Origin of the sequence: Bradyrhizobium sp. AZCC 2262 (assembly GCF_036924535.1) — a bacterium.
Lineage (GTDB): Bacteria > Pseudomonadota > Alphaproteobacteria > Rhizobiales > Xanthobacteraceae > Bradyrhizobium.
The window spans coordinates 110,062-225,404 of the sequence record NZ_JAZHRT010000001.1 but is presented as its reverse complement, the minus strand read 5'-3'; the positions used below and the strand labels follow the sequence as shown (position 1 = coordinate 225,404).

Here is a 115,343-nt window from a genome sequence, read left to right as displayed (position 1 = left end):
GCGCTTCTCAACCGTATCGCCGAAGGCGCCAGCGAACGCGAACGTGAGCGCACCCTTCCGTTCCCGGAGATCGATCTCATCCGCAAGGCCCGGCTGGGCGCATTCCGGCTGCCGAAGGAAGCTGGCGGCGCCGGCAGCTCGATCCGGAAACTGTTCGAGATCGTCATCCGCCTCGGCGAGGCCGACGCCAACGTTGCGCATATCCTGCGCAACCATTTCGGCGTGGTCGAGCGGCTGGTGCGGCAGCCCCAGACCGATCAGCATCGGGAATGGCAGAAGGCGGTCGCTGGCGGCGCCATCATCGGGTTGGCCGCTACCGAACTGGAAACGCCGAAGGTCGGCGACGTCCGGCCGAACACGACATTGACGCCGGATGGCGACGACTACCTGCTGAACGGCACAAAATACTACAGCACGGGCACGCTCTATTCGGACTATGTCCTCGTCCGCACCGCCGATTCTGCCGGCGTCAACGCGGCAGCCCTGATACCGGTCAATCGCGAAGGCATCGAACTGATCGACGACTGGGATGGCCTGGGACAACGGCTGACGGCGACCGGCACCACGCATTTCCGCAATGTCCGGGTCAAGCGGCAGGAAGTCGTATTTGACGCGCCCGACACCGGCTACGGCATTCCCTATTCCAACACCTTTGCGCAGCTCTTCCTGACCGCGATCAACGCCGGCATCGCCCGCGCCATTCTGCGCGATGCCACGGCGCTGGTCCAATCCCGCAAGCGGACGTTCTATTACGCACCGGGCGAGATCCCGACCGACGATCCGCTCCTGCAACAGACCGTCGGCCAGATCGCGAGCGGCGCCTTCGCCGCGGAGACCGTCGTGCTGGCGGCGGCCGAAGCGCTCGACGTTGCCACCGACGCATTCGATGCCGGCGAGGCAAATGCCGCCGAGGCAGCCCACCGGGCGGCCCTGCTCTCGGCCAAGGCCAAGATCGTCGCGGACGAATTCGCCATTCGTGGCGGCAGCCTGCTGTTCGACGTCGGGGGTGCCTCCGCCACCAAGAAGGTGACTAACTTCGATCGCCACTGGCGCAATGCACGGACCCTGTCGTCACACAACCCGACCACATACAAGGCGCGCTCGATCGGCCAGTACGAGATCAGCGGCACGCCGTTACCAGCCAAGGGCTTCTTCTAGCCAAAGCACAGCCGGCGAGGCGCCGGCGGAGGGTAAGACCAATGAGCAAGGCGGATATCCACCTCGTCGACGAGACCGACGAAATCGAACGCCAGTTCCGCTCGGTCATGCGACGTCTCGCCGGCGGGGTTGCCGTCATCACCGCCGGCCGCAGTGAGGATATTACGGGCATGACCGTTACCTCGCTGACGTCGCTGAGCGCGAACCCGCCGCGGCTGTTGGTCAGTATCAACCGTCAGGCCCTCGTCCTTCGCCCTGATCGAGCGATACCGGTCGTTCGGCGTCAACATCCTGGGTTCGGAACAACAGACGCTCGCCGACCGCTTCAGCAACGGCAAGCTAAAAGGAAGGCAGCGTTTCGACGGCACAGCCTGGTCAGCCGGTACATCCGGCGTACCGCTGCTTACCGACGCGCTTGCCACGGTCGAGTGCCAGACCGAGGAGATTATCGAGCGCCATTCGCACGCGATCATCGTCGGCCGCCTGCTTGGCATGGAGCTGTCGCATCGCCTGTCCGGCCTCGTTTACTGGAACGGCCAATATTTCGAGATCAACCACGACACCGACCTGGATCTGCTCGCCGAGGTGAGCATTCCCTTGGCGCATGTCCGCTGAGGTAACGCAGGAGGAAACGATGAAGCGCGAGGTGCCACCGCAATCCCAACACCTCTCGACCGCCGGCGCGAGTCCCTCGCCGGCCCGCTGGCATCTCGACCGGATCGTCGCCGAACTGCGCGTCTCGCGGGAAGAGACCCACAGTATCCGCCGCGATGGCGAGGCGCGACGTGCGCCGTCGCGGGATGCCCTTGAGACCATCCTCAACGGCCTGACGGAATCGCTGTTTCCCCGGCACTATGGCCAGTCCGAGCTCGATGGCGAGAATATCGACTACTTCGTCGGCAATACCCTGAGCATTGTGTTGGATTCGCTGTGCGACCAGATCCATCGCGGCGCGCAGTTCGTTGGCGACGATTTGCTGCCGGGATTCCGCCGCGAGGATGCGGTCGAGCTGACGCGCAGCTTTGCCTCGCAACTGCCCGCCGTGCGCGGACTTCTGATCAGCGACCTGCGGGCAGCCTTCGTCGGCGATCCGGCCGCACGTAATTTTCCGGAGATCCTGATCGGCTATCCCGGCATGACGGCGATCATCCATCACCGCCTCGCCCATATCCTGCATCGCCAGAACGCGCGGCTGGTGGCCCGGCTGATGGCCGAAATCGCGCATGCCCGAACCGGCATCGACATTCACCCCGGCGCCACCATCGGCTCCGGCTTCTTCATCGATCACGGCACCGGCGTCGTGATCGGCGAAACCGCCATCATCGGGGACAACGTCCGCATCTACCAAGCCGTCACGCTCGGCGCGCGGCATTTCCCGACTGACGAGGAGGGCAAAGTGATCAAGGGCGACGCCCGCCATCCGGTCGTCGAAGACGACGTCGTCATCTACGCCGGCGCCACTATCCTCGGCCGGATCACGATTGGTCGCGGCTCGACGATCGGCGGCAATGTCTGGCTCACAAAGGATGTGCCGCCGAACAGCATCGTGACCCAGGCGACGGCGCGGAATACTCCTGCCGCGCCGTGATCCGGCCCGCCTGCATTATGCCGTCGCCGGCGCCTTCCACCGCATGAAGCGCTGTTCCAATGCCTGAAGGATGGCGTTGAATGTCAGCCCGATCACGGTGATCCCCAGGATGCCGAAGTACATCTGCGGAATCAGGAAGCTGTATTGGCTGTTGATGATGAGATAGCCGAGACCTGCCTTGGCGCCGACCATTTCGGAAGCGACCAGCACCAGCATCGCCGAGGCGCTCGCCAGGCGGATACCGACAAAGATGGTCGGGAGCGCCGCAGGAAGGATCACCTTGCGGAACAGTTGCTGCGGGGTTGCACCCATGGTCCGCGCCGACTTGACCAGCAGCGGGTCGACCTGCTTGACTGCGGCGATGGTGTTGAGCAGGAGCGGCCAGGCGCAGCTATAGACCACCATCGAGATCTTTGACAGCTCGCCGATCCCGAGCAGCAGGATGAACACCGGCAGCAGCGCGAGCGGTGCCGTATTGCGGCAGATCTCGATGAACTGGTTCAGGAGATTGCCGAGCCGGGCATACCAGCCGATCGCGAGGCCAAGTGGAACGATCAGCACGACCGCTATCAGAAACCCGCTCAAGGCACGCAGCAGGCTGGCGGCGACGTCGTCGTAGAGCTGGCCGGCTTGCGCAAGCTGCCAGCCGGCGGCAATCACTTCCGAAAACGGCGGCAGGAATACGGCATCGATCAGGCCCAGCCTGGGAGCGGCCTCCCATAGTGATAATAGCGCCACCAGCAACAGCGATCGGTGCCCGAAGGCGGCCAACCAGCGGATCGCAGAGCGGACGAAACGTAGCACCGGCGACGGTTGCGCTTCCGCCCGGGCCAACGAGGCCGGCCGTCCCTGCGCAAGTTCAAGAAGCGTCAGCATCTCAAGGCTAGACATGGGCAACTTCCTCCAAAACGCGGCTGGCGCGGCCGGCGCCGCCAGCCAATTGCTGCGCTTTCAGCACTTCCTCTCGCAGCAAGGACCAGACCTCGTGTCGCACGGGGCCGAACTCGGGCAGCGATCGAACGTCCTCCTCCTCGCTGCGCAGCGCTTCGGGAACTTCGACGACATGCTTGATGCGGCCGGGACGCGACGTCATCACGGCGACCCGCTGGCCGAGCACGACCGCTTCGTCGATCCCGTGCGTGATGAAAAGGATCGTCTTGCCGGTCGTCCGCCAGATGCGCAGCAATTCGCCCTGCAGCGTCTCCCGGGTCTGCGCGTCGAGCGCCGCGAACGGCTCGTCCATCAGCAGCACTTCCGGATCGTAGGCCAGGCTGCGCGCGATCGCGACGCGCTGCTTCATGCCGCCGGAGAGTTCGTGCGGATACCGCCCGGCGAAAGCCGAAAGACCAACCAGTTCAAGATAGTGCAGCGCCCGTTCGCGCCGCTCCCTCGCTTTGAGGCCTGCGATGTCGAGCCCGAACTCGACGTTCTGCGCGGCGGTACGCCACGGAAACAGCGCGTACTGCTGAAACACGATACCGCGATCCCGCGCCGGCCCTTCGATCGGCCGGCCGTCGAGCAGGATGCGGCCGCTGGTCGGCGCCGTCAGGCCGCCAAGCAGATCCAGCAGCGTCGACTTTCCACAGCCGCTCGGGCCGACGAGAGCCAGGAACTCGCCGGGCCGCAAGTCGAGCGTGATATCCTCCAGCGCGGTGAAGCGGTGTGCCGGCCCGCCTCCCTCGCCGCGAACGACAAACTCCTTGCGGACCTGCTGGAAGCTGATCTTGACCGGGCTCATCGTGCTTCCGCCGTCTTGCCCGGACGATAAAAATTGAACTCGTTGGTGTAGACGTCGGAAGCCTTGATCTGGCCCGCCTTGAACAGGCCGTCCTTCTCCAGCCAGTCGATCCATACCTGGATCTCGGAGTCGGTAATAACGCCGCCCTTGGCCGCAACACCGGTGCTCTTCCAGTACTTGATCGATGAGCCATCCTCATTGCGTTTGCGCTCGGCGATGATCTTGTCGAACTTCGCCCGCACCTCTTCCGGCGGCGTCGTCTGCGCCCAGTGGATCGCACGGGAGATTGCTTCGGTCACTTTGCGGGCAGTGTTCGGATTCTCCTGAATGAACTTCTGCCGAAGCACGTAGGCGCCGCCTGTGAATTGCCCAAACAGGTCGGTGTCGTTGAACAGCGAGCGGATGCCGCCGCGTTCGAGTGCCTTGTCGCGCAGGACGCCGCTGAGCGCGCTCACCTCGACCTGGCCCTGGCGCAGCGCCTGCTCGCGCGAAACCGGCGGGATCGCCACAAGCGTTACCTGCTTTGCTTCGGCAGCACTAAGGCCGTTTCGCGCGAGGTATTCGCGCAACACGAACTCTAGATGCGCGCCCAGCGTATTGACCGCGACCTTCTTGCCGATCAGGTCGCGGGCGCTCTTGATAGGGCTGTCGTCCTTCACATAGTAGCCGTAATAGGTGTTGGCGTCGGATCCGTAATAGCCGACCACCGCCTTGATTGGCGCCTTGGCCGCGATCAGCTTGAGGATGGCGCCATAGAATGCGCCGCCGACATCGATATCGCCCGTGACCACGGTCTGGATGTCCTGCGGCCCGCTGGTCGTGTTCCCAACCCATTTGAGCTTGAGCGGCGCCAGATAGCCGAGGTCCTCGGCAAGCTCGGTGAATGTCACCTGCCCGGCCCAGCCTTGGTAGCGGATCTCGGTCTTTTCGAGTGGCTCGGCCATTACCTGACCGACCAAGCAGACCGCCACGACGAACGACCAAAACACGCGCCATGCCGTTCCGGTTGCTTCTCCTGTGAAAACCGCCGCTATCGGGCGCATCGATCGAAATAGATCTTTCATTTTGCTAGTTCCTGATGAGAGCGACGTTTTAAGCTGCCTTGGCTGCCGGTTGCTTGCTGGTCTTGATGCGCGTTACGCTATTGCGGCCGTCAACGCTGACCGGCACGTCGCCATCGATGGTGGCGCGGCGTACGACGCGATGCTGGTCGCCGTAATCGTTGACCGCGTAATGCTGCGTGGCACGGTTGTCCCAGATCGCAACATCGCCGGTCTGCCAGTTCCAGCGCACGGTATTTTCGGGCGAAGTGATATGCGACTGGAACAGGTCGAACAGTTTTTGGCCGTCATATTTCGGCAGACCGACGAAACGCTGCACGAAATTGCCGAGCACCAGCGTCCGCTCGCCGGTTTCGGGATGGACCCGGACGACCGGATGTTCGGTCTCGTAGACGGTTCCGGTGAAGACCTCGTCGAAGTGCTTGCGGTCGGCCTCGGTAGCGCGCGACTTGACCGCGTAGTCATAGGCATTGCTGTGGACCGCCCAAAGCTCGTCGGCGAGACGCTGCAAGGGCGGCGGCAGATTAAGATAGGCAGCGGCCGTATTCGACCAGACGGTGTCGCCACCAAATGGCGGGATCACGACGCCGCGCAGCACCGATATCTTCGGGTAGGCGTCAACAAAAGTGACGTCAGTGTGCCACTGATCGGCGCGTCCGCCACCCCGGCCGGAATCAAGCTCCAGGATCGACGACGTGCCCTTGATCGCACCGACGGTCGGATGCGGCACCAGCTTGCCGAGCCGGATCGCAAAACGTTCCTGCTCGGAGTCATCGAGGTGGTTCTGGTCGCGAAAGAAGATGACCTTGTGCTCAAGCAGCACCTTGTTGATGGCGCCGATCGTTTCATCGGACAGGTCGCCCGACAGCTTGATGTTCTTGATCTCCGCGCCGAGCCGTGCCGCCCGTTTGACGATATCCGCGCGGGGGATGACGTTATCGATGGTGGTTGCCTGGGTCATGATGCTTCTCCGCCGCGATGTCTGCTGTTGACTGCTCCGCCAGGCACCGGTCGCGGGGACGGGGGCGGAAATGAAATCATGGGTGAAACGTTGTCTATTCGGCCGCAACCGAGTGGGGCGATCGCCAGACAGCGGAAGCGTAGAGTTCAGCGGCGAAATCCTCGGCGATCGAACCATTGATGCGTTCCTCGTGCGAGGCGAGGTCAGCCAGGAACAGATCGCGGCTGATCCGCGCCACGACGGCGGGGATATCGCGCTTGAAGCTCGGAACATCCCCGATCGGCAGGCCAAAGCTGACAACGGCCGCCGGGTTGAAGACGTGGATGTTCTTTAGCTGCGGCGCCCGACCCGGCTCTTTTTCGAGATATTCATGCCCCGAGCCGAGATAAGGATATGCCGCCAGGCTCTCGTCCTGCTCATCATCGGGCGGTGTGAAGCGATCTCCCCAGCGCAGAATCTCGCCGGCGAAATCCCGCAATTCCGGTTGAGCAGCCAGATCAACAGTGTAGCCGGTGCCGGCAATCGCGAAGTAGAAGGCGACCTTGCCGTGCGGCGTAGTCGCGACGAACCGCCGTCCCAGAGCCTCTGCCGCTGTCCACGGCGACGCCAGATGCAGGTGAAAATTCGGAAACTGCACGGCCCGCGAAATAGCGTCGGGTGGCGGTGTCGAACCGGCGCGGCGAAATCGGATCGCCTGATGCCAGCGCGCAGCGTCCGGCAATGAACCGTAGTTGTCGTAGGCGCCGGGATAGCCGCGGATCCGGATCACCGGTAGCGAAGCGAGATTGTCACGACGGGCGAACAGGTGGACTTCGCGCGCTCCCGTCTCAAGTGCAACGGCAGCCGCATCAAAGGCCGACGCGGCGCTGCCGAGCACCACAACCGACTTGTCGCGCAATGCCTCGAAATCGATCCGCTCCGACGTGTGCGCATAGCCGGACCTCGGCACATTCTGCGTCAGCACCTCAGGCACATAGGCGCCGCCGCTACCCGCAAAGCCGCTCGCCAGGATGAGCTTCCTCGTTGTCTCGACCCGAGTCGCCCCGCCCTCCTCCAGATGCAGCCGCAGATAACCACCCGCGGGCTCGATGCGAACGAGCCTTGTCCCGTAGCGAACCGGCACACTGACCTGCTTGCGATACCAATCTAGATAGGCGGCCCAATCCAGCCGCGGAATACGATCGAGCGCGTCATAGGCGGCCGCGCCGTGGCGGGCCTCATACCAGACCTGAAAGCTCAAGCCAGGCAATCCCAGTTCAGGACCGGGCAGACTCTTCGGCGTCCGAAGTTTATGCATGCGCGCGCTGGTTCGCCATACGCCGGCCAGGGCGTTGTCCGGCGCCGCATCGATCACGGATACTTTTCCGATACCAGCCCGTCGCAGCGCGAAAGCAAATGCACTTCCGGATTGCCCTCCACCCACGACAAATACGTTGTGGTCGATGCCATCGCGATCCGGCACCCAGTTCTGCGGATCTGGTCCGATCAGGCGGAGCGTCTCTTGAGCAACATTATCGGGATCAATTTTCGGCATGACGATCGACCTCATGTGTGCTCGACAAATCGTAGAAGCGAACGACTTGCAGTCAATGAAATGAAATCAGCGTTGTTTGCCCGAATCGACAACGATCGCGTCGTCGTCCATGCAGGTGCTGAAATATTTGCGGTGATCATGACGCGTCGGTCACGACGACCGGCATCACGCGACGAATTTTGTTGCGTGAAAGCAGAATTGTTTCAGCTTTCAGATGCTGACACCCACAGCGGGATGCACACTCACTCCGTTTTCCGATCAACACATGGGTTTCATGCTGGGGTCCACCACAAGATTGCAAATTCATTTCATCGACAGCATCGCGAGCACAGACGTAGAGTCCGATGCACGCGGTGACACGCCGCTAACTGCAGCGGTGATGGATTTGCAATGCCACAGACTGCCGGAACGATCAGCCTTGAGCGGGATACTCCCGAAATGGCTCGAAACTACGAACGGGCCGGAATCGTCCAGTTTCACCACGGCAAGTTCCTGATCGGGCCGCTCGCGATCAAGACGGGCGAGCATATCCTGGACATTGGCGCCGGGACGGGTCGGCTTGCCGAATTCGTCGCCGGCCTGGTCGGCTCGCATGGCTCGGTCGTCGGCATCGACCCGTTGCAAAATCGTATCGACGTCGCACGGCAGCGGCAGTCGAGGATACTGACATTCGAGACCGGCCACGCGGAAGATTTGTCTCGTTTCGCCAATGGCCAGTTCGATGCGATCTACCTCAACAGCGTGTTCCACTGGATCGCGGAAAAGAATCGCGCCTTGCGCGAAATCCACCGCGTCCTCAGGCCTGGCGGCAGACTGGGACTGAACGTTCAAGATCCTTCCAGACCGCACGAGTCCCGGGTTTTGCTTCGCGAGGCGATCGTGCAGGCAGGTCTGGCGGACCGGCACCACGAATCCAACCCGGTCCTCGGCGCAACGGACGAGCAGTTGAAGGAGCTGTTCGCGGGCGCCGGCTTCATCGACTATCGCAGCGACCTGCGATCGCTGATCGACATCCACCCGGACGCAGATGCCTTGCTGAAATGGTCGGAAGCGAGCGCCTTCGGCAATTTTCTGGATGGATTCTCGAAATCCGAAAGCGATCGGGTGCGCGCAGCCTTCGCCCGTCTGGTCGAAGCCAAACGCCTCCCCGAAGGCCTCCGGCTGGAACGTTACCTACGCTTTGCGTTTGCCCGCAAAGTCCTCCCCGTTAACAACACGCACGGACTACGAACATGAGCGAACGACGGCAGCTTTCCCTCAACTTCTTCATCTATCCGGACGGTCATCACGAGGCTGCGTGGCGCCACAAGGCATCGGCATCCGACCGTGTCCTCGACATCACGTACTATCAGGAGCTAGCGCAGCGCGCCGAAGCGCACAAGTTCGATGCGGTCTTCTTCGCCGACGGTCCAGTGCTTGCCGACAACGTCCGCTACGCGGCGCGTTTCCGTCTCGAGCCGATCACCTTGCTCACGGCAATTGCATCTGCCACCACGCGGATCGGCCTGATCGCAACGGCTTCAACGACCTACACCGAGCCGTACAATCTGGCGCGCCTGTTCGCTTCGCTGGATCACATCAGCGGCGGCCGCGCCGGCTGGAACATCGTCACGACAAGCTCACCGCAGGCGGCACAGAACTTCGGCCTGCCGGAGCATCCTCCTCATCACGAGCGCTACGAGCGAGCACGGGAATATCTTGATGTCATCACGCGGCTTTGGGACAGTTGGGAAGACGACGCGCTCGTCAACGACCCAGCCTCCGGCGTTTTCGCCGACACCGGCAAGATCCACGCGTTAAATCACATCGGAAAGCATTTCCGCGTGCGTGGGCCGCTCAATATCTCAAGGACGCCGCAAGGACGGCCGGTCTACGTCCAGGCCGGCTCGTCCGAGGACGGCCGCGCCTTTGCCGCACGCTTCGCAGAGGCGATCTTCACCGCGCATCAGACGCTCGCGAGCGCCCAGGAGTTTTATGCCGACATCAAGCGGCAGGCCCGAGCCTTCGACCGGCACCCCGATCAGATCAAGATCCTGCCGGGCATCAGCCCGTTCATTGCCAGCACGCAGGTGGAAGCCGATCGCCTGCAGGACGAGTTCAACGAGTTGATCCAACCGGAATATTCGCTGACCCAGCTCCGGCAGATGATCGGGCTCGATCTCTCGGGCTTCGACCTCGACGGCCCCTTCCCGCGGCACCTGATCGATACCGAGGACGCGCGCGGTGTCGCCAGCCGCTTCAAGCTCGTCGTCGACATCGTCGATCGCGAGAAGCCGACCATCCGCCAACTGGTGCAACGCCTCGCCGGCGCCCGCGGTCATTGGGTGATCGCGGGGCCGCCGGAAAAGATCGCAGACAACATCCAGACCTGGTTCGAGAACGGCGCAGCCGATGGTTTTAATGTCATGCCGCCCTGGCTGCCCGGCGGGTTCGACGTATTCGCCGAGCAGGTGGTGCCGATCCTGCGCAAGCGCGGCCTGTTTCGCGAAGAGTATGCCGGGAAGACCTTGCGTGACCACTACGGCCTGACTCGGCCGGCCAGCGTGTTCTCCAATGCCATCCAGGCGATCGCGTGACCGGCTGACAAGGCGCTCTCTGGATTTCCCCTGCTGCTCACCCACAACTCCACGAGGCTTTCAAGAAAATGTTCAAGAAACTTCGCCGCTGCTTTCCTGCTCGTCGGCGCGCTTGCTGCGGGAACCGCGCAGGCCCAGGAGCCCGCCAAGCCCGAACTCAAGGTCGGGTTCGTGCCCGGTCCCTATATCGACGAGTTCAAGGCCGGCGTTGCACCCGAGCTGCAGAAAAAGGGATATCGCATCCGCTATGTCGAGTTCTCCACCGGCCTCGAAGCCAACAATGCCGTGTTCAAGAACGAGATCGACGCCAATGTCATGCAGCACACGATCTTCCTGAATTCCTACAACGAGCGCCAGCAGACCGATCTGGTGGGGATCGTCCATGTGCCGACCCCGCCCATGGGCCTCTATTCGAAGAAGCACCCGCCGGGCACGGCGATCAAACACGGATCGACCGTCGCGGTTCCCAACGACCCCGTCAACCTGCAGCGGTCATTGTGGATCCTGCGCGACCTCGGCCTGATCGAAATTCGCGACAGCAAGCCGATCGATGTCTCCGAGCTTGACGTGATCAAGAACCCCGGCAACATCAAGATCGTGCCGCTGGAAGCGGCGCAGGCGCCGCGCGCCCTCGACGATGTCGATTTCGCCGCGATCCCAGGGAAATTTTGCGATCTACAGCGGGTTGAAGCTCACCAACGCCTTTGCGCTGGAGAAGATGACGACGCCCTATATCAACGTGGTGGTCGTGAAACGCGGCAACGCGGAAGCCCCGTGGGCGCAGGATATTGGCGCGGGCTACAAGTCGCAGACTTTCAAGACGGCGATCCTGTCGGACCGCTTCTACGACGGCTTTGCGCTGCCGGACTATCTCAAATGACGCCAGTTCAGTCCGTCTCACACGGTCATTCCCGTTACACTTCGCCGGCCGCATCCCTGCGGGTGCGCTCCGGTGAAGCCGTTCCGCTACTCTTGCTCGCCGCCGCAGCTCTCATGACGGCGGGCACCCTCGTCACCACACTTCTGCAGGAGCAGCATGACCCCGCGCTTGTATTCGCAGCGTTCGGCGCAGGCGGCATGCCGATGATATCGCATTGGACGCCGACACGCTGTCATGCAGCTACGGTAAACAGCTCGGCCATGCGTCTCGATCACGCCGATCTGCTTGCGTTGCTCGAAAGAAAGTGATTGCTCTCCACAAGACGTAAGGCGCTTGCCGTTTCAGCCGGGAACGCCGAGCGGGCTTAGCCGCGCCAGCGGCAGAGCATCGTCGGGGCGCCGGAGCAAGTTAAGGATGTGGCGCTTCAGACGCACGAACTCGGTCTCGGTGACGAGTTCGCCATGACGGGGCCGCGCGAACGGCAGGCGGATGTCGTCGATCACCCGCCCCGGCCGCACGCTCATGACGATGATCCGGTCGGCAAGGAAGAGCGCCTCCTCGATATCGTGGGTCACGAACACGGTCGTGGTCGGAATTTTGGTCCAGATGTCCAGCAACACCTCCTGCATCAGGCTGCGCGTCTGTGCGTCCAGGGCGCCGAATGGCTCGTCCATCAGCAGCACCCGAGGCTGATTGATGAGAACGCGGGCGATTTCGACCCGCTGTTGCATGCCGCCGGACAATTGCGAGGGATAGAAGGTCTCGAAGCCATCAAGACCGACCAGCTTCAGGATTTCGTCCGCCGTACGGCGCCGCTCAGCCTTGCCGATGCCGCGCATCTTCGGTCCGAACGCAACATTGTCGCGGACCCGTTTCCAGGGAAACAGCGTGTGCTGCTGAAACACGATTCCCCGGTCGGGGCTTGGACCGAGGAGCGGCTGACCGTCCACGGTCAACTGCCCCTGCGTCGGCTGCAAATGCCCCGCCAGTGCGCCGAGCAAAGTCGATTTGCCACAGCCGGACGGGCCGAGAACGCATACGAGCTCGCCCGGCGCGACCGCGAAATTGAGACCGCGGACCGCCTCGAAAGCGTCGGCGCCCTCCCCGAGCGAAATCGAGACATTGGCGACGTCGATGCGTCCAACGGTCTTTGTGGCTATGTCGGTAACCCGGATATTCATCGCGCGACCGCCGGATGCCGCCACGGCATCAAATAATGACCGAGCGTCGTCAGCAGCCAGCTGCTGCCCATTCCGAGCAGGCCGATCACCAGCATGCCAACAATGATGTCGGCATAGTTCTGCAGCGTGTAGGCTTCCCATGTGTAGTAACCGATCCCGAACTGGCCGGAGATCATCTCCGCGGTGACGAGGCAGAACCAGGACGTGCCGATGCCGATAGCCAGTCCCGTAACGATGCTGGGTGCCGCACCCGGCAACACGATCTCACGCAGGATCGCGACAGGCGTGCCGCCGAGGCTGCGCGCGGACGCAACAAGCCTGCGGTCGATGTTGGCGACGCCGTGCACAGTGTTCAGGATGATCGGGAACAGCGCGCCGATGAAGGTGATATAGATCATCGACAGTTCGGACGACGGGAACATCAGGATCGACAGCGGTATCCACGCCACCGCGGGGATCGGCCGTAGCAGTTCAAGTGGCGGCAGCAACAGATCGCTGGCGGCGCGCGACCGGCCGATCGCGAATCCGAATGCTATGCCGATAACAACCGCAGCACCGTAGCCGGCAAACACCCGCCACAGGCTGCTGCTGATATGCGCGAAGAGTTTTGGTGACTTCAGTAGGACGATTGCGGACTGAACGACCTCGGTTGGGGGCGGTACATTGCGGAACGTCACGATACCAAGATGCACGTGCAATGACGAGGCCAGCTGCCAAAGCCCAATGCAAGCCAGAATTGACCCGGCACGAACGAGCCACCGCAACATCGGCAACCGGTCGATGGTGCGTCCAGATGCCATCCGCTACCGGCTCGCCACCGGGGATCCGCGCGCACCGGCGTAATCGATCACGTTACCGCCGTGCTCCTTCGACCATTTCTCGGCGCCGTCCTTGAGCAGGAACGCACTCAGTTCGCCCTTGCCCGAGCGGACGAACCACGCCTGGTTCGCAAACAGCTTGATGCCGCTATCGCGATCCTGCGCATAGACCACGCGGACCGCCTTGCCTTCCTTCTCCAGCGCAGCGAGCGCTTGCAACGCGTTCTCTGGCGAGCTGAAGTGACGGAGCTTGGGTTCGTCCTTGACCCAGATTTGCGCCACCCGGCTGAAATCCGTGATGTCGGCTCCAGTCGTCGCATCCTTGGCTTTCAGAGGAAGCTGGGCGTAATCCTTCAGCTCAGCGTCGTAATCGCGGCCGACCTGCGATAGCGCTGTGCGGATGAATTTGTCAGTGACGAATTGATTGATGTCGAGGTCGCTGTCGGCGCGCTTCAGATGCCTCAGCGTCTTGATCGATGTCGCTACCGCCTGACGGTATTCCGGCTTCCAGGTCACGCTGCGCGTCTGCAGGCCAAGCGGCCCGTGAAACAGATAAGCCACTTCCGCATCGATGCCTGTCACCTTGGTGATCAGCTCGCTGTATTTTTCGGGTTCTTCGGCGATCAGGCGGTCGGCCTCTAGTGCGGCGCGCAGATACGCAACGACGATCTCGGGATATTTGTCTGCATATTCGGCATCGACCAGGGATCCATGAAGGGTCGGCGCGTTGACTTGCGATCCGTCAAAGATCTTGCGCGCGAAACCCCGCCACGGGAACAGCTCGGCGAACGGCACGAAGTCGGCATGGGCTTCGATCTTGTTCGCTTGCAGCGCGGGTCCTGCGACTTCAGGAGCCTGCGTGATGATGTTGACGTCCGTCTCCGGGTTCCAGCCCTGGGCTTCGATCGCTCGGAGCAACATGCCGTGAGAAGTCGACGCAAAGGGAACGGAGATTGTCTTGCCCTTCAGATCGGCAATCGACTGCACCGGGGAATTCACCGGCACCACGATGCCGTTGCCGCTGCCCTTGGTGCTGCCAGAGAGAACGCTGATGAAGAGGCTGCGCCGGCTGGCTTTCTGGAACGCTACACCGTTCAGTGAGCCCGGGAAATCCGCCATGGCGCCGAGATCGAGCTTGCCGGCAACCATCTCGTTGGTGAGCGGCGCGCCGCTGGTGAAGTTCTTCCACTGGATATCGTAGGTGACGTCCTTGTATTTGCCATCGCGCGGCAGAAACTTCTCAAGGAGCTTGAGTTCGCGGATCAAAAGCCCGCCGGTTACGCAATTGATCGTCGTGTCCTGCGTCCCGACCGCAACACGAATGGTTTCGGCGCGCGACATGCCGGTCAGACCGATCATCGCAACCGCGACGGCAGCGGTTATTCTCACAATACCAGAAGAGATCATCGGCCTGTCCTCGACTATCGATGGCCGGCACATTGCCGCCAGCATGAACGATCGATCCGGACTATCGAGTCTGCGCGTCGCCGGCTGAAGCAATTACTTGCGTTCCACCCCTTGCCCGCGCCGCGTCGTGATTCCGTCGCAATGTGCCGTCGAATACCGTCAAATGATTTTCTCGTTGCGGCACGGTCGGCAGATAAATCATCTCGACAACAACGCGTTGGCGCATGACCTTTGCTAAGTGTATTTCGACTCGTTCAAAGAAGTGGACTTTGTCATTCCGTCCCATTTAGCTGTCGGCGACATCGCGAATGAAACGACGGCAATGACAACACTCAAAGAAGCGTCCGACCCCGAACCGTCGGCCCTGATGGCCCGGACCGGCGCTGTCGTACAGCTGGACTGGCCGGCCAAGGAACGGCTTGCGGTCGTATCCAGGCCACCCGCTCGCAAGGAATCCGCCCTGTTCATGAGCGAATCCATCGAGGGGCTGAATGTCGGCGCACATTTTCTCGATCGTCTGTCCGCCCAGCAGATCGCGCAGGTTCAGGGCGCGGGTCGCACCGTTCCCGTGCACCAGGGCGAGATGGTGTTCAATCAGGGTGAACATCATGACGGGATATTCGTCATCAAGCGCGGCCAGGTTCGGGTCTATTACACCGCCCCCTCTGGCCGCGAGATCACCCTTGCTTACTGGACGCCAGGCCATTTCATTGGCGGGCCGGATATATACGGCGGCGGCATACATATGTGGTCCGGCGTCGCGATCGAGGATTGCGAGATCACGGCATTGTCCGGCGCCACCCTGCAGAAGCTTCTGACGCAGATGCCGGCGTTTGCACTGGCACTGATCGACGGGCTGATCGCCAAGGGCAAGTGCTACTCCTCAATGGCGCAGATCCTGGGAACCCGATCAGTGATCGAGCGGCTGGCGCAATATCTATTGAACCTGTCCGAGCTCTACGGCGTTTCCGATGGCGATACGATCGTCATCAATCGCAAGGTAACCCACGACCAGATTGCGGCAATGGTCGGATCGACCCGCCAGTGGGTCACGATGATGCTCAAGCGCTTTCAAGCCAAGCGCATCATCGCCATCGAGGGCAGCGTCATCCGCATCAAGCGCATCGATCTGCTGGAGACGATCCTGTTCAAGGACTAGTTGCGCGCCTCGATTTTTCCGAGCGCCCAGATCACGGTCTTGCGTACATCCGGATCTTCGTCCTGAGCGCGCGCCGCAAGCGCGTCGCTAGCTTTCGGATCGGCAATTTCGCCGAGCGCCGCGGCGGCGTCCTTGCGCAGCGAGGGAAGCGGATCATCAAGGAATGGAATGATGGAGGCGACGGCAGCACGTGCGTGGAGCTGGCCAAGGCTCTGCAGCGCCTTCTGACGAACTTGCCAGTAGCCATCATCGAGTGACCGGATCAGCGCCGTCGCTACCGAAATCTGGCCGATCCGCCCTATTGTCTCGGCCGCCACCGCTCTCACCTGCCATTCGCCATCCGACAGCGCGTCCGCGGCCGCCTGTGCCGCCGCCTCATTGCGTGCAAAGGACAGCGCATTGATGGCTGCAAGCCTGACGTCGGCGTCCTCGTCCCTGGTCGCATGGATCAGTGAAGGCAACGTCTCGATCGTCTTCAGATAGCCGATCACGCCGACCGCCTGCACGCGCGCCGCGGCATCAGCGTCGCCGAGGGCGGCAATGGCCGGCCCGAGCGACGCGCTGACCTGCAGCGCCTTGAGCGCGCGAAAGATCGCAGCACGCACGAAGGCCGATGAATGCGTCACCAAGGGGAGCAATACGGTGCTGGCCGTCGAATCGCGAAGTTCCGCGAGACTGTCCGCGGCGGCCTGCGCGACAACCGTCGCGGGGTCGGTCAGAGCACCTGCCAGCGCTTTGGCCACATCTACGCCGTCGAACTCGCCCAACGCCCGGGCGGTCTGCAGCCTTACCTCGGCATCCGAATCGCCCGCTGCCCGTACCAGCAGCGGAATGGCCTCACCGCTCGACGTCTCCACGAGATCGATGACCGCAAGACGCCGCACCGATGGATCCGGGCTATCCAGCCGCTCGGAAATCTCCTCGAGGTCACCGAACGCCTCGAATGGTTCGAACGCGGTCATCTCAGCGCAACAGATAGGGAATGTTGACGGTCACGGCCCCGGTCGGGCAGTCGGTCTCGCACGGCATGCAATACCAGCACTCGTCATACTTCATGTACGCCTTGCCGGTGAGATCGCTGATCCGGAGCACATCGAGGGGGCATACATCGACGCAGACGGTGCAGCCCTTGTCGGCGATGCATTTAGCCTCGTCGACAATGACAGGGACGGTTGTGGGGGTGTTGGCAATCGGCATGAGGTATCCGTATCTCAGGCGTGTTGGCGGATGCGCTGGCGGTCGTAAGCAGAACGCTCGGATTCCACTATCAGAACCACATAGGGTGCGACCGGCCGCTTTTCCGCGATCATCAGGCCGTCCTGCTTGCGCAGGATACTGTGGCAGAACCACTCGTCATCGTTCTTTTCCGGATATTCAACGCGGTGATGATAGAGGCCCCAGCGGCTCTCGGTGCGGAACAACGAGGCGAACGCCGCCATATCGGCACAATCCAGAATGGAGGCGACCTCCAGCGAGCGCATCAGTTCGTGCGCATCGCGTACCACCATGGCGTTTTCCATGTCCTCGCGAATCTCGGCAAAGCGCGCCTGGCCGATCTTCATCTTCGCCGTGACCTTCGGCGGCTGAAGGTAGTCGTTCACGAAGCGTCGGGCCTTGTATTCGAGCTGGTTCGGCGGAATCCCGTCCTCCCGCCTTGTCGGCGCCAGCACGCGCGCCTGCTCGCGGGCGACGTCAGCGGGGTCGTAGTCGGGAAGATCGATATTCGCGGCGAATTCCGCCGCGTGCTCCCCCGCCACCGCGCCATTGGTGAACGCGCCAAGCATGTAGTTATGCGGCACGCTGGCCATATCGCCCGCGGCATACAGGCCCGGCACTGTGGTACGCGCGAACTCGTCGACGAAAACGCCGGATGCGCTGTGGCCTGAGCAGAACCCGATCTCGGAAATATGCATCTCGATCATGCGCTCGCGGTAGTTGGTGCCACGATTTTCGTGGAACCGGCCGCGCGACGGACGTTCGACATTGTGCAGCACGGCCTCGATCTTGCTGACGGTGTCGCTGTGCAAATGGTTGAGCTTCAAGAACACCGGTCCCTTGCCGGATTGCAGTTCGTTGTAGAACTCTTGCATCATCTGGCCCGACCAATAGTCGCATTCGATGAAGCGATTACCCTCACTATTGGCGGTATAGGCGCCGAACGGACCGGCCACATAGGCGCAGGCGGGGCCGTTGTAATCCTTGATCAGAGGATTGATCTGATAGCACTCGAGATTCGCGAGCCCCGCTCCGGCATGATAGGCCATCGCATATCCGTCGCCGGAATTGGTGGCATTCTCATAGGTGCCCCAGAGATAGCCGGATTGCGGCAGGCCAAGACGACCCGCCGCGCCGGCGCAAAGGATCACGGTTTTGGCACGCAGCACCAGAAGCTCGGCGCTGCGCGTATTGACGGCGATTGCGCCCGCGATCTGCCCGTCCCGTCCATTCAACAGGCGCGTCGCCATATAGCGGTTGGAGATCAGTACCTTTTCGCGGCGAAGCTGGCGATACAACGCCTTCTTGACGGTATCGCCGTTCGGCATCGGCAGCACGTACGAGCCGAGGTGATGGACCTTCTTGACGTCGAAATCGCCGTTCTCGTTTTTCTGGAACTTGATCCCGAAACGGTCGAGTTCCTGGATGATATCAAAGCAGCGCGACGCGTATTTGTAGACCGGCGCCTGGTCGCAGATGCCATCATTGGCGATGGTGATTTCCTTGGTGTATTGCTCGGGCGTGGCATAACCGGGAACGACGGCGTTGTTGAGCCCGTCCATGCCCATCGCGATTGCGCCCGATCGCTTGACGTTGGCTTTTTCTAGCAGCACCACGCGCGCGGCGGGATTGCGGCGCTTGGCCTTGTACGCCGCCATCGGCCCGGCGGTCCCGCCACCGATCACGAGGACATCGCAGGTGACTTCTGTCACGCCGTCCTTGATCTCATCCATGTCGCGACCTCAATGCTGTCCGGCAAGTTCGCGCAAATAGGACCAGGGATAGATGCCGCGATCGTGCCCGTCCGAAAACGACAGGCGCAGGGCATAATTCCCGATCGGCTCGACCGCGGACACGTAAAGCCCTGACGGAATCACGAGTTCGACCCCGTCGACCTGCCGGCGAATCTCGCTGGCCGCACGACTTGCCCGGCGCAGCGTCTCCGCTTCGAGCAGCCGGGTTCCGCAATCCGGCCAGGTCAGTGCCAGCGCCGTCGATTCTTCGCGTAGTTCGACGTTAGTGGGTTGCACGTTCACCTCGCATTGTCGTCGTCCGGCCTTTTAGGCTGGTCCGGTCCATTGGGACCCGCAATAAATTGCTTTCGCGCTGCTTCCGTTCACGGCGACCGAGAACGCTCGATCTGCCCGCCCCGCTGCCCCGCCCCGCTCGGCACCGTACCAGGGTAGCAATCGGCGAACTGTGCGTTCGAACAGGAGATCGGCCGTAAATCCCATCGCACCGAGCACGATCAAGCCGACGAACATCTGATCGACGCGGAACACCTGCTGCGACATCTGAATGAGGTAACCGACCCCAAAGGCCGCACCGGCCAGTTCCGCCGCGACCAACACTACCAGCGCGACTGACAGGCTGACCCGAAGCCCGGCGATGATGAAGGGCAACGCACCGGGGATGACGACGTACGCGAAATTACGCCAACCGCGCGCGCCCAGACTGGCCGCCGCGCGCCCCAGCAGCGGGCTGGTGTCGCGTACTCCGACGTAGGTGTTGACCCAGACCGGAAAGAACACGCCCCAGGCGATCAGGAAGATCTTTGATGCCTCCCCGATGCCAAACCAGAAGATCGCAAGCGGCACGAATGCAAGCGACGGTACGGCCCGGAACATCTGTACCAGCGGATTGATGGTTCCGTGCAGTAGCGGCAGTTGCGCCATCGCGACCCCGACCAGCACGGCCAGCACCGATCCAGCGACAAACCCGACCGCCGCACGCAGCAGGCTGGCGCCGAGGTGACGGGGCAGTTCGCCATCGACGATCAGCGACCAGCCGGATTGAACGATTGTGCTGGGCGCCGGAAGCATCACGCTGTTGACGAGCCCGCTCCGGCTCAGGGCTTCCCAGGCACCAAAGAAAGCAAGCGTACCGATGATGCCGGCGACGGTATTGCGGCTGAAGCGAACGGCCATATCCCTATTCCGCCGTCTCGAGCCCAATGGCACGCTCGAGATGCTCGTACAGTTCATTGAAGCGTGGCGACGTTCGCCGCCGTGGCCGCGGCAAATCCACCTTTATGTCCTCGATGATTCGTCCCGGATTGGCCGACATCAGGATCAGGCGGCTTGCGAGAACCAAAGCTTCCGCAATGTTATGGGTCACGAACAGGATGGTCGGATGCTCCTGTTTGTGGATGTCGATCAGCCTGGCCTGCAACGAGCTTCGCGTCATGGCGTCCAGCGCGGCAAACGGCTCGTCCATCAGCAACAGCGAAGGACGGGTGGCCAGCGCCCGTGCAATTGCAACGCGCTGCTTCATGCCTCCCGACAGTTCGAACGGGTACTTCGCGCCCGCCTCGGGCAGGCCGACGAGCCGGAGCAGATCGCGCGCAATCTCGGCGCGTTCCCGCGCCGCCCGCCCAGCCATCCGCAATCCAAACTCCACATTGGCCTGCGCCGTCAGCCACGGAAACAGCGAGTAGTCCTGGAATACGACCCCTCGCTCCGCACTCGGACCATCGATCGCGCTGCCATTGACTTTGATATCGCCGTGCGACGGCGCGACGAAACCGGCAAGGATATTCAGAAGCGTGGTCTTGCCGCATCCGCTCGGGCCGAGCACGCAGACAAATTCGCCGCGGTCGATGGTGAGCGAGACGTTGCCGAGCGCGGTCGTCCGGCCGCGCCCTGTATCGTAGACATGGCCGAGATCAACGCAATTGATCAGCGGTCGATCAACAGCGGCGTGCGGCGAGATTTCCACCCTAGCGTTCATTCCCTGCGTGCCTTGTCGAGCACCGACGTCACCACCACCGTATTGAAGTCCGGGATCTTGGCGTCCGGCCGCACCAGCTTGTTGTCAACCGCCCACCTGGCCTGCTCTTCGAGCTGGGAAACCAGCGCCGGCTTGTCGAGATCGAACTTGAAATTCGCCCGCTTCCAGAACGCCTTTGCAATGGCGGGATCGAGCTTGATGCGCTCGGCCGTCAGCGTCGCGGCAGCATCGGGATCCCGCTTGATGTTGTCATCCGCCTCGATGAGCGCCTTCAGCGCCTTGACGAGCAGGTCCGGCTTGCTGTCGATGGTGGATTGCAGGGTGATGACCGTCGAATAGGTGTTGTAGAGACCTTCCGCGCGAATGATGTGGAACTTGTCCGGCGCCTGCCCGACCGCTTGCGACAGGTGCGGCTCGGTCCAGATGAAACCATCGATCGCTCCGCCGGCGAGACTGCTGACGAAATCGCCAGGGTTGAGGCTGACCGCGGTAATATCCGACCACGAAAGGCCTTCCTGCTTGAGCAATTTGGACAAGTAGAGATGCGCATTGGTACCCTGCGAATAGCCGATGCGCCGGCCCTTGATATCCTTGTTGGTCTTGATGTCCTTGATGGCGACGAGATCGAACGGCTCATGCCGGTTCATCGTGGCGATGATACGCACCGGCAGCCCGTTGAGTGTGGCGAACACCACTGGCGTCTCGGCCGCGGTGCCGATCACCACCCCGCCACCGACCAGTGCGTCCAGCACCAGCCGGCCGCTCGCGAATGTCGATACTTTGGGAATCAGCCCGTGCTTTTCCCAGGTCTTGTCGTGATCGGCGACGAAGAACTGTCCCCACCCGAGCGCGATGCCTTCGCCGATGGTGATATCCTGGGCGGGCGACGGCACGGCCCCCAACGCCATGACGGCCGCGAGCGCCACAGCCCCAGCCGCGCGCGCGAGCCCTCTTCGTCCGACAACAGCAGCAATGGATCTCACGTTAGATTCTCCTCGCGTTGGTTGACATGATTGGGACGGGCCGCCCGCAGATGGCGCGCGCCGAATGGCAGGCCGCTTGCACGGTGAAATCGATCGCCGATCGAGGCCGCATGACGATCGGCAAACGCCGGCGCGATCAATGTGATGCCCTGCGGCAGACCATTGGGCAGGAAGCCGCTGGGAACGGCGACCGCCGAAAGGTCGGCCAGGTTGACGAAGTTGGTGTAGGTCCCGATTCTGGCATTGAGAGTGATCGGATCGGCCTCGACCTCGTCGATGCGGTAGATCGTTCCGGTGGTGGGAACGGCGAGGATGTCGATCTCATTCCAGAGCTTCGCAACTTGCCGCTTCAGAATGTTCAGCCGCTGCTGCGCGGCGTAGACCTCGGCTCCGGAAATGCTCCTGCCGCCCACGAGAATGTCGCGGGTGATGGGAAATAGCGCGTCAGGCCGTTCGTCGACGAAGTGCTGCAAGGCGCCGTAGCGCTCCGCCAGCCAAGGGCCCTTGAACAGGAGATCGTTGATCTCCGTGAACGGCGTGTAGTCGACCTCAACCTTGCGCCCGCCGAAACTTTCCAGCCGCTCAACCGCGTTGGCGAACAGCGCCGCCGCGTCCGAATTGCCGAAGAAATCCAGCCATCGCGCGCCGGGAACACCGAAGTTGAACCTGGCCGGCAACGGGCGAACCGCCTCGAGCGCATCAGGCCGCGAAAATGGATCATCCTCGTCGTACGCCCGCGCCACCTCGAACGCCGCCTGCGCGTCCCCAACCGTGAGCGCGAAGATCGAGAGCGTCTCGATCGAGCGGCAGGCCGAAACCGTACCGATCCCGCTGATCAATCCGCGGGTCGGCTTCAGGCCCACCACGTTGTTGAAAGCCGCCGGTACCCGTCCCGACCCGCCGCAATCGGTGGCAAGCGCAAAGCTGACCAGTCCGGCCGCAACCGAAACGGCGGCGCCGGAGCTGGAGCCGCCGGGAATATAAGCCGCATCGAAGGGATTGCGCGCGACGCCATAGGGTGAGCGCACACCGACCAGCCCGGTCGCGAACTGATCCATATTCGTCTTACCGATCAGGATCGCGCCTGCCGCCAGGAGACGCTCGACCGCAAGATTGTTCTTGGCGGGCGTGTAGGAAAAGACCGGGCAGCCAGACGTCGTCGGCAACCCTATCGTATCGATGCAGTCTTTGACACTGAACGGAATTCCCCACAGCGAGAGCGCCTCACGTTCGCTCTTCGACAGCGCCTCGAGCTGCCTTGCACGCGAAAGCGCATCCTCACGCGAAACGACACTGATCCAGACGCCGTCCGCGCCGCGGCTCGCGATCTCCTGAAGGATATGCTCGACCACGGTCGACGGCGTGAGCGCGCCGCGTGCGTAGGCCGCCGTCAGTTGCGGCAGTTCGAAGTCAAGGCTCTCGATTTGTACAGTCATGACGGATCTTTCGGGCGCGCGAACGGACGGGCCTGTTCGAACGCCTTCGCAGCGCGCAGTACGCTGGTATCAGCGAATTTCGCGCCGATAATCTGCAAGCCGACGGGCAGGCCTCCGGCCGTCAGCCCTGCCGGCACGGAGGCTGCAGGCTGTTGCGTCATGTTGAACGGATAGGTGAAGGGCGAGCGGATCGGCCGCACCACGAGATCGGCACCCGATGCTTCGATCGCCGAGGCCGGATGGGCCGTCGTCGGCGTGAGCAGCAGGTCCCATTTCTGATGGAACTGGTTGAAATGCCGTCCCAACGCTTCGCGACGATCGACGGCCTGAAGATAGGTAATAACGTCAATCGACCGGCCTTTCTCCGCGACCTCCTGCAGCCCCTGCTCAATCAAAGCTCGGCGACCGGGATCGAACGAAGCCACCAGCTTGGTTGCGCCGGCAAACCAAAACGTCTGGAAGATATCGAAGGGATCCTCGATACCGGGATCGACGCGCTCCACGATCGCGCCAAGTTCCGCAAATGTATTGGCCGCATCGCTGACGATCCTCTCGAGCTCCGGATCGATTTGCGCATAACCGAGCGTCGGGCTGAACGCGATACGAAGTCCCTTGACGCCCTGATCGAGGTTCTCAAACCAGGAACCCTCCTGAGTTGGCAACGCATTCCAGTCGCGCAAATCGGAGCGCGCGATCGCATCGAGCAGCAGCACCGCGTCGTCCACCGAGCGCGTCATCGGCGTGACGTGGAAGAGAGTCCCGTTCTGTGACGGTGGATAGACGGGAACGCGGCCGAAGGTCGGCTTAAACCCGAAGACGCCGCTATGCGCCGCCGGAAGCCGGGTCGATCCGCCGCCATCGGTTGCGACATGAAGCGGTCCAAAGCCGAGCGCTGTGGCGGCTGCCGAGCCGCCGCTGCTGCCGCCCGGCGTGTGGGCGACGTTCCACGGATTTCGCGTAATCCCCGTCAACGGGCTGTCGCCAAGGCCCTTCCAGCCAAATTCGGACGTGGTCGTCTTTCCCAGCAGCACCGCACCTTGCTCCCGGAGGCGAGCGGTAGCAGGAGAGTCCTCATTCCAGTCCTGGACCGGATCGACGGCGCGGCTGCCTCGCAGCGTCGGCCAGCCCTTGGCCAGGATGAGATCCTTCAGCGCAACCGGCACGCCATCGACGGGGCCGAGCGGCTCGCCGCGCTGCCAACGCGCTTCGGACTCGCGCGCCGATGCCAGCGCGGATTCGGCATCCAGCAATGCGAAGGCATTGACACGCCGGTCGAGGCGCTCGACGCGGTCGAGCACGGCCTGTGTGGTCTCAACGGGCGAGAGAGACCTTGCTCGATATTGTTCGACCAGATCGACGGCCGAGAGATCGGCAAGGTCATCCGGCCTGCCTTGTTGGGACGCTGAATTGCGCAAGAGAGCATTTTGAGAAGACATGCCGAGCCACCTCATCGTAAGGGCAGATGATTTGCCGAACGTATGATGGCTAAGCGTTCGCACTTGCGTGCTGCAGCAATTAATTGCGGCGCGACTATCCCTGTATCAAAAACGCAAAATCCGGCACGTCGTTTGGCGCAACGTCGGAATGAAAATCTACAAAACAGAAATGCCGCAGCGAAGTCCTATCGCGGGAAACGCCGACTCCTTGCGACCTCAAGGTCGTGCAGGTCGGTCAGCAATCAACGCAGGTGTCGGGCAAGAAACGGGCCGATCGCGTCAAGTACGGCGTCCGGCTGCTCCTCGGCTTGCAGATGGCCGCCGGGAATGGCCCGTCCTTCGACTTGTGTTGCCCAGGCTTGCCAGATCGTAAGCGGCGTTTCCTTCCCCTCAAAACGCCCCTGCTCCCACAGCACCAATACCGGGCAATCGAGGACGCGCCCGGCGGCGCGGTCGGCAAGATCGTGCTCGTGGTCGACCGTCGCTCCGGCCCGGTAATCCTGCATCATCGCGTGTCGGACTTCGGGCCGCCGAAATGCCGCGCGATAGGCGGCCAGCGCCTCGTCCGACAAACAGCCGGGATCCTTCGCCATCTTCCGTAGTGTCCAATCCAGAAAGTAATCAGGATCGGCGCTCAACAGGCGTTCCGGCAGATCATAGGGTTGGGCAAACAGGAACCAATGATAGGCGCCGAGCCCGAACGCCTTGCCTGCCCTCGCCCACATCTCAGTCGTCGGAATGACCGTCAACGACACAAATGCCTGCACCGTACCGGGATGATCCAGAGCCAGCCGATATCCCACCCGCGCACCACGGTCGTGACCTATCAGGCCGAAACGGTGAAAACCAAAATGTTTCATCACGGCGAGCTGATCGCCGGCCATGGTCCGCTTGGAATAAGCCGCGGCATCAGCCTGCTGCGGACCCCGGCTATCCCCATAGCCCCGCAAATCCGTCGCCACCACCGTGTAATGTTGCGCCAGCACCGGCGCGAGGCGATGCCAGGCGACGTGAGTCTCCGGATAACCGTGCAGAAGCAGCAAAGGCGGCCCCTCTCCACCGATAAACGACACGATGCGTGCGTCTTCGGTATCGATTTCGTGCCGTTCAAACCCCTCAAACATGGACGCCCTTCCCCGATCAATTGCGTGGCGACTGCAATATACCTTGATCCAGTTCAGCGCAGTAGTTTTCCAGAGAGCGCTTCGAACTATCGCAATTTCGCGCACGATACGTTGCGATCCGGAAGTGAGATAGGATGCGTGAAATTTCCGCCTTTCATTTTCATTCTTCGTAGCAGCGTTGTATTCCACCCGGCTTGATAACGAATAGTGGTTCTATTGACTGTTACCAAGCTGACCTTAGCCTGATGAAACCTTGCAATGGCGTTGGGCGAAGACATCTCATGCGCATTCGTATCAAATCGATCGTCGGAATATTAGCGGCCGTCACGATTGCTTCGGTTACCCCAGCTGCCGCGCAAACGCCGTCCTCCGACACGGTTCGCATCGGCTATCAAAAGTCTTCAACTTTGACAGCCATCCTGAAGACCAATGGCGTGTTGGAGAAAGCGCTTGCGCCGCTCGGCGTCCGGGTCTCTTGGCATGAATTCACCAGCGGCCTGCCGCTCTTGGAGGCAATCAACGCCGACAACATCGACTTTGGCGCCGACGTCGCCGATACCGTGCCCCTGTTCGCGCAGGCGGCTGGAGCCAAGCTTGCTTACATCGCGGAAGAAGCCGCCTCCCCTTCGGCACAGGCCATCCTGGTCGGTGCGGAATCGCCGATCAAGACGCTGGCCGACCTGAAAGGCAAGAAGGTCGCCGTCACCAAGGGTGCCGGCAGTCATTTCCTGCTGCTGGCCGCGCTCGCCAAATCCGGTCTGAGCTTCAAGGATATCTCACCGGCCTACCTCACGCCGGCCGACGGCCGCGCCGCATTCATCGGCGGCAATGTCGATGCGTGGGTCGCCTGGGATCCATTCCTGACCAGCGCGCAACGCCAATCCAATGCACGGGTATTGTCCGACGGCAGTAACGGCCTTGCGAGCTGCAAGCGATACTATTTGTCATCGGCAGCCTTCGCGGATCGGCGCGGAGACGTCCTGAATATCATCTTCGGCAAGCTTGATGAAACCGGCAAATGGGTCAAGGCGCATCCCAAGGAAGCCGCGACATTGCTGGCCGGCCTCTGGGGAATCGATGCGGCAACGGTAGAACAGGCCAACAGCCATCGCTCTTATAAGGTCGGCGTCGTGACGGCGCCCGGCCTGTCCGAGCAGCAGCGCATCGCCGACGCATTTTTCGCGGAGAGATTACTTCCGGTGCAGGTCGATGCCGGCACCGCAAAGATCTGGACGCCGAAGCGAGATTGATTAGGGAATCGTTTGAACCGATGCTCGCCGGCCAAGACGCTGCAAAGCGTGCCGTGAATCGTCCCTCACTGAGCGAGGCTGAAAACTACGCCGCCTCGTAGGACGGTACGGGCAACGCGGTCACCGACTTGATTTTTTCCATGGCGAAGCGCGACGTCACATTCTTCACCAGCGCGACCGAGCCGATCAGCTTCCTGTAAAAGATATCATAGCTCCGCATGTCGGCGACGACGACGCGCAGCATGTAGTCGACGTCCCCAGCCATACGGTAGAACTCAATGACTTCAGGCATGGCACTGACGGCTTGCGCGAATTTCTTCAGCCACGCATCGGAGTGGTCGTTGCTCTCGACCGAGACGAACACCGACAATCCAAGGCCGATCTTGTTCTGGTCGACCAACGCGACCTTGCCGGTGATGATGCCTTCGTTCTCCATACGCTGGACGCGCTTCCAGCACGGCGTGGACGAAAGGCCAACCCGCTCGCCGATCTCGGCCACGGATAGCGATGCATCTTCCTGGAGCACCCTAAGGATCTTCCGGTCGATCGCGTCGATACGGCGCACGACTTCCGGAGCAATCTCGATGATGTCGGTCATATATAGAACTTTCTTCTAAGACATACCCAAATACGAAAGGTACTTAGAAAATAATTCCAATCAAGCCGCTCCCTATTTCGAAAAAAGTCCCTGCGAGAGAAAGTCTTGCTGCTCTGGCTTTCTTTTCCAGCCTTTTCCCACTTGGCCCACTGCTGGCGCTGGAAAGAACCGACCGTCGATATCGCCGTCGTCTAGGCACCCACCCTTTCAGTGCCGGCCGCGTCAGCGCTCCCGAACGAAGCGACAAGTGACAAGCGGGTGCGATCGAACGTTCACTTGCGCAACGGGCGACGAATGAAATCCGTGGCGCTATACTCATGCCGCCGAATTCTGGCAGGAGCGCCGTGCGGATGATGCGGTGATGGGAGGACGAGTTCGACCGGCTAAGGGAGCACGGTCGCGTCATCAAAATGAGTGCCTGACGAAAGCGAGTTCAAAGTGAGGTTGCTCCCTTAGGTCGCACGTCCATTAGTTCGACATGTTGGTGTCAAGAAGCGCCAGAAGTGAGCGCACCACGACTAATCGCCGACGTCCGATGGTTGTCGTGACGATACGCCCAGCTCCTATCAACTCGTAAAGCTTCGTGCGTCCCAAGCCAGTCACTCCGCATGCATCGTCAATCGTGCAGGTGAGCCGCTGGGCGAATGGCATTGTGCTCGGTTCTGCGGCTTTCGGAGCGGATAGACTGACTGATGACTGTTGTCCGCCAGTTTTCTCTCGTCGATTGTATCTCACGTAGGCCTCCTACTCGCACAAAGCTCGACGGGACAAGAGTTCATCGTGCGACAAGCAACGTCAATGCGAACATCCGAGGGCGCTAGCGCACGACAGCGCACGTCAGCGGCGGTTTGAATATTTCCGGACACCAAGGGCGACGAGGAAGTTTTTCGCGAATGCGCCAGCGACGGTGAGGCATCGCGCCGAGGCGGCAGTAGATTCCGCAAGTGCTCGCTGCTGTTCACCAGCGTCTTAATCAACCAACGCTGCTTGATTGCTACCTAAGTGCCTGAATTTGCTGGCGCTCCCTAGGGGAATCGAACCCTGTTTCAGCCTTGAGAGAGCCAAATAATGGGTCTGCCTCCGTCCGCCGATGTCCGCTGACGTCCAATTATTTCAATGGGTTGAATGTCCACAATCCGGTATTGTTCGCCGACGTACACCGTCATATATTCGACAGATATTCGACGTATAACAGTGCGGCAAACGATATGTCGAAGACACTCACCGAGGCTCAGGTCACGACGGCTAACGCGCGCTCCAGGCTCGAGCTCGGCGTGCATTGGCGTCGCCTCGATGCGGAAGCGCATCTGGGCTATCGCAAAGGAAAACAGGGCGGCGTTTGGTTTGTCCGCTGGCGTAATCACCACAAAGGCGGAAACTACAGGCAGGTGCCAGTCGGCGTCGCCAACGACATCAATGACAAGCCCGCCGCCGGGATTCTGACCTACGAACAGGCCGTGAGAACGGCACGGGAGGCGGTAGCTCGTGCCAGAACAGAAGCCGCGTCACAAGCGGCGGGCCCAGCTCCTACCGTGCGATCGGCCGTTGAATCCTACGTCAAGGAACGCGACGCTCGAGAAAGACGCCGAACAGGTCGCGACGTCCGATCCGACGCCGGTACCAAGCTGCGGCGATACGTTCTTGGTCAAGAAAAGCGCGGCAACCAGGAAGCTGCGGAACCAGCTCCTCTTGCATCGGTGCATCTGCATGTCTTGAAAGAAGGCGACTTGATAACGTGGCGTGAGGGTTTGCCGGAGGACTTAAAGGTCACGACCAAGCAGCGGTTCGTGAATGACCTCAAGGCCGCACTAAACGCCGCGTGGCCGCGGCTATCGGCAGATCGGAAGACACTAAACCCGGCGTTCCTCGCCATCGTGAAAGCCGGCTTCAAAGCCGAGCGGATCGATGATGATGATGTTGTGTCGGTTGCTCGGGATAACCAGATTCTCACGGATGAGAAGGTTGGCGCCATCCTTCAAGCTGCGTGTGAAGTCGATCAGAAGCAAGGATTTGATGGCGATCTATATCGGATCGCCGTATGTCTGGCCGCGACCGGCGCGCGGTATGCCCAGGTCAGGCGAATGCGCGTGGGCGACGTACAGGTTTCTGCACGGCGTCTGATGGTGCCGGGTTCCTACAAGGGGCGCGGCGGCAATAGCGGCTCAGACCCAGTTCCAGTGGGCGACGATGTGATTGAGGTGCTCATTCCCGCAACCGCCGGGCGGCCAAGCGATGCACCTCTTTTCGAGCGATGGATCCATGAACAGGAGCCGGGGGGTATCGCTTGGAAAAAGTCTGAACGCGGTCCGTGGAAAAGAGGCGAACTTGCACGTCCCTGGAAGGCCATTCGCGAGCGCGCCGGCATGCCGGTGATTCCCTATGCTTTGCGGCACTCGAGCATCGTGCGCGGTCTCCGAAAGGGTTTGCCCATTCAACAGGTCGCCAAACTGCACAACACCTCAGTCAAAATGATCGAGCGGCACTACGCGAAATACATTGCGACCGCCTTGGAAGACCTCGCAAGGGCGGCAGTCGTGTCCCTGGTGCGGCGGAGCGATGGAAACGTGGTGCCGATGGGAAAACGCGCGTAAGGGATCATCCTGCGTCAAATTACTCAGTCCCTTCCAAGGTCCAGCGCTTCGAGGAGTTCGCTTCCGTTTGCCCAGCGACTCACCTGTACGATTGACGAAGCATGCCAGGCGACCGGCTTGGAGCACCTTCTCACGACAACGGTTGGACGTTGACGGCTGGTACTAATCCGTTCGCTTCCGAGCAGACTTGCCGCCCGCATGTGTTCCAAAGACCGTTTCGTCAACCAGGCGCCAATACGCTTCCACGACCTTGGTGTCCTTGCCAGATAGTCCGCTCGTAACCTGCATTTCAGGCCCGAACCCGGAGAGCGTGGCGGTGAGGCTGACCATCATATAATGAAAAAGAATCGGATCGGCCGCGGCAAGCAGCCCCTGCTTCTGGGCTGCGACGATCTGCGGAATCAATCGTTCCAGAAGCGGCGCCACCACCGTTTCCGCAACCCACTTCAGCCGTGGATTGTTCAAAAGCGATTCCTGACGCATGAACCGGTGAAATTCGGGGAATGCGACCGTGTAGCGAAACAGCGTGGCGTATTCCTCTCGCAATCGGGCAAGCGGCGAAAGCTCGGAGTTTTCCGGCGCCGAACTATCCCAACCTGCCCTGATCTGTTCGAACGCATGCTCGGCCGCGGCCCGCCACAGAATATCCTTGCTGCGATAATGGTATGTGATCAGCGGATGTTGCAAGCCGAGGCGGTCGGCAATGGCGCGAATGCTGGCCCCTTCAAATCCGCGCTCGGCGAATTCAGCAATCGCAGCGTCCAGAATCGAGGCTCGCGTTTCGAGCGCGCGCTGTTGCTCGGCCCTCTTGCGCGGGCGCTCTCGCCGGACAGTTTTCTTCGCCATTTGGCCTTCGATTAACATGGTTCCCAACCGAACGCCAAGCTAAGTGTTGATTGGCCATTCCTGAGCGCATCGCAGGCCGCCGGTTGTCCGGTACATACCCCTCTCATGCATGTTCGGCGGCAGGAGCGTCCACAACTCGCCCGGCGCCTGCCGGAGCCTTTTCTTCAGCTGGATAACGATAGGGACCGAGAGAGAGTATCGCACCGCTTGCGAGAAGCATGAACGCGCAAAACGTCCAGAGGGCGGGTTCGTAGGAATGCAGCCGCTCGAAGGCCAGGCCCATCATGTAGGGTCCGACAGCCGAACCGACTACGAAGCTGGCGAACAGGTATCCGTACAACTGCCCGAAGCGTTTCATTCCGAAATATCGGGACGTCAGAAATCCAATCATGTCAATTTCGGTACCGGATGCCAGACCGAGACTGATGATGCCCACGACCGGTGAAATGGCACTGTCGAGCAAGTAGATCCCCAGGCACGGGAGCAGAAAAAAGAACGCCGCGACGAAAGGCGCGAAGATCCTGTCAACCAGATATCCGGATAGCAGGCGCCCGGCCATCGTGGAGAGGCCAACGGCAATCATCAGGGCGGCTGCCGCTTCGGGCGAATAGCCCTTGTCCGTCAAGAGCGGCACCGTGTGTACGACCAATCCTTGCGTCACGGTCGAAACCAGCAACAAGGCGCAAGCGATGAGCCAGAACCGGCGGCCGCCCAGCGCCTCCCGCACCTCGAGGTCGGGCGGCCGGTCTTCGGAAGCAGAAGATTGCGCGACCACGCTGTCGGCCGCAGTGTCTGCCTTGGTCGGCTCGCGAATGAACAGAAACACTGCCGGAAAGGCCACCATCAGCGTGAGCAGGCCGAGGCCAGCATAGGCTGCGCGCCAGCCGAGATTACCGATGAGAAACTGGGTGTACTGCGGAACCAGGGCCGCTCCCAGACCGATCCCGCTCATCGTTATTCCCAGCACCAGTCCTCGCCTGTCGTCAAACCAGGCAGAGACACATTTTGCATAACCGAGCGGCCCCTGGCCTGATCCCAAAACGCCGGTGATCGCAAACAACAACATGAATACGGCCATTGATTTCGGGGTCAGAGCAATGAGTGCGACGCTTGAAGCGCAAAGGACGGCGATCGGAAGCAGAACGGTGCGGACACCCCAGCGATCCATCATTGATCCCACGAAGGGAACGGTGATCGCGGAGAAGATTGCGGCAATGCCGCCGGCGGCAGAGATGCTGGCGCGATCCCAGCCGAATTCCTGATTCAGCGGTTTGATGAACAGGCCTAACGTGTACAGAATGACCGGTCCTTGAGCCACCACCATCGACAACGTCGCGCCGAACACGATCCACCATCTGCTTCCGAAAGCTATTCCTTGAGACATGTTTCCCCCTCTCCCGCTCTTTTCGATCGACTTTGCTCAGTGCCCTGACTTCGCGAGAGCATCTCGGGCGGCTTCTTCCGCATCGTGCTCGAAGACCCACTTTCCCTGCGCCATCCATTCGCGCAGGCGCTCGGCCTTTTCCGAAGGGTTGTCATGCTCGGAGCGATAGAGTTTGCCTGCGGCGCGCGCGAGCGCCTGGACGCGGCTGGTCCGCGCCAGCCTGAGCGCCTCATACAGCTTCAGGCGGCCTGCGACATCGACGGCAGTACATCCCTCCAGAACAACCGCAAGCGTAATTGCATCTTCGATTGACTGACCAGCGCCCTGACCCACGTGGGGGACCATGGGATGTGCCGCATCGCCCATCAGCGTGATGCGGCCCGTCGACCAGTACGGCAACGGGGCGCGATCGTAGATTCCCCAACGAAAGGTCTCGTCGAGCGAATGGATGGTGTCCCGGACGCGCTTGTCCCAACCGGCATATTCGGCGGCCAACGCCTTGAGGTCGCCTGGCGCAGACCAGGATTCCTCCGACTTGGTGTCAGTGGGAACGAAAGCCACCATGTTGATCAACCGCCCGCCGGCGACGGGATAAAGCAGGAAACTCCGGCCTGATCCAAGCCAAAGCGCGGGGTCTGTGAGATCGTGGGCCCAGGCGAGCCGCTCGGCGGGGATCAATCCGCGGTAGGCCATGATTCCTTCGCTTGTCGGGCGACTGTGCAGCCCGATTTCGCGCTGGACGACGGAACGAATTCCGTCAGCACCGATCAAGACGTCTGCGTCCGCAGCAACGCCGTTCGCGAACGAAAAGCGGACCCGATCGCCGTCTTCCCCAAGCTGGATGCACCGATGACCAAGATTGACCGTTCCTCTCGGTAGTGCGGCAAATAGCAGGTTCAGGAAGTCGGCACGATGAACGTTGTAGCCCTGACCACCATCCCGCGAAAACGCAGGCGTTGCCGGCCCCGCCGGAGTGGTGATCGCATCGCCTTGCGACGTGCTTAGTGTAATGTTGCTGATGGGTGAGCCGATCTTCCGCAGTTGATCATCGAGGCCGATGCGCTTCAGCAACCGGGCGGCATTTGGATGGAGCGAGACCCCGGCTCCGATCTCCCTGACAACTTCGGCCTGCTCGAACACGGTTACATGAAGACCCCGCGCCCGAAGTGCGAGCGCAGCAGTCAGACCGCCAATACCGCCGCCGATGATTGCAATGCGAAGCGAGCCAGGCATTTCCTTCAGACCTTTTCTGTGCGCCGCAACTGCGGACCGCGCGAGATTACCGATTGGCTGCGACTATCCGCGGGACATCTCGGCCGATACGCCACGCATGCGCTTTTCGCTATGCTCATGTGCCGGTTCTCGTTGCGCCGGCGAATTCCTCGATCATCGCCTCGCGCATCGCAAACTTCTGGACCTTGCCGGTCACCGTGGACGGGAAGCTCTCCACGAACCGGATGTGGCGGGGGATCTTGTAGTGCGAGATACGGTCCTGGCAAAACTTGCGGACGCCCTCCTCATCGAGGGTGACGCCGGCCTTTGCAACGATCCACGCGCAGAGTTCTTCACCGTATTTCGTGTCGGGAACGCCGAATACCTGGACGTCCTGGATATCCGGATGCTGATACAGATATTCTTCGACTTCACGCGGATAGATGTTCTCGCCACCGCGGATCACCATGTCCTTGATCCTGCCGACGATGCGGCAATAGCCATCATTGTCGATCGTCGCCAGGTCGCCGGTATGCATCCAGCCGGCCGTATCGATCGCGTCCCTGGTCCGCGCCTCATCGTCCCAGTAGCCAAGCATGACCGAGTAGCCTCTCGTGCAGAGCTCGCCGGCTTCGCCGCGCGGAACGACCCGGCCGTCTCGATCCACAATCTTGACCTCGAGATGCGGCTGGATCCTGCCGACCGTGGAGACACGCAGCTCGAGCGGATCCTCCCGGCTGCTCTGGAAGCTGACGGGACTGGTTTCGGTCATCCCATAGGCGATGGTTATTTCGCCCATATGCATGACTGAGGCGACTTCCTTCATGACCTCGATCGGGCATGGAGCTCCCGCCATGATGCCCCGCCGTAACGAACTCAAATCGAAGCGCGAGAATTCGGCGTGATTGAGTTGGGCGATGAACATCGTGGGTACCCCGTAGAGTACATCGCAGCGTTCGGCTTCAACGGTCTCCAGCGTCCGCAACGGATCGAAGGCCTCGGATGGATAGACCATTGTTGCGGCATGGGTCACGCAACCGAGGTTTCCCATCACCATGCCGAAACAATGATACAGCGGCACCGGAATGCAAACGCGGGAACCAGGCTCGATTCCGGTGGCTTCTCCGACAAAGAAGCCGTTGTTGATCAGATTGTGATGCGAGAGCGTGGCGCCTTTGGGCAATCCCGTGGTGCCGCTCGTAAACTGGATATTGACGGCATCGTCGATCTGGATCGTCCCCGAAATCGCGTCGAGCCGCTCGTTACCGACCTGCTTGCCGATCTCCAATATCCGCTCAAACGCGACGAGGCCGTCATGCTTTCCTTCGATTGAGATGACGTAGCGCAGCTCCGGCAGCCGTACACTCCTCAGTTCGCTGCTTCCGCTACGCAGCTCCGGAACCAGTTCGCGAATCATGGCGATATAGTCGCTGGTCTTGAAGCGAGTGGCTGATATCAGCGCGCGGCATCCCACGGTTCGGAGGGCGTGTTCCAGTTCGCTCAGGCGATGGGCAGGATTGACGTTGACCAGGATCAGGCCCGCTTTCGCCGTCGCAAACTGCGCGATGGTCCATTCAGCGCAGTTCGGGGCCCAGATGCCGACGCGATCGCCCGGCTCGAGGCCGAGCGCCAGCAGCCCCGATGCGAATGCGTCAGAGCGCGCCTTGAGTTCCGAATAGGTCCAGCGAATGTTCTGGTGCGTCACAACCAGCGCCTCGCGAGAGCCGTCGATCGCAGCCACTTCGTCCAGAAGCGCGCCGATCGTCTTCCCGATCAAGGGCGCGCCGCTATTGCCATGCACATAACTTTCGCGCTGCACGACCACCTCCAATGGCCTCTGTCCCTGATGCTCGACCGGCATGGGCTGCATGCCGCCGACGCCCTACTTCCCCTCGAACGCCATCGCCGGGGGTTCGATGTCCTTGTCGAAGGCCGCCGCCGCATTTGCGAATCCGCGCTGCGCATCGCCGCCGTCGTAGAGCTCCATGGCGACATCGAGCATCATGAGGTCGGCGGCAGCTACCCCTCCGCTCGACCACGCCTTGAGCAGCGTTCGTGTTGCAGCGTACGAGCGGGTTGGCCCGGTCGCGAGCTGCTGCGTCAGCGCGGCCGCGGTCGCTGCGAGTTCTTGTTCAGGCACTACGTGGGTCGCAATTCCGAGTGTCCCTGCTTCGCGGCCTGATATTGGTTCGCCCAGCATCGCAAATCGCGACGCGCGCGCCCGACCGGCGCGCTCCGCGATGCGCTGCAGGGCGCCGGCGATCGGAAGCATCGCCGTCGTGACTTCCACGCAACGGAAGATCGTGTTCTCGGCCGCGACGAGGAAATCACAGGCCAATGCAAGCTCGAAGCCGCCGCCGAAGGCGATACCCTGCACCACGGCAACTGTCGGGATCTTCAGCATTTCGATTGCGCGATACGACACGTTCACATCCGCCACGAACGTCCTGAACCAGTTGACGTCTTTTCCCGGCCATTCCCGCACTTCGCCGCCGAAGCTGAAATGCGGCCCCTCGGAACGGATCACGAGCACGCGGATGTCGCTCTGGCTGGCCTGGTGCACGGCGGTTCGCAAGGTTTCCGCGAAGCGCGAGTCGACCCGGTTGAAGGGAGGATCGCCCAGCACAAGATTTCCGATGGCACCGTCTCGTTCGAATCGGACTGTCGTCATGGTAATTCTTCCTCCTTGTGCCGGCGTCAGGCCGGACGTCGGCCAGCGGGTTCCGGGATGATCGGCAACAGCAGATGCGACGGCCGGTCCGCGTCGCGATAGATCCGGTGCGTGACGGTCTTGCTGCTGCAAACGTGGTACGGGATGTACTCGACATTGGTCATTGCGCCGGTGCCGGTCGGGACATCCATCGACGTGATGTCGAGACAGATCCGGTGCCCCGCCTTAAACTGGTTTGCGGTGGCGAGGATCTGGATCTGGTACTCGACCACTTCTCCCGGCGTCACCGGCGCGATCGCATCCTGGGTGAGCTTGTGGAACGGCTCCCAGGGCTTCGAACGTTTCTCGTCGAGCGCCCGATACGATGCCTTCAGCCAGCCGCGCGTCAGCTCGCGTTCGGGCAGCGTCGACGGAACGTCGCGCTCACCTTCGCGCGCGGTCCGAACCGAGACGTCCGGTCCGACGTCCTTGAGCACGATAATCCAGTTGGTATCTTCCTGATCGATCGCCGCGTGCAGCGTCAGCGTGATCGGGCCGGCGACGGTGACGTCGTGCGGCAGGGGATCGGTCATGTAGCGCAGCCGCTCGACCTTTGTCGTCCGCGTCACCGGCATCTGCGTGAAGACATCGGGCTCGCGGACCGCGGCGCCTGCCTCCGAGGCCGGACGCGGCGGTTCGGTCGACAGCGTCTCCCAATGGGAGAGATAGTATTTGGTCCACTGCGTCTCCGGCAGCGGCCAATCGGTTCCGGTCCGCCACTCGTTGGCGCCCATCAGCCAGTAGCGCACCGGCGGCTCGTCCATGATACCGGTGTTCTTCCCCTTCAGCCAATGGTCATACCAGCGGATGATCTCGTCGTGATGCTGATGGAACGGCCGCTCCAGGTGAGCCGGCCCGGTAAACAGCAGCTTCTTTGGCGCATCGACATTGCCGAAGTAGTGCTGCGCGCCCAGCCAATGGAGCTTGTACGTGTAGGCGTAGGCTCCCGAGCCGGTATAGAACGGTATCTTGATTTTCTTGAAGGTCTCTTCGGCGCGCTCGACGGTGCCGTCGAGTTCCCAGGGATGCGTCATCATCAGATACATGATGAACGTGCGCTGACCCTTTTGCGTGAGGATGTTGTAGAGGTTGATGTACTGCTTGTAGTCGGGATTGCGCATTGCCCGGCGCCAGAGCTCCTCCTCCGCGGCGGGAAGTTCACTGGGTCGATCCCGCGATTCGTGCACCGTGCTGAAGACGTCGAGCAGATAAGGGAAGGAATGCAGCACGCCGCCGGGATTGAAGTCGCGGAATCCGAACATGCCGCCATAGGCGCTGCAAGCGTCATAGGGAAAGATGGCTTTCAGCGCCGGGTGTCCCTGCGCCGCCGCGCGCCATTGCTCGCCGGCAAATCCGGAGATACCGACCATTCCGACCTTGCCATCCGACCACGGCTGCTGCGTGATCCAATCGATCAGATCGTAGTGGTCGGTGTCCTCGTGGCCGTAATGCCCTTCTGACTTGGCGGAGCCCCTGGGCTGCGCAATCACGTGAATGTAGCCGTTGGCGATGAAGCGCCGTGTGTCGCCCGCCTCGATCGGGCCGAACCAGAGCGGCGCATGCGCCGGCTGCGGCGGCAGGATGTCCGCGATGTCGGGACCCTGGATGTCCTTGTTGTGCAGCGCCGACGCGTACAGCACGGGATATTTGCCCGGCGCATCCGGGCGGTAGACGTCGACGGCCAGCCGCGTGCCGTCCCGCATGGCGACGTAAATGTCCCGTTCCTCGATCATCGCTCGTCTCCGCCCGGTTTTCGCGGCGCTGGCCGCCGACATTTTGCGATCGCGGCTTGCAACAGCGGCACCGCATAACCGGACTCATAGCATTTTACTTTACGATCGTAAAGTATAATATTGATCACGACCGCGTGCGGTCGTTCGGAATCGAATCTCACCCCTGCAAGGAGAGCTGAATATGGACGTCACGAGGTTTCTGCCGCTGCTTGGCCGCCTGCTTATCGGCCTGCCGTTTCTCATGAGCGGCGTTGGCAAGCTAACCACCTATGCGGCAACGACGGCCTATATCGGCAGTGTCGGCTTGCCGCTGGCCCCGCTTGGCTGGGCGATTGCCGTTGCCTTCGAGATCGGCGGCGGTCTGCTGCTGGTGCTTGGTTTTCGTGCGCGAACGGTTGCGCTCGGCGTGGCCGTGTTCACGTTGGCAACGGCGATCTTCTTTCACAGGAATTTCGCCGACCAGAATCAGATGATCCATTTTCTCAAGAACATCATGATCATCGGCGGGCTGTTGCAGATCGCGCATTTTGGCGCCGGGCGCTTCAGTCTGGACGCGCGCGATCTGAAAAATGTCAGGGCGTGACGACTGGAGGGACTGACTCCTGGCTGGCCGGCTAGGCTTTCGCAGACCGTCCAGCCTTCTTCCTGCCGACCGGCGGTTTCGGCACCTTGCCCGTATCCACCGGAAACTGCTTCAGGCGGTCGACGAACCATCGGCCGGCCGGTCCAGGCGGTGACTTGGTCTGCCACACTGCCGACATCGGCAGCATCAAACCATCCGGCGGCACGTCCTCGATCGGCAGCACGGCAAGGCGCCCCTCTGCCAGATCCTTGCGCACGGCATGTAATGGCATGCCGCCCCATCCAAGACCCTGGAGCAGGAAATGATGCTTGGCAAAGAGATCCGCAAGCCGCCAGGTCGCGGACGACATAACGCCGAATTCGCGCCCCGAAGATAGCTCCGACCTGTCGGTGAGAACGATCTGGGTATGTTTTCCAAGAACCGCCTTGGGAATTTTGCCGCGGTAGGCAGCCAGCGCATGGTCGCGGGCGGCAACCATCAGAAACGCGATGCCGGGCAACCGCTCATAACTCAGCGTATCCGGAATCACCGGCAGCGATCCGATCACGCCGATGCTGCAGCGGCCGTCGAGCACGGGCTGGATGGCGCCGCCGAGCGCCTCGACATAGATGCGGAGCGCCACGCCCGGATAGTTCTGCCGAAACTCCTTGGCCGCCTGGGTAATCGCGTCGATCGGATAGAAGACGTCGATCACGACAGACAATTCCGGCTCCAGGCCGGCTGACATGCCCTTGGCCCGGGCCTTCATCTGGTCGACGCCTGCGATGATGCTGCGCGCATCGCCCAGAACGGCCGATCCCGCCGCGGTGAGTTTGGGGTAGCGGCCGGCTCGGTCGAACAATTGCACGCCGATCTGCTCCTCGAGCTTGCTGATGCTCTCGCTCACGACCGACTGCGCGCGCAACAACTTGCGCGAGGCGGCAGAAAAACTTCCTTCATCGACCGCGGCGATGAAGGTGCGCAATTGATCGAGAGAGACGGCGTCGAGCATGGAACCTACCTATCGATCAAACCGATACTAAACGCTGGATGCTACTGCCCGATTGGCGGTCATATCAACCGGCGAGCTCGGACCGTGAGCCCTTTCCTGCGACCGTGGACACCGGTCAGAGCGCCCATTGATCTTCCTGATCGCTCCGGTCGCTGTTGTTCAGGCGCCGGACGATCTCCTCGCTCATCGCGGGATCGCTGGCGACCGCGATCGTGAGGCCTTGCGGTGTGACGATCTCGCGGCCTTTGGCCTCGACCGGGAAATGTTCCGATCGGAGCGGCAAGCGCTGATCGGAGCTCCACGGCCGGCCCCTGGCCATACGTTGCAAAAGCTGAACTCCATCTGATCCAAACATTGGCTTGCTCCATTCGTTTACGTCTTCAACCGCGCTAATCGCTTCAGCCTCTTGCGCCTGCCAGGACACCCTGGTTGTGCAACCGCCGGCCGATGTCGGCGATGTTGCTCTCGCCGATGCGCAACGCATCCGCGTTGGTGTGCACGGAGTAGTGACCGGTCACGAGGTCGTGGGGGTGCTTGACCGCGGAGCCGAGGATGAAGCCGGCATCGGACAGCGCTTCAAACTCGATCGCCTGATCGCCCGCCTCGAACACGACGAGTTCGCCCGCCGATACCTGCGCCGGCGTCGTCACGATGCCCTGATGCGACGCGATCCAGGCGACGTCGTGCCCCTTGGCCGGCTCGAAGATCCAGCGTTCGCCGGCCTTGAGGCGCACGTCGAGGTAGGTGATGCCTTTAGGCGAGGCGACGATGCTTTTCACACCTTCGTATTCGCCGGCGATAACCCTCGCCGGACCGGCAAAATGGAAGTCGGAAGCGCCGAGGTATTGGCTTTCGGGTTCGGCAAGTTCGAGCTCGGGCGGCATCGCGACCCAGAGCTGAAAGCCCTTGATCCGCTCGGCGCCGAACATTCCGCCGGTATGCCAGACGCCGCTGCTGGCGCGCATCCACTCGACACCGCCGGTCTCGATGACGCCTTCGCGACCGGTGGTCTCCTTGTAGAAGGCCTGCCCGGCCAAAATGACGGTCAACGTCGCAATACCCGAATGGGGATGAAAGCCGAATTTGGGTGCGGTCGCCGGATCGGCGTCGAAGTAGTCGAGAAACACGAACGGCTTGATCAGTTCCCCGACGTCACCCGGACTAACCAGCCGGGTGACGCGCCCATGCGAGTGTCCACGCGTGCGCAGAACAATCTGCCGGGAAATCTCTTCATCGCGGTTCGAACGCGTGAACACTGCATCGGTCTTCATTGTCGTTCTCCTGAGGTTTGACCATCTCTCGGTTTCGAAGCTCAGCCATTGACCCGGCGAAGCAAGGCAACGAGTTCATCGCGGCGCAGGTAGACAACCAGCGCGTTGAGGACGCCGAGCACGACCGCCGGGACCGGGCTGGTGTGCAGGAAGAACAGATGGGTTGCGACAGCGCCGATCATGGTGCCGCCGAGCCACAGCGCGCCGAGCGAAGCCAGACCGGGAACCAGCAGCGCGACGGCGCCGACCACTTCGACGACGCCGGTCACGATGCGAAACCCTTGGCCGAGTCCGACCTGCTCGAACAGGTCGACCATGAAGGGAACGCCGGCCAGTTTGGCGGCGCCGGCGGCAAGAAACGCCGCTGCGATGATACCCTGCAACGTCCAGGCGCCGATACGACGGGAAGGACGGACGGATGAGATAGAAGCTGCACTCATATTGGTCTCCATTGGGTGTGAGGTTGACAGTGAGGAGAAGCTAGGAGCCCGGCTGCCATAGTAACAGCCGATTTATTCAGATAATATCCATCGGATTATCCGATATATCGCTGATGCCCAAAACCCGGAGCGAGATGGATGTTTCCGGTGCGGCCGGGATGGGGATATCTCTCGGCGGCACGATCTCGCGAGGCGCCCGCGCCTGGTCGGACGTGATCGGCCCCCGAGTCTGGCTCAAAAAGCAGTATCGTAAAACCGGGCATCGCCAACTGGCTCGTCATGGCCGGGCTTGTCGCGGGCATCCACGACTTAGCCTTGTCGGCCCAAGAAAGACGTGGATGGCCGGGACAAGCCCGGCCATGACGGAAAATGACTCATTTTCAACACGTCGGGAAAAGCATGAAAATGCTGGTCGCTTTTCCGGTCAGGCTCTCTCCACGAGGGGACCGGCCGAGCCACTCGCCGAGGCGTCGTTTTAGGTCGGCGGATTTGTGTGTGCGCCTGCTGCTCTATGTGGGCGGCGAGTCGAGGTAGACATAAAGAGCCGCGATCTTGCCGTCCCGTACGATAATGAAATCTACACCGGTGTACTGGGGCGCTTCACCTTTCGGTCCCGAGCCCCACGCCAGCCGTCCCGAATTGTGCAGGACCTGGGGCGCGCCATGATGTTCATAAACATAGTGGGGATGCGTCGCTCGGAGATCGCCGGCGAACTTGTCCAGTGCGTCGTGACCGGCGAAAATACCGGGCGGCACGTACAGCACACAATCTTCGGTGTAGAGTTCGGCAATTGCCGCCCTTCGGCGCGCCGGGTCGCCTTCACCGAAAACTTCCGGAAGATTGCGGTTGAGCAACGTCTCGATTCCACTCGCGTCTGAGCCTACAGACGGCGGGGCGCTCTTTTCACTGGCATGCTGGTTCATCACAGGCCTCCTTGTTTGCGCGCCTTACGCGGCCGTGGCCGCCTCGAGCGCGGGATAATCGGTGTAGCCCTGTGCGGCGCCGCCAAAGAAGCTGGCGCGATCCGCTTCGTTGAGCGGCGCACCGGTCTTCACCCGTGTGACAAAATCCGGATTGGCGAGGATCAGCTGGCCGTAGGCTTCCAGGTCAGCCAATCCCGAAGCCACGTCGGCGCCGACCCGGTCGCGCGGACGGCCGGGCCGGTTCACGATCAGCGGTTGCTTCCACAGCGCGCGGATGTCGCCCACCAGTTTCTCGTCGCCGGCATGCAAGACGTGCAGATAGGCAAGACCGAGCTTGTCAAGTTCGGCGACCAGATAGCGGTAGAGCGCCGGGCCTTCCGCGCCCTCATCGATGCCCCCCGTGGGGGTGCCGGGCGACAGGCGGATGGCGGTCCTGTCCGCGCCGATTTCCGCGGCCACCGCGGTGGCGACCTCGATGGCGAAGCGGGCGCGGTTCGCGATCGAGCCGCCAAATTCATCGGTGCGCGTGTTGGCGTTCGGGGCGAAGAACTGCTGGACCAGATAGCCGTTGGCGCCGTGAATCTCGACGCCGTCGGCGCCGGCTTCAATGGCGCTGCGCGCCGCGTGGCGGAAGTCGCCGACGGTCCGGCGCACTTCCTCGGTCGTCAGCGCGCGCGGCGCGGGCATGTCTTGCATCCCCGTCGCGGTGAACATCTGCCCGCTCGGGGCAATCGCGGAGGGCGCCACGGCCTGGCGATGATGCGGCGTATTGTCGGGATGCGACATCCGCCCGGCGTGCATGAGCTGGATGAAGATACGGCCGCCCTTGTCGTGCACGGCGGCGGACACCTTGTTCCAACCTGCGACATGCGCCGGGCTGTAGATTCCTGGCGTCGCGAGGTAACCCTGGCCGTCATCGGAAGGTTGGGTGCCTTCGGTGACGATCAGGCCGACGCCGGCGCGTTGGGAATAATATTCGGCAGCCAGTTCTCCCGGCGTGCCATCTAACTTCGCGCGGCTGCGGGTCATCGGGGCCATGACCAGACGGTTTGGCAGCGTATAGCGTCCGACACGGACGGGCGTAAATGATTGCTTCATGGTTTTCCCTCGACAGCGCTTGATGACGCATGAGGAACAACTAGGGATCGCACCGCAATCCGATAACCCGGCTTATTCAGATGGGACCCATCGGCATGTCAGATACGACGTCGGCGGATTCACCCTGCCATCCCAGCCGTCAGACGAAGGCGCTCAGGCCCGTGATCGACTTGCCGACGATCAGCGTGTTCATCTCTCTTGTGCCCTCATAGGAGTAGATCGCTTCGGCATCGGCCACGAACCGTCCGATGTGGTTCTCGAGCAGGATGCCGTTGCCGCCGAGCAACTCGCGTGCATAGCCGACGGTCTCCCGGCACTTAACTGTGCAGAACGCCTTGGCGAGCGACGCATGCTCGTCCTTCATCACGCCTTCGTCTTGAAGTTGGGCGAGACGCAGCATCATTGCCTGAGTCGAGGTGACGTTGCCGAGCATGCGCACCAGCAGATCCTGCACGAGCTGGAATCCGCCGATCGGCCTGCCGAACTGCTTCCGCTCCGTCGCATAGCGCAGCGCATGCTCGTAGGCGCCCATCTGGCAGCCTACGGCGAACCACGCCACGCCGGTACGGGTCATTCTCAGCACCTTCGCGGTGTCCTTGAACGAGTTGGCGTTCTGCAAGCGGTCGGCCTCGGGAACGCGGCAGTCGCTCAGGGTGATCAATCCGTTCTGCACGACCCGCAATGCCATCTTGGTCTTGATCTTCTCGACCGAGAAACCGGGATTGTCCTTGCCCACCACAAAGCCCTTGACCTGGTTCGAGCCTTCCTCGCGTGCCCAGATCACGTTGATGTCGGCAAAGGTGGCATTGCCGATCCATTTCTTCTGGCCGTTGAGGATCCAGCTATCGCCCTCGCGACGACAGGTCGTCGTCATTCCACCCGATGTCGCCGACCCCACCAGCGGCTCGGTCAAACCGAACGAACCGATCTTGTCGAAACGCATCATCGACGGCAGCCAGCGCTGCTTCTGCTGCTCGTCGCCGCACAGATAGATCGATCCGGCTGAAAGGCCGGTGTGCACGCCCCAGAATGTTGCAACCGACGCATCGATGCGCGCCAGCTCCATCGAAACAAGACCGTTCATCAGCCAACTGCCGCCGGCGGCGCCGTATCCCTGGTAGCCTACCCCACCGATACCAACTTCGGCCATCTTCGGGACAATCTCGAAGGGAAATGCATCGCGGTTCCAATAATCCTCGATCACCGGCGCGACCACGCCTTCCGTGAACGCGCGAACACGTTTGAGCAGCGCCCGCTCGCTGTCGTTCATGACGGTGGCGATCCTGTAGAAGTCGCCATCGATTGGCGGTGGAGCGTAGTCGGTTTTCCCGATTGCCTGCTGGGTTACCATCGGTTCCTCGCTGCGCTGGGTGGTGCGGTCGTGTCCGTCATGATTTCCCTGTCGGATGCTGCGCCTGGGCATCGCGGCGTCCTCCGATTGCCGACATCAGACTTCCGACCCTGCCAGCCAATCGGGAAAGCGGAGATGGATCGATTTGCTTGCTCACGTCGGCCAGAAATGTCTCGATCAGAGCAGCGGTTTCGGCCGGCCGCGTCACGAAGAACAGGTGCCCGTCATCGATCATCCGAAGCTCGGCGTTCGGGATCAGGCCCGCCAGAATGTGGCCATTGACCGGAGGGACCAGCGGATCGTCGCGGCCCATCAGCACGAGCGTCGGCTGCGGCAGCGACCACAGCCACGGCAGGCTGGTCCAGCCGCTCATCGCGAGAAGCTGGTACAGGTAGCCCAGGCTGCGCGCACCACGCATCGCGGCTGCATGCCGGCCAATCAAGGATGGATCGTCGCGAAAGGCTCCCCCATAGATGTCCGCCGCAACCTTGTTCATGTAGAGCTTGTCGGTGTAGCGGCGCGGCGTCGCCATTTTCCACAATACCGAGGGGCTTGCCGGCACCATCGTGAAACCGGGCGCGGTCGCGGCAAGCACCAGCCGCCGGCACAGCTTTGGATATTGATGCGCGAACTGCTGCGCGATTCCACCGCCCCAAGACACGCCGGCGACGTCAATTTCTGTGTAGCCAAGCTCCGCAACGAGGCCGGCGGCAAGCCGAGCCAGTGTCGACGGGCGATACGGCAAGAACGGCCTGGGTGAACCGCCGACACCAGGCACGTCAAAGACGATTGCCGTCGTGCTCGTGAGTGCTTCAAGGAACGGCTTCGCTAGCTCCCAGTTGGCGCCGATGCCGTTGAACAGCAACAGCGGCGGCCCGCTGCCGCTGCTGTGCCTGATGGCGACCTGGAGCAACTGCCCGTCGACCGTGATTTGCCGCGCTTCGATCTCCGGCGCCGCGACTCCGTTTCTTCCGGCGGGATCGTTAGTCAAAGACGTAAGTCCCCGGAGCAGCAGCAAGGACGGGATGGCGGTCGCTTCCCAATGACGCAGCCACCGCAACCTCTTCGCCCGATCGTGCATGCAGCCAATCGCGCCAGTCGAGCCACCAGCTTCCCTTGCGCTTCTCGGCCGTGGTCACGAATGCGTCCGGGCCGGATGGATGGACCGTCCCGATCATGAAGGAGGCTTTCGGATTGGTCGGTGGGTTGATGAGGCTCTGGAGGTGGCCGCTGTTCGAAAGCACGAAGGTCGTCCCCTCACCCATGATCTGTGCGGTCTTGTGCACGCCCTTCCAAGGCGTGATGTGGTCGGTCATGCCGGCGACCACGTAACTGTCGACCGTGGTTTTGCTCATGTCGATCGGCTTACTGTTCAACGTGAGCTTTGTGGCGTTGACGAACGGGTTGGTGAAATAGAGATCGAGGTAATCGCCGTGCAGACCGGCTGGAAGCCGGGTCGTGTCGGCATTCCAGTACAGGATATCGAACGCCGGTGGCTGGTTGCCGAGCAGGTAGTTGTTGACCCAGTAATTCCAGATCAGGTCGTTCGGCCTCATCCACGCGAACATTCGCGCCAGTTCGTGGCCGTCGACCATGCCGCGCAGCCGCGAGGTTTCCTTGGCCGCGCGCATCGTCTCCGGCGTCATCAGGCAGCCGAACGCGCTCTCGTCGGCGGTGTTCGGATCGAGCAGGCAGACCGCGAGCACCATGTTTCTGATCTTCTGTTGCTCGGCACTTCCAAGTGTCGCGAAATAAGCCGTCGAAGTGATGCCCCCGGAACAGGATCCCATCATCGATATATCGTCGCTGCCGGTCACCTCCCGGGCGGCGTCGACAGCTTCATCAAGCGCTGCGACATAGGTATCGAGTCCCCATTCCCGATGCGCCGCTGTGGGATTGCGCCAGCTCACACAGAATACCTGAATGCCGCTGTCGAGCAGGAAGCGCACCATGCTCTTGTCGGGCGACAAATCCAACGCGTAATATTTGTTGATCTGCGGCGGGGTGATGACCAACGGCCGCTTTCGCACATTCGGTGTCGTCGGCGAATACTGTATCAACTCCAGCAATTCGTTGCGGAACACCACCGCGCCCGGCGTGGTCGCAAGATTCTCTCCGACCTTGAACGCGCTTTGATCGACCATCGACGGCATGCCGCCGTTCTTGGTGAGGTCATCGAAGTAGTTCTTCAATCCCAGCCAGACGCTGCGGCCGCCGCTATCCACGAATTTGCGCATCGCCGCCGGGTTGGTCAGCATCGCATTGGTCGGAGCCACGGCATCGATCAGGATTTCGGTGACCAGATGCGCCCGCGTCTTGTCGATGTCGCTCAGGCTGGTCTTGTCGACAAAGCCGCTGACTGCATCGCCCCAGGCAAGATAGGCCTTGAGCATCCCGCCGTGCAGCGCACTCTCCTTCCAGGTGGCATCGGAGAAGCGCCTGTCGCCTGACTCCGGCGCACGCTCGGACTTGCCGGCGACGATCGAGCCGAGTTCGCCCAGAAAGGAGAGCCATTGCTCGGCGGCGACCTTCGGCTCATTGACGATCGCCTTGAACAGGACGCCGGCGCTGTCGACGAGATCCTGTCCCCGAATGCCGACAAGTGGATTGAGCGCCAGCGTATTTCGGGATGCCTCTTCGGGGATCCCCTCCATTGGAGGCTCGCTATTATCCGTGCTCATTGCCGCGCTCCCGCCGCTGGAAGCAGAAGCGCCAGCGTCTCGGCCACCAAAGCCGGCTTCTCCGATCCTTCCACTTCCAGCGTGTTCTGGGTCCTCATGATCACCTGCCCGCCTTCTCTCGGCTCGAGCCCGGCGAGAACAACGCGCAGCCTGACGCGCGCTCCGGTCGGGACCGGAGCCAGAAAGCGAACCTTGTCGATTCCGTAATTCAGTCCGGCGGCGGCATCGGTCGGGATGACGCCGATCTGCATCGCCAGCGGCGCCACCATCGCCAGCGTCAGATAGCCATGCGCGATCGGACCGCGGAACGGACTTTCACGCTTCGACCTCTCGACGTCGACATGAATCCATTGGTGATCGCCGGTGCACGACGCAAACGTGTCAATGCGCGGCTGGTCGATCGTGACCCAATCGGACATGCCGAGCTCCTGTCCGACCCGTTCGTTCAATCCGGCAAGGGTGAGGTTGCCCATCTCTTCCTCCTTGATTTTCTCGCGGTCGCGTTCGAACGGCTACATGTCGCCGTATCGTTCGCGCAGCTCTTTCTTGTTGATCTTGCCGACGCTGGTCTTTGGGATGCTGTCGATGAACAGAATCTTCTGCGGAATGCCGTATTTCGAGATGATGCCCTGGTCGGCGAACACCTTGAGATGGTCCTTGATGGCGGCATCGCTGACGCTATTCATATCGGACGACCGCTTGACCACGAGCGCGCACGGCCGCTCACCCCATTTCTCGTCCTTGACGCCGATGACGGCCGCCTCTGCAACGCCGGCGCATTGCGTGATCAGGTCCTCGATCTGCAATGACGAGACCCATTCGCCGCCGGTCTTGATCACGTCCTTGATGCGATCGGTGATGTGCACCGAGCCGTTGGCGTCAACCACGGCGATATCGCTGGTGTGCAGGTAACCCCCGGCCCAGAGTTGCTCCGAGCCCTCGGGATTGTTGAAATAACCCTGGGTGAGCCAGGGCGCCCGCAGCACGATCTCGCCGGCGGACTTGCCGTCATGCGGCACGCTCTTCATGTCGGTATCCACAATGCGCAGATCCACCAACGGCCCGGCGATACCGGCCCTGGCGCGAAACTCGACCTCTCCGTCCGGATCACCGGTCAGGTCCTTTGATCGGACGTGGGACACCGCGGCAAGCGGACCGGTCTCCGACATCCCGTAGCCCGCGAAGATGTCGATGCCCGCAGCAAGCGCCCGCTTTGCCAGCGCCTTCGGCAGGGCCGAACCGCCAATCACCATCTTGAGACGCGTCAAATCGACATTTTCCGCAGCCGCCGCGTCGAGCAGCATCTGCAGGATCGTCGGTACGCCGTGGGTGAAGGTGACGCCCTCATTCTTGATCAGCTTGACCAGCATCGCCGGCTCGTAGCGCCCGGGATAGACCTGCTTGACCCCGGCGAGTGTCGCCGACCAGGGGAATCCCCAGGCATGGACGTGAAACATCGGCGTAATCGGCATGTAAACGTCGTCGCGGGAGAAGCGGCCCTGCGTGCCCGCCATACCGAACAGGGCCAAGCCGCAGATCGAGTGCAGCACGAGTTGCCGGTGGCTGTAATAGACCCCCTTCGGCAGTCCGGTCGTTCCGGTGGTGTAGAAGGTGGTCGCTTGGGTGTTCTCGTCGAAATCGGGAAAGTCGTAGTCAGGTGCAGCCGCAGCAAGCAGGCTTTCATATTCACCGATGAACGATAGACTGCCGGTCTGCGGCGCAGGTCGGTCCGACATCACGATCAGCCGCTTGACCTTCGGCAACTGGGCCTTCAGTCCCTCGAGCAATCCGACGAACTCATCATTGACGAGAAGCGTCGAGGCGCCCGCGTGGTCGATGGTGTAGGCGATCTGTTCGGGTGACAGACGGACATTCACTGTCTGTAACACCGCACCCATCATCGGGATCGCGAAAAATGCTTCGAGAAAGCGGTGACTGTCCCAGTCGAGGACACCTACGGTGTCACCCGGCACGACACCCGCTTTGCTCAGGGCTGAGGCGAGGCGACCAATCCGCTCCTTGATCTGGAGATAGGTGAAGCGTTTCAAATCGCGGTAGACGACCTCCTGATCCGGTGCCTGCACGCGCGGCGTGTGCCACAGCTGCTTGAAAATCAACGGATACTGATAAGCCGATTTGGTGGTCTGAATCAGCCTTCCCACCATGGCAGCCTCCCTTGTCTTCCTCCGACCGTTTCGGCGTCCGCCATTCTGAGCGAGCGGATCGTCTGGTCACCGGTCCAGCTTTCTGCCGAACGTACCTCACGGCACCAGCCCGCGCCTCGCGCGCAGCTTGGTGCTTGTGAAGGTCTGAAACGACGACAAGCGGATCCTAGCCGGACAGGTTGCCGGTCATCAGTTGCGAGGTCTTGGACAAAACTGCTGCATTTTTCCGCCAGAATGGCGAGGCGACAATGCAGTTGCCTAATCGACGCACGAATTCGATGGGGGTGTTGGCCCTTTGGTATAAGAACCACATAAAAAGGATTGGGGACGGTGGTGCCCGGTTCGCCTATCCATTTTACCCACCTTCATCCGCCGGACGCCTGCAGACCAGCCAATCGCTGGGCAGTCTCTGTCTCTCTTCTCACGCTAAAGAGACGGATCGGCTCCTTGCAACCGCGCAGAACGTGGAAACCTTCGTCGACAAAAGCTTTCACAAGTTCCAGACTACCCTCTGCTGACAGCGCCTCCACGAATTCACCGGTAACCAGCACCGAGGCATCGAGAGTTCGGCAATAAGCTTCAACGCGGCTGGCGATATTCACGGTGTCCCCGACCAAGGTGAGTTCGAGCCGTTTTTCGCCGCCGACATTTCCTTGCACGACCTCGCCATAATGAATGCCAACGGCGATGCGGACGACACTCTCGTTGCAACGGGTGCGCTGGTGGTTCCAGCATTCGATCGATTTCACGATTTCCAGGGCACACATAGCCGCGTTTGTGGCATCTCGCGGGCTCGTCAGGGGCGGGCCAAAAAATGCCATCAACCCGTCCCCCAGATATTTGTCGACCGATCCTTGATTGGAGAAAACCGCCTCGCTCAGGAAGTGAAGCAGATCGCGCAGCACGCTGATGACAACGCCTGGAGGCTGTCCCGACGAATACGCGGTAAAGCCTATCATGTCGGCAAACAAAACCGTGGCGGGTTGGCGGCGCGCGAAGGAAAATGGGGTATGAATGTCGACGAGTTGGTCGACAATTTTTGGCGAGAAGAAGCGAGCGAGGTTTGCTCGCTCCCGCTCAACTTCCTTGACGCGCTGGTTTGCCGAAACGTTCCGGAGCACCAGGATGGTGGCAATCAGAATCGAAATCAGGCTCACCGCAAACCGCAACGGGGCGGCTCCATCCACCACAACTCCGTGCATGATCACGTAGCTCATGACCGTAAGAAATGCGCAGGTGACGCCCGTGATCACTATGCCACGGCGATGAAGGTCGTGAGCGGCAATCAAGACAACGATCACGTAAAGGGATGCTACCGCAAAATGGAGAGACGTCAGCGTGTCGATGAGAAAAATGCCGGCTGCAATCGCGGCCGCCGCAGGAAGGGAACGGAGCTCGGCAAGATAACGCAGTATGGAGTCTGGTGTTATCCAATGCGGCCCAGGCACCTCTCAACCTGCCACTGCGACGATCGGCTTGATCTTCGTCGGTGCTTTGTCGGCATTCTTCGACCAAGACCGATAGTACGCCAGCGCGGTCATCATCAAGATACCGACGATGCTGACCACGATCTGCATCCAGACCGCGCCGGAAACCTCGACCAGCACGAAATGTGCGGCAAAGGACAGGAATATGCCGGCGCAAAACACCTCGAGCGACTGCTGGCCGCACTTGATGGCGGGACGAAAGATCCGCCACTCCAGCCCCGCCCAATCGCGTGGCAGCAGGCGAACGACAAAGAACGCGAATACGACAAAGTGCAGCAAGCGATAGGGCGCGAGGTTGGTTTTGTCGTTCAGATTGAAGGCGCCGTAGATCTCCGGCGGGATCAGTGACCGCAGTTCGTCAAACCGGGCCGCCATCGTCATTATCAGGGCGAACAGGAGATAGGCGATGCCGAGCACCAACGCGGTACGCGATCGAATGAATGGCATCGCCTGAGCCGATCCACCAAGGGCAAACCAGGCTCCGAACGTGAACAGAAATTGCCATGCGAACGGATTGAAATACCAGTCGCCGACCGGATAGGCCGGAAGGTTCCAGCCGAAGTGCCTGGCCATCACATAGAGCAGCGCCGAAGCCGCCAGGGTCATATTGGGTCGACGCAGCATCAGCCACAGGATCGGCGGGAAAACGCCCATCAGCACGATGTAAAGCGGCAGCACATCCATGTTCACCGGCTTGAAGCGAAGTATCAGCCCCTCAAACAGGAACTGCGCCGGATTGGCTAGGAAGCCCCGTATGTTGAATTCATCGGTGAAACCAGAATTGCCATACCTCTGCGCGAGATATCCGATTTCGGCGAGGTAGAGCACGAAGAGGAAGACGTGGGCGACGTAGATCTGCCAGACACGCTTCAGTAGCCTCGACGCGCCGATGATAAACCCGCGTTCAAGCATCATCCGCGCAAAGACAAAGGCGACGGTGTAGCCGGAAATGAAGATGAAGAGATCCGCCGCATCGCTGAAGCCGTAGTTCCGCGTTGTCACCCAGTTCACGACGTTATTGGGGATATGGTCCAGGAAGATTCCCCAATTTGCCACCCCGCGGAACAGGTCAAGCCGGAGATCTCGACCCTTCACCGGGAGCGTGGCGTGTATCTTCATCGTTGGTGCACCGATGTTGTACCATGCGGCATCTCTTCCGCCGACTGCCCGCCTGTGCAGCGCACCAGCCGCTTACGGCGTCTGGAGCCTGCCACTCGCACGTCAACGTGCTTGCTTTGAGCATGGCGGCCCGATAACGGCCCGTATTGTACAATTGTGCCCATTCCCGATCGGGCTTTCATTCAGCCCCCAGAAAATGCCAGTCTGTCTGTCCGTAAGTCACGGCGCGCGACGCACCTTCGCCGATCCGTTGGCTCGAACCAACAGCACGCCTCACCCAATCCCTGCAGCTCATTGGGACTACGGACTCTTGCCACGTGAAAGGATCGAACCGCCCTTACCTTCTTGCGCCTGGCGCGCACCGGCGGCGGATTTGCGACGGTCGGCCGAACATCAGGCTGTTGCCTGGCCATCGATTCGGCCAGGGACACAACACTGGTCTGACCGGTCATTTCATCAGGCAGATATCCGGCCGACTCCTGGGCCAGCGCCACCTCAATGGAGGATGACGAGAATGTCGGCTGGTTGGTATCCAGGACGACCTTTTCCGGCCACTTACGCTCGGATCTGATCCGGATAACCGCCCTTTCGATGATCTCCGGCCGATCAGAAAGGTTCGGCGGAGGCTCCGGCAAGGACCAGCCGGCTACCAGCAGAAGAACCATAAGCGCGCTTCCGACAACCACAAAATATCTGGCTATGGGCACAGCCGATAGCTCCCGCGAGTTGAGCAATCGCGGCCGCCCATGGCAGCGATGCTTGACCACACTCATGCTGCCCAGCAAATCGATAGGGGGTGCCACGCCGCCGCATCGCGCCTTCACTGGGGAAGACGACGCCTCGGCTAGAGAAAATTCTCCTTCACCATCTCCCAGACATCGCCTCCCCGGCCATGCAAAATGGCGCGAGTCGAATAGAGCGCCATTCCGATCGCCGGCTCTACCTGCGTGAACGGCGGCATGACGAGTTGCATCGGGTTGACGTGCACGTGCAGGAGCGCGGGCCCCGGTTGCGCCAGCCAATCCTTGACCGCGGTCTCCAGTTGGTTCGCATTTGAAACCGTCTGGCCCCAGAGACCCAGCGCTCGTGCCACCCCGGCAAAGTTCGGATTCTTCAACTTCGTGAAGGTATCGAGCATCCCCTCGGCCTTTTGCTCGATCTCCACAAAGCCGAGCTTGCCGTTGTCATAGACCGCAATCTTGATCGGCAGCTCCTGTGTGACGACGGTCATCAGGTCGCCGAGCAGCATCGAAATTCCGCCATCGCCTGCCATGCACACGACCTGGCGACCGGGTTCCGCCTTTTGCAGTCCGATGGACCCCGGCATGCCGTTGGCCATCGTGCCATGAAGCAGACTGGCGAAAATGCGGCGTTGACCGTTCGCGTCGATATGGCGATAGGCCCAGGCGGCCGGGGTGCCGTCGTCGGCCGTGAATAGCGCATCCTTTGCCGCGTGGCGGTTGATCACCTGTGTCAGATAGCTCCCGGGAATGCTGCCATCGTGGCCGGCAGCGATTTTGGCCAGTTGCGACTCCCGATACTTCGCGTAGCGCTGGACGTATGCCGTTCGGAACGAGGCGTCGGCACGCTCGACCAGCAGCGGCAGCAACGCCGCCATCGTCGCCTTCACATCGCCGACAACGCCCTTCGTGACCGGGTGGCGCCGCCCGAGATGGGTCGGGTCGATATCGACCTGCACGATCTTTGCCTTGTCGGGATAAAACTGCCGCCAGGCAAAGTCCGCACCAAGCATCAACAACGCATCGCAGTCGAGCAAGGCATGGTAGCCGGCCTCGTTGCCGAGCATCCCGGTCATTCCGATGTTGTAGGGATTGTCATGCTCTAGGAAATCCTTCGCCCGCGACGTATGCGCGATCGGCGCCTTCAGTTTGTCGGCAACCGCTAGAATCTCCTGATGTGCGCCCTGGCAGCCCGATCCGCCGTACAGCACGACATTTTCGCTTTTGTTGAGAATTTCCGCGATCTCGGCGAGATCGGCATCGTTCGGGCGCGTGACGGGCCTGGCGACATGGACCGTGTAAGGGATGCGGTCGTCCACGACGGAGGCGGAGACATCCGCCGGCACGATCAGAACGGCAACACCGCGTTTCGCCAGCGCCGTCTGGCAGGCGATCACGGTCTTGCGTCGCGCCTGCTCCGGCGTGTGGATCATGTCGCAGAAGACGCTGCAGTCCCGGTAGACCTGCTTGAAGTCGACCTCCTGGATGAAATCGAAGCCCAATTCATCGCGAATGATCTGGCTTGCAGTCAGAATGACGGGCGCCCGATTGCGATTGGCCTCATATAGCCCGTTGATGAAATGCAGGCTTCCGGGGCCGCAACTCCCGGCAACGGCCGTCAGGCGATCCGCAACCAGCGCCTCCGCCTGGGCGGCGAACGCGCCGGCTTCTTCGTGTCGCATCGACACCCACTCGATTTCGCTTTTTTCGAGTGAGCCGGCGATCCGATTGAGCGTATCGCCCACCACGCCGTAACAATGCTTGACGCCCGCATTTTGCAGGGTTTCGACAATGATATCCGCAACCAGCCTGCCCATTGCGCTAAATCCCTGCTGTGACCGCTTGACACAGCGTGCACCCGATCGCGCACCTGGGGCTTGTATCGGAATGCGAGGACTTGAACCCGCCTGCGCTGGCAGCGCGATGTCTGCTTCAGCCGGATTGGAGCTGGTTGAGCACCTGCAGGGCGCGCGCGTGATCGGGAGATAATATCCCGGCCGGCATTCGATCGACGGCCGCGCCGAGATGCTTGCAAGCTTCCGGCACGCGATCCTGTTTCAGCAACAGCTCCGCAAGGTCCGTCGCGGCTTTCAATTCAAACAGAGCGGCGGACTGCCGTTTCGCCCAGTCGATTGCCGACAGAAAGCTCGTTTCTGCTTCGGGATAGTCCTCGTGCGATCTGGATGCCAGGACGACGCCTTTCACTCTCATCAGAGCCGGCACGAACAGAAATTTTCCCCCACGTTTTTGCACGTCGAGGGCATTCGCCACCAGCGTCAAGGCCTCCTCGTGAAGGCCGGAAGCAGCAAGACCCGCACCGAGATCGCTGACAAAATCCATATTGAGCATTTCATGACGTTGAGCCTCGAGCTCTTCCGACGCCCTCTTCAGCAACGGAACGCCGTCGCGAACATTGTCTTGAAGCAGAAGCCACCGGCCTCGCAACCCGGTTGCGATGGCCTGGAGCGGCTTGAGGGCGTGAGCTGCGGAGAGATCGCTCAGTTGCGCGATGTATTGCTCTGCCCTCGGCCAATCCTCGAGCGCCAGATAGACAGGGAGAATCAGGATCAGGGCTCGGCACAATGTCGCCGGATAGCCGGATTTTTCCCCTTCCTCTATCGCGAGCCTCGCGTAGTGCAGCGATTGGTCGAGTACCCCCCGGTACAACAGCGAGCGCGCCATGCCGGCAAGCGAGAGGGTGGTGTGGTGAAACAGGTAGTGTCCGGCGCGCAGGCGCGCGCCCGGCGCCGAGTGGCGCAGGCACGCTTCGAAATGCCCCTGTGCTGCGAGATGATTTCCCGCCAGATGATTGGCGGCGCCCAACATCGTCTCGGCGAACGCCATGTCGTCGCGATCTCGTATTTTCAAGGCCACCCGTTGGCTTCGCGCGGCGATATCGAGCGCGCGGTGAATGTCGGTGGTCCAGCTCGAATACAGGAACAGTCCGCTCAGCAGCCTGAACTCCTGGGCAAGGTCCGAAGCGGAAGCCGCCATCTCGTGGCTGGAGTTCCTCTCGCGACCTTCCAGCCGGGCTATGGCCTGTTCGGCCCAGCCCTGCCATTCGGTCAGTAGCGACAGTTCCATAAAAGGCTGCGTTGAAGCGACCGCAAGTTTGGTCGCGATCTCGTCGTTGCCGTGCGATCCAAAGCTCCATTCCAGCGCCGACCTGATATTGCCGAGCTGCCGGGAATAGGCTGAAACCCTTTCAGCCCGTGGCAAGGCCGACAGCATTTCTTTTTGCGATTCGAGCTGTTGGGTGACGTATTCCACATGCCGCAGGAAGATCGAGTCGAACTCGCCATGCTCCTCCAGTTTTTCAAGCGCATAAGCCCGCGTCGTGTCCAGCAACCGATACTGCGCCTGCGTTTCGTCGATCCGGGTTGCAATCAACGACTTCTCGACCAGGCCGGCGATTGCGTCAAAAATTTCTCCGGCGCCCACGTCGAGTTCACCGGCGATGCATCTCGCGCCCTCGAGGGTGAATTGACCGACGAAAGGAGCAATGCGTCGAAGAACAATCCTCTCTGCGTTGGACAGCAGATCATAGCTCCAATCCAGTGTCGCCTTGAGCGTCCGGTGCCTGGGAACTGCCGTCCGGTGGCTTAGCTTCAGCAATTCCAGCCGGGACACCAGGCGGGCTACCGTGTTCTTGATGCCGAGTATGGCGACCTGGCCCGCCGCCAACTCGATCGCCAGCGGCATGCCGTCCAGCTTTCGGCACATTTCCGCGACGAACGGCGCTTCCTCGTCGGTGAGAACGACGCCTCCCGCCCTCGCCGCCACCCGCCGCACAAACAATTGCACGGCCGGATATCGAAGCACGGTATGTGCCGTCTGCGCAGACCCGTCCGGTGGAACATCGAGCGGGAGAACCCGGCAGCAATGCTCACCCTCGACTTTCAGCAATTCGCGACTCGTGGTCAGAAGATGGATCTGCTCGGCTTCCTGGTAAAGTTGTTCGGCCACCAGAGCGACCGCCTCGATCACGTGTTCACAACTGTCGAGAATGATCAGAAGCTTCTGCGAGCGAACGAGGTCGACCAGCTCCAGGCCGGGATCTTTCGATTTGAGCGCAAGTCCGAGAGATGTCGCGACGGCCCCCGCCACATGCCGCGGATCGGTAAGGCTCTCCAGGTCGACAAAATGCACCTTGCCGCCAAACTCTTCGGCAACGGCGCGGCCAACGGCCAGCGCAATGGTCGTCTTGCCAATGCCGCCGGGGCCGAGCAGCGTTACGAACCGCGCTTCTCGCAGCTTGTCGCTGACCTCGCTGACGGCCATTTCGCGCCCGATCATCGTGATCGGTCGCAGCGGAAGCCTACCGTGTTGCCGGAGCCTCGCGTTTCCGCTTTCCGTGCCGCCGGCGCCGGAGACGACGTTGCCGACGAACGAGTAGCCCCGCCCCTTGACGTTTGCGATGTAGCGGTTGCCAAATTGGCCGTCGCCAAGTGCCTTGCGGATCGCGGCGACGTGGACCCGGATGCTGCCGTCCTCGACCGTTACGTCCGGCCAGACGTGATCGATCAATTCCTGCTTTGCGATCACCTCACCCGGACGTCCGGCGAGGTAGATCAGAATGTCGAGGGCCCTGCTGCCAAGCGGCAACACCTCGCCCTCGCGCCGCAGCACCCTTTCCTTGCTCGAAAGCTCAAAGGGGCCAAATTGCAGATTTCCTTGAGGATCGTCGTCAACCATGACTCTTGGCCTGGACCTGGCTTGCTTGTCCGGGTGTTCAACTATCCGCGCAAAACCTAAGCGTGTGTTCCTGATAGACATGAGCTTGCTTCGGCTCTCCGGTCAGTTTTGCCCCCTGATGTCCGGCGCTTCCTTCTCGCTACCAGAGATCGTACACTTTCGTCACCCGGGGTACCCCCCGAATGGGGGACGAGCTCACGGCGATAAGGGGAGCCCTTGATCCAGCCGCGATCGAGCAATCTTGCTACCGGAACGGCCGCCTCGCCCGCCAGGGGACAGCTGCCATTCCTCGCGACCAAGATTTTGCCGGCGCGATTCGGCGGGCTGGTCGCACGTCCCCGACTCGCTGCGATCCTGTCCGAACTCCCGGCCAAACGGCTTGCCGTCATCAAGGCGCCGGCAGGCTTCGGCAAGACTTCGCTGGCGGCGGCTTGCGCCGAGAAGCTCGAGCAGGACGGCAACTGTGTTGGATGGCTGACCATCGATTCGGACGACGACGAAGCCACGCGGTTTCTGTGTTACGTATCCCAGGCCCTGCACCATGCCTGTCCGGACGTCGGCGCCGGCGCAATTGGGCTGATCCTGGAGAACAACCTGATCGACCCGACAGCGATCCTGTCGAGCCTGATCAACGATCTGGCCGAGATTGAGGATGATATTTATCTGTTTCTCGAAGACTATCACTGGCTCAGCGCGGCTCGCATCCATCAAACGGTCGCGTATTTTCTGAAGCACGCGCCGTCTCACTGTCATGTCGTGCTTACGACCCGTACCGAACCTCCCCTGCCGCTCGCGACCCTGCGAGCCCAGAATCAGCTAATCGAGATTGATTCCGCAAGCCTGCGATTCGACATGCAGGAGACGCAGACGTTTCTGGACCACGCCAAGCCTGGCGCTCTGGAGCTCCCCGACGTCCAACTCTTGCAACGCAAGACTGAAGGGTGGCCCGCCGCCCTGCGAATTGTTGCGTCGATGCCCTCACAGTTCGGACTGGCCTTCAAGGAGTACGTGCAAAGTCTCTCGGGTTCGCAGCGCCCGATCGCAGCCTATTTGTCGGAGATGCTGGATACGCTTCCCGTCGAAATGGTCGACTTCATGTTGCGAACGGCGATTCTTGATCGGCTCTCCGGTCCGCTATGCGAGGCCGTAACGGGTTCGAGTTCGAGCCGCACAATTTTGGCATCGCTCGCCGAGCGCCAGATGTTGCTCACCCCGCTCGACAATGACGGGGTATGGTTTCGCTATCACACCCTGCTCGCGGACTATCTGAAACGGAGGCTGGAGGCGGACCGCGGCATTGAGGTTCCGGAGCTGCACGGACGTGCCGCTGTTTGGTATGCCTCCCACGAATTATGGACCGAGGCGGTCCAGCACGCGATTGCGGCCGGCGCTTCCGACCGTGCGATCAGCTGGATCAACAATTGCGCGATGGCTCTGATAAAAAGAGGCGATCTCTTCACCTTGCTCGAATGGCAGCGCCAATTTCCCGACGAACTGATGCGGGGTCAGCCCGAGGTCAGGCTGGCGATCGCCTGGGGATTGGCGCTTGCGCTACGTTTTGACGAGGCCCTGCAGCTCGCAACTGAAATAGAGAACGATATCACGGCTACCCAGCTGCCGGAGAGCGACTTGCTGTGCGAATGCCAGGCGATCCGCTCCGTTGCCATCGCGCTGAAGGACGACAGCGAGCGGGCCTTGCCTCTGGCCCAGGATTGCGTGAATCGCTCGTCCGATCCCTGGACTGCGAATGTCGCCTCGAACGTCGTTCGCTTCGGCCACCTGCAGGCCGGTGACCTCAAGCAGTTCTACGCGACACCCTGGATGCCCTATTCACCGGAGGAAGACCGGAGAAACGTATTTGCATCGGTATATCGGCGCTGCCTTCAAGGGGTCGCAGAGCTCCGGCAGATGCGCCTCGCCGCGGCGGAGGGGCATTACCGCGAGGGGTTGCGCATTGCCGAGCAGTATGTCGGCCCGCACTCGGTGGCCGCGGCTTTGCCTACCAGCCTGCTTGCGCGGATCTTCTACGAGCAGGGCCAGCTCGACGAGGCGGAAGCGCTGGTGATCGATCGCGCGTCGCTGATCAATTCCGGGACGATGCTCGACTGCGTTCGCAGCGCCTATTTCGTGATGGCGAGAGCCGCGGCTGCCCGGATCAACCTCGAGCGTGCCCACACACTGCTGGAGCGGGCCGAAAACCATGGCATCTCGCGGGATTGGGGACGGCTGACGGCCGCGGCAACGGCAGAACGAGTACGGCTTTACCTCAACGAAGGCCGCGTCGATGAAGCCGCCGCATGCGTCGACCGGCTGGAGCGGCTGACGCAACAGTACCCTGCGCCCAGACTCTGTGCCTGGTCGGAAATTCAATGGGACCACAAACTGGCCCACGCTCATTTGTTGGGGCAACGGGAGCGGCCTGAAGAGGCGATGTCAATCCTGCGGGAGCTGCAGCGTGAAACCGAGGCCGCACATCATCGCTACTTCCTGATCCGGGTCGAGATGCGACTCTCTGCCCTTCAGCTCCGGCTCGGCAAGGCTACGGAGGCAACCAGTCGATTTCGCCGTGTTCTTGCTGCATGCGCCGACGGCGGTCTCTATCAGATCATTCTGGACGAGGCTCCGATCACTTCCGAACTCGTGCAGATGGTCCAGCAGAGCGGCAGTCTTGGCGCGCATTTAGCGTCTTATGTCGATCGGCTCGCGTCCGATTCGCAAAGAGCACGGCAGGATCGCCTGGCACCCACCGTCAGGGTCCAGGCGCTGCACGCATTGAGTCCCCGCGAGACCGACATCCTGACGCTGATCGCGGGAGGATTGTCCAACAAGGAAATCGCCCGCAGTCTTTATATCGGGCCTGAAACCGTGAAGTCGCACCTCAAGAGCGTTTTCACCAAGCTGGGTGTTGAGAAGCGCGCGCAAGCGGTATCACGCGCGCAGACCCTGGGCCTTGTCACGACGCAGTGAGGCGTCGCGCCGGAACGCTCGTCTGTTCGAGGATTTGCCTCGCCCAGACAAGATCGGGTGTCGTTAGGCCTTCAACAAATCGACCGTAAATGGGGCCAATGAGATCATGGGCCTTTCGGATTTGACCTCGGTCATTCCAGAGTCGCGCGAGTTCCAGCCCTGCCCGCAACTCGAACGAAAGCGCCGACTGCCGCCCCGCCAGCGCCACCGCCTCCTCGAAACACTCCTGAGCCGGGCCAATCTGCCGGGCTTCTCCGCGCACGAACGTCATGCCCTTTGCCAAGAAGAGGGCAGGAAGGTGAAGGGGTCTCTTCAAGCCGATCTGCGTTGCGATCGAACCGTCGATCAGGTCCAATGCTTCCGCGCGCCGGTTTTGCTTAGCCAGACTAACCGCCAGTTCGGCGACAAAGTCTGTTACTTGCATTTCGTACCGCAGAGTCCGCAGCTTCTCCAAACTATTCCGCAGATGACATATGCCATCCATTGTCTGACCGGCGCGCACCAAATACCGCCCCCTGAGTCCCATGGCGACCGCGCGAAATGGCTCCAGCGAATATTTCTCCGCGATGAGCTCGAGCTCGGCAAGGTCCCGCTCGACCCTACCCAGATGACCGATCCAGAAGTAGAGCGGCATCGTCTGAATAAAGGCCCGACACAGCGCGATCGGATGGTTCGATCGGCCGGCTTCCTCGATGGTTCTTTCAGCATAAACGCCGGCCCGGTCGAGATTGCCGGCAAACCAATGCGATCGGGTCAGGTTGAACAACGATGTGGAACGCAGATCGAACAGATACTGTGTTGCGTTGAACCGTCGGGACGGCGGCGCCCCGTGCAGGGCCCGCTCGAGGTGTTTTGGCGCGCGGACGTGGTCGGCGAGCATGTAATACGCGGCTCCCAGCATCGCGTCCGCAACCGCGGCATCTTCGGGATTTCCCGTCGTCTTCGCGACAGCCTCGGCGCGCAGCGCAACTTCGAGACTACCAGCCGCGTCCATCGTCCGGTGAAGGTACATCGACAGCCCGCTGAGGAGACATAATTGCTGATGGGTATCCTCAAGCCGCCCTGCGAGCGTCAACGCCGTATTGAAGGCCTCGCGAACCCTCTCGCTATTCCCTTCGGTGAACATCAGCGACAACGCGAGCGAAGCATGGATTTCCATCTGATCCCGCGGATCACAGTCCGCAGCCATCCGATCGATCGCCCGCTGCATCCAGCCCCGACACTCCACAAAAAGCGATTTGGCCAGAAACAACTGCGAGGCCGCCGCAGCCATTTTTATGGCCGCACTGTCGTTTCCAGAAGGACCAAAGCCCCATTCGAGTGCGGCACGGATATTTCCAAGATAGTCTCGCGCGGCATTGTCTGCGGCTTCCGTGGACTCCAGATCAAGGAGATTGACCGGCTTACCCGCCAGCATTCGAATCAAGAAACTCGCGTGCCGCCCGGCGATGGAATCCTGCTCGCCGCTGGCCTCCAACTTCTCCAACGCGTAAGCACGCGTCGTATCAAGCAACCGGTAGCACGGCCCTCGCGGGCCGGTCCAAACCCCGACCAGTGATTTATCGACCAGATTTTTTATCGCACCCGCGATCTCGGACTCGTCGATCCCGGCCTCCTCCGTCACGGCGAATGCCGCCTCAAGCGTAAATTGCCCGACGAAAATTGCGACACGTCGCAACAGGACCCGTTCGATCTCCGAAAGATAGTCGTGGCTCCAGTCCAGCGTTGCGATCAGCGTTTGGTGCCGTGGATTTGCGGTCCGCCGGCCGAACTTCAGGAGATCGAGGCGCGAACCCAGTCTTGCCACCGTATTCCCGACGCCGAAGATAGCGGCCCTTCCGGCGGCGAGTTCGATGGCGAGCGCAATGCCGTCGAGCTTGCGGCAGATCTCGGCAACCATGGCAGCTTCGTCGTCACGAAGCGAAAACTCGCCACGACGGGCGCTGACGCGCTCGGCGAACAACCGCACGGCCGGATAGGCAATCGCCTCCGACGCCGTCAGCCCCGGCCGATCCGGCGGACAATCCAGCGGACAAAGACGAAGTACGTGTTCGCCAGGGACGTGCAATGCCTCCCTGCTGGTCGCAAGTATGTAGACGTCGGGGGCATTTTGAAAAATAAAGCCGACGATCTCCGCGGTTTTCCCGATGAGATGCTCGCAACTATCGAGAATGACAAGCGCCTTGCGAGGGCGCAGAAAATTACGCAGCGCCTCTTTTGGATCAGCCAACTGCGGGCCGAGCCCGACTGCCGAAGCAATCGCCTCGCTGAGATGCTCCTGGTCGTTTACGGTTGAAAGATCGACAAAGAATGCCGCGCCGGAGAAGTCGGCCAACGCCCCGTGTCCGACGGACAGGGCAACCGTTGTCTTGCCGATGCCGCCAGCGCCCAGAATTGTAATCAGGCGCTGGCCCGTCTTCAGCAAACCCTGAATCTCATGGATAACATTGCCGCGACCGACCATGCGGCCCAGTGCAGGCGGCAGGCTGGACATTCCCGCAGATGCATTTGCCCTGTCGTGGCCCGTGGGAAGGCGGGCGATCGGCGCGATGAAACTGTAGCCCTGGCCCTGTATGCTCGCAATGTACTTGTTACCGAACTGACCGTCGCCCAATGCCTTGCGCAGCGCCGACAGATGGACGCGAAGACTGCCTTCCTCGACCGTTACGTCAGGCCATGCCCGAGCAATCAGCTCGGCCTTCCCGACAACCTCACCGGCGTTTTCGAGAAGCGCAATCAGGATGTCGTAAGCCCTGCCACCAAGTGGAACGACCTGGTTCGCTTTCCTGAGGGAACGCTCGGCGACATTGAGTTCGAACGGGCCAAAACCCAGCCGGATCGCGCCGGGTGAGCCAACTTGCTGAATCGAGCCCATTTGTTGAATCGACATGAGTTATTCCGCCAGGATCCTCGACTACTCGGTCGTTCGCCGTTCGTCGTCGGTCCTGTGCAAATATACTCCCAGCCAATCCAGTGTTAGCCGAAACCTCCCCCAGCAACAAGCGGCTCAGTGTAACGAGTTGATGATGCTGTCGGACCGGTATGAGCCGTTCAACACCTGCCTGGCCAACCGCAGATCGGAGGTCTCAAGGCCTTCCCAGAATTTCGCGTGCGTGGCTTGCAGGGTCCGCCACGCGGTCTCCTTTCGCCCGAGCGACGTCTCGGCAATGGCAAGGCTGGTCGCGGCCCTGAGCGCCCACGACAAGCTCCCTTGTCTGTCCGATAGTTCAAGCGCGCTGATAAAATATTGCCTGCCAGCCGCAAGTCCCTCGCCATTGCCAAGGGCCAGTTCGCCCCTGATCCGATGCAGCTCCGGAGCGTACCATTGGGTCTCGTCAAGGTTGATCTTCGCTCGCTCGAAAACGGCCAGTGCTTGCCGGTGGCGACCGGCGACGGCCATGCATCTTGCGAGCTCTGCCTGCAGGATCCAGTTGAAGACCCCATATCGCGCGGCTGACAACTTCTCCAAACCGCGATAGAGCGTCGCCGAAGCTGCATCGCTGCCGTCCCGCCTGACCCTGCAGAGCGCCTGCACGCTGAGGCCGACGCCCTGATAGCTTTCCACGGCGTATTTTGCGGCGTGGTCGACAAGCTCGTTGGCAAGCGCTTCAGTTTCGGAATCGTCTGGACTTGTCAGGTATGCGTTGAAGCTTGCCCAGGCGAGCGCCACGCAGAGCGGTACCGCGTGATCCAGTTGGCGCGCCTCGGCGATCGACGTCTGGTTAAAGCGCTTCGCCTGATCGGGAGAGCCCCGGAGCCAGGCCAGGTTGCCCAGTACAGCCAGGGCGTCGACCTTCCGATCGTAGCCGAACCGCTTGATGAGCGATTGCCGGGACGCTTCGTCATCGCGGTGCAGCGCCATTTCAAAATGAGCTTCGGCCTGCAATATTCGCCCGCTGTGATGGTATGTGACGCCGCGCATGTAATTGGCCATCGCAATCGCGCCGCGATTGCCGCTCTCGTCAGCGACATCGCCGCATCGATCAGCCAGCTCTGTCGCTTCGGCATAGCTTGGAATCCGTATCTGGTGAGCCCAGAGGACAAGCAGGGAATCGAGCTGGCATTCGGTGTCGTTGAGGCACTCGGCAAGGAAACGCGTTTTCGCCCAGCTTGCATACGATTCTTCGGTCATGCCATCCGTGAACATCATGCAGCTGGCGAGTGCGGACTGAATGATCATTTCCTGCCGTGAGCCGGCACTCGCCTCATCGATCCGGCCGATGGCTTTCGTCATCCACTCCCGGCATTCGGTAAGCAGGGCCATTGCCATCCAGATGCTTGCCGAAGCGGCGGCAAGTTCAACGCCAATTTTCGCCTCGCCTGCGGCCGAGAAAGCCCAGTTCAGGGCCGCTCTGAGATTGTCGACCTCGTCTCCAGACGCCTTGAGCCTTTCATGCTCATCCGTCGAAGCGACTTGCTTGAACAAGTCGCAGAAGTAAAGGGCGTGACGCCGGCGACAGTGGTTCTCTTCATCGCTGTTGGCAAGTCGTCGTGAAGCAAAGGCAAGGGTAGTGTCCAGCAGACGCAGCCTCCCCTCCTGCCCCCGAACGGCGATCATCGATTTCGAACGAAGCTCCCAGAGGCAATCCGAGACATTGGCTTCATCTATCGTCTCGTCGGCGGCAACCGCGACAGCCGCTTCGAACGTGAATCCGCCGGCAAAAACGCTGAGCCGGCCCAGCACGCGCTTCTCCGCCTCACCAAGCAGGTCATAGCTCCACTCGAGCGCCGCGTTCAGGGTTTGATGCCTCGGCAGGGCCGTTCTACGCCCCACCCATGACAGGTTCAGCCGGTCGTCGAGCAAGCTTGCGGTCTTGCTAAGGCCAAATATGTCGACCCGGCCGGCGGCGAGTTCGATGGCCAATGGAATTCCATCGAGCCGCCGACAGATTCCCGCGGCAATCGAGGCATCCATATCGGCCAGCTCGAAATCACCTCGCACCGCCCGCACGCGGTCGACCAGCAGTTGAACGGCGGGATATTGCAGGGCCTCCCGTGCCAACAGATTGTTGTCTTCGGGGGGGCATGCCAGCGCGCTGAGTTCATGGACATGTTCCCCCTCGACACGCATCGCCTCGCGGCTGGTCGCGAGCAAATGCAGCGTTGGAACACGGCGAATCAATTCCTCTGCGACCGCAGACGCGCCGTCGATGAGGTGTTCGCAGCAGTCGAAAATAATGAGCGTCGGCTTTTCCTGCAAACGATCGATCAAGGCCGGTACGACATTGCTTGTTTGGACCGATACACCGAGCGCTGTGGCCACCGCGGGCGCGACCAGTGAGGCGGCGCCGAGAGCACCCAGGTCGACGAAATGAATATGGCCGTCGAAACTGGCGCCCATCTCGTGGGCCACCGCCACCGCTACCGTGGTCTTGCCGATGCCGCCGGGCCCGACGATCGTCACAAACCTCTGCTCGGCGAGCTTCATCTGGATCGCGGCCTGGGCATCCCTTCGTCCGAGCATCCGCATCAAGCGCGCGGGCAGCCGGGACCTCGAGGGCGCCTTAAGATCCCCCGGCGCTGGCGCGGCAAGGGACGTTACCGGCACGACGAAGCTGTACCCGCGCCCGGGTACGTTCGCGATATACCGCCTGCCAGGGTCGCTCTGATCGAGCGCCTTCCGCAGCGCCGAGATGTGGACGCGCAGGCTGACCTGTTCGGCTCCCCTCGCCGGCCAGACGCGCTCAATCAGGGTCCGCCTGCCGACGACCTTGTTTGGCTGCTCCACCAGGACGATGAGGAGATCCATCGCGCGCGCGCCGAGCGGCACGACCTTGGCGCCGTTTGTCAGAAGCCTGCTTCCGGTCGACAGTTCGAAAGGGCCGAAACTCAGCACTTTGCCGCGCTGATCGCTCATGGGATATTCTCGTCCACGCCGGTTCTCGAGGCGTCAGGAGTTCCGCGCTCGCGCCGCCAGTTGGCCGGGCTCTGACCAAAGGCCTGTCTGAACAGCCTGCATAGATGTGCCTGATCCGAAAAGCCTACGCTCAAGGCGATTTCGCTCAGCGATGCCGCACCTGTTATCATCAGGTGGCAGGCTTTTTCCAGACGCCTTCTTACCACATAGGCATGCGGCGACTCGCCGACGGCCAGTTTGAATTTCCGGGAGAAGTGCGCCGGGCTTCGACGTGCGACCGCACTGAGATCCCGGATGTGAATGGTGCGGTGCAAGTTGCCGTCAATGTAAGCACGTACGCGAAGGATCTGCCAGGCCGCCAGACCGCCCCTTGTGAGGCCGGGAGCGCCCGAACAACGTTCGATCTCCGCTTGCAGGATGTGCGATGCCGTGGCCAGCGACACCTTGGCCGCCTCCTGATCATGCCCCAGCTCTCGCCTTGCCGTTTCAAGCAGCTTGGCCACGCTGTTCGCAACCAGGTGGAACTGCTGGTCCTCCGCAAATGAAGACTCTAGTGCGGTGGTTTGAAGTCCTTCCATGATCACTCCCTCGACGAGCTATCCGAGGCTTCGGATCGGCGGGAGAGTGCAGCAGCGGGCGCCTTTTGGCTCGTTAATCAGCGTTATGGAAGGTTAATGTTGACGCGCTGTGCTGAACGTTTTTCATATTATGTATCAATATGTTGCGCGTTTTTATGACGCGGCGTTGTAACAATTTCGAACACCTCGGCAGGCGCTCACATCGAAAATGCCATGAGCGCTGCGAGGTCCGCAACAACGTCCCCCGGCCGAGGGCCTCCGCGGGACGGGGGTGCCGCGAAGTCCCTCCGGCGAAGCAAGGGACTGTATGCTTCGCCGTTACGGTGAGAGTGCTTTCAGTTACTGCGAGCCGTGGTCGTCGAGGATCTTCAGATCGCTAACCGAATAGGAAAGCGAGTAGCGAAACCCGGACTCGATCCTTTTCGGTGCGAGCGCGTTGAGTTCTTCGCCATTCGCCTCCGGAAAGTTGAGTTCGCCTTTCCCGATCCATGCGCCGACAACTGTGAGATTGTCGGTGATCGACATCGCGAGTTCGTTGACCGCCGGCTTGTCCTGGTATCCGGCCGCCAACCTCGGAAAGTATCGCAGCAAGACCGTGGGTCGGCTGAGGAGAGACAGTCCGTTCTCGACCGGTCTTTGCAAGGTGACGCAGGCTTCCGCAAGACGTTGGCCATGCGCCGAAAGACTGGCGCCAAACCGGCTGCCCGACGCAACCGGCGCCGCGGCGGGACCTGAAGCCGCAAAGGAGCGCGTCTGAAAAATGCTTCCCATTTTCTTGGGAAATCCCTGCGTCCAGCCGCGGGCCAGCGCAGCGTCGTTGTCGACATAAATATACGGGCACCACATCACCGGCTCGTCGCGATACATGGCGTCGACCAGAATAAAAGCCTCGCGATATTGATAGCGAGCCGGCTCGAGATATTCGTCGTCCTGTGCCGTGAATTGCCAATCCAGGAACATCATGACGGCGTGACCGTTTGAGTTCGGATCCGGGGAAAGACCACTCGGCAATGTCGCCGCCGTCGCGTCGGGGTCCGTCCAGAACTCTATCCCGACGACGTCGCCGGCATAGTGCCAGGGTGGCGGCGGTGTTAGTGCGGCCTGACCGAATGGCGATTTCGGAACTGTAAAGCCCCTGAGCATTCCCGTTTCCCGATGCATCACTTCCGGCGAAGAAGCTACCGAAACCAGCCGCAATTGATTTGATTGAAGTGCGTTTTCTTGCAGATTCCTGCCGCAAACCGGAACGCGCCTTGTCGGGATCAGCCGTGATTGCTAGGCGGTCAGGTCTGCCAGGACCTCGATATCGGTGACGGAATAGGAAAACGAGAAGCGATATCCGCGCCCCACCTTCAACGGCCCCAGCACTTCCAGCTCCTCGCCATAGGCCTCCGGAAAATTGAGCTCGCCTGCGCCGCTCCAGATGTTCGTGATCAGGAGATGGTTCGAGACGCATCGAACCAGTTCATCGACGGCCGGTTTGTCGTGCATGCCGGCCGAGAGCCGCGGAAAATATCGACGCCCCACAATCCGGCGATCGAGCAGGCCAACAAGGCGCTCGGTCTTTTCATGCAAGGTAACGCGGGCTTGCACCAGCAAACGGCCATGAGCCGACATGCAGGCCGAGAACCTGCCGTCATGCACGAGTGGCGCCGAAGCTGCGCTCTCGGCGGCGAAAGAGCGGGTCTGGTGTACCGTCCCGAGCTTTCTCGGATAACCCTGAATCCAGCCTCTCATCAACGCAGCATCGTTGTCGACATAGCAATATGGACACCACGCTATTCGTGTCCCCTTCCATATCGCGTCGAGGAGGATGCTGAACCCGCGACATTGATACCTGGCAGGATCCAGATGCTCATCGTTCTGCGCCGTAAACTGATAGTCCGTGAAGAGCGCGACGGCGTGACCTGGACATTCCCTGTCAAGCTCGACACCCGCCGGAAGGATATGGACCGATACGTCGGGATCATTCCAGAATTCCACCGCAAGGACATCACCTGCGAAATGCCAGGGAGGCGACGGGACCAATGCAGCAGCGCTCAGAGGAGACCGAGGCGCCGTGAATCCTTTCAGCATTTCTCGCCCCCACCGCCAGTGGCGTATCAGCCGCGCACTGTTTCAACATGAAATGCTAGCGCTGGTATCGTTCCTGAAGCTTGGACAAACGCGTGACGGCTTGGCGGTTTGTGCGTCCCCGAGGTTGATACGAAAGCGATTGGACCGAGCAACTGCGACGCCCTTCAGCGCTGCATGTGCAAATTCATCAGCTCTGGCCCCGGCATCATGCCGTCGTTCAGGTCTGCCATGATCAGAAGTGATCCGACCACGACCAGCGCGACAATCAGCACACCAAACGCCAGTGCCATCACGTTGTTGGTGTTGTCCGGTCCCGTGGTGACATGCAGGAAGAACACCAGGTGGACCCCCATTTGCGCAATCGCAAGCACGGTCAGGCCGAGCGAGACACCGCCGGTCCAGAGCAGCGACGTGTTGGCGACCCAGAACGACAGGGCCGTGAGGCCCACCGCGAGCGCCAATCCGATCGTGTAGACGAGCACGCCGGACGATGCGCCCTGTTCGACGTCGGGAAGTGCTGAGGCGTCGCCGGGCGCGCGATCGTACTGCGTGTCGGTCATGAAAGGACTCCCATCAGATAGACCACCGTGAACAGCCACACCCAGACAATGTCGAGCGCATGCCAGAACAGTGAAAAGCAGAGCAGACGCCGCTCCACCTTCGCGCGAAAGCCTTTGACGACGACCTGGGCCATCATCACCACCAGCCAGACCAGGCCGGCGCCGACATGCAATCCGTGACAGCCGACCAGCATGAAGAAGGCCGAAAGGAAGGCGCTGCGTTGCGGACCGGCGCCGGCGGCAATCATGGCGGCGAACTCCCGCAGCTCCAGCGCGAGGAACGCCGCTCCCAGCGCGAAGGTGACGAGGGCCGCCAAATAGGTGGCGCTGTAACGCCGCGAGCCAATGGCCAGGGACATCAAGCCGCAGGTGTAGCTGGATGCGAGAAGGCAGCCGGTTTCGATCGCAACGCTGCGTTGGCTGAACAGCTGCACGGCGCCCGGGCCGCCGGCGGTCGCATGGTTGAGCACCGCGTAAGCGGCAAAGATTGCCGAAAACATCACGATGTCGCTCAACAGGAAGACCCAGAAGCCGTAGCCAACGACGACCCGCTTGGCAGCGGGACCGGCCTCACTTGCATTCGACCGCGCCTCGTAACGAACCCCATCATCAACTGCGACAGCGACGTTCATACTGCAATCTCCGCCTGGTTCGCCTGTTCGAAACGCGCAACCTGCTCGGCAGGAATTTCGATTTCCTCTTCGTCGCGAAACGCGAAGGCCAGCATGGTCAGAAAGATTCCAATCGCCCCCACACCCGCCATCCACCAGATGTGCCAGATCATGGCGAAGCCGGCGACGACTGCAAAAAAGGCGATGATGAAGCCGGTCGCGCTGTTCTTCGGCACCTCGATCGATTCGAATTTGCGTTCCGGTGCCGGCTGGGTCTGCGTGCGTTCGCGCTGCTTCCTGTTCCAGAGAGCGTCGAGGCCTCTGACCTGCGGAAGCACGGCGAAATTCCAGGCTGGCGGCGGCGAAGCGGTCGCCCATTCCAGCGTGCGGGCGTTCCACGGGTCAGCTGTCACCTTCAGTTGTTCGCGGTTGCGGATCGACACCACGAGCTGGATCACCTGGCTGACAATGCCAACGAGGATGACGACGGCGCCGAACGCCGCGACCACCAACCATGGTTGCCAGCTGGCAACATCGTAATGCTGCATGCGGCGGGTCATGCCCATCAGTCCCAGCGCGTAGAGCGGCATGAAAGCGATGTAGAAGCCGATCAGCCAGCACCAGAACGAAACCCGGCCCCAGCGTTCGTCGAGTTTGAAACCGAACGCCTTCGGGAACCAGTAATTGTATCCCGCCATCAAGCCGAACACCGTGCCGCCGATGATGACATTATGGAAATGCGCGATCAGGAACAGGCTGTTGTGGAGCTGGAAGTCGGCCGGAGGCACGGCCATCAACACGCCGGTCATGCCGCCGATCACGAACGTCACCATGAAGCCGATCGACCACAGGATCGGGACGGTGGACCGGATGCGGCCGCCATACATCGTAAACAACCAGTTGAAGACCTTCACCCCCGTCGGCACGGCGATGATCATCGTCATGACCCCGAAGAAGCCGTTGACGTTGGCGCTGGCGCCCATCGTGAAGAAGTGGTGCAGCCAGACCACGAATGACAGCACGCAAATCGCCATCGTCGCGGCAACCATGGAGCGATAGCCAAACAGCGGCTTGCCGGAGAAGGTCGAGACAACCTCGGAAAAGATGCCGAACGCCGGCAACACCAGGATGTAGACCTCGGGATGACCCCAAACCCAGAACAGGTTGACGTACATCATCGCGTTGCCCCCGGCATCGGTCGTGAAGAAATGAAAGCCGAGGTAGCGGTCGAGCAGCAGCATCGCCAAGGTCGCAGTCAGAACCGGGAAAGCCGCGACAATCAGCAGGTTCGCCGCGAGCGACGTCCAGCAGAACACCGGCATGCGCATATAACTCATCCCCGGCGCGCGCGTTTTCAGGATGGTCGCGACGAAGTTGATGCCCGTCATCAACGTGCCGACGCCGGAGATCTGCAGCGCCCAGAGATAATAGTCGACGCCGACGCCGGGCGAGTATTGAAGTTCGCTCAGCGGCGGATAAGCGACCCAACCGGCCTTCGAGAATTCGCCGACCGCGAGCGAGATGTTCGTCAGGAGGATGCCCGACGCGGTCAGCCCGAGGGCCACCGAGTTCAAGGTCGGAAATGCCATATCGCGGACGCCGAGCTGCAGCGGCACCACGAAATTCATCATTCCGATCACGAACGGCATCGCCATGAAGAAGATCATGATCGTGCCATGCGCCGAGAAGATCTGGTCGAAGTGCTCGGGCGGCAGGTATCCCTGCGCGCCGCCGGCGGCGAGCGCCTGCTGCGCCCGCATCATGATGGCGTCGGCAAAGCCGCGCAGCAGCATGATCAGCGCGAGGATGATGTACATGATGCCGATACGCTTGTGGTCGACGGAGGTGATCCACTCCCGCCAGAGATACGGCACATACCCCTTGAGCGTGACCCACGAAAGGATGGCGACGATGACCAGGACCATGCCCCCCGACGCGCCCATGATGATGGGCTGGTCGAGGGGAATCGCGCTCCAGTCGAGCTTGCCGAGTAGATTCATTTTTCTGCCCTCATTGACGCCGGACTTCCGTGGGACATCGCGCCGCCGGATTGCATGTCGGAGACCCGGATACTGTCGAACAGACCGGGCGTGACCGACCGATAGGTAAATGGCGTCACCGCAGCGCTCGGCTTGGCCAGCTGCGCATAGGTTGTGGCATTCAGTTCCATGCCGACGTTGCGTGTGGCGTCTACCCACTCTGCGAATTTCTCGGGCGCAACGGCTTCGACGTTGAAGTACATGTCTGCAAAACCCTCTCCGCTGTATTGCGCCGACATTCCGCGGAAGCTTCCCGGCTGGTCGGCCTGCAGGTGAAGGCGGGTTACCATTCCGGCCATGGTGTAGATCTGGCTGCCCAGCTGCGGCACGAAGAAGCTGTTCATCACGCCCGAGGACGTCAGCTCGAAGCTGACGGGCGTGCCTGCAGGGATCGCCAGGTAGTTGACGCTGGCAACGCCCTGATCGGGATAGATGAACAGCCATTTCCAGTCGAGCGAGGTGACCTGCACCCGCAGCGGCGTCACGTTGGATGCGATCGGCTTGCGCGGGCTCACCTCGTGGGAGCCGACCCACGCGACGCCGCCAACCAGAAACACGGTCATGGCCGGGATCGACCAGACGAGCAACTCGAGGCGGCCGGAATACACGAAATTGGGCCGGTACCGCGCGCGCTCATTCGATGCGCGAAACCAGAACGCAACGCCGAGCGTGGCAACGATCACCGGGATCACGATCGCCAGCATGATGCCCAGTGAGTTGAGCAGAATTTGCCGGTCGGCGGCGGCGATCGGCCCTTTCGGGTCGAGCACGCCTTCGGCGCAGCCGCCGAGCGTGGCGGCCCCGATCAGGACGGCAAGGAGACCGTATCGCATGTTAGACCTCGCTGAAGTTGGCGGTGCTGCACGCGCGGCGGTCCACGCCTGACAGCAGTTCGGCATGTACCGGGACGTCGCGGCCAGCATGCAACGATCGGGTAAGCGAGAATGAGCCATTTCCGTGGTCGATCAGGAGGGCCGCAAACAGCACAAACAAATAGACGATAGAGAACACGAACAACCTGTGAGCCGCGAGGCGGTCGGCCTCGATGCTTCCATTCAGCTGGCGTGCAAGCAGCAGGAAAAGCGCTCCGCAAATAGCGGCGATCGCGCCATAGACCGCGCCTGCAAACCCCAGTGCCCAGGGTAGCTCCGAGACCAGAACCAGCAGACCGCTATAGATCAGGATCTGGCGCGTTGTTGCAGCGCGTCCTGCGACAACCGGCAACATCGGCACGCCTGCACGCGCGTAGTCGTCGGTGCGATTGAGCGCCAACGCCCAGAAATGCGGCGGCGTCCAAAGGAAGATAATGAGGAACAGCGCAAGCGGTTCGAGCCCGACGCTTCCGGTTGCCGCGGCCCAGCCGATCACCGGCGGCAGCGCGCCAGCAGCGCCGCCGATGACGATGTTCTGTGGTGTAGCCCGCTTCAGCCACGTCGTGTAGACGACGACATAAAAGAGGATGGTGCCAGCCAACAATGCGGCCGCGGTGAGATTCGTCGCCAAGGCGAGGACCGCCACTGCGAATCCGCAGAGAACGAGACCAAAGACAAGCGCCTCGAACCGGGAGATTTTGCCGCTAGGAATTGGCCGCATCGCGGTGCGGCTCATGACCGCATCGATATCGGCGTCGTACCACATATTGAGCACGCCGGCGGCCGCCGCCCCGGCAGCAATGGCAAGAACCGCGGCAACGGTAGATAGCGGATCCAGTCGAACCGGCGCGCTGCTCAATCCGACCAGCGCGGTGAAGACGGCAAGCATCATCACGCGTGGTTTTGTGAGGGTGACGAAATCGGATGCACGCCGATTGCCAACAAGCGGCCCGGCGGAATGAGGCGATAAAGCGGTGCGAATTCGTCTTCCACCCGAGTTGGCTCGCAATGGATCTAACGTTCATCCCGCTGCTCCAGGTTCCTTCAAAAGGATAGCCGTCGTTTTCAGTTCGAATTGCGTACATTCAATATGCATCCCCACCCTCGCCCGCGATTGAACGTGGCTGCTCGATTGGGGCCAATCATGCTCTAAAGCCATCGGCTGACAAGTTCAGCTCCAACGGTACGCCTCGCGCTCGCACGATTTTGGAACGTTCGAGCACGTTTCAACAAGCACGCCGCGCCAGCTCCCCCTAAAGCAGATGCTTGTTCGAATATCCGCAACGCGCCGCTTCCCAACGCTGATCGACGAGACCTGTTGCGTTTGTCTGGAGGCGGCCACCTTGCCCAACGGAGAACTATCGATGAAGACACCTTCACTCTGGATAATGGCAGCCGCCTTCTTTATCGCGCCGGTATCTGTCGTACACGCGCGCTCCGCCTATGATGGCTCCTGGGATCTCAACTTCGTGACGCAGACGGGTACATGCGATCCCGCCTATAACTTCACTGTCAATATTTCCGACGGCGTTGTGACCCATCCCAATCTCGTAAAATTCAAAGGATATGTCGCCAAGTCCGGTTCCGTTCGCGCGTCCGTGACGGTTCACGACAAATTTGCATCCGGCACAGGCAGGCTTTCCGGAACGTCGGGTCGCGGAAGATGGAACGGTAGCGCGGCAGGCACGCGATGCTCCGGCTACTGGACCGCGCAACGCAATTGACCAACCGGGCCGGTGGTCCGGCCAGTTCTGCCGACAGGCATCGTCACGAACGAAGCCACGGCATTTCTCGTTCCTCCCGCGCATACTGTTCGAGCACATAATACCCCGCTTGATGAGGCATGATCGTTCAATGCGTCGCAGCGCGGTCCAAGAATAACCCGAAGCTTCGCTGTATCCGATGCTATCGGGCGGCTGGCCCCGGAAACCGTCGGTACATCAATGACTACAGTTCTGACCAAATCATTCTCCCCGGAAACGCCACCCGCAACAAAGGCAGTGCCGGGAAAAAAACGCGTCCTGATCGTCGGCGGTGGCTTTGCCGGTATTGCGGCAGCGCGGGCACTAAAACGAGCCGATGTCGAAATCACGCTGATCGACCGGCGTAATCACCATATCTTTCAGCCGCTGCTGTACCAGGTCGCCACCGCTGTTTTGTCACCCGCCGAGATAGCGGCGCCGATCCGTCAGCTCGAGGCGAAACAGAAGAACCTCAGCGTGTTGCTGGCGGAGGTCAGGGGCATCAATCTCGGAACTCGCACCGTCGAGGTTGCTTGCCCGGGGATTGGCAGTCGAAAAGTCGAGTACGACTTCCTGGTGATCGCCACGGGAATGCGCCCCAGCTATTTCGGTCATGACGAGTTCGCGCGCTTCGCGCCAGGACTCAAAAGCCTCAACGACGCTGAGACGATCCGCACGAGGATCCTGAGCGCGTTCGAACTGGCCGAATCCACCGATGACGAGAAAGAACGCGCCCGCCAAATGACCTTCGTACTGGTGGGCGGTGGCCCGACCGGCGTCGAACTCGCCGCCTCGATTGCGCAAATGGCCTCGGTGACCCTGCGCAACAATTTTCGCAGCATTGACCCCGCCAGGAGCCGAATCTTGTTACTGGATGGCGGCGCTCGCATTCTTCCGACCTTCGCGGAGCCGCTGTCCCGAAAGGCGGCAAAGCGACTGACGAAGCTCGGCGTTGAAGTTTCGACGAGCGTAAAGGTCGAGAAGGTTGACGAACAGGGCGTGATCGCTGCCGGCGTCCGGATTCCCAGCGCCACCGTGCTCTGGACAGCAGGCGTCAGCGCCTCGCCGGTCGTGAAAATGCTGGGGACGCAGACAGACCGCGCCGGGCGCGCGTTCGTCGGCGCCTTCATGGACATTCCCGAGGCGCCCAACGTATTCGTGGCCGGCGACGCAGCCACCATGACCCAGGATGGTCACCCCGTCCCCGGCGTGGCGCAGGCAGCCATTCAACAGGGGCGCTTCGTCGGCCATGTGATCGGCAACCGTGTCAGGGGACGCAAGGACGGTCGACCGTTTCGATACCGCAACAAGGGCAATATGGCGGTGGTCGGCAAGAATTTTGCAATCCTCGAGGCCGGTCATTTGCGAACCAGCGGTTTTATGACCTGGTTGGTGTGGGCCGCCCTGCACGTGCTCGCGCTGCCGCAGCTTCAGAACCGGTTCCGCGTTCAAACGCAATGGTTTTGGTCCTATCTGTCCGGACAACGGAGTTCACGGCTGATTTCCGAAGGGCCGCGATCGACCGCATCGTAGTAATCGTTAGGCTCGGTAATTGTCACTGCCGGACTCTGCAGTCCGGTTGGGGGTTGCACCCGTGGATGTCTCCATCATCTCTGCACTCGCCGCCCTCACCGGCGCAGCCGTCGGCGGCTTGACGAGCGGAATGGCAGCCTGGCTGAACCACCGGAGCCAGGTCCGCGTTGAGTGGGCTCTGCACGAGAAGAGCCGCCGGCAGACCCTTTACCGGGATTTCATTGAAGACGCCGCCAAATGCTACATCGATGCGCTCCAGCACGATAAAGCCGACATTCCCGGTCTGGTCAGCCTCTATGCGAAGCTGAGCGCGATGCGTGCGGTGTCTTCGAAGAAGGTGGTCCAGCGCGCCGACGATGTTGTCCGAAAAATTCTGGATGCCTATCTGGAGCCGGACAAGAGCTTCGTCGAACTGCGCGAAATGGCCATCGATGGCACGATCGATCTATTGCGAGGCTTCAGCGAGGTGTGCCGCGACGAATTCGAGCGAATGCGGCCAATACAATTTTGAGATTTTTCCCGCAACCTCGATCTGCGGCCGGTGCCGGCACTAGCGCTAAGAGCGATTCGTCTCAGCCCAATTTGCGAACGCCTGCATGAAATCCTGCAGGAATTTGCGGGTGCCGTCGTTGACGAGCTTGCCCTGTTCGTCGAACAGCTTGTCGGCATGTCCGAGATAAGCTTCGGGCTGCTGCATGGTCGGCACGTTCAGAAACACCAGTGACTGCCGCAGATGATGATTGGCTCCGAAGGCCCCGATCGCGCTGGGCGAGCAGCTTGCAATCGCAGCAGGCTTGCGGTCCCAGACGCTGCTTCCATACGGCCTGGAGCCGACATCCAGCGCGTTCTTGAGAGCTGGCGGCACCGAACGGTTATATTCGGGGGTAACGAACAGAACGGCATCGGCGGCCTTGATGCGCTGCCGGAACGCGGTCCATTGCGTCGGCGTGTCTGTGGTCTCGAGATCCTGATTGAAAAATGGCAATTGCCCGATCTCGACGGTTTCGAGCTTCATCGAGGACGGCGCCAGCGAGATCAGTGCATTCGCCAGCATCCCGTTAAGGGAAGCCTTCCGCAGGCTTCCAACCAGCACCCTCACATTCATCGCTCTATCCGTGGTCATGCAGTCGCTCGAGATTTGACGGTCTTCGTGAAATCAGGCTTGCGCTTTTCCAGGAACGCCGAGAGCGCCTCTTTGGCGTCGTCGGAGCGGACTTGCACGCTGAACTCTTCGTTCTCGGCCTTCATCGCCGCCTTGATCTGCTCGCGAAATGGCTGCTTCATGAGCCGCTTGCCAGCTTGCAGCGCGGCGGCCGGCTTGGCGGCCAGCTTCCGTGCCGTTTCAGTCGCCTTCACCAGGACGTCCTTGTCGGACACGACCTCGGTAACCATACCCAGTTCTGCGGCCCGCCTGGCATCAAACGGACCTCCCAACAAAATCAGCTCCGCGGCGCGGAGGTGACCGATCCGCGCCGGCACCGAGCAGCTCGATCCGAATTCCGGTACGACAGCAAGATTGATGAAGGGCATCTGGAATTTTGCGCTCTCGCCGGCGTAAATGAAGTCGCAGTGCGTCAGCATGGTGGTGCCACCGCCGATCGCCGCGCCCTGGACCGCTACGACGATCGGCTTGTCGAAGTTGACGAACGCGCCCATGAGGCCGGCTTGTGGCGATTCGCTTGGTCCCGGAGGATTCTTGAGAAAATCCTCGATATCGTTGCCCGCACAGAACGAATCTCCCGCACCATGCCAGAGCACGACACGCGTGTTCTCGTCCTTCGCCGCCTTGTCAAAGATGCCGGCGAGAGCCACGTACATGGCTGACGTCATCGCGTTTCGCTTGGTCGGGCGGTTGAACTGGATACGCAGGACGCTTCCCGCATGTTCGGTAACGATATCATCCATGGTCGAATTCCCGGTCGGTTTGATGAATTACGCGACAAGTCCAGGTTCAGGACGGCGCCCGCCACCCCGACAATGTCGTCACTTCCAGTTTGCGCATGATCTTTCGGAAACCCGCTACACACGGATCATGCGCTAGGCCGCATGTTCCTTTGGCTTTGGGATGGCACCGTTCGTACGCAAACCATCGATTTCGGCCGCGCTGAATCCGAGCTGCCGGAGCACCTCGTCGTTGTGTTCTCCAATCTTCGGGGCGCGCTTCGCCGGCACCTTGGCGACGCCATGCACCTGAAGCGGGCTGCTGATCGTGGACGTCAGCTTGCCGCCGGCACCATTGAGCGGAACGATGATGTCGTTGGCCTGGAGCTGGGGATCCTTGATCACTTCCTGCGGCCCACGCACGGCTCCGAACGTCACGTGGACGCCGTTGAAAACCTCGTACCAATGCGCCATCGGCTCGCCACAGAAGGTCTCGTCGAGGATCGCCGTGAGCGCCGGCATATTCGCCATCAGCTTTGCCGGATCGGAAAAGCGTGGATCGGTCAAAAGATCAGGACGACCGATGGCTTTTGCCACCGCTGCAACCTTGTCTGGAGTTATGATCAGGACGAACCAGGTATCATCCTTGGCGCGGTAGACGTTCATGGCCGCGTTGGCAGGGTGCATACGGTCGTGCAGCCCGAAGAACTTTGCATCGCAAAGCGCCGCCTGGATCGAGACGCTGGCGGACCACACGCCTTCGGCGAGAAGCGAGGTCGTGACATGCGCTCCTTCACCGGTGCGCTCGCGCCGATAGAGAGCGGTGACGATCGCCGAATAAAGCCCAACCGCCGTGGCGTTATCCCCGCTCCCGGCCACCGGCCAGGTTGGCGGTGCGCCGGCATCGCGCGTCAACGACAGCAGGCCGCTGCGCGCCCAATATGACGTGATATCGAAACCCGGCAGATCCGCATCGGGTCCCTTGTCGCCAAAGCCGGTGATATCGGCATAGATCAACCGCGGGTTCCACGGCAGCACATCCTCGTAAAGGAGCTTCAGCCGCGCACGCGCCGGATGCGGCGTATTGACGATGAGGACGTCGGCCCATTTGACCAGCTTTTCGAGAACCGCATGGGCACTTGGCGATTTCAGATCGAGCGCGATGCCCCGCTTGTTGCGATTGGCGAGGTGCCAGGGATAGGGATCCTCTGCGACCGGCTGCGGCGGCATGTTGTGCGCGTGCCGCCAAAGCTCGCCGCTCGGCGGCTCGACCTTGATGACGTCGGCCCCGAAATCCGACAGGATTACCGCGGCGCTGGGGCCGGCGATGAAGCTCGCCAGATCCACCACTTTCAGTCCGGAGAAAATATTGTCACTTGCCATGAGCTGTCCTTTCCAGATCGCCGTATCCGGGCTGTTTCACCGACCGCGGAACTTCGGTGCACGCTTCTCGAGAAAGGCAGAGGTGCCTTCCTTCTTGTCTTCCGTTGCCGCGCAGATCCCGAAATAGGACGCTTCGAGCGCAAACCCCTCGGCCTGGCTGGTGTCCATCCCCTTATTGGCCGCTTCCAGTGAGAACTTCACGGCGATCGGCGCATTGGCCATGATCTGCTTCAGGATCGCCTCGGCGCGATCGATCAAGCCTGCCGCAGCAACGACTTCGTTGACGAGGCCAATGCGATAGGCCTCCTGCGCGGAAATCGTTTCGCCGGTCAGGATCAGCTGCAACGCACGGCCCTTGCCCACCAGGCGCGGCAAACGCTGGGTTCCGCCACCGCCGGGCAGCAGGCCGAGCTTGACCTCGGGTTGCCCGAATTTAGCATGCTCAACCGCGATCCTGATCGTGCACGCCATTGCCGTCTCGCAGCCGCCGCCGAGCGCAAACCCATTGATAGCCGCGATCACCGGCTTGCCGAGATTCTCGATGAGGTCCAGCACCCCCTGCCCGAACCGGCTCGACTCCTCCGCGTCATAGGCGTCGACATTCGCAAGTTCAGAGATGTCGGCGCCGGCGATGAAGGCCTTGTCGCCCGCGCCGGTCAGGATCACACCGTGCACGGACGCATCGGCCCTTGCATCCTCGAATGCGGTCCGCAAATCGGTCCAGGTCGGCGTATTGAGCGCGTTGAGTACCTTGGGCCGGTTGACCGTCACATAGGCGATCGAACCGTTTTTCTCGTACAGGACATTCGCAAGCGCCAATGCCGCCCTGGGCAAGGAGCTCGGCACTGTTGCAGGCGAAGGGGTGAGCGGCGCGGCTTGCGAAACCATAATCATATCTCCTGGACTGAGAGGGCGGGCGGCGCCGGAGCACCGGCGCCGCTGGGATGTCAGATGAAGGCGCCGTGACCGGTGATGGCCTTGCCGACAATCAGATTCTGCATCTGATAGGTGCCTTCGTAGGAGTACAGCGCCTCGGCATCGGCGAAGAAGCGCGCGACGTTGTAGTCGGCGACGATGCCGTTGCCGCCCAGGACCTCGCGGCCCCATGAGACGGTCTCGCGCGACTTCGCCGTGCAGAACGCCTTCGCCAGCGCCGCATGATGGTCGCCGAGCTTGCCTTCGTCATCGAGCGTCGCCAGCCGGAGCATCAGGCACTGGCACGCAGTCAGATTGGCGAGCATCTTGGCGAGCAGATCCTGGATCATCTGGAACGAAGCGATCGGCTTGCCGAATTGCAGTCGCTCCTGGGCGTATTTGACGGTTGCTTCGAACGCGCCCATCTGGATGCCGGTCGAGGCCCAACCCACCATGTATCGCGTCATCCGCAGCACGCGCGCGGTATCGCGGAACGAGTTGCCGCCCTGCAGGCGATTTTCCTCCGGCACCCGTACATCCTTCAGCGTGATCTGGCCGTTCTGGACCACCTTGAGCGCAATCTTGTGCTCGATCTTCTCGACGCTGAAACCGGGTGTCGACTTGTTCTCGACAATAAATCCCTTCACCTGATTATCGCCGAGATCACGCGCCCAGATGATGGAGACGTCGCACCATGGCGCGTTACCGATCCACCGCTTCTGGCCATTGAGAATCCAGGTATCACCTTCGCGCTTGGCCGTCGTGGTCAGGCCGCCGCTGGTTCCCGAGCCGACCAGCGGCTCGGTGAGGCCGAAGCAGCCGATCTTTTCCATACGCGCCATCGCCGGCAGCCATTTCTGTTTCTGCTCCTCCGATCCATCGAGATAGATCGATCCCATGGCCAGACCGCTGTGGACGCCGAAGAACGTGCAGAACGATGCGTCGGTGCGCGCCAGCTCCATCGCGACGAAGCCGAACAGTTTTTGGCTGCCGCCCGCGCAGCCATAGCCCTCAAAGCCGAGCCCGCCGATGCCGAGCTCCTTGAACGATGGCAGCAAGTCGAACGGAAACGCATCGTCGGACCAGTACTTGTTGATGACCGGCTGGACCTTGGTCTCCATGTAGGTCCGCACCTTTTTTACGATCGCTTTCTCCTCGGGGGTGAGCAGGTCGACCAACTGATAGAAGTCGCCGTTGGGTGCGGGCGCCGGTTTCGGTGCGGCGCTCTTGCTGGCTGCGGTTGCGGTGGGCATGTGAAACTCCTTTGGCTGCGGCTTCAACGCCGGGAAAATTGCAGGACGTGTCGGATGTGTGATCGGTGGCGCCTGGCCTCAGGCGACCGACTTCGTCGATTTCGCCTGGCTCGACCTGGCAACCTTGTTGCGCAGCTCGATCAGGCCGAGCAGGACTTCGTCGCGCTCCGCCTCCAGTTCCGCGATGCTGCGCGATCCGGCCTCGGCATGGACGCTGTCGATGAGCTTCTTTTGCACTTCCGGCGTCAGCACCGGTGAGCCGAGGGTCTTCCACCAGGCCGTCATCGGGCCGGTGAACTGCTGGAAGAAGTGCTCGATGCCGCCCGGACCGCCGCCGAGGTGGTTAAGCATCAAGCCGCCCATCACGCCCCAGCGCAGGCCCGGCCCCCAGGAAAGGGCCGTATCGACATCGGCGGCGCTCACCACGCCCTCGGCGACAAGGTAATAAATTTCGCGACTGAGGGCCGCCTGTAGCCGGTTGGCGACATGCCCCGGCATTTCCTTGTTGACGCGCACCGTCCGTTGCCCGATCGAGGTGTAAAATTCGTCCGCGCGCTGGATTGTCGCTTCCGAGGTCTTGGCCCCACCGACAATCTCGACCAGCGGGATCAAGTGGGGCGGATTGAACGGATGACCAATGACGCAGCGCTCGGGATGGGACGCGGCGCCCTTCTGGATTTCGCTCATGGTGAGCCCCGACGAACTCGACGCGATGATCACGTCGGGCGGCAGCAGCTCGTCGAGTTGCCCATAGAGCTTCTGCTTGAAATCGATCCGCTCGGGCCCGTTCTCCTGGACGAGGTCGACGCCGGCGAGCGCCTTCGCGAGGTCGGGCGTGAACGACAGGTTCGAATGCGACGCCCCGGGCGAGAGGCCCAATCGCTTGAGCGCAGGCCAGGCCGTCTCGACGAACTTCCTCAGCGCGGCTTCGGCGTTCGGCGCGGGGTCCGTCGCGACCACCTGCAATCCCTTGGCGAGAAACAGCGAACTCCAGCTTGCGCCGATCACGCCGGTGCCGATGATGGCGATGCGGCGAATGGGCTTGGTATCGGTCATGTCATTTCTCCGATGCGATTGTCAGATTTCGGCGTAGGCGATGCCGGTGAGATTGCCCTGGGCGAAGAGGAAATTACGTTCCCCGGATCCATCGAGCCGCGCGAAATACACCGAGCCGGCGAAATCGGTCACGAACATGCGATCGTTTGGAACGTCGAGCGCGATGCCGATCCCCTCCATGAGATGGGTCACCACGATCTCCGGCTCGGCGGGCTTGTTGTCGATCGAGGCCCGGTTCACCGTGTTGCCGCGCGGCGGGTCGCCGCGGTCGGTCCAGTAGAGAATGCGATTCTTGAGGTCGAGCTCGAGATCGATCGGCTCCGGCAGGCCGTCGTAGAGGATCTCGATGTCGGACCTGGTCGCCGCGGTCTGGCCGGCGGGAATTTCGACATTGGCACGGAACAGGCGACCGAGCCCGGCATTGTCAGGGCCTTTTTGCGTCCAGTAGATATGTTCGAATTTCGGGTCGATCGTCAGCCCGACGCACCACCGCGTCTGATCCCGGCTATTGGCCTCGCCGCGGCCGGCTTCGATCAGCGTCTCCAGCTGCGAGCCGTCGAGATTGCAGCGCATGACGCGCATGCCCTCGCGGTCGCACCAATAGAGCTTGCCGGCCTTCTTATCGAGAATGATCTGCTTCGGGGTGTGGGTTTTTCCCTGTGGGACGATCATCTTGCGGTTCTTGCCGTCGATATCGGCGCGCTCGATGGTCCCGTCATCCAGACTTGGGATGCCCATGTTGGTCCAGTAGATATGACCCGCTTCTGCATCCACGACGATGCCGTCGGGCAAATGGCAACCCGACACGATGGTCTTGCGGTCGGAACCGTCGGTGTTCATGGAGTGAATGTGGCCGGCGTTCAGCTCAAGGACGAAGAGACGAGGAGCGACAGCGGTTCGACTGTTCTTCTTGACGGCTTCAGACATGTGACACCCGTACGGCGGTCTGACGCGAAATTGGTCAGCGCTTGACCGGGACAGTGCCGCGAATACTCGCCGCGATATTGAATGAGACGATCATAGCTGGAATGGTTGTGCTGCTTCTTTGCTGTCGCACTGCGCTGCTCGCCTCTGCTGCGCACTTGCGCATATCATGCGCGAAAGATATTTTGGCTGTGGACTAAGACTGAGCCGCACGAACATGCAAATCAGAGCGCGTCCGAACAAGCGACGAAATGCACGCGCTGGCTAAGTCGCGGCGCCGCCAGATCAGACACGGTGCATGGAAGTCCGGCGAGGCCTGACGACCAAGACGGTCATGAACCAAGTGGAGACAGGCATGGACACGTCGACCTCTGGCGAGGACGTTCAAATTACGCCCGACGCGCCGCATGACGGACAGGACAAAAGCACCCGCGCGGCGACGCGCGTCCCCTCCATTATCGTCGGTACCGTTGCAGCTGTTGTCGTGGCGTTATCCGTCTTCTACCTGTTGCGGCCGGTACCGCTGCTGGTACAGGGTGAGGCCGATGCAACGCGGCTCGACATAGCCGCGCGCGTCGACGGACGGGTCAAGGAAATCCCCGTCAACCGCGGCCAGAACGTTGCCGCGGGGGCGGTGCTCGTACGGATCGATAATCCCGAAACGCTGGCCAAATACGAGCAAGTGAAGGCGGCGATGGCTGTGGCCGAGGCCCAGCTCGCCAACGTGCTGGTCGGAACGCGGGCGGAAGTCCTCGCCGCGCGGAAGGCGGAGCTGGAGCGCGCACAGGCAGCGCTGATGCTGGCGCAGAAAACCTTTGATCGTACTCATACATTGACTGAGCAAGGCAACGCACCGCAAGCCCGTCTCGATCAAGTGACCGATGCGCTGCATGAAAGCGAACGCGCGGTCGACCAGGCAAAATCGGCCTACGACCAGGCCGTCAACGGCTACACAAAAGAAGAGCGGACGATTGCCAGGACCAACGTCGAAAAAGCCAATGCGGATATCCAGAGCGTTCAATCGATCATCGATCAACTCCAAGTCTATGCTCCCATAGCCTCACAGGTCTATCAGCGCAACGTCGAGCCGGGCGAATATGTATCGCCGGGCGTACCGCTCGTGACCTTGATCGATCTGGCCGACGTCTGGATTCATTTCGATCTTCGCGAGGATCTCGTCAAGGGATTGAAGGTCGGCGATCGATTCGACGTCCATATTCCGGCTCTCGCCGACCGCCGCGTCACGGTCGAGGTCAAGCTTGTTGCAACCAAGGGCGAATATGCGAGCTGGCGGGCTACGCGCGCCACCGGCGATTTCGATTTGCGGACGTTTTCGATCCGCGCCTACCCGGTCCAGCCGGTGCCGGAGCTGCGACCGGGAATGAGCGCGTACCTTGACTGGCGGTCTCGTCAATGAGGCCGGTGTCAAAACCCGGATTTTGGCGGGTCGCCCAACGCGAATGCCGATGGCTGTTTCATGACCGCGTGGCGCTGCTCTTGATCTTCGGCGTGCCGCTGTTTGCGTTCGTGGTTCTCACGACCGTCTTCAGCCATCCGGTCATACGGGGGCTCGGCGTGACGGTCGTCGACGAGGACAAGTCTGACGCTTCGCGTGCCCTGGTGGAGTACGTCGCCGCCTCACCGAGCCTGAAGATCGTCGACCGCTCCGGTACGCTGTCGACGGCCGTGCAGGACATACGGTCGGGCAAGGCGATCTCGGCAATCCATATCCCGCCGGATTTCGAGCGCGACTTGAAGGCCGAACGCCGCCCGCAGGTCGTCGGGTTCTATAATCAGCAATTCCTGACGGCGGCCGGCATTGCGTCCTCGGGCCTGAGCGATTCGCTTTCCGCTGCGGCGGCCGTGGCCGCACCCGCCACACGCGCCGCGCCTGCGCCGGCGTCCTTGGGAACGCTGAAGGCAGAGACCATCGCTCTCGTCAACCCGCAAAAGAACTATGCGCAGTTCCTGCTACGGGCACTGCTGCCGACGATCATCCATGTGGTGATCACCCTTGCCGCCGGTTATTCTGTCGGCTCCGAATTCCGCCGCCGCGATGCGCGGGCCTGGCTCGAAAGCGCCGGTGGCGATCCGATTGTCGCGTTGGCCGGCAAGCTCGCGCCGCTGTTCTGCATCTTCCTCCTGATCATGCTGGTGGAGCCGCTGTTCCTGGAGGGCGTGCTGCAAATCCCCTTTAGGGGAGACCTGCTGTTGATGATCGCCGCCGGATCGCTCCTGATCATTGCCTATTTGGCGGTGGGCGCCTTGCTGCAACTCCTGGCCGGCGATTTGGCGACGGGGCTCGGACTTGCGGGCCTATTTGCCTCTCCGGCATTCGGCTACGCCGGCGTCGGCTTTCCGACCATCGGCATGAACACCTTTGCGCAAGTCTGGAGCACGATCCTGCCGCTGCGCTGGTACATGTCCGTCTTGCTGGGACAAGCCGCGCGCGGATTGCCGGTCTCGGAATCCGCCGTTCCCTTCGCAGCGCTCGCCGGCCTGGCACTGCTCTTTGCCGGCCTTGCCTTGCTGCGCATGGCGAGCCTCCAGCGCAAGGGGTGGTTTGAGGCGGCGCGAACTGCGGAGCAACCCGAGATCAACCCCACATCGCGGGGCATCGGTGGCGCTTTCACGGCGGAGTGGCGACGCGTGCTCGGAACCCGGAGCGCCTTCAGCGTGCTGTTCCTGGCTCCCCTGGTTTACGGTATCTATTATCCGCAACCCTATCTCAACCAGATCCTGCGCAAGCTTCCTATCGCGGTTGTCGACAATGATCTCAGCGATCTCAGCCGCCGGATCGTCGAGACGCTGGATGCGAGTGGCGCATTGAGCGTTGCGGTTCGCGCCCGCACACTTGCCGAAGCGCACGCCGCCATCGATCGTGGCAAGGCTTTTGCCGCTGTCGAAATCCCGCCAGGCACCGAACGCGACGTGCTCAAGGGCGTCACCGCTCACATCCCCGTCTACGCGGATGCCACCTACCTTTTCATATTCAGGTCGAGCGCAAGCGGAGTCGCTACGGCGGTGGGAGCATTGACGTCCGAGCTCGTTTCGCGGGGCGCGCGCTCGGACGGCAGCCTCGTCAAGGCAAAATTGGCGAGCCAGAGCCCGGCCGACGTTCTGCTGCAACCGATCTTCAACCCGGTGGGCGGCTATGCGAGCTACGTCGTTCCGGCGGCATTTGTGCTGATCCTGCAGCAAACACTCCTGATCGGGGCGGCGATGCTGACCGGCGGCGCGCTGGCAGGCGCCGGCGGAGCGTTTGCCGGCGTGCTCGGCCGCGGCGTCGCCCATCTGACCATCTACCTTCCAGCACTCGCGCTTTATCTCATCGTGCTGCCCCGGATCTACGGCTTTTCGACGCTCGGGCAGCTTCCACAAATCTTCGCACTCGCGACCGTCTTCTTGCTGGCGACGAGTTTTATGGGACAAGCCATCGGGGCTTGGTTCACGCGGCCCGAAAACGCGACGCTGCTCCTGCTTGCCACCAGCCTGCCCCAGTTCTTTACCGCCGGCTTCGCATGGCCGCGCGAGGCGATCCCCGACGCGGCCCTTGCGTTGGGCCGGATGTTCCCCGCCGATTCCGCGATTGACGGCCTTGTGCGCGTCAACCAGCTCGGTGCCAGCCTCCTGGAGGTCGGGCATGACTGGCTCTGGCTGTGGTGTCTGGCGCTGGGCTATTTCGCGCTCGCAGTGATCTCTGCACTTGCTGTCAAGAGAGGAACGCAACATGCGCAAAGCTAGCCGCGCCGCCATCGTTGCGATCGCGCTCGTGCTCGTCGCGGGCGTTCTGATTTACCACGAGCGTCGTTCCGGATCGGCGGCCACCATCGTTGGCGTCGTGCGGGCGACCGAAGTCAGGGTGGAGCCGGAGGTGAACGGCCAACTCATGTCGATTGCCGTCGGAAAAGGCGCGCTCGTCCACGCGGGCGATATCCTGGCGCGGCTCTCCGCGATCGAGTTGACGGCACAGGCAGATCAGGCGCGCGCCGCCCTCGCCTCGGCAACCGCGAACCGCAACAACGTCTATGCCGGCGTCCGTCGCGAACAGGTCGATTCTCTGAAAGCTGCAATCGCCAAGGCGAGCGCCCGGCTTGACTACGTCCAGGCCCAGCTCACACGGACCAGCACACTGGCACGTCAGAGCTTCGAGTCCCAACAGTCGCTTGACCAGGCCGAGAACGACGCTGCCAGCGCACGTGCCGACGTCGCGGAGGCCCAGGCGAATTACGACGCGGCAGTGGCAGGCCCGACCCGGGAAGAGCGCGCGGTCGCCGACGCGCAGGTGCAGGCCTCGGCCGCCGCGGTCACTGTGCTCGAGCGCCGTCTTGACAAGATGGTCTTGCGGGCCCCGGCCGACGGTGTCGTCACCGTGATCGCCGCAGAGGTCGGCGAGAATGTTCGCGCCGGCCAACCGATCCTGATGGTCGAGGCGGCGGGCAGGCAATGGCTCTCGTTCAATGTGCGCGAAGATCATCTCAGCCGTCTCTCGCTGGGAGAGACGGCGAACGTGATGCGTCACGGTGCCGCCGGCGCGATCAAAGCCGCCATCACCGAACTGCGGCCGCTCGGAACGTTCGCCACCTGGCAAGCTGAGCGGGTAATTGGCGATCATGACCGCAACACGCTGCGCTTGCGCCTCGATCCGGAGGGAGAGCCGGGAAGCCTTGAGCCGGGCATGACTGTTTGGATCGAGAACTAGAGAGAACGCGAGCGCTGAAGAATCGCTTCGGCGGCAGCTCCCAATTATTCCAAATCAAACATTCCGAGAACTGAGCCCTCGCACGATCATGCGCGGAAGCCGCGCACCTTGCGCGGCTATGTCCGCACATCGGATGCAGCCTTTACGCCAGCCATTGAAAGGATAGGCAGGAGCGGCCGGCAGACATCATCGAGCAACGGCCTTCGATCTTCATGATCTATGCCAATGCAATCCTGTCCGCAGAGGCAGCGGTAAACTGCCGGAAAAAACCAAAAAGCCTGCGCGCTGGGAAGCCGCGGACAACCGCCACGGCGAACGCTATTCATAGCCGGAGCGGCTGATCAGAGGTGGCAATGCGAACAGGCCGAAGGCGATCATTCCCAACGCTACGGCGATGAAATTCCATGCGACGTCGGCCTTCAACCAGACCACCACCAGACCTCCGAGCACCGCGATCGCTGCCCTGAACAGAGCGGCGAAGACCGAGGCTTCCATTCGTCTGGTCGCCTGTCCGACGCAGTAAAGCGCATAGCCGATCCCGAAGAATCCAAAGAACGGTCCAACGCGGTGCAGATATTCGGCGCCGACTTGCAGCACGGACGGATCCTGGCTGAATATCCCGATCCATGCTTGCGGAAAGGCGGCAGCGGTCAGTCCGATCAATTCGGTCATAGCGCCGGCCATCAGCACACCGATCCAGGACGCTCTAACGGCGCGTTCTGTCTGACCGGCGCCGAGGTTCGCGCTTATCACGATTCCGACCGGACCGCCGATGCCGTAGGCCAGCGGCACGAGGAGAAACTCAAGCCGGGAGGCTGCACCATAGCCAGCCAAGGCTTCCACGCCGCCCAGCGCCACATAGGCCGTCACGATCGCGAGCGTCAGATTGGTGGTGGCCGAAACGACGGCCGACATTCCTCCGACACGGAGAACGGCGAGCGCCTGCACCAACGAAAGCCTTGGCAGACCAAATGACGGCTTGAGGACGCCAAACCGGCCCCACAGATAGGCTGCGTAGGCCAGCGTTCCCAACCCGTAATACACGAGCATCGCGACGGCGCCGCCCGAAGGGCCGAGACCTTCAAAGCCAAGGGCGCCAAAGATGAGTACCGGCGAAAGCGGGACCAGGATCAAGGCGCCGCCACAAACCACGATCACCGGAACCTGCAGATTGCCGGTGCCCCGAACCACCGCCATCAGCAGGTTGAACAACCAGATCAGCACAGCGCCCGCAAAAATCGTGAATGAGTAGGAAACGGCGATCTCCAGTGCATTTCCGGAGATGCCCATATGACTGTAAAGCGTGGGACCGAGCGCAGCCATGAGGGCTGTGGTCGCAAGACCTAGCGGAATGCCGAGCAACACAGCGTACCACGCGTATTCGCTTGCCTCGCCGGTCCGTCCGGTCCCAAGGGCGCGTGCGACGGTCGTGACGATGCCGCCGCCGAGCGCGCCCTGCGCGACGGCAACGACCAGCGAGACCAGCGGAAAGACCGGCGCGACGCCGGCCAGCGCATCGACGCCCGCGCGGGATACGAAATAGACCTCAAGCAATCCGATCAGGATCTGGACGATCATCACGGTGGCGTTGGGTATGGCAAGACGCAGGATGGTGGGCGCGATCGGCCTTGTCAGCAGCATGTGGGTGCGGGCGTCGACTTCTGTGGGGCGGGCGCGGGCTTTGCTGCATGCTTTAGGCAGCGAAGGCTTGCGCGCGTGAGGTGACAATACGCAGGAGGCTTGCATGATCGGTGCTCCATCTCGGAGCCTATTCACTTACTCCCGGCAACGCGGAGCATCGAACGATAAGATTTGACAGGGGTTGTTAGCGCTCCTTACAATCGAGCCATGGCACCCCTGCCCCCACTGGAGACCTTGCGGGTATTCGAGGTGGCCTGCCGCCACGGCAGCTACTCCGAGGCGGCGCGTGAATTGCACGTGACGCACAGCGCCGTCAGCCAGCGCATCAGGCAGCTGGAGGAACAGCTTGGCCTCACGCTGTTCGAGCGGCAGGGCAACCGGATGGTGCCGACTGCAAGCGGCGTCAGGCTGCAGGCAGGTGTCAAAAGCGCGTTTTCGGAAATGAATGCGGCACTATCAGGCATTCAGACGCGCCGGAAGAATGCCGAAATCACCGTCAGCCTGCTGCCGGTCATGGCGGCGCGCTGGCTGGTGCCGCGGCTGTCCCGATTCACGGCCCGATTTCCGCACATCAACCTGCACATCAAGACCGGACAGGCGCTGGCCAATTTCAAATCTGATGGCGTCGACATTGCGATACGGTTCGGGACGGGCGACTGGAAAGGGCTGCGGGCCATCAAGCTTCTCGATGAAGAGTTTTTTCCGGTATGCAGCCCCAGCCTCAACGGCGGCCGCCTGCCAAAGGATCCCGCCGCGATGCTGGCACAGCCGCTGCTGATCGACCGCAACCTGTCGTGGCACGCCTGGTTCAAGTCTGTCGGCGTCAAGCTCGATCGCGATATCGCAGGCACCTCTTTTACCGATACCAACGCGCTGATGGAGGCAGCCGTCATGGGACAGGGAATTGCGCTCGGGCGCCTGTCGGTCGCACAATCGGACATTCTGGCGGGAAAGCTGGTTCGCCTGTCCGAACACAGCTTGCGCGTCGCTTACTGCCACTATGCGGTTTACCCGATCGCTTCGGAGTCCAACCCGGCCCTGGTGGCTTTCCGGGACTGGCTGGTTGAGGAGGTCCGTCGTACCTAGGACGGCGTCCCAGCAAGTTGGCCTACTCTGGAAAGCAGCAACTTCAGGATCGGCGACTTGTTCGCCTTATGGTAGGCGAGCATCAGGTCGAGCGTGGGCACTTCTCCCTGCACCGGACGAGTAGTTATCGATTCCGGCAGATAACGCTTCGTGTAAGCCGGCAACATCATGACCGCGCGCGTCGATGTGATCATCGATATTGCATGAACGACATTGTGCACTTCGTGTTCCGGCTTGAGATCGATACCGGCCCGGTTGAAATACTCCAGAACGACACGGCGCACCGCCGGGGCGGACTTTGACGGAAGACAGAAGTTTTCGTTCGCGATCTCTTGCGGCGCGATGGCCGCTTGCGAAGCCAGCCGGTGGTCGCTCGGAAAAACAAAAACCAGCGGATCCGTGCGAACGCGCCTGTAGCTCAAATCTCCCATCTGCTCTTCCGGCCGGATGAAGGCCGCATCAAGCTTGCGCCTCATCAAGGCTTTGGCGAGCACCGGAGAATAGTCACTCGACAGGCGGATTTCGATGCCGGGAAACTCGTCGCGAAGGACGCGGTCTACCTCGGGCAACAAGCCGATTTCGGCGCCCGACATGAAGCCAAGCGCGAATGTCGGCCTCGCCGGCTGGGCTGCGCGCAGCGCTGCTTCCTTGGCGGCTTCTGCCTGAACCAGCGCCATTCGAGCATGGTCGAGAAAGGCCTTTCCGGCCGCCGTCAGCTCAACGCCGTGAGCGCTGCGGTGGATCAGCTGAACGCCGACCTCCTGTTCGAGATCCCGGATTTGCCGGCTGAGTGACGGCTGGGACGTGTGGAGCTTTTGCTCGGCGGCAACGGTCAGACTGCCGGCATCGGCGACAGCGATGAAGTAGCGGAGATGCCGGAGCTCCATTCCAATCTCCCATGTCTCGTAGGCATGGGGCCAGCTTACAAAGTCTTTTCCAGGCCTGCCAGCGGTGTTTAAAGCATTGCCAGCGGGCTCTGCCTGGCAGGCAGGACGCAATTTGCGGCTCGGTCCGCCCGGCTCGTTACCCGTTGACCCCTACTGGAGCGTGCGTATGCGTATAGGCACCAAAGCGTCTCTGTTGTTCCTCCTGGTGATGACCGGAATCGACGTGGCCGCGGCGCAGTCCCCCAGCAATCAACCGAAGGCAGGCGCCATGGAAACAGACGTCACGAAAATCAAGCAGGCGATGCTCGGCAACTGGGAGAGCATTGCCCCGGAGGTTCGGCCGAGCGCAGCCAAGAACGCGGACGGCTCGCTCAAGCCGTTCTACCTCAAGCGCACTTTCAAATACCTGCCGTCCGACCGGTTCGAGCTCGAGATCATCAACTCGGCCGATCCATATGGCGCCGTGCCACTCGCGCGCATCAAGATCGGCGGACACATGCTGTGGCAGGGCTCGCATCCGATCGCTCCCGGCGCCCAGAAAGTCGATTTCGTCGCCGATGAGAGCTACGAGGTCACTCCCCTCGCCCAAGGGTTTGCCGAGGTGCTCAACAAGGTTGCAACGACCGGGTACGCGCCATGGGCCGTCAACGCATCCCAGAGCATCTTCGGCAAGAGCTTCGTTCCCTTTGGTCTGAAGGAAGGGACGAACTTCATGGAATACGACCTGGTCTATCTCAGGGGGGATTTGCTGTTCTGGGGCGCTCGCAATATCGACGGCCGCGGCTTTGATACCGAACAGAACCGCCCCACCAACCTGCAGATCCCGCTGATCCGAAAGTAACCGTGGGCTTGCGATCCCTTGAGGGGTTCTCTCATGGCTGGTTCGACCCAGGTCCCTTCACAGCTCGGCAGAGCGGCCGTAGTCACGGGTGCCACGGGCGGTCTCGGCTACGAGGCAGCCTTGGCTCTGGCCAAAGCCGGTGCAGAAGTCATCCTCACCGGGCGCGATGACCAGAAGGGCCGATCGGCTGTCGAGAAGATCGGCCACGAGGTGACCAGGTCCAACGTAAGCTACGAGCAACTCGATCTGGCGAGCCTCGCATCGGTCGCCGACTTCGCGCAGCGGATGCATGCCCGGCAGTCGGTTGATCTGCTGATCAACAATGCGGGAGTGATGGCGCTGCCCCGCCGCCAAACCACGGCGGATGGCTTCGAGATGCAGTTTGGCACAAACTATCTCGGCCACTTCGCGCTGACGGCGCGGCTGTTGCCGCTGTTGCGCAGGGCCAGCGGGCCAAGGGTCGTCAGCGTCAGCAGCTTGGCGCACCGCACCGGATTCATCGATTTCAATGACCTTCAGGGCGCGAGGGTGTACTCGCCCTGGAAGGCATATGGGCAATCGAAGCTCGCGTGCTTGATGTTCGCGCTTGAACTGCAACGGCGGAGCGACGCGGCCGGCTGGAACCTGATCAGCAATGCGGCCCATCCAGGATTTGCCCGAACCAACCTGTTCACGAGCGGTCCGGGCGGTCTCCTTTCCATGGCGACCGATTTCGCGGCTCCCTTCTTCGGTCATTCGGCGGCCGATGGCGCCCGACCGATCCTGTTCGCGGCAACCAGCCCGGAGGCTAGGCCGGGCGGCTACTACGGACCCGGAGGCATTGCCGAGCTGCGAGGCGCACCGGCCCGCGCGCTGATCATGCCACAGGCGCGAGACGAGGCGGCGGCTGCCCGGCTTTGGAAGGTCTCCGAGCAACTGACGGGCACCTCGTTCGAATAGCGGCAAACCAATGCAACTGGCAAAGAACATCATCGACGTTGGACTTTCGACGAACAATCCTGTCTTGACCAACGCAGAGGGCAAATGAGCATGCACGAAACCGCCCCCTCCCAATTCGTCCAGGTAGGAGACGCAGAAGTCGCTTACCGCCGCTTTGGAAGGCGCGGCGCACCTCCGCTCCTCCTCCTCAATTACTTCGCTGCGAACATGGACGATTGGGACCCGAAGATCACCAATGGCTTCGCGGCGGTGCGCGACGTCATCATCCTTGACTATCCCGGTATCGGGCTCTCGAGCGGTACTACGCCCTCCACAGTCGCAGCGATGACGCGGGACTTTGCCTGCTTCTACCGCGCGCTTGACCTGACCGGCTTCGATATCATTGGATTTTCCCTCGGCGGCATGATCGCGCAGCAGCTTGCCTTTGAATTCCCGGACATGGTGCGGCGGATCATTCTGCTCGGCACGGGCCCGCGCGGCGGCGAAGGCATGACCTTCACCGAGCTCTCGGTCGACGAACTCGACGATCCCGAAAGTCTGGTGATGCTTGCGTTCTTCACCCCAAGCGAGGCCAGCAAGGCGGCGGGACGCGCCTATCTCGAGCGACTGAAGCTCCGCGCGGCCGATCGCGACGAGCGGGTGACGAGGCACGCGGCGATCGCCCAGCTGGAAGCCATCCGCGAGTGGGGCGCAATTCCTTCGGAGAACCGCTTTGCCGTGCTGGGCAACATTCGCCAGCCAACGCTGATCGTCCATGGCAACAAGGATGTCGTAGTGATGCCGATCAACGCCTTTCTGCTCGCCGAGCACCTGCCCAATGCTCAACTGATCATGTACCCGGACGCCAGTCACGGCGCGCAGTCGCAACACGCAGAGATCTTTCTCGAGCACGCGCGGCTTTTCCTGAGCAACTGAACCAACCGCTGCTGCCTAATGAGGAGAATTGCCATGACCGCCCCAACCAGATCGGGTAACGGAGACCACAACGTCCAGATCGTCCTCAACGCGTTCGATACGCTCTTCAACAAACGCGACTACGCTGCCGCCGAGCGCTACTGGTCGCCGCATTATATCCAGCACAGCGCGCACATTCCGCCCGGTCGTGAGGGGCTGTTCGGCATGATCAAGATCATGCCCGAGACGCTGCGCTACCAGAACCACCTTGCGGCAGCTACCGGCGACTTTGTCATTCTGCATGGCCGGTTCAGCGGTTTCGGTCCGGTGGCATGGGTCGTCGCCGACATCGTGCGCATGGATGACGGCGTGCTCGCCGAGCACTGGGACGTCATCCAGGACGAGGCCACGCGCGAGCAGTCGCGTAGCGGTCTACCGATGTTCGGCGACAAGTTCCCGGCGTGAGGACGCGAGTTCGATGCTTCCGGCACTCGCTTGTTGGCTTAACGAATTTTCGATATTGCCGTCGTGATGGCCGCAGCCAGTTCGCGCGGAGCCTCCAACGGGGACAAATGGCCCACTCCGGGAAGCACGACGAATTCTGTTCCGCTGATACGGCTGCCCAACTCTCGGCTGAGGAGTGGCTCGGTCTCGACCTTGTCGGCATCCCCGACGATGACGGTGGTAGGGACATTGATGTTCCCGACGATCTCGGTGATGTCCAGCGTCATGCCGGCTTCCGTCCATGCGACCTTGGCCGCTGGGGCCCCGCCCAGCGTATCGTCGATCACCTGCTGCCGGAGCGTTGGAGAAAGCTGCCTTGACGTCAGGATCGAGAGAGCGAACTCGACACCGGCGGGGGTCTGATAGCTTTCGAGTATGGCGTCGCGCTGCTCCTTCGGTGCGGCCATCGGCGTGGGAGGAGCAGGCGCAATCAGCACGAGCCCGTTCAGCCCCTGCGGTCTGCGGGCTCCCAATATCTGGGCGATCTTTCCACCCATCGACTGTCCAACCAAAATGTATTGCGACAGCCCCAGCGAGGCGATGATCGCGGCGACGTCATCGGCTTGGGTGTGCAGATCGTAGCCATCCGCCGTCTTGTCCGACCCGCCCCAGCCGCGGAAATCGGGCGCAATGCAACGGTGGTATCCCGCCAGTTCCCGGATGACGAGGTCCCACGTCCGTCCGGTGCCGCCCCAGTAGTGGAGAAAAACCAGCGCAGGCTGTTTGTCTCCGACATCGCGGACCTGGAAATTCAATCCCTGGACACGCACCATCTTTGTATTGTTTGGCATGACTGCTCTTGTTTTCGAGTTGAGCCTCGCCGACGCTGTATTGCTATCCAGCGGCGGAGTCGCCTAAACCGTCAGGACGAAGCCGGTCGAGCCATCCTGGCATTACCGAGCAGCACGGCTTCAAGGTCTTGCGCATCACCGCTGACATTGACCTGCTCGAAGTAATCGTACCAACCCGACGCGGCGACCTGCCGCTCAAATTCGCGCTGAAATTCGACGTTCGGCACACGATAGACGCAAAAGAAATCGTACGGCGCACGACGATCGGTCTCGGGAGAGTTCATGCCATAGGCAACGACGTCGACACCCGCGGATTTCAGACCTTTGACCGCTTCGACTATCTTCATCGCAAAATCGGTTCTCTCGCTTTCCGGGCATGTGGCCCAGGCGGGGCGGTAGTTATAGAGCTCGATAAAGATCTGTTGCATGATGCGACCTTGTTGGATGCTAAACGAGAAGATTCTTCGCTCCCGCGAACCGATGCTACTCCGATGGCAAGCGGAGCGTTCGCGTCAGGACTGGCGATGCATCACCCGCATCGTCAGCAAGAGCGGCGGGTCCTTACAGCTTTCCCATAGCTGCGCGGCGGGCGCTCACACCCTCCAGCTCCTGAACCGGCATTATCTGCTTCACTATTTCCGTCGTCTTGGCCAACGTTGCGGGGTCGGCCAGCTCAGGTCGACCGGTTCCGAAGGGAGGCTGTGGCGCGTACTCAAAGGCCAGCTCCGCCACGCGGCCGACGGGCTCTCCCGCGAGTTGGCCGACCATGGCAAGACCGAAATCGATTCCCGCGGTCATGCCTCCGCCAGTCGCGCGGTTCCGGTCGATCACGTACCTGGCGTCGGTCGGAATGGCGCCGAACAAACTGAGATGCTCCCGCGTGTACCAATAGGAGGCCGCCTTGTATCCCTTTAGCAGCCCCGCTGCGCCCAATAGCAGAGAACCGTTGCACACGCTGGTGATCCACTTGGCGCGGGTGCCGACATCGGCGATGAAGTCGATGGTCCGATCGTCCTGCAATTGCTTGAACAGATGGATGCTATTGCCAGGAACAAACAGGATGTCTGGATCCTTCCAACAACTTTGGAAATCTTCTGTCGCCTGAACGCTGACACCGGCGTCGGAATCAACGACTCCCCTGCTCTGCCACACAATCTGCGAGGAGAATCCTGGAAGCATCATGAACGCCTGCATCGGGCCGGCCAGGTCGATGAATGTGAAGCCAGGAAAAGCAAACGCCAGCACCTTCATAGCTACCTCGTTCGCCTGAATTTTGTGAATTCGCGTTGAAACTCGCCACAAATTATCCGAAAATGCCCATGGCAGAAATGACATATAAGCGGCGAAATCTGCCATTCGGTATGACACACGGGCTCTGACCTAATTTTCCGGTGCCAGCGAAAGGTAACGAAGTTCATGTCCTCGGATGTTCGCCGACGTGTTCGCATCGTGGTGTTCCCGGGCTTCGAATTGCTCGATCTGAGCGGCCCTCTATGCGCCTTCAATCTGGCGTCAGAGGCACATCAGGCTTCTTATCTGGTCGATGTGATCTCCGCTCATGGCGGCACAGTCGCGAGCGACTGGGGTGTGCCCATCCACACTTCCAGGGCTTCGCGGGGCAAGCCCGTTGATACCCTCTTGGTCGTGGGAGGGCCCCCCGACAGCACCGTCGACGGTGATGCCGACACCGTCGCTCTGATCAGGAAGTTGGCCCGGCGGGCAAGGCGCGTGGCGAGCGTGTGCACAGGAGCCTTCCTGCTGGCCACCGCCGGTCTGCTCGACGGGCGATCGGCGACGACCCATTGGAGATACGCTCCCTTGTTTCAACAGCGTTTTCCGCGAGTGCGCGTCGATGCAGACAAGATATTCGTGAGGGATGGCAACGTCTGGACATCGGCAGGGATCACGTCAGGCATCGATTTGACGCTCGCGTTGATCGAGGACGATTTCGGGATCGAAGTATCGAAGGCCGTCGCGAGGGACATGGTGGTCTACCATCGCCGGTCGGGCGGACAATCGCAGTTCTCGACCTTGCTGGAACTCGAGCCTTCGTCCGACCGTGTCAGGGATGCGTTGAACTTTGCGCGAGAGCACCTGCACGAACCGCTTCCCGTCGAGCGCATGGCCGCGGCCGCCCGGATCAGCGCACGGCAATTTGCCCGTCTTTTTCTGAAGGAGACCGGGGATACGCCAGCCCGCGTCGTCGAACGGCTGCGCACGGAGGCAGCGCTTCCGCGCATTCAGGAGGGAACGGAGCCGATCGACATCGTTGCCCGCAAGGTCGGCTTCGGGGACAAGGACCGCATGCGGCGCGCCTTTTTACGGATATATGGCCAACCGCCTCGCGCGCTAAGGCGAGCGACGGTCGCTTCGAAGTCGCAAGGCGGCGTCAGTCGTGCCAGAAAAAGCCCGCTGCCCGAAGGCAGCGGGTCATCCGGGCTTCTCAGCGCGAGACGTAGCCCGCCGCGAGTGGTTTGAAGCGGTAGATCAGATACGGCGTCTTGTTCTCGGCCTTGCCGCCATGGAACATAGCCGCTGCGGAGATTTGCGAGGCGGACACATACATATATCCGTCGGGAGAAGCCGTGATGCCATCAGGCCAAACCATCTCCGGATCGCTCAAGTAAGTGCGGTATTTGCGATCGGCGCCGACGACGCCAATGGATTTGGTCTCGACCGCGGTCAGATACAGGTTGCCGGCATAGTCGATCGAGAGTCCTCCATTGTTGGGCTTGTCCGAATATCGCTCAACCTTGGCGCTCAGTTCCGTCGGGGTGAGCTTCTCGTCATTCAGATCAGCAACGCGGACGCGATAGAGCGAACGGCCGCTAAGCGGTGCGAAGTAGACCCATTCGGATCTGACGTCCATGGTGATGCCGTCGCAGCCGACCTTGATGATCGTTGGCTTGCCATCCTTCCCGGAAACCGTGAGATCGTTGCCATCCACCGTGATCGGGACGTTTTCCGGAACGGTCGACTTATCTCCGTCAAGAACACGCCGGGTGCGTCCCGTATCCATGTCGATGATGATGATCGCGGCATGGGAGCCATCGCCACCCGGGCCGATGTCCTCGTCGGCGATATAGAACTTCCGGTTTTTCTGGTCGATGACGATATCCTGCGGCTGCGATCCACCTCGCGTGATCGGTTCGGGCATGTAGTAGATGCGCTCGAGCTTGTCGGTGTGCGTATTCCATCCGACCAGCTTGGGTGTGACCTTGGTGCGGAATCCCATGTCGATGATCCAGACGATGCCATTTTCGTCCGATCGAAGGCCGAGGACATTGTCGAGGTAGTGATCGGTCCCTTTCCGCGGCGTGTTCCAATCGGCATTCGGAAATGGCTGGAACGTCGTTGATGACGTGAGTTTTGCCACCCGGACGTCGGGATTGAAGAACGGGTGGTGGCTGAAGATGATCTGGTTGTCCGGCGTGATCGCAATGTTGCCGACCGACTGCGGCAAGCGGGCGACAATCTCGGCCCGGAGCGGCCCCTCCTGCGCAAACGCGACCGACACCAACATTCCCGCGGCCATTGCGGCAATTGGTAGAATTTTCCTTTTCACGTGGTCTCCTCCATGTGTTCTTGCATCCATCCTTCAAGTCGTCCCGATCTGCGTCGGCAGCGACCGAGGAATTTCCAGCCGGACCAGCTGTCACCGGGTGCAGCAACTTTTGCGAGGTTCGGCTTTGCAGGAGCAACGTTGCGCGCTAACTTCGGCGCTGACAATTACGCACAGAAATGTCCGGTAATATCAGGGAGTGAACCATGAAGAGGCTTGATACAAAGAGTTATGATTGCGCGGCTGGCTGTCCCGTCGAAGCGACGCTCGATTTGATCGACGGCAAGTGGAAAGCCGTGATCCTCTATCATCTCCTCGGAGATACCATCCGCTTCAATGAGCTCGGGCGACGGCTATCGCGGATTACGCAGCGCATGCTGACGCGTCAGCTTCGCGAGCTTGACTGCGGTCGCGATTGTGCTTCTGACGATGACTGGCGCACGGGCACAGGACATAAAGATCGGCTTTGTGACCACGTTTAGCGGTCCCCAGGCGGTTGTCGGCAACGACATGCGCGACGCCTTCGAACTCGCGCTCGACCACATGGGCCGCAAGATGGGTGGCAGGAACGTCCGCGTGATTTACGAAGACGATGCGCTAAAGGCCGACCAGGGAAAGCAGAAGACCGACAAGCTCGTTCAGTCTGACGGCGTCAACTTCCTGGCGGGCTATATGATGTCACACGTTTTGCTGGCATCGCTGAAGTCGGCCGTGGACTCGCAGACGATCCTTGTCAGCGCCAACGCCGGCCCTTCGCAGATCGCGGGCGAGCTCTGTTCCCCCTGGTTCTTCTCCACCTCCTGGCAGGGCGATCAAGTCCCGCAAGCAATCGGCGATTATATCAACCAAAGGAATGTGAAGTCGGTGTTCTTGATCGCGCCGAATTACGCCGCTGGCAAGGATGTGATCGCCGGATTGAAAGCGAACTACAAAGGCACAGTCGTCGGCGAAGAATATACCCGATGGCCGGACCAACTCGACTTCTCCGCCGAGCTGACCAAGGCTCGCGCTGCCAAGCCGGACGCGATCTTCGCCTTCTATCCTGGCGCCGCAGGGGTCCAGTTCATGACGCAATATTCGATGTCCGGGCTAAAGGGTCAAATTCCACTCTACACGGCCTTCATCGTGGATGCGCTGTCGCTGCCGTTGCTGAAAGACCTCGCGGTCGGCGTACCCGGTGCGCAGCACTGGGTCAGCGATCTGCCGAACGAGGCGAACAAGAAATTCGTCGAAGGCTTCAAGACCAGGTACGGCCGCCCCCCTCATTCTACGCGGCACAGGCCTATGACGCCGCCAACCTGATCGCGAGCGCGGTCGCCGCGGTCAACGGCGACGTAAGCAAGAAAGAGGAAATGCGCGCGGAGATGAAGCGGGCCAACTACGCTTCGGTCGGTGGGCCCTACAAATACGGCAACAACCATTTCCCAATCCAGAATTTCTATCTACAGGAAGCGGTCAAAACTGCCGATGGCAGTTACGCCCTCACGACCATCGCGACCGTGTTCAGAGAGCATCAGGACCGGTATCACGACCGCTGCCCGATGAAATGAATGAACCAAGAACCCACAGGGGTTAGAGGTCATCGAGGCTTGGCTTGTTGCCAGCTTATGCCCCCGGTTTCGCACCAGAAACCACTCGATCGAAACACGACGAACCGCGCTTGAAAGCAAACCAAGGCGGAGAAAAATCAACGAAGCCGATCGATGTTCCACCGCTCATAACGGTTTGGTTTTAGGTTCGAACTCTTCTCCGAACATGTTCGCTGCCTGGATCTTCGTGCTCTTTCGTCGGTACCGCCGACTTGGGTCTACGAAACCATCGAAAGGAGGCCAACCGATTAGCACGCCTCGGTTTCTGATTCTACGACAAGAAGGATTCTGAACTTTCGGCCGAATGCGCGCGGTTGCACGCTTCGCATATGACTGAAAATGAAATCAATATTGGTCGTGCCGTTTGCCATCAGTTCGCCCGCGAGTTTGATCGACCGATCAGGCTACGCCGCTTCTGCCAGCGAGGCGTTTGATCGTGCCTCGCGGAACACAAAAATTGCCCTTGCAGTCGATTCCGGATGAGGCGATTCTACGCTTGGCACGGGCATTGGCACGCCAAGCGGCAAGGGAAGACCATGAACGAGATCAGGCCAGCATCAGACCGTTCAATCAAGAAAGGAGTGATCTACGCTCGGTTCTCGACTGACCTGCAAAACGAGCGATCGATCGAGGACCAAATCACGCTCTGTCGGGGCTACGCCTCGCGCGAGGGCATAAACGTTATCGAAGTGTTTGAGGATAGAGCCCGTTCAGGCGGCTCCATCATGGGGCGAAGTGGCTTGCTTCGTCTATTGGATCAAGCCAGAGATCGGTCTTTCGATGTCGTGGTCGTCGAGGCACTCGATCGCCTCTCGCGCGACATGGAAGACCTCGCCGGTATCCATAAACGGCTTTCTTTCCTCGGTATTGAAATACGCGCTGTCCACGAAGGCGTCGTGAACACAGTTTTGGTTGGCCTTCGCGGACTGGTGGGTCAGCTATTTCGCGAGGACAATGCCCACAAGGTGCGCAGAGGTTTGGCCGGTCGCATCGGCCAAGGTCTCAATGCAGGAGGGAAGGCCTATGGCTATGCTCCTGCCGTCGGCGAAAAGGGCAAGCGGATCATTGTCGAAGCTGAAGCTAGAATCGTCCGGCGTATTTTCGAGGAATACGTTGCTGGAAGGACACCTCGTAAGATCGCATACGATCTAAACAATGAAAGGATATCACCGCCACGCGGGCGCTCATGGAACGCCTCCACAATTAATGGCAACATGCAGCGTGGCGCGGGCATAATCCAAAACGAACTCTACGCGGGCCGGCTTATCTGGAACAAAGTAAGGATGATCAAAGACCCTGACACGGGCAAGCGACTGTCGCGCCCGAACGCCAAGAACGAATGGCAGACCACAGACGTGCCAGATCTGCGCGTTGTTTCGCAAAAGCTATTTGACGCCGCGCAGAGTCGCAAACAAGAGCGCGGCAAAACCCATCCGAACCAACAGCGGCGGCCGCGCCACATGCTGTCGGGTCTCCTCCGCTGCGGAGCATGCGGTGCAGGGATGTCAACAAATGGCAAGGATAAGTCGGAGCGCATTCGCATCCGTTGTTCGGCTGCCACGGAGAGTGGCATGTGTCGCGATGCAAAGACATTCTATCTGACGACGGTAGAAAGTGCAGTTCTTGCCGGGCTAGAGGCTGAGATGCGGCATCCGAGGGTGATTGCTGAGTACGTGCGGACTTATCACGATGAGCGGAAGCGACTCTCAGCCAAGGCCAACGCTAGACGGACCCAGCTTGAATTGCGTCTCGGCGAACTCAATCGCGAGATTGACCGGCTCGTTGACGCCATAGCAAAAGGACACGGTGACCCCGCAGTGCTCGGTCCTCGCTCAAGCGTCTTGGACGAAGAGCGAAAGCAGGTAGCGAGGGAGTTGGACGGCGAACCTGCGGCCAGCGATGTTATCTCGCTCCACCCGGCGGTACTGGCACGCTATGAACAACAGCTCGTCCATTTGCAGGACGCTTTGTCGAAGGGCGTGAACGCTGGGGATTCTGAGGCAGCGGAAGCAATCAGAGATCTCGTCGAGACGGTAACGGTATTTCGGAACCCCTCCCATCCTGGCGGGGTCACGGTTGAGATTGTGGGACGCTTGAATGCACTGCTGGGGGAACAGGCCTATCCCCACAACGTTCGAGGAGTGTGGGGAAAGATGGTAGCGAGAGAGGGACTCGAACCCCCGACCCCAGGATTATGATTCCCGTGCTCTAACCAGCTGAGCTACCTCGCCACGATTCACCGTCACGGCACACGATGCCGCATTCGCGAACGCGCGGCATATAAGGAGTGGCTCGCCGACCTGTCAAGCAAAGCCGGCGGTCTGGCCAAGCATCTGCAAAATAGCGCTATTTCGGCCGGATTGTCGGGTCGCCGCCGGGGCTGCCGGGTGGCGGAATCACGGGCGTCTTGCCGGTGTCAGGCGCAGGCGCGTGCATTTCGGGATCGACGCCGGCGGGCGGGCATAGGACGCCGTCCGAACGGGCCAGCTTGTCGCCGAGCGGCTCGGCGCGCTGGCCGGTGGTCGTTCCCTCCGGAGCCGCCGTGCCGGAGTGCGGCGCGGGCTGCATCGGCGCGCAACTGGCGGCACGCGAAGGCGACGGCGGCGCGGTCTGGGCCGGGGGTGTGGTCGGACCAGGCGGTGCCTGTGCGCCCGCCACATCAGCGGCCACCATCATCACACAGGAGATCAGAAGGGCGCGTTTCATTGCCATGCAGGGCAACGGCCTGCGCCCGCGGAGGTTCCGCAATCAGATCGTCGCATTCTTGGTTTGACGCGTTTTTGAAGCAAAAACGCGATGCGCTTCACGATTTCCGAAACCGGATCAGCGAAAAATGCCCCATCGGTGGCATCGGCCGACGCTCGGTCAGGGTGACGCCGCCATGTTTGGCGGCCCAGTTGGTCAGGCGTTCCCACGGGAATTCCGGCCGCCAGCCGAGCCGCCGCGCCAGTGGCGCGAACGCCAGCTCGAACATGCGGCGCGGGCCGCTTTCGGCGCCGATGTGATTGACCAGGATGAGTTCGCCGCCGGGTTTCAGCACGCGGATGAAATCATCCAGCGTGCGTTCCGGATCCGGCACCGCCGTGATGACATATTGCGCCACCACCGCATCGAAATATGAGTCCTTGAACGCCAGGTTCTTGGCGTCCATCACCGCCAGCGTTTCGACATTGGTCAGGCCGAGCGTGCGCACGCGCTTGAGCGCCCGCCGCAGCATCGGCTCGGAAATGTCGACGCCGCATAATTTAGTGTTGCGCGAATATTCCGACAGCGACAGCCCGGTGCCGACACCGACATCGAGAACGCGCCCGCCGATCTTGTCGGCTTCCGCAATGGTCGATTGGCGGCCGTGATCGAACACCTTGCCAAACACGAGATCGTAGACCGGCGCCCAGCGCCCATAAGCCTTTTCGACCCCCTCGCGGTCGATGTCCCCAGCCATTCCCTGTGCCCCGATTTTTTCTTAACTGCGCATCACCTCGGCGAGCGGCGCGGCCGTTTGCTGCGCCCCTGCCCTCGCCGCCGCATGGCGTGCGGTCGCGCTCTTGATGAATCCGCCGCCGAGCACGCGCGGCTGTCCCGCAGGCGCATCGTAGAACACGCAGGCCTGGCCAGGCGATACGCCCTCCTCGCCGGCAACGAGTTCGACCTCATAGGTACCATCGACCGAGCGCAACCAGGCCGGCTGCGGCGCGCGTGTCGAGCGCACGCGCACGAACATCTCGATGCCGTCGCCGATGACGCGATCCAGCAGCCCGTCGCCGATCCAGTTGACGTCACGCAACAGGATGCGATCCATCCGCAGCGCCTCGCGCGGCCCCACCACGACGCGGCGGCTGGCCGCATCGAGCTTGACGACATAGAGCGGCGCGCCGGCGGCGATGCCGAGGCCCTTGCGCTGGCCGACGGTGAAATGAACGATGCCCTGATGCCTGCCGATTGTATGGCCGTCGAGATCGACGATGTCGCCGGGCTCGATCGCGCCCGGCTTCAGGCGGCCGATGATGTCGGTGTAGCGCCCGGTCGGCACGAAACAGATGTCCTGGCTATCCTGCTTGTCGGCGACTTCGAGGCCGAAGCGCCGCGCCAGTTCGCGCGCCTGCGGCTTGGTCATGTCGCCGAGCGGAAAGCGCAGATAATCGAGCTGCTCGCGCGTGGTCGCGAACAAGAAATAGCTCTGGTCGCGATCGGCGTCCGCCGCGCACACCAGCGCGCGCGATCCGTCGGCGAGGCGGCGCGAGGCGACATAATGTCCGGTCGCGAGCGCCTGCGCGCCGAGCTCGCGCGCGGTCGCCAGCAGATCGCGAAACTTGATCGATCGGTTGCACTCGATGCAGGGCACCGGCGTTTCGCCGAGCGCGTAGCTGTCGGCAAAATTGTCGATCACGGATTCGCGGAAACGGCTTTCATAGTCGAGCACGTAATGCGGAATGCCGATCCGCTCGGCGACGTTGCGGGCGTCGTGGATGTCGCGGCCGGCGCAGCAGGCGCCCTTGCGATGGGTGGCCGCGCCATGGTCGTAAAGCTGCAGCGTGATCCCGACCACGTCGTAGCCCTCGGACTTCAGCAAGGCAGCCGTCACCGAGGAATCGACGCCGCCGGACATGGCGACAACGATCCGCGTATCCTGCGGACGACCTTCGAGATCCAGACTGTTTCTCATGCCAGGGGTCATCGACTTCAATTGCAAGCGCGCTACGCGGCTCGCGGCCAGGGTTAAAACGCCTTTTATTATAAGGCCTTATGGCACCATTCGGCCACACCGGGCCGGATCGGACGCCACACTTTAATATAGGCCGTATTCCCGGGAGGCAATCAGCCCGATCTTTCTTTTGGGTTCAGTCCAAGACGGCAAATCTTGCCGCCGGGCAGAAAAGGGGGCCGCGATCGTGCTCCCACGACTCACCTACCTTTGATTTAACATATTGAAATATAACGATAATTTTTTCGATCCTCGGATGGCCCGGTCCTTGCTCAATGGTAGCCAAGGTTTCAGCGCGAGGGTTGCCCGTGGTCAGTGTCCCGTCAGAAGTATTGGCAAACGCATCGTTTCAGGGCGCGCGGGCGAGGTCCGCACGGGCCGATTCCGATCAATCCGCCGGAAACGACAGTTTCGCAGCCCTGGTCGACAGCAATGCGGCCGCCAGCAACAACGACAATCGCGTCCAAGATCGCGTCCAGGACCGCACCCAGGACTCAGCGCTCGCCCCGCGCCGCTCCGATGATTCGCAAGCAGCTTCCGACAACCGTGCGCGCGACAACGCCGCCGCGTCGGACAAGGCCGCATCTGATAAGGCCGCGCGCAACGATTCCAACGACCGCGACGCCGCGGCCAAGGCACGCGACGACGGCAAAGCAGATGCAGACGCAGAGGCCGACACGGCCCGCGCGGCCAAATCGAAGGCCGATGCGTCGAAGTCCGGCAAATCCGATGAACCCAACCAGGTATCTTCCGGCGATGACGCTGCGGCAAAGGATCAGACCGAGGCGGCGCAGGATGGAACGGCCGTGGTAACGGCTGACGCCGTTGCCGTCGCCAATCCCGCAGCCGCAGCGCCGGCAGCGGCGGCCTCGACGACGCCCGCAGCCGACAAGGCGACGGCGCCGCTTGCGATCGCCTCCGCGGCCATCGCCGCGTCAGCTTCGCTGGCCGGCGAGACCGCTCCGGCTTCTCCCGCATCTGAAGGCGCCGGCACCGATACAACGCCGGCTGCAGCCGCGAACACCAAGACCGACGGCACCAAGGTCAATGCGCAAGGCGCCGTCGGCCAGGCCGTTAGCGCCGCAGTCACTTCTGCCAACACCACCGTCACCGCGGGTATTGCGAATGCCGCGTCCGCGATTGCGGCGACGCCGGCCGGATCGAAACCGACCGTTCAGCTCAAGAACCCGGTCGTCGCGAAGGAAGGCGCAACGACTGTAGGCGAGCAGGACGGCGCGACCGACACGACGGACGCGCCCACAACCGCAACACAGGTCGTAGACGCCAGCGCTCCCGCCGTGACGCCTCAGACGGGCGCCGCCGGCAAGCCGAAAATCGACAACGGCATGGTCGAGGCCGTGAAGGCCGACGCGCCCGGCAACTCCGTCACGCCCTCGGCCGTCCACGCCGGCGCGCATTCAGCCGCCGCCGATATCGGCCAAACGCTGGCCAATTCTTCCGGTAACGGACTGCAGGCCCCCAGCGCTATGCAGACGCAGCAAACGTCCGCCGCGCCAGCCACCGCCCAGCTCACTGCTACCGCAGCCACTGGCGCCGCGGTGCCACTGAGCGGACTCGCGATGGAAATCGCTGCTTCCGCCAACAGCGGCAAGACCCGCTTCGAAATCCGGCTCGATCCGGCAGAACTTGGCCGCATCGATGTCCGCATCGATATCGATCGCCACGGCCAGGTGACGTCGCATCTGACGGTCGAACGGCCGGAAACGCTGTCGATGCTGCGTCAGGACGCCAACCAGTTGCAGCGCGCGCTCGACAATGCCGGGCTCTCGACCGGCAATAGCGGATTGCAGTTCAGCCTGCGCGACCAATCCTCGCAGGGGCAGAACGACGGCAACCAGTCCAATCCCAACGCCCAACGCCTGGTGGTCAGCGAGGAGGACAGCGTTCCCGCGGTCGTCGCGGGCCGCAGCTATGGCCGCATGCTCGGTTCGAGCAGCGGCGTCGATATCAGGGTTTAACGGAGGTTACCATGGCAGTCGATGCAACCATGCCGACAACGATCACCTCTGCGCCCGGGACCGGCAGCAGCAGCTCCAGCAGCACCGCCTCTTCGACGGCGACGACCGGGATTGCGGACAATTTCCAGACCTTCCTGACGCTGCTGACCACGCAGCTCCAGAACCAGAATCCGCTCGATCCGCTCGACACCAACCAGTTCACCCAGCAGCTCGTGCAATTCGCCGGCGTCGAGCAGCAGCTCAAATCGAACGATCAGTTGAAGTCGCTGATCGATATCGAAAAGAGCGCGCAGTCGACCCAGGCGCTGGTCTATGTCGGTAACAACGTCGCCGTCGACGGCAGCACGGCGCAGTTCGACACATCGGCGACCTGGAATTTTCAGACCGAGAAAGACACCACCGCGACGATCACGATCACGAGTTCGACGGGCCAGACCGCCTTTTCCGGGACGTATCCGCTGAAGCAGGGCAATTCCAGTTTCGTCTGGGACGGCAAGGGTAATGACGGCGTCCAATGGCCGGCAGGCACCTACACCATGAGCGCCACCGGCAAGGACAGTTCGGGCAACAGCGTGGCAATTTCCACCGAGGTCCAGGGCATCGTGGATTCAGTCGATCTCACCGCCTCCCCGCCGCTGCTTTCCATCGGCGGGCAAAACTACACGACCGACAAGATCAAGCGGGTGGTACGTCAGACCGCCTCCTCCAGCTAGCCGTCCCGACCCACTCGGGTCGTTTGATCGGCCGCTTTTCGGCCCGGCAATCCCCGATTGAGCGCAAAAGCGTTCCCCGGGGGAACCGGGCCGACGCCATTTTTGTTCATTTTCAAGGAGATTCGTATTGAAGCCTTGGGCTTAGGCAAATTTTAAGCCGACGGGCGTACGTTGGTAAAGTGAGTTCAGTGGTTGAGAGTTTGTGAGTACGCCATGACAGAACCCCATCGCCCGAGGGTGAAATACGTCATCGGGCCTGACGGCAGTCCGTTAACGATTGCGGACCTGCCCGCGCCCGGAACCAAACGGTGGGTGATCCGCCGCAAGGCAGAGGTCGTTGCCGCGGTCCGCGGCGGCCTGCTCTCCCTTGAGGAGGCATGCAGCCGTTATACCCTGACGGTCGATGAATTCCTGTCCTGGCAGTTTTCCATCGATCAGCATGGCTTGGCCGGCTTGCGGACCACCCGTATCCAGCAATATCGCCAGTAAACTTCGGCGAACCAGCGGCATTTGATGAAAACCGGCTTCGTTCTGCGAAGCCGGTTTTTTTCATGCCGGAACTATTCGCGGCGGCTTTAACCGACGTTAACCATATGGAAACCATCCCCTAGGCAATAATTGCCCAGTCGGTCCCTGGGACCGAATCCCTGGGGGCGGTTGGTGCAAAGTCTCGTTGCTTTCCTGAGAGGCCTTGGCGCGTCGCGGCTGATGGCCATGGTCGCGGTGACGATCGCGCTGATCGGCTTCTTCGCCTTTGTCATCATGCGCGTTACGACGCCGCAGATGACCACCCTGTTCACCGACCTCTCCGCCGAAGACTCCTCCGGCATCATCAAGGATCTGGAACGCCAGGCGATTCCCTTCGAACTGCGCAACGAAGGCGCCGTGATCATGGTGCCGAAGGACAAGGTGACGCGGCTGCGGATGAAACTCGCCGAAAGCAACCTGCCCAAGGGCGGCGGCGTCGGCTACGAGATTTTCGACAAGTCCGACGCCCTGGGCACCACGAGCTTCGTCCAGAACATCAATCATTTGCGCGCGCTGGAGGGTGAACTCGCCCGCACCATCCGCGCCATCGACCGCATCCAGGCGGCTCGGGTGCATCTGGTGCTGCCGGAACGGCCGCTGTTTTCGCGCGAAGCGCCGGAACCGTCGGCCTCGATCGTGGTGCGGGTGCGCGGCAGCCTCGAACCCCAGCAAATCCGCGCCATCCGCCACGTCGTCGCCTCCGCGGTCAACGGGTTGAAGCCACAGCGGGTGTCGATCGTCGACGAGGCCGGCCGGTTGCTGGCCGACGGCGCCGGCAAGGACTCCGAGAACGCCGTCGGCGACGAGCGCCGCACCGCCTTCGAGAAGCGCATGCGCAATGAGGTCGAGGCGATCGTCTCCTCGGTGGTCGGCCAAGGCCGCGCCCGCGTCCAGCTCACCGCCGATTTCGACTACAACAAGATCACCCAGACCTCGGACAAGTTCGACCCCGAAGGCCGGGTGCTGCGCTCCAGCCAGACCCGCGAGGAATCCTCGCTGTCCGCCGAGAACAACGGCCAGGTCACGGTCAACAACGAGCTGCCCGGCAATCAGGCCAACAGCAGCGGGCCTGCGGCCCGCGACCAGAGCAAGAAAAGCGAAGAGACCAACAATTACGAAATCTCCCGGACTACCAAGACCGAGGTCACCGAGGTCGGACGGGTCAACCGGGTCTCGGTCGCGGTGCTGGTCGATGGCGCCTACACCAAGAACGAAAAAGGCGAGATGGTCTATCAGGACCGCAGCAAGGAGCAGCTCGAGAGCATCGCCACCCTGGTGCGCTCGGCGATCGGCTTCGACCAAAAACGCGGCGACCAGGTCGAGGTGGTCAACCTTCGCTTTGCCGAAGCGCCGGTGATCCCGCCGGTCGTGGAGCCGACCGGTCTGCTCGGCATGCTGCAGTTCACCAAGGATGACGTCATGTATGTCATCGAACTCGGCGTCATGATGCTGCTCGGCCTCGTGGTGCTGTTCATGGTGATCCGCCCGCTGGTCAAGCGCATCCTGGCTGCCGAAGTCGTTCCCGCGCAGGCTGAGCCTTCGCTCGCGTTGATCGAAGGCAACGGGCCAAACGGAGAACTCGGGCCCAATCAAGCCCTGATTGCCGGCACCAGCGGCACCGCCCAATTGATCGACGTCGCCCAGGTCCAGGGCCAGGTCCACGCGCAGGCCGTGCACCGGGTCGGCGAACTGGCCGAACGCAATCCGAATGAGACCGCTTCCATTGTTCGCCAATGGCTCAGCGAACCCGTCGAGTGACCTGACATGGCCGTACCGCAAACCACAAACGTCAACGACATCACCACCGTCATCTCGGCGCTGGCAAGCCGTCAGGCCAACCGACCCAAGGGCAAGGCGCTGAGCGGCCCGAAACGCGCCGCCATCCTGATGCTGGCGCTGGGCGAGCAATATGGCGGCAAGGTCTGGGGACTGCTCGATGACGACGAGGTCCGCGAACTATCGATCCATATGTCGACGCTTGGCACCATCGAGGCCGACATCGTGGAGGACCTGCTGCTCGAATTCGTGTCGCGGATGTCGGCATCCGGCGCGCTGATGGGAACCTTCGACGCCACCGAACGGCTGTTGCAGCAATACCTGCCGTCCGAGCGCGTCACCGGCATCATGGACGAAATTCGCGGCCCCGCCGGCCGCAACATGTGGGAGAAGCTCTCCAACGTGCAGGAAGAGGTGCTCGCCAACTACCTCAAGAACGAATACCCGCAGACCATCGCCGTGGTGCTGTCGAAGCTCAAGCCGGAGCACGCCGCGCGCGTGCTTGCGATCCTGCCCGAGGACCTCGCGCTCGACGTCGTTGGCCGCATGCTGAAGATGGAAGCGGTGCAGAAGGAAGTCATCGAGCGGGTCGAGCAGACGCTGCGCACCGAATTCATGTCCAACCTGTCGCAGACCCGCCGCCGTGACGCCCACGAGGTGATGGCCGAAATCTTCAACAATTTCGACCGCCAGACCGAGACCCGCTTCATCACCTCGCTGGAAGAAGAAGACCGCGAAGCCGCCGAGCGGATCAAGGCGCTGATGTTCACCTTCGACGACCTCATCAAGCTCGACTCCGCCTCGGCCCAGACGCTGATGCGCAACGTCGACAAGGACAAGCTCGGCATCGCGCTGAAGAGCGCCAATGAGGAGGTGCGCGCCTTCTTCCTCGGCAACATGTCGTCGCGCGCCGGCAAGATGCTGATGGACGACATGGCCGCGATGGGACCGGTGCGGCTGCGTGACGTCGACGAGGCGCAGGCGCTGCTCGTCAACCTCGCCAAGGACATGGCCGCCAAGGGGGAAATCACCCTGACCAAGAACCGTGCCGACGACGAGCTGGTGTACTGATGGCCGCACCCGCCAAATTCCTGTTCGACACGGACTTCGCAGCGCCCGACAGGACGCGCGAGCGTGCGGCAACCGCTGCCGAGATCGCGCAGAAGATCGCCGAGGCCGAGGCGCGCGCCTACCGCGCCGGCTACGAGGCGGCGCAGCACGAGGCCAGGGTAGAGAGCGACCGCCGCTCGGCGCTGGCGCTGGAAGAGATCGGCATCACCATTCGCGGCATCGCCACGCGTTTCTCCGGCATCGAGGCCAAGATGGAGACCGAGGCGGTCGATGTCGCGGTCGCGGTGGCGCGCAAGCTGTGCAACGAACTGGTCGCCCGCGAGCCGCTTGGCGAAATCACCGCCCTCGTCTGCGACTGCTTCTCGCATCTGGTCGCAACCCCGCATCTCGTGGTCCGCATCAACGACCAGCTCTACGAGGCCGCCCGCGAGAAGATCGAGCGGCAGGCCGCCCAAAGCGGCTTCGAGGGCCGGCTGGTGATCCTGGCCGAGCCCGGCATCGCCACCGGCGATTGCCGGATCGAATGGGCCGACGGCGGCGTGGTGCTGGAACGCACGGCCGTCGAAGCGAAGATCAGCGAACTCGTCGGGCGCTATCTGGCGTCCCGCAATCAGGCCGGAGCGTAAAGGCCATGAGGACTGAATCATGAGTGACACCGACGCACAGGTACCGCTACCCGATCTCAACGCCGCGGACGCCCCGCCGGTCGACGATCTCGCCTACAACGAGGACGAACAGGCCTCGCGCATCGCAGCCGACCTCGAGGCCGTGTTCGACGTGCCGGTGCAGGTCTCGGCCGTGCTCGGACGCTCCAAGATGGACGTCGGCGAGCTGTTGAAGCTCGGCCCCGGCACCGTGCTCGAACTGGACCGTCGCGTCGGCGAGGCCATCGACATCTACGTCAACAACCGCCTGGTGGCGCGTGGCGAAGTGGTGCTGGTGGAAGACAAGCTCGGCGTCACCATGACGGAAATCATCAAGGCGGAACGCAGCTAACAATTTTGGCGACACGCGCCCCGAACGGCGCGAACAGACGAACAGGAGATAAAAAATGCGGCTTCTCATCGTTGGCACCTTGAAGGGCCAGCTCACGACCGCCACCAAGATCGCGATGGAAAACGGGGCATCGGTCACCCACGCCGAGGCGATCGAGCAGGCGATGGCCGTGCTGCGCGGCGGCAAGGGCGCCGACCTGCTGCTGGTCGACGTCGCCCTCGACATCCGCGACCTGGTGATGCGGCTGGAAGCCGAGCACATCCACGTGCCGATCGTGGCCTGCGGCATCTCCAACGACGCCCGCGCCGCGGTGGCCGCGATCCACGCCGGCGCCAAGGAATACATCCCGCTGCCGCCCGATCCGGAACTGATCGCCGCGGTGCTCGCCGCCGTCGCCAATGACTCGCGCGACCTGATCTATCGCGACGAAGCGATGGGCAAGGTCGTCAAGCTGGCGCAGCAGATCGCGGGCTCGGACGCCTCCGTCATGATCACCGGCGAATCCGGCACCGGCAAGGAAGTGCTGGCGCGCTACGTCCACTCGCGCTCGAGCCGCGCCAAGCGGCCATTCATCTCGATCAATTGCGCGGCCATCCCCGAGCATCTGCTGGAGTCCGAATTGTTCGGCCACGAGAAGGGCGCCTTCACCGGCGCGGTCGCCCGCCGCATCGGCAAGTTCGAGGAAGCCACCGGCGGCACGCTGCTGCTCGACGAAATCTCGGAGATGGACGTCCGCCTGCAATCCAAACTGCTGCGCGCGATCCAGGAGCGCGTCATCGACCGTGTCGGCGGCACCAAGCCGGTGCCGGTCGATATCCGCATCATCGCCACCTCGAACCGCAACCTCTCCGAGGCCGTGCGCGAAGGCACCTTCCGCGAAGACCTGCTGTTTCGTCTTAACGTCGTCAACCTGAAGATCCCGCCGCTGCGCGATCGCCCGGCCGACATCCTCGAACTGGCGCAGCATTTTGCGAAGAAATATGCCGACGCCAACGGCGTGCCGCTGCGGCCGATCTCGGCCGACGCAAGGCGGGTGCTGACCTCCAACCGCTGGCAGGGCAACGTCCGCGAACTGGAAAACACCATCCATCGTTCGGTGCTGATGGCGCAGGGCGACGAGATTGGTCCCGAAGCGATCCTGACCCCCGACGGTGATCGCCTTGACCTCGCCAAGACCGCGCCCGCGGTGGCGCACGCGACCTTTGCCGCCGAGCAGGTCACCCGCGCTTTGGTCGGCCGCACGGTCGCCGACGTGGAGCGCGACCTGATCCTGGAGACGCTCAAGCACTGCCTCGGCAATCGCACCCACGCCGCCAACATCCTCGGCATCTCGATCCGCACGCTGCGCAACAAGCTGAACGAATATGCCGATGGCGGCATCCCGATCACCCCGGCCGGCGCAGGTGAGCATCAGCGTTTTGTCGCGGCAAGTTAAGCAAAGGCCCCTCGCCGTCATTGCGAGTCATCGGACGGCGCTTCACACCGACCCGTTGGTTCGCAAATAACGTTGAGAGACCGGAATAGCTCGGCGCATCCGGCTTCCGAAAAATGCGAATGGGATCACCGGGCTGCAGGTCGCGCCCGGTGAAAACAGCATAGGCGTACAGTGCGAGATAGGCGATCGCCATCGCACCCACGCCGTAAAACGCCCAAACCGCAATCCGCTTCATGGCGGGTTTCTAGAATGCCGCCCAACAAAAGGCCAGCCCATCGGCGCGGGCGAAAGCCGGAACCTCAATCCGTTTCCGTCACCTTTTTCGCGCAGCCCGCGGCGCGGGCACGCTGACTTCCGCAAGCCGGAGCGCGTCCTCATCGCGGTCGATGGCGACATACTGGCCCTGCCAATAGGCCAGCGCGGCTGTGCGCGGCGAGACCGTCACGTCCAGCACCGGGCCGATGATAATGGCATGGGAATGCCGCTCGACGATATCCTCGACCTCGCAATCGATCGCGGCCAGCGCGTCTGCCAGCAGTGGCACCCCTGACGCGCGCGTCATCCACCGGGCGCCGGCAAAGCGGTCGGCGCCCTTCAGCCCGCCCTTG

100 protein-coding genes, 1 tRNA gene and 4 pseudogenes (2 of these 105 only partly in view) are annotated in these 115,343 nt (G+C 61.6%); 34 read left to right on the top strand and 71 right to left on the bottom strand.

Annotated features, from left to right (window positions below; genetic code table 11):
- From V1283_RS01125 to epsC, 3 genes and pseudogenes are all read left to right on the top strand, one after another.
- Nucleotides 1-1,158 carry the 3' portion of an acyl-CoA dehydrogenase family protein gene (locus V1283_RS01125; protein WP_334384616.1) on the top strand. Its footprint begins 72 nt before the window's first position, so 1,158 of the gene's 1,230 nt are visible here — the last part of the coding sequence; its start codon lies off the left edge, out of view; it ends in the stop codon at nucleotides 1,156-1,158.
- A 41-nt stretch (nucleotides 1,159-1,199) separates the two neighbouring features.
- Nucleotides 1,200-1,773, top strand: a pseudogene (locus V1283_RS01120) (flavin reductase family protein).
- Nucleotides 1,774-1,792: 19 nt separating this feature from the next.
- Nucleotides 1,793-2,746: a serine O-acetyltransferase EpsC gene (epsC, locus tag V1283_RS01115; RefSeq protein ID WP_334384615.1), complete on the top strand. Its 954-nt coding sequence runs from the start codon at nucleotides 1,793-1,795 to the stop codon at nucleotides 2,744-2,746.
- A 15-nt stretch (nucleotides 2,747-2,761) separates the two neighbouring features.
- Here the strand turns inward: epsC and V1283_RS01110 are convergent, their stop codons facing one another.
- The 5 genes from V1283_RS01110 to V1283_RS01090 form a co-directional block, all read right to left on the bottom strand.
- Nucleotides 2,762-3,637 (bottom strand): ABC transporter permease, encoded by an 876-nt coding sequence (locus V1283_RS01110; protein ID WP_334384614.1) that lies wholly within the window; start codon nucleotides 3,635-3,637, stop codon nucleotides 2,762-2,764.
- Entirely contained in the window at nucleotides 3,630-4,484 is an 855-nt protein-coding gene (locus tag V1283_RS01105) for an ABC transporter ATP-binding protein (protein WP_334384613.1), read from the bottom strand. Before V1283_RS01105 ends, V1283_RS01110 begins: the two co-directional genes overlap by 8 nt.
- On the bottom strand, nucleotides 4,481-5,548 hold the full coding sequence (locus V1283_RS01100; protein ID WP_334384612.1) for an ABC transporter substrate-binding protein: 1,068 nt from the start codon (nucleotides 5,546-5,548) through the stop codon (nucleotides 4,481-4,483). Before V1283_RS01100 ends, V1283_RS01105 begins: the two co-directional genes overlap by 4 nt.
- A gap of 28 nt (nucleotides 5,549-5,576) precedes the next feature.
- Complete coding sequence (locus tag V1283_RS01095; protein ID WP_334384611.1) at nucleotides 5,577-6,506, bottom strand: TauD/TfdA dioxygenase family protein; 930 nt, start codon at nucleotides 6,504-6,506, stop codon at nucleotides 5,577-5,579.
- A gap of 94 nt (nucleotides 6,507-6,600) precedes the next feature.
- Nucleotides 6,601-8,055, bottom strand: a complete 1,455-nt coding sequence (locus V1283_RS01090) for an NAD(P)/FAD-dependent oxidoreductase (protein ID WP_334384610.1) — start codon at nucleotides 8,053-8,055, stop codon at nucleotides 6,601-6,603.
- 375 nt (nucleotides 8,056-8,430) lie between these two features.
- Here V1283_RS01090 and V1283_RS01085 point away from each other — a divergent pair, with 375 nt between their 5' ends.
- The 3 genes from V1283_RS01085 (at nucleotide 8,431) to V1283_RS44520 (ending at nucleotide 11,804) form a co-directional block, all read left to right on the top strand.
- Entirely contained in the window at nucleotides 8,431-9,276 is an 846-nt protein-coding gene (locus tag V1283_RS01085; protein WP_334384609.1) for a class I SAM-dependent methyltransferase, read from the top strand.
- Complete coding sequence (locus V1283_RS01080) at nucleotides 9,273-10,616, top strand: LLM class flavin-dependent oxidoreductase (RefSeq protein WP_334384608.1); 1,344 nt, start codon at nucleotides 9,273-9,275, stop codon at nucleotides 10,614-10,616. Before V1283_RS01085 ends, V1283_RS01080 begins: the two co-directional genes overlap by 4 nt.
- A 171-nt stretch (nucleotides 10,617-10,787) precedes the next feature.
- Entirely contained in the window at nucleotides 10,788-11,804 is a 1,017-nt protein-coding gene (locus V1283_RS44520) for a MetQ/NlpA family ABC transporter substrate-binding protein (protein WP_442895688.1), read from the top strand.
- A gap of 33 nt (nucleotides 11,805-11,837) precedes the next feature.
- On the opposite strand, the gene V1283_RS01065 is transcribed toward V1283_RS44520, so the two are convergent.
- Genes V1283_RS01065 through V1283_RS01055 form a run of 3 tightly spaced genes read right to left on the bottom strand, consistent with a single transcriptional unit; the run spans nucleotide 11,838 to nucleotide 14,902 of the window.
- On the bottom strand, nucleotides 11,838-12,677 hold the full coding sequence (locus V1283_RS01065) for an ABC transporter ATP-binding protein (protein ID WP_334384606.1): 840 nt from the start codon (nucleotides 12,675-12,677) through the stop codon (nucleotides 11,838-11,840).
- Nucleotides 12,674-13,477 carry an ABC transporter permease gene (locus V1283_RS01060; protein WP_334384605.1) on the bottom strand — a complete coding sequence of 268 codons (804 nt, stop codon included), beginning with the start codon at nucleotides 13,475-13,477 and terminating at the stop codon, nucleotides 12,674-12,676. Before V1283_RS01060 ends, V1283_RS01065 begins: the two co-directional genes overlap by 4 nt.
- 3 nt (nucleotides 13,478-13,480) lie before the next feature.
- A complete protein-coding gene (locus V1283_RS01055; protein ID WP_442895687.1) occupies nucleotides 13,481-14,902 on the bottom strand; it encodes an ABC transporter substrate-binding protein in 1,422 nt (473 codons plus the stop codon).
- 466 nt (nucleotides 14,903-15,368) lie between these two features.
- Between V1283_RS01055 and V1283_RS01050 the strand changes: the two genes are divergently transcribed.
- A complete protein-coding gene (locus V1283_RS01050) occupies nucleotides 15,369-16,061 on the top strand; it encodes a Crp/Fnr family transcriptional regulator (protein WP_334392920.1) in 693 nt (230 codons plus the stop codon).
- Here the strand turns inward: V1283_RS01050 and V1283_RS01045 are convergent.
- From V1283_RS01045 to V1283_RS01000, 10 genes are all read right to left on the bottom strand, one after another.
- The gene (locus tag V1283_RS01045; RefSeq protein WP_334384604.1) at nucleotides 16,058-17,023 is read right to left on the bottom strand and encodes a HEAT repeat domain-containing protein; all 966 of its coding nucleotides are present in this window, start codon (nucleotides 17,021-17,023) and stop codon (nucleotides 16,058-16,060) included. The two genes, V1283_RS01050 and V1283_RS01045, sit on opposite strands and share 4 nt — an antisense overlap.
- Before the next feature lies 1 nt (nucleotide 17,024).
- Nucleotides 17,025-17,258: a 4Fe-4S dicluster domain-containing protein gene (locus V1283_RS01040; RefSeq protein WP_334384603.1), complete on the bottom strand. Its 234-nt coding sequence runs from the start codon at nucleotides 17,256-17,258 to the stop codon at nucleotides 17,025-17,027.
- Between the two features lie 14 nt (nucleotides 17,259-17,272).
- Nucleotides 17,273-19,009, bottom strand: coding sequence for a fumarate reductase/succinate dehydrogenase flavoprotein subunit (locus V1283_RS01035; protein WP_334384602.1), 1,737 nt, complete (start codon nucleotides 19,007-19,009; stop codon nucleotides 17,273-17,275).
- Nucleotides 19,010-19,018: 9 nt separating this feature from the next.
- Complete coding sequence (locus tag V1283_RS01030; protein ID WP_334384601.1) at nucleotides 19,019-19,306, bottom strand: gamma-butyrobetaine hydroxylase-like domain-containing protein; 288 nt, start codon at nucleotides 19,304-19,306, stop codon at nucleotides 19,019-19,021.
- A 30-nt stretch (nucleotides 19,307-19,336) separates the two neighbouring features.
- Nucleotides 19,337-20,203, bottom strand: coding sequence for an ABC transporter permease (locus tag V1283_RS01025; protein WP_334384600.1), 867 nt, complete (start codon nucleotides 20,201-20,203; stop codon nucleotides 19,337-19,339).
- 4 nt (nucleotides 20,204-20,207) lie between these two features.
- Complete coding sequence (locus V1283_RS01020; RefSeq protein WP_334384599.1) at nucleotides 20,208-21,005, bottom strand: ABC transporter ATP-binding protein; 798 nt, start codon at nucleotides 21,003-21,005, stop codon at nucleotides 20,208-20,210.
- The gene (locus V1283_RS01015; protein WP_334384598.1) at nucleotides 21,002-21,988 is read right to left on the bottom strand and encodes an ABC transporter substrate-binding protein; all 987 of its coding nucleotides are present in this window, start codon (nucleotides 21,986-21,988) and stop codon (nucleotides 21,002-21,004) included. The genes V1283_RS01020 and V1283_RS01015 overlap by 4 nt, the downstream gene beginning before the upstream one ends.
- Entirely contained in the window at nucleotides 21,985-23,424 is a 1,440-nt protein-coding gene (gene atzF, locus V1283_RS01010) for an allophanate hydrolase (RefSeq protein ID WP_334384597.1), read from the bottom strand. The genes V1283_RS01015 and atzF overlap by 4 nt, the downstream gene beginning before the upstream one ends.
- Nucleotides 23,421-24,860, bottom strand: coding sequence for an amidase (locus V1283_RS01005; protein ID WP_334384596.1), 1,440 nt, complete (start codon nucleotides 24,858-24,860; stop codon nucleotides 23,421-23,423). The genes atzF and V1283_RS01005 overlap by 4 nt, the downstream gene beginning before the upstream one ends.
- A gap of 242 nt (nucleotides 24,861-25,102) precedes the next feature.
- A complete protein-coding gene (locus V1283_RS01000) occupies nucleotides 25,103-26,089 on the bottom strand; it encodes an alpha/beta fold hydrolase (protein ID WP_334384595.1) in 987 nt (328 codons plus the stop codon).
- A gap of 176 nt (nucleotides 26,090-26,265) precedes the next feature.
- Here V1283_RS01000 and V1283_RS00995 point away from each other — a divergent pair, with 176 nt between their 5' ends.
- On the top strand, nucleotides 26,266-27,234 hold the full coding sequence (locus V1283_RS00995; RefSeq protein WP_334384594.1) for an aliphatic sulfonate ABC transporter substrate-binding protein: 969 nt from the start codon (nucleotides 26,266-26,268) through the stop codon (nucleotides 27,232-27,234).
- 85 nt (nucleotides 27,235-27,319) lie between these two features.
- Here V1283_RS00995 and V1283_RS00990 read toward each other — a convergent pair whose 3' ends face one another.
- Entirely contained in the window at nucleotides 27,320-27,832 is a 513-nt protein-coding gene (locus V1283_RS00990) for an Lrp/AsnC family transcriptional regulator (RefSeq protein WP_334384593.1), read from the bottom strand.
- A gap of 1,208 nt (nucleotides 27,833-29,040) precedes the next feature.
- On the opposite strand from V1283_RS00990, the gene V1283_RS00985 reads away from it, so the two are divergent.
- On the top strand, nucleotides 29,041-30,423 hold the full coding sequence (locus V1283_RS00985) for a tyrosine-type recombinase/integrase (RefSeq protein ID WP_334384592.1): 1,383 nt from the start codon (nucleotides 29,041-29,043) through the stop codon (nucleotides 30,421-30,423).
- 162 nt (nucleotides 30,424-30,585) lie between these two features.
- Here V1283_RS00985 and V1283_RS00980 read toward each other — a convergent pair whose 3' ends face one another.
- From V1283_RS00980 to V1283_RS00955, 6 genes are all read right to left on the bottom strand, one after another.
- The gene (locus V1283_RS00980; protein WP_334384591.1) at nucleotides 30,586-31,269 is read right to left on the bottom strand and encodes a TetR/AcrR family transcriptional regulator; all 684 of its coding nucleotides are present in this window, start codon (nucleotides 31,267-31,269) and stop codon (nucleotides 30,586-30,588) included.
- A gap of 103 nt (nucleotides 31,270-31,372) precedes the next feature.
- Complete coding sequence (locus V1283_RS00975; RefSeq protein ID WP_334384590.1) at nucleotides 31,373-32,614, bottom strand: MFS transporter; 1,242 nt, start codon at nucleotides 32,612-32,614, stop codon at nucleotides 31,373-31,375.
- 75 nt (nucleotides 32,615-32,689) lie between these two features.
- Nucleotides 32,690-33,886, bottom strand: coding sequence for an FAD-dependent monooxygenase (locus V1283_RS00970; protein WP_334384589.1), 1,197 nt, complete (start codon nucleotides 33,884-33,886; stop codon nucleotides 32,690-32,692).
- Nucleotides 33,887-34,001: 115 nt separating this feature from the next.
- Nucleotides 34,002-35,726 carry an AMP-binding protein gene (locus V1283_RS00965; RefSeq protein WP_442895837.1) on the bottom strand — a complete coding sequence of 575 codons (1,725 nt, stop codon included), beginning with the start codon at nucleotides 35,724-35,726 and terminating at the stop codon, nucleotides 34,002-34,004.
- A 21-nt stretch (nucleotides 35,727-35,747) separates the two neighbouring features.
- Nucleotides 35,748-36,536 (bottom strand): enoyl-CoA hydratase/isomerase family protein, encoded by a 789-nt coding sequence (locus V1283_RS00960; RefSeq protein WP_334384588.1) that lies wholly within the window; start codon nucleotides 36,534-36,536, stop codon nucleotides 35,748-35,750.
- A 26-nt stretch (nucleotides 36,537-36,562) separates the two neighbouring features.
- Nucleotides 36,563-38,308 (bottom strand): CocE/NonD family hydrolase, encoded by a 1,746-nt coding sequence (locus V1283_RS00955; protein WP_334384587.1) that lies wholly within the window; start codon nucleotides 38,306-38,308, stop codon nucleotides 36,563-36,565.
- 181 nt (nucleotides 38,309-38,489) lie between these two features.
- On the opposite strand from V1283_RS00955, the gene V1283_RS00950 reads away from it, so the two are divergent.
- The gene (locus tag V1283_RS00950; RefSeq protein WP_334384586.1) at nucleotides 38,490-38,891 is read left to right on the top strand and encodes a DoxX family protein; all 402 of its coding nucleotides are present in this window, start codon (nucleotides 38,490-38,492) and stop codon (nucleotides 38,889-38,891) included.
- Between the two features lie 31 nt (nucleotides 38,892-38,922).
- Here the strand turns inward: V1283_RS00950 and V1283_RS00945 are convergent, their stop codons facing one another.
- The 16 genes from V1283_RS00945 to V1283_RS00870 form a co-directional block, all read right to left on the bottom strand.
- On the bottom strand, nucleotides 38,923-39,882 hold the full coding sequence (locus V1283_RS00945; RefSeq protein ID WP_334384585.1) for a LysR family transcriptional regulator: 960 nt from the start codon (nucleotides 39,880-39,882) through the stop codon (nucleotides 38,923-38,925).
- 115 nt (nucleotides 39,883-39,997) lie between these two features.
- Nucleotides 39,998-40,165: a hypothetical protein gene (locus V1283_RS00940; RefSeq protein WP_334384584.1), complete on the bottom strand. Its 168-nt coding sequence runs from the start codon at nucleotides 40,163-40,165 to the stop codon at nucleotides 39,998-40,000.
- Between the two features lie 115 nt (nucleotides 40,166-40,280).
- Nucleotides 40,281-41,153, bottom strand: coding sequence for a pirin family protein (locus tag V1283_RS00935; RefSeq protein WP_334384583.1), 873 nt, complete (start codon nucleotides 41,151-41,153; stop codon nucleotides 40,281-40,283).
- Between the two features lie 41 nt (nucleotides 41,154-41,194).
- Entirely contained in the window at nucleotides 41,195-41,593 is a 399-nt protein-coding gene (locus tag V1283_RS00930; RefSeq protein WP_334384582.1) for a DoxX family protein, read from the bottom strand.
- 509 nt (nucleotides 41,594-42,102) lie between these two features.
- On the bottom strand, nucleotides 42,103-42,516 hold the full coding sequence (locus V1283_RS00925; protein WP_334384581.1) for a nuclear transport factor 2 family protein: 414 nt from the start codon (nucleotides 42,514-42,516) through the stop codon (nucleotides 42,103-42,105).
- Nucleotides 42,517-42,540: 24 nt separating this feature from the next.
- A complete protein-coding gene (locus V1283_RS00920; protein WP_334384580.1) occupies nucleotides 42,541-43,614 on the bottom strand; it encodes an alkene reductase in 1,074 nt (357 codons plus the stop codon).
- 139 nt (nucleotides 43,615-43,753) lie between these two features.
- The gene (locus V1283_RS00915) at nucleotides 43,754-45,037 is read right to left on the bottom strand and encodes an acyl-CoA dehydrogenase family protein (protein ID WP_334384579.1); all 1,284 of its coding nucleotides are present in this window, start codon (nucleotides 45,035-45,037) and stop codon (nucleotides 43,754-43,756) included.
- The gene (gene phaZ / locus V1283_RS00910) at nucleotides 45,003-45,956 is read right to left on the bottom strand and encodes a poly(3-hydroxyalkanoate) depolymerase (RefSeq protein ID WP_334384578.1); all 954 of its coding nucleotides are present in this window, start codon (nucleotides 45,954-45,956) and stop codon (nucleotides 45,003-45,005) included. Before phaZ ends, V1283_RS00915 begins: the two co-directional genes overlap by 35 nt.
- Nucleotides 45,949-47,646, bottom strand: coding sequence for an alpha/beta fold hydrolase (locus V1283_RS00905; protein ID WP_334384577.1), 1,698 nt, complete (start codon nucleotides 47,644-47,646; stop codon nucleotides 45,949-45,951). Before V1283_RS00905 ends, phaZ begins: the two co-directional genes overlap by 8 nt.
- The gene (locus V1283_RS00900; protein ID WP_334384576.1) at nucleotides 47,643-48,119 is read right to left on the bottom strand and encodes a MaoC family dehydratase; all 477 of its coding nucleotides are present in this window, start codon (nucleotides 48,117-48,119) and stop codon (nucleotides 47,643-47,645) included. Before V1283_RS00900 ends, V1283_RS00905 begins: the two co-directional genes overlap by 4 nt.
- A 39-nt stretch (nucleotides 48,120-48,158) precedes the next feature.
- Nucleotides 48,159-49,811, bottom strand: a complete 1,653-nt coding sequence (locus V1283_RS00895) for a fatty acid--CoA ligase (protein ID WP_334384575.1) — start codon at nucleotides 49,809-49,811, stop codon at nucleotides 48,159-48,161.
- Nucleotides 49,812-50,176: 365 nt separating this feature from the next.
- Nucleotides 50,177-51,259 (bottom strand): adenylate/guanylate cyclase domain-containing protein, encoded by a 1,083-nt coding sequence (locus V1283_RS00890; RefSeq protein ID WP_334384574.1) that lies wholly within the window; start codon nucleotides 51,257-51,259, stop codon nucleotides 50,177-50,179.
- A gap of 3 nt (nucleotides 51,260-51,262) precedes the next feature.
- A complete protein-coding gene (locus V1283_RS00885; protein WP_334384573.1) occupies nucleotides 51,263-52,417 on the bottom strand; it encodes an OpgC domain-containing protein in 1,155 nt (384 codons plus the stop codon).
- Nucleotides 52,418-53,261: 844 nt separating this feature from the next.
- Nucleotides 53,262-54,974: a thiamine pyrophosphate-dependent enzyme gene (locus V1283_RS00880; RefSeq protein ID WP_334384572.1), complete on the bottom strand. Its 1,713-nt coding sequence runs from the start codon at nucleotides 54,972-54,974 to the stop codon at nucleotides 53,262-53,264.
- Between the two features lie 115 nt (nucleotides 54,975-55,089).
- Nucleotides 55,090-57,852: an ATP-binding protein gene (locus tag V1283_RS00875; RefSeq protein WP_334384571.1), complete on the bottom strand. Its 2,763-nt coding sequence runs from the start codon at nucleotides 57,850-57,852 to the stop codon at nucleotides 55,090-55,092.
- A gap of 195 nt (nucleotides 57,853-58,047) precedes the next feature.
- Nucleotides 58,048-58,587, bottom strand: coding sequence for a hypothetical protein (locus V1283_RS00870; RefSeq protein WP_334384570.1), 540 nt, complete (start codon nucleotides 58,585-58,587; stop codon nucleotides 58,048-58,050).
- Nucleotides 58,588-59,028: 441 nt separating this feature from the next.
- On the opposite strand from V1283_RS00870, the gene V1283_RS00865 reads away from it, so the two are divergent.
- Nucleotides 59,029-60,819: a LuxR C-terminal-related transcriptional regulator gene (locus V1283_RS00865; RefSeq protein WP_334384569.1), complete on the top strand. Its 1,791-nt coding sequence runs from the start codon at nucleotides 59,029-59,031 to the stop codon at nucleotides 60,817-60,819.
- Here the strand turns inward: V1283_RS00865 and V1283_RS00860 are convergent.
- From V1283_RS00860 to V1283_RS00815, 11 genes and pseudogenes are all read right to left on the bottom strand, one after another.
- On the bottom strand, nucleotides 60,806-63,709 hold the full coding sequence (locus tag V1283_RS00860; protein ID WP_334384568.1) for an ATP-binding protein: 2,904 nt from the start codon (nucleotides 63,707-63,709) through the stop codon (nucleotides 60,806-60,808). The two genes, V1283_RS00865 and V1283_RS00860, sit on opposite strands and share 14 nt — an antisense overlap.
- A 117-nt stretch (nucleotides 63,710-63,826) precedes the next feature.
- Nucleotides 63,827-66,247: an ATP-binding protein gene (locus V1283_RS00855; protein WP_334384567.1), complete on the bottom strand. Its 2,421-nt coding sequence runs from the start codon at nucleotides 66,245-66,247 to the stop codon at nucleotides 63,827-63,829.
- A 135-nt stretch (nucleotides 66,248-66,382) separates the two neighbouring features.
- Nucleotides 66,383-66,676: pseudogene (locus V1283_RS44515) on the bottom strand (winged helix-turn-helix domain-containing protein); the annotation flags it as partial.
- The gene (locus V1283_RS00850) at nucleotides 66,673-67,254 is read right to left on the bottom strand and encodes an AraC family transcriptional regulator (RefSeq protein ID WP_334384566.1); all 582 of its coding nucleotides are present in this window, start codon (nucleotides 67,252-67,254) and stop codon (nucleotides 66,673-66,675) included. The gene V1283_RS00850 and the pseudogene V1283_RS44515, both read right to left, overlap by 4 nt.
- Before the next feature lie 339 nt (nucleotides 67,255-67,593).
- Entirely contained in the window at nucleotides 67,594-68,397 is an 804-nt protein-coding gene (locus V1283_RS00845; RefSeq protein WP_334384565.1) for an acetoacetate decarboxylase family protein, read from the bottom strand.
- A gap of 132 nt (nucleotides 68,398-68,529) precedes the next feature.
- On the bottom strand, nucleotides 68,530-69,330 hold the full coding sequence (locus V1283_RS00840; RefSeq protein WP_334384564.1) for an acetoacetate decarboxylase family protein: 801 nt from the start codon (nucleotides 69,328-69,330) through the stop codon (nucleotides 68,530-68,532).
- 164 nt (nucleotides 69,331-69,494) lie between these two features.
- A complete protein-coding gene (cyoD, locus tag V1283_RS00835) occupies nucleotides 69,495-69,890 on the bottom strand; it encodes a cytochrome o ubiquinol oxidase subunit IV (RefSeq protein ID WP_334384563.1) in 396 nt (131 codons plus the stop codon).
- Complete coding sequence (locus V1283_RS00830) at nucleotides 69,887-70,522, bottom strand: cytochrome (ubi)quinol oxidase subunit III (RefSeq protein ID WP_334384562.1); 636 nt, start codon at nucleotides 70,520-70,522, stop codon at nucleotides 69,887-69,889. Before V1283_RS00830 ends, cyoD begins: the two co-directional genes overlap by 4 nt.
- Entirely contained in the window at nucleotides 70,519-72,501 is a 1,983-nt protein-coding gene (cyoB, locus tag V1283_RS00825) for a cytochrome o ubiquinol oxidase subunit I (protein ID WP_334384561.1), read from the bottom strand. The genes V1283_RS00830 and cyoB overlap by 4 nt, the downstream gene beginning before the upstream one ends.
- A complete protein-coding gene (cyoA, locus tag V1283_RS00820; protein ID WP_334384560.1) occupies nucleotides 72,498-73,373 on the bottom strand; it encodes a ubiquinol oxidase subunit II in 876 nt (291 codons plus the stop codon). The genes cyoB and cyoA overlap by 4 nt, the downstream gene beginning before the upstream one ends.
- A 1-nt stretch (nucleotide 73,374) precedes the next feature.
- Nucleotides 73,375-74,394, bottom strand: coding sequence for a heme o synthase (locus tag V1283_RS00815; protein ID WP_334392918.1), 1,020 nt, complete (start codon nucleotides 74,392-74,394; stop codon nucleotides 73,375-73,377).
- Nucleotides 74,395-74,776: 382 nt separating this feature from the next.
- Here V1283_RS00815 and V1283_RS00810 point away from each other — a divergent pair, with 382 nt between their 5' ends.
- From V1283_RS00810 to V1283_RS00800, 3 genes are all read left to right on the top strand, one after another.
- On the top strand, nucleotides 74,777-75,136 hold the full coding sequence (locus V1283_RS00810; RefSeq protein ID WP_334384559.1) for a hypothetical protein: 360 nt from the start codon (nucleotides 74,777-74,779) through the stop codon (nucleotides 75,134-75,136).
- 219 nt (nucleotides 75,137-75,355) lie between these two features.
- Nucleotides 75,356-76,687 (top strand): NAD(P)/FAD-dependent oxidoreductase, encoded by a 1,332-nt coding sequence (locus tag V1283_RS00805; protein WP_334384558.1) that lies wholly within the window; start codon nucleotides 75,356-75,358, stop codon nucleotides 76,685-76,687.
- Nucleotides 76,688-76,706: 19 nt separating this feature from the next.
- Complete coding sequence (locus V1283_RS00800) at nucleotides 76,707-77,198, top strand: hypothetical protein (protein WP_334384557.1); 492 nt, start codon at nucleotides 76,707-76,709, stop codon at nucleotides 77,196-77,198.
- Nucleotides 77,199-77,243: 45 nt separating this feature from the next.
- On the opposite strand, the gene V1283_RS00795 is transcribed toward V1283_RS00800, so the two are convergent.
- The 7 genes from V1283_RS00795 to V1283_RS00765 all read right to left on the bottom strand — a co-directional run bounded on the left by V1283_RS00795 (nucleotide 77,244) and on the right by V1283_RS00765 (nucleotide 84,102).
- Nucleotides 77,244-77,810: an NADPH-dependent FMN reductase gene (locus V1283_RS00795; RefSeq protein ID WP_334384556.1), complete on the bottom strand. Its 567-nt coding sequence runs from the start codon at nucleotides 77,808-77,810 to the stop codon at nucleotides 77,244-77,246.
- Entirely contained in the window at nucleotides 77,807-78,592 is a 786-nt protein-coding gene (locus V1283_RS00790; protein WP_334384555.1) for an enoyl-CoA hydratase, read from the bottom strand. The genes V1283_RS00795 and V1283_RS00790 overlap by 4 nt, the downstream gene beginning before the upstream one ends.
- 132 nt (nucleotides 78,593-78,724) lie before the next feature.
- Nucleotides 78,725-79,951 carry a CaiB/BaiF CoA transferase family protein gene (locus V1283_RS00785; protein ID WP_334384554.1) on the bottom strand — a complete coding sequence of 409 codons (1,227 nt, stop codon included), beginning with the start codon at nucleotides 79,949-79,951 and terminating at the stop codon, nucleotides 78,725-78,727.
- 36 nt (nucleotides 79,952-79,987) lie between these two features.
- Nucleotides 79,988-80,839: an enoyl-CoA hydratase-related protein gene (locus tag V1283_RS00780; RefSeq protein ID WP_334384553.1), complete on the bottom strand. Its 852-nt coding sequence runs from the start codon at nucleotides 80,837-80,839 to the stop codon at nucleotides 79,988-79,990.
- Nucleotides 80,840-80,898: 59 nt separating this feature from the next.
- Nucleotides 80,899-82,119: an acyl-CoA dehydrogenase family protein gene (locus V1283_RS00775; RefSeq protein ID WP_334384552.1), complete on the bottom strand. Its 1,221-nt coding sequence runs from the start codon at nucleotides 82,117-82,119 to the stop codon at nucleotides 80,899-80,901.
- A 78-nt stretch (nucleotides 82,120-82,197) separates the two neighbouring features.
- Complete coding sequence (locus V1283_RS00770; protein ID WP_334384551.1) at nucleotides 82,198-83,175, bottom strand: 3-hydroxyacyl-CoA dehydrogenase NAD-binding domain-containing protein; 978 nt, start codon at nucleotides 83,173-83,175, stop codon at nucleotides 82,198-82,200.
- Nucleotides 83,176-83,196: 21 nt separating this feature from the next.
- Nucleotides 83,197-84,102 (bottom strand): 3-hydroxyacyl-CoA dehydrogenase, encoded by a 906-nt coding sequence (locus tag V1283_RS00765; RefSeq protein ID WP_334384550.1) that lies wholly within the window; start codon nucleotides 84,100-84,102, stop codon nucleotides 83,197-83,199.
- 352 nt (nucleotides 84,103-84,454) lie between these two features.
- Here V1283_RS00765 and V1283_RS00760 point away from each other — a divergent pair, with 352 nt between their 5' ends.
- Genes V1283_RS00760 through V1283_RS00750 form a run of 3 tightly spaced genes read left to right on the top strand, consistent with a single transcriptional unit; the run spans nucleotide 84,455 to nucleotide 88,801 of the window.
- Entirely contained in the window at nucleotides 84,455-85,516 is a 1,062-nt protein-coding gene (locus V1283_RS00760) for an HlyD family secretion protein (RefSeq protein WP_334384549.1), read from the top strand.
- Nucleotides 85,513-87,843, top strand: a complete 2,331-nt coding sequence (locus V1283_RS00755; protein ID WP_334384548.1) for an ABC transporter permease — start codon at nucleotides 85,513-85,515, stop codon at nucleotides 87,841-87,843. The genes V1283_RS00760 and V1283_RS00755 overlap by 4 nt, the downstream gene beginning before the upstream one ends.
- A 28-nt stretch (nucleotides 87,844-87,871) precedes the next feature.
- Nucleotides 87,872-88,801 carry an HlyD family secretion protein gene (locus V1283_RS00750; protein WP_334384547.1) on the top strand — a complete coding sequence of 310 codons (930 nt, stop codon included), beginning with the start codon at nucleotides 87,872-87,874 and terminating at the stop codon, nucleotides 88,799-88,801.
- Nucleotides 88,802-89,119: 318 nt separating this feature from the next.
- Here V1283_RS00750 and V1283_RS00745 read toward each other — a convergent pair whose 3' ends face one another.
- Nucleotides 89,120-90,547, bottom strand: a complete 1,428-nt coding sequence (locus V1283_RS00745; protein ID WP_334384546.1) for an MATE family efflux transporter — start codon at nucleotides 90,545-90,547, stop codon at nucleotides 89,120-89,122.
- 102 nt (nucleotides 90,548-90,649) lie between these two features.
- Here V1283_RS00745 and gcvA point away from each other — a divergent pair, with 102 nt between their 5' ends.
- A complete protein-coding gene (gene gcvA / locus V1283_RS00740) occupies nucleotides 90,650-91,528 on the top strand; it encodes a transcriptional regulator GcvA (protein WP_334384545.1) in 879 nt (292 codons plus the stop codon).
- On the opposite strand, the gene V1283_RS00735 is transcribed toward gcvA, so the two are convergent.
- Nucleotides 91,525-92,415 (bottom strand): LysR family transcriptional regulator, encoded by an 891-nt coding sequence (locus tag V1283_RS00735; RefSeq protein WP_334384544.1) that lies wholly within the window; start codon nucleotides 92,413-92,415, stop codon nucleotides 91,525-91,527. The two genes, gcvA and V1283_RS00735, sit on opposite strands and share 4 nt — an antisense overlap.
- A gap of 166 nt (nucleotides 92,416-92,581) precedes the next feature.
- Here V1283_RS00735 and V1283_RS00730 point away from each other — a divergent pair, with 166 nt between their 5' ends.
- The 4 genes from V1283_RS00730 (at nucleotide 92,582) to V1283_RS00715 (ending at nucleotide 95,554) form a co-directional block, all read left to right on the top strand.
- Nucleotides 92,582-93,256 carry a hypothetical protein gene (locus V1283_RS00730; RefSeq protein WP_334384543.1) on the top strand — a complete coding sequence of 225 codons (675 nt, stop codon included), beginning with the start codon at nucleotides 92,582-92,584 and terminating at the stop codon, nucleotides 93,254-93,256.
- A gap of 33 nt (nucleotides 93,257-93,289) precedes the next feature.
- Nucleotides 93,290-94,195: an SDR family oxidoreductase gene (locus V1283_RS00725; protein WP_334384542.1), complete on the top strand. Its 906-nt coding sequence runs from the start codon at nucleotides 93,290-93,292 to the stop codon at nucleotides 94,193-94,195.
- Nucleotides 94,196-94,279: 84 nt separating this feature from the next.
- Nucleotides 94,280-95,110, top strand: a complete 831-nt coding sequence (locus tag V1283_RS00720) for an alpha/beta fold hydrolase (RefSeq protein WP_334384541.1) — start codon at nucleotides 94,280-94,282, stop codon at nucleotides 95,108-95,110.
- A 33-nt stretch (nucleotides 95,111-95,143) separates the two neighbouring features.
- A complete protein-coding gene (locus tag V1283_RS00715; protein ID WP_334384540.1) occupies nucleotides 95,144-95,554 on the top strand; it encodes a nuclear transport factor 2 family protein in 411 nt (136 codons plus the stop codon).
- A gap of 38 nt (nucleotides 95,555-95,592) precedes the next feature.
- On the opposite strand, the gene V1283_RS00710 is transcribed toward V1283_RS00715, so the two are convergent.
- The 3 genes from V1283_RS00710 to V1283_RS00700 form a co-directional block, all read right to left on the bottom strand.
- Nucleotides 95,593-96,384, bottom strand: coding sequence for an alpha/beta fold hydrolase (locus V1283_RS00710; RefSeq protein WP_334384539.1), 792 nt, complete (start codon nucleotides 96,382-96,384; stop codon nucleotides 95,593-95,595).
- 71 nt (nucleotides 96,385-96,455) lie between these two features.
- Nucleotides 96,456-96,812: a DUF6616 family protein gene (locus V1283_RS00705; protein ID WP_334384538.1), complete on the bottom strand. Its 357-nt coding sequence runs from the start codon at nucleotides 96,810-96,812 to the stop codon at nucleotides 96,456-96,458.
- A 133-nt stretch (nucleotides 96,813-96,945) separates the two neighbouring features.
- Nucleotides 96,946-97,635 (bottom strand): DJ-1/PfpI family protein, encoded by a 690-nt coding sequence (locus V1283_RS00700; protein ID WP_334384537.1) that lies wholly within the window; start codon nucleotides 97,633-97,635, stop codon nucleotides 96,946-96,948.
- A gap of 165 nt (nucleotides 97,636-97,800) precedes the next feature.
- Between V1283_RS00700 and V1283_RS00695 the strand changes: the two genes are divergently transcribed.
- On the top strand, nucleotides 97,801-98,862 hold the full coding sequence (locus V1283_RS00695) for a GlxA family transcriptional regulator (RefSeq protein WP_334384536.1): 1,062 nt from the start codon (nucleotides 97,801-97,803) through the stop codon (nucleotides 98,860-98,862).
- Here V1283_RS00695 and V1283_RS00690 read toward each other — a convergent pair.
- A complete protein-coding gene (locus tag V1283_RS00690) occupies nucleotides 98,828-99,949 on the bottom strand; it encodes an L-dopachrome tautomerase-related protein (RefSeq protein WP_334384535.1) in 1,122 nt (373 codons plus the stop codon). The two genes, V1283_RS00695 and V1283_RS00690, sit on opposite strands and share 35 nt — an antisense overlap.
- 203 nt (nucleotides 99,950-100,152) lie before the next feature.
- On the opposite strand from V1283_RS00690, the pseudogene V1283_RS00685 reads away from it, so the two are divergent.
- The 3 genes and pseudogenes from V1283_RS00685 to V1283_RS00675 all read left to right on the top strand — a co-directional run.
- Nucleotides 100,153-100,350: pseudogene (locus V1283_RS00685) on the top strand (winged helix-turn-helix transcriptional regulator); the annotation flags it as partial.
- A gap of 25 nt (nucleotides 100,351-100,375) precedes the next feature.
- Nucleotides 100,376-101,496: pseudogene (locus V1283_RS00680) on the top strand (ABC transporter substrate-binding protein).
- A 518-nt stretch (nucleotides 101,497-102,014) separates the two neighbouring features.
- Complete coding sequence (locus tag V1283_RS00675; protein WP_334392917.1) at nucleotides 102,015-103,733, top strand: recombinase family protein; 1,719 nt, start codon at nucleotides 102,015-102,017, stop codon at nucleotides 103,731-103,733.
- On the opposite strand, the gene V1283_RS00670 is transcribed toward V1283_RS00675, so the two are convergent.
- The 4 genes from V1283_RS00670 to mnmA all read right to left on the bottom strand — a co-directional run bounded on the left by V1283_RS00670 (nucleotide 103,690) and on the right by mnmA (nucleotide 106,198).
- Nucleotides 103,690-103,766 (bottom strand) — tRNA-Met (locus tag V1283_RS00670). The two genes, V1283_RS00675 and V1283_RS00670, sit on opposite strands and share 44 nt — an antisense overlap.
- A 115-nt stretch (nucleotides 103,767-103,881) precedes the next feature.
- Nucleotides 103,882-104,247, bottom strand: a complete 366-nt coding sequence (locus tag V1283_RS00665; protein ID WP_334384534.1) for a hypothetical protein — start codon at nucleotides 104,245-104,247, stop codon at nucleotides 103,882-103,884.
- Nucleotides 104,248-104,338: 91 nt separating this feature from the next.
- Nucleotides 104,339-104,977: a class I SAM-dependent methyltransferase gene (locus V1283_RS00660; protein WP_334384533.1), complete on the bottom strand. Its 639-nt coding sequence runs from the start codon at nucleotides 104,975-104,977 to the stop codon at nucleotides 104,339-104,341.
- Nucleotides 104,978-104,998: 21 nt separating this feature from the next.
- On the bottom strand, nucleotides 104,999-106,198 hold the full coding sequence (gene mnmA, locus V1283_RS00655; protein ID WP_334384532.1) for a tRNA 2-thiouridine(34) synthase MnmA: 1,200 nt from the start codon (nucleotides 106,196-106,198) through the stop codon (nucleotides 104,999-105,001).
- Between the two features lie 347 nt (nucleotides 106,199-106,545).
- On the opposite strand from mnmA, the gene V1283_RS00650 reads away from it, so the two are divergent.
- The 8 genes from V1283_RS00650 to flbD all read left to right on the top strand — a co-directional run bounded on the left by V1283_RS00650 (nucleotide 106,546) and on the right by flbD (nucleotide 114,735).
- A complete protein-coding gene (locus V1283_RS00650) occupies nucleotides 106,546-108,216 on the top strand; it encodes a flagellar hook-length control protein FliK (protein WP_334384531.1) in 1,671 nt (556 codons plus the stop codon).
- Nucleotides 108,217-108,227: 11 nt separating this feature from the next.
- The gene (locus tag V1283_RS00645; RefSeq protein WP_334384530.1) at nucleotides 108,228-108,929 is read left to right on the top strand and encodes a flagellar hook assembly protein FlgD; all 702 of its coding nucleotides are present in this window, start codon (nucleotides 108,228-108,230) and stop codon (nucleotides 108,927-108,929) included.
- Nucleotides 108,930-109,142: 213 nt separating this feature from the next.
- Nucleotides 109,143-109,418, top strand: coding sequence for a CtrA inhibitor SciP (sciP, locus tag V1283_RS00640; protein ID WP_002714638.1), 276 nt, complete (start codon nucleotides 109,143-109,145; stop codon nucleotides 109,416-109,418).
- 171 nt (nucleotides 109,419-109,589) lie between these two features.
- Nucleotides 109,590-111,215, top strand: a complete 1,626-nt coding sequence (fliF, locus tag V1283_RS00635; protein WP_334384529.1) for a flagellar basal-body MS-ring/collar protein FliF — start codon at nucleotides 109,590-109,592, stop codon at nucleotides 111,213-111,215.
- A 6-nt stretch (nucleotides 111,216-111,221) separates the two neighbouring features.
- Nucleotides 111,222-112,304: a flagellar motor switch protein FliG gene (gene fliG, locus V1283_RS00630; RefSeq protein ID WP_334384528.1), complete on the top strand. Its 1,083-nt coding sequence runs from the start codon at nucleotides 111,222-111,224 to the stop codon at nucleotides 112,302-112,304.
- Nucleotides 112,304-112,930 carry a FliH/SctL family protein gene (locus V1283_RS00625; protein ID WP_334384527.1) on the top strand — a complete coding sequence of 209 codons (627 nt, stop codon included), beginning with the start codon at nucleotides 112,304-112,306 and terminating at the stop codon, nucleotides 112,928-112,930. The genes fliG and V1283_RS00625 overlap by 1 nt, the downstream gene beginning before the upstream one ends.
- Before the next feature lie 19 nt (nucleotides 112,931-112,949).
- Nucleotides 112,950-113,300 carry a flagellar motor switch protein FliN gene (fliN, locus tag V1283_RS00620; protein WP_065731301.1) on the top strand — a complete coding sequence of 117 codons (351 nt, stop codon included), beginning with the start codon at nucleotides 112,950-112,952 and terminating at the stop codon, nucleotides 113,298-113,300.
- 55 nt (nucleotides 113,301-113,355) lie between these two features.
- The gene (flbD, locus tag V1283_RS00615; RefSeq protein ID WP_334384526.1) at nucleotides 113,356-114,735 is read left to right on the top strand and encodes a sigma-54-dependent transcriptional regulator FlbD; all 1,380 of its coding nucleotides are present in this window, start codon (nucleotides 113,356-113,358) and stop codon (nucleotides 114,733-114,735) included.
- Here the strand turns inward: flbD and V1283_RS00610 are convergent.
- Nucleotides 114,686-114,970, bottom strand: coding sequence for a hypothetical protein (locus V1283_RS00610; RefSeq protein WP_334393402.1), 285 nt, complete (start codon nucleotides 114,968-114,970; stop codon nucleotides 114,686-114,688). The genes flbD and V1283_RS00610 overlap by 50 nt on opposite strands.
- Before the next feature lie 78 nt (nucleotides 114,971-115,048).
- Nucleotides 115,049-115,343, bottom strand: the 3' portion of a protein-coding gene (locus tag V1283_RS00605) for a flavin reductase family protein (protein WP_334384525.1). 290 nt of this gene lie beyond the right edge of the window; the window shows 295 of its 585 coding nt (coding positions 291-585); its start codon lies beyond the right edge, outside the window; the stop codon is at nucleotides 115,049-115,051.

Bases quoted from the DNA above. Each gene is read 5' to 3' on its own strand.
- epsC (WP_334384615.1), top strand. From the start codon at position 1,793: ATGAAGCGCGAGGTGCCACCGCAATCCCAACACCTCTCGACCGCCGGC.
- V1283_RS01110 (WP_334384614.1), bottom strand. From the start codon at position 3,637: ATGTCTAGCCTTGAGATGCTGACGCTTCTTGAACTTGCGCAGGGACGG.
- V1283_RS01105 (WP_334384613.1), bottom strand. From the start codon at position 4,484: ATGAGCCCGGTCAAGATCAGCTTCCAGCAGGTCCGCAAGGAGTTTGTC.
- V1283_RS01100 (WP_334384612.1), bottom strand. From the start codon at position 5,548: ATGAAAGATCTATTTCGATCGATGCGCCCGATAGCGGCGGTTTTCACA.
- V1283_RS01095 (WP_334384611.1), bottom strand. From the start codon at position 6,506: ATGACCCAGGCAACCACCATCGATAACGTCATCCCCCGCGCGGATATC.
- V1283_RS01090 (WP_334384610.1), bottom strand. From the start codon at position 8,055: ATGAGGTCGATCGTCATGCCGAAAATTGATCCCGATAATGTTGCTCAA.
- V1283_RS01085 (WP_334384609.1), top strand. From the start codon at position 8,431: ATGCCACAGACTGCCGGAACGATCAGCCTTGAGCGGGATACTCCCGAA.
- V1283_RS01080 (WP_334384608.1), top strand. From the start codon at position 9,273: ATGAGCGAACGACGGCAGCTTTCCCTCAACTTCTTCATCTATCCGGAC.
- V1283_RS01065 (WP_334384606.1), bottom strand. From the start codon at position 12,677: ATGAATATCCGGGTTACCGACATAGCCACAAAGACCGTTGGACGCATC.
- V1283_RS01060 (WP_334384605.1), bottom strand. From the start codon at position 13,477: ATGGCATCTGGACGCACCATCGACCGGTTGCCGATGTTGCGGTGGCTC.
- V1283_RS01055 (WP_442895687.1), bottom strand. From the start codon at position 14,902: ATGATCTCTTCTGGTATTGTGAGAATAACCGCTGCCGTCGCGGTTGCG.
- V1283_RS01050 (WP_334392920.1), top strand. From the start codon at position 15,369: ATGAGCGAATCCATCGAGGGGCTGAATGTCGGCGCACATTTTCTCGAT.
- V1283_RS01045 (WP_334384604.1), bottom strand. From the start codon at position 17,023: ATGACCGCGTTCGAACCATTCGAGGCGTTCGGTGACCTCGAGGAGATT.
- V1283_RS01040 (WP_334384603.1), bottom strand. From the start codon at position 17,258: ATGCCGATTGCCAACACCCCCACAACCGTCCCTGTCATTGTCGACGAG.
- V1283_RS01035 (WP_334384602.1), bottom strand. From the start codon at position 19,009: ATGGATGAGATCAAGGACGGCGTGACAGAAGTCACCTGCGATGTCCTC.
- V1283_RS01025 (WP_334384600.1), bottom strand. From the start codon at position 20,203: ATGGCCGTTCGCTTCAGCCGCAATACCGTCGCCGGCATCATCGGTACG.
- V1283_RS01020 (WP_334384599.1), bottom strand. From the start codon at position 21,005: ATGAACGCTAGGGTGGAAATCTCGCCGCACGCCGCTGTTGATCGACCG.
- atzF (WP_334384597.1), bottom strand. From the start codon at position 23,424: ATGACTGTACAAATCGAGAGCCTTGACTTCGAACTGCCGCAACTGACG.
- V1283_RS01005 (WP_334384596.1), bottom strand. From the start codon at position 24,860: ATGTCTTCTCAAAATGCTCTCTTGCGCAATTCAGCGTCCCAACAAGGC.
- V1283_RS00995 (WP_334384594.1), top strand. From the start codon at position 26,266: ATGCGCATTCGTATCAAATCGATCGTCGGAATATTAGCGGCCGTCACG.
- V1283_RS00990 (WP_334384593.1), bottom strand. From the start codon at position 27,832: ATGACCGACATCATCGAGATTGCTCCGGAAGTCGTGCGCCGTATCGAC.
- V1283_RS00985 (WP_334384592.1), top strand. From the start codon at position 29,041: ATGTCGAAGACACTCACCGAGGCTCAGGTCACGACGGCTAACGCGCGC.
- V1283_RS00980 (WP_334384591.1), bottom strand. From the start codon at position 31,269: ATGGCGAAGAAAACTGTCCGGCGAGAGCGCCCGCGCAAGAGGGCCGAG.
- V1283_RS00970 (WP_334384589.1), bottom strand. From the start codon at position 33,886: ATGCCTGGCTCGCTTCGCATTGCAATCATCGGCGGCGGTATTGGCGGT.
- V1283_RS00965 (WP_442895837.1), bottom strand. From the start codon at position 35,726: ATGCCGGTCGAGCATCAGGGACAGAGGCCATTGGAGGTGGTCGTGCAG.
- V1283_RS00960 (WP_334384588.1), bottom strand. From the start codon at position 36,536: ATGACGACAGTCCGATTCGAACGAGACGGTGCCATCGGAAATCTTGTG.
- V1283_RS00955 (WP_334384587.1), bottom strand. From the start codon at position 38,308: ATGATCGAGGAACGGGACATTTACGTCGCCATGCGGGACGGCACGCGG.
- V1283_RS00950 (WP_334384586.1), top strand. From the start codon at position 38,490: ATGGACGTCACGAGGTTTCTGCCGCTGCTTGGCCGCCTGCTTATCGGC.
- V1283_RS00945 (WP_334384585.1), bottom strand. From the start codon at position 39,882: ATGCTCGACGCCGTCTCTCTCGATCAATTGCGCACCTTCATCGCCGCG.
- V1283_RS00935 (WP_334384583.1), bottom strand. From the start codon at position 41,153: ATGAAGACCGATGCAGTGTTCACGCGTTCGAACCGCGATGAAGAGATT.
- V1283_RS00930 (WP_334384582.1), bottom strand. From the start codon at position 41,593: ATGAGTGCAGCTTCTATCTCATCCGTCCGTCCTTCCCGTCGTATCGGC.
- V1283_RS00925 (WP_334384581.1), bottom strand. From the start codon at position 42,516: ATGAACCAGCATGCCAGTGAAAAGAGCGCCCCGCCGTCTGTAGGCTCA.
- V1283_RS00920 (WP_334384580.1), bottom strand. From the start codon at position 43,614: ATGAAGCAATCATTTACGCCCGTCCGTGTCGGACGCTATACGCTGCCA.
- V1283_RS00915 (WP_334384579.1), bottom strand. From the start codon at position 45,037: ATGCCCAGGCGCAGCATCCGACAGGGAAATCATGACGGACACGACCGC.
- V1283_RS00905 (WP_334384577.1), bottom strand. From the start codon at position 47,646: ATGAGCACGGATAATAGCGAGCCTCCAATGGAGGGGATCCCCGAAGAG.
- V1283_RS00900 (WP_334384576.1), bottom strand. From the start codon at position 48,119: ATGGGCAACCTCACCCTTGCCGGATTGAACGAACGGGTCGGACAGGAG.
- V1283_RS00895 (WP_334384575.1), bottom strand. From the start codon at position 49,811: ATGGTGGGAAGGCTGATTCAGACCACCAAATCGGCTTATCAGTATCCG.
- V1283_RS00885 (WP_334384573.1), bottom strand. From the start codon at position 52,417: ATGAAGATACACGCCACGCTCCCGGTGAAGGGTCGAGATCTCCGGCTT.
- V1283_RS00880 (WP_334384572.1), bottom strand. From the start codon at position 54,974: ATGGGCAGGCTGGTTGCGGATATCATTGTCGAAACCCTGCAAAATGCG.
- V1283_RS00875 (WP_334384571.1), bottom strand. From the start codon at position 57,852: ATGGTTGACGACGATCCTCAAGGAAATCTGCAATTTGGCCCCTTTGAG.
- V1283_RS00860 (WP_334384568.1), bottom strand. From the start codon at position 63,709: ATGTCGATTCAACAAATGGGCTCGATTCAGCAAGTTGGCTCACCCGGC.
- V1283_RS00855 (WP_334384567.1), bottom strand. From the start codon at position 66,247: ATGAAGCTCGCCGAGCAGAGGTTTGTGACGATCGTCGGGCCCGGCGGC.
- V1283_RS00850 (WP_334384566.1), bottom strand. From the start codon at position 67,254: ATGGAAGGACTTCAAACCACCGCACTAGAGTCTTCATTTGCGGAGGAC.
- V1283_RS00845 (WP_334384565.1), bottom strand. From the start codon at position 68,397: ATGCTCAGGGGCTTTACAGTTCCGAAATCGCCATTCGGTCAGGCCGCA.
- V1283_RS00840 (WP_334384564.1), bottom strand. From the start codon at position 69,330: ATGCTGAAAGGATTCACGGCGCCTCGGTCTCCTCTGAGCGCTGCTGCA.
- cyoD (WP_334384563.1), bottom strand. From the start codon at position 69,890: ATGACCGACACGCAGTACGATCGCGCGCCCGGCGACGCCTCAGCACTT.
- V1283_RS00830 (WP_334384562.1), bottom strand. From the start codon at position 70,522: ATGAACGTCGCTGTCGCAGTTGATGATGGGGTTCGTTACGAGGCGCGG.
- cyoB (WP_334384561.1), bottom strand. From the start codon at position 72,501: ATGAATCTACTCGGCAAGCTCGACTGGAGCGCGATTCCCCTCGACCAG.
- cyoA (WP_334384560.1), bottom strand. From the start codon at position 73,373: ATGCGATACGGTCTCCTTGCCGTCCTGATCGGGGCCGCCACGCTCGGC.
- V1283_RS00810 (WP_334384559.1), top strand. From the start codon at position 74,777: ATGAAGACACCTTCACTCTGGATAATGGCAGCCGCCTTCTTTATCGCG.
- V1283_RS00805 (WP_334384558.1), top strand. From the start codon at position 75,356: ATGACTACAGTTCTGACCAAATCATTCTCCCCGGAAACGCCACCCGCA.
- V1283_RS00795 (WP_334384556.1), bottom strand. From the start codon at position 77,810: ATGACCACGGATAGAGCGATGAATGTGAGGGTGCTGGTTGGAAGCCTG.
- V1283_RS00790 (WP_334384555.1), bottom strand. From the start codon at position 78,592: ATGGATGATATCGTTACCGAACATGCGGGAAGCGTCCTGCGTATCCAG.
- V1283_RS00785 (WP_334384554.1), bottom strand. From the start codon at position 79,951: ATGGCAAGTGACAATATTTTCTCCGGACTGAAAGTGGTGGATCTGGCG.
- V1283_RS00780 (WP_334384553.1), bottom strand. From the start codon at position 80,839: ATGGTTTCGCAAGCCGCGCCGCTCACCCCTTCGCCTGCAACAGTGCCG.
- V1283_RS00775 (WP_334384552.1), bottom strand. From the start codon at position 82,119: ATGCCCACCGCAACCGCAGCCAGCAAGAGCGCCGCACCGAAACCGGCG.
- V1283_RS00770 (WP_334384551.1), bottom strand. From the start codon at position 83,175: ATGACCGATACCAAGCCCATTCGCCGCATCGCCATCATCGGCACCGGC.
- V1283_RS00765 (WP_334384550.1), bottom strand. From the start codon at position 84,102: ATGTCTGAAGCCGTCAAGAAGAACAGTCGAACCGCTGTCGCTCCTCGT.
- V1283_RS00760 (WP_334384549.1), top strand. From the start codon at position 84,455: ATGGACACGTCGACCTCTGGCGAGGACGTTCAAATTACGCCCGACGCG.
- V1283_RS00755 (WP_334384548.1), top strand. From the start codon at position 85,513: ATGAGGCCGGTGTCAAAACCCGGATTTTGGCGGGTCGCCCAACGCGAA.
- V1283_RS00745 (WP_334384546.1), bottom strand. From the start codon at position 90,547: ATGCAAGCCTCCTGCGTATTGTCACCTCACGCGCGCAAGCCTTCGCTG.
- gcvA (WP_334384545.1), top strand. From the start codon at position 90,650: ATGGCACCCCTGCCCCCACTGGAGACCTTGCGGGTATTCGAGGTGGCC.
- V1283_RS00735 (WP_334384544.1), bottom strand. From the start codon at position 92,415: ATGGAGCTCCGGCATCTCCGCTACTTCATCGCTGTCGCCGATGCCGGC.
- V1283_RS00730 (WP_334384543.1), top strand. From the start codon at position 92,582: ATGCGTATAGGCACCAAAGCGTCTCTGTTGTTCCTCCTGGTGATGACC.
- V1283_RS00725 (WP_334384542.1), top strand. From the start codon at position 93,290: ATGGCTGGTTCGACCCAGGTCCCTTCACAGCTCGGCAGAGCGGCCGTA.
- V1283_RS00720 (WP_334384541.1), top strand. From the start codon at position 94,280: ATGAGCATGCACGAAACCGCCCCCTCCCAATTCGTCCAGGTAGGAGAC.
- V1283_RS00715 (WP_334384540.1), top strand. From the start codon at position 95,144: ATGACCGCCCCAACCAGATCGGGTAACGGAGACCACAACGTCCAGATC.
- V1283_RS00710 (WP_334384539.1), bottom strand. From the start codon at position 96,384: ATGCCAAACAATACAAAGATGGTGCGTGTCCAGGGATTGAATTTCCAG.
- V1283_RS00705 (WP_334384538.1), bottom strand. From the start codon at position 96,812: ATGCAACAGATCTTTATCGAGCTCTATAACTACCGCCCCGCCTGGGCC.
- V1283_RS00700 (WP_334384537.1), bottom strand. From the start codon at position 97,635: ATGAAGGTGCTGGCGTTTGCTTTTCCTGGCTTCACATTCATCGACCTG.
- V1283_RS00695 (WP_334384536.1), top strand. From the start codon at position 97,801: ATGTCCTCGGATGTTCGCCGACGTGTTCGCATCGTGGTGTTCCCGGGC.
- V1283_RS00675 (WP_334392917.1), top strand. From the start codon at position 102,015: ATGAGGCGATTCTACGCTTGGCACGGGCATTGGCACGCCAAGCGGCAA.
- V1283_RS00665 (WP_334384534.1), bottom strand. From the start codon at position 104,247: ATGGCAATGAAACGCGCCCTTCTGATCTCCTGTGTGATGATGGTGGCC.
- V1283_RS00660 (WP_334384533.1), bottom strand. From the start codon at position 104,977: ATGGCTGGGGACATCGACCGCGAGGGGGTCGAAAAGGCTTATGGGCGC.
- mnmA (WP_334384532.1), bottom strand. From the start codon at position 106,198: ATGAGAAACAGTCTGGATCTCGAAGGTCGTCCGCAGGATACGCGGATC.
- V1283_RS00645 (WP_334384530.1), top strand. From the start codon at position 108,228: ATGGCAGTCGATGCAACCATGCCGACAACGATCACCTCTGCGCCCGGG.
- sciP (WP_002714638.1), top strand. From the start codon at position 109,143: ATGACAGAACCCCATCGCCCGAGGGTGAAATACGTCATCGGGCCTGAC.
- fliG (WP_334384528.1), top strand. From the start codon at position 111,222: ATGGCCGTACCGCAAACCACAAACGTCAACGACATCACCACCGTCATC.
- V1283_RS00625 (WP_334384527.1), top strand. From the start codon at position 112,304: ATGGCCGCACCCGCCAAATTCCTGTTCGACACGGACTTCGCAGCGCCC.
- fliN (WP_065731301.1), top strand. From the start codon at position 112,950: ATGAGTGACACCGACGCACAGGTACCGCTACCCGATCTCAACGCCGCG.
- flbD (WP_334384526.1), top strand. From the start codon at position 113,356: ATGCGGCTTCTCATCGTTGGCACCTTGAAGGGCCAGCTCACGACCGCC.
- V1283_RS00610 (WP_334393402.1), bottom strand. From the start codon at position 114,970: ATGAAGCGGATTGCGGTTTGGGCGTTTTACGGCGTGGGTGCGATGGCG.